This is a genomic window from Flavobacteriales bacterium (assembly GCA_016713875.1).
Taxonomy (GTDB): domain Bacteria; phylum Bacteroidota; class Bacteroidia; order Flavobacteriales_F; family PHOS-HE28; genus PHOS-HE28.
On sequence record JADJOI010000003.1, the window covers coordinates 1 to 115343 of the forward strand.

Annotated in this window: 95 protein-coding genes and 7 pseudogenes (1 of these 102 running past the window's edge); 68 read left to right on the forward strand and 34 right to left on the reverse strand. The window is 63.6% G+C overall.

Translation table 11 applies throughout. From position 1 onward, the window contains the following. Positions 1-6 precede the first annotated feature (6 nt). Entirely contained in the window at positions 7-222 is a 216-nt protein-coding gene (locus IPJ87_01450) for a hypothetical protein (protein ID MBK7940543.1), read from the reverse strand. Between the two features lie 1265 nt (positions 223-1487). Between IPJ87_01450 and IPJ87_01455 the strand changes: the two genes are divergently transcribed. The 3 genes from IPJ87_01455 to IPJ87_01465 all read left to right on the forward strand — a co-directional run bounded on the left by IPJ87_01455 (position 1488) and on the right by IPJ87_01465 (position 3245). Then, positions 1488-1985 (forward strand): hypothetical protein, encoded by a 498-nt coding sequence (locus IPJ87_01455; protein ID MBK7940544.1) that lies wholly within the window; start codon positions 1488-1490, stop codon positions 1983-1985. Between the two features lie 761 nt (positions 1986-2746). Continuing rightward, entirely contained in the window at positions 2747-3004 is a 258-nt protein-coding gene (locus tag IPJ87_01460) for a DUF2807 domain-containing protein (protein ID MBK7940545.1), read from the forward strand. A 46-nt stretch (positions 3005-3050) separates the two neighbouring features. Then, positions 3051-3245, forward strand: coding sequence for a hypothetical protein (locus IPJ87_01465; GenBank protein ID MBK7940546.1), 195 nt, complete (start codon positions 3051-3053; stop codon positions 3243-3245). A 296-nt stretch (positions 3246-3541) separates the two neighbouring features. Here the strand turns inward: IPJ87_01465 and IPJ87_01470 are convergent, their stop codons facing one another. From IPJ87_01470 to acs, 4 genes and pseudogenes are all read right to left on the reverse strand, one after another. Next, on the reverse strand, positions 3542-3697 hold the full coding sequence (locus IPJ87_01470) for a hypothetical protein (GenBank protein ID MBK7940547.1): 156 nt from the start codon (positions 3695-3697) through the stop codon (positions 3542-3544). A 114-nt stretch (positions 3698-3811) separates the two neighbouring features. After that, a complete protein-coding gene (locus IPJ87_01475) occupies positions 3812-4132 on the reverse strand; it encodes a nucleotidyltransferase domain-containing protein (GenBank protein ID MBK7940548.1) in 321 nt (106 codons plus the stop codon). A gap of 1122 nt (positions 4133-5254) precedes the next feature. After that, positions 5255-5506 (reverse strand): PIN domain-containing protein, encoded by a 252-nt coding sequence (locus IPJ87_01480; GenBank protein MBK7940549.1) that lies wholly within the window; start codon positions 5504-5506, stop codon positions 5255-5257. Between the two features lie 243 nt (positions 5507-5749). Further along, a pseudogene (acs, locus tag IPJ87_01485) lies at positions 5750-7647 on the reverse strand (acetate--CoA ligase). Positions 7648-7785: 138 nt separating this feature from the next. On the opposite strand from acs, the gene IPJ87_01490 reads away from it, so the two are divergent. Then, positions 7786-7980, forward strand: coding sequence for a hypothetical protein (locus tag IPJ87_01490; protein ID MBK7940550.1), 195 nt, complete (start codon positions 7786-7788; stop codon positions 7978-7980). Next, positions 7971-8381: a hypothetical protein gene (locus IPJ87_01495; protein MBK7940551.1), complete on the forward strand. Its 411-nt coding sequence runs from the start codon at positions 7971-7973 to the stop codon at positions 8379-8381. Before IPJ87_01490 ends, IPJ87_01495 begins: the two co-directional genes overlap by 10 nt. A gap of 216 nt (positions 8382-8597) precedes the next feature. Here IPJ87_01495 and IPJ87_01500 read toward each other — a convergent pair whose 3' ends face one another. After that, positions 8598-9302 (reverse strand): hypothetical protein, encoded by a 705-nt coding sequence (locus tag IPJ87_01500; protein MBK7940552.1) that lies wholly within the window; start codon positions 9300-9302, stop codon positions 8598-8600. 347 nt (positions 9303-9649) lie between these two features. On the opposite strand from IPJ87_01500, the pseudogene IPJ87_01505 reads away from it, so the two are divergent. From IPJ87_01505 to IPJ87_01640, 28 genes and pseudogenes are all read left to right on the forward strand, one after another. Next, positions 9650-10777, forward strand: a pseudogene (locus IPJ87_01505) (beta-lactamase family protein). A 1012-nt stretch (positions 10778-11789) separates the two neighbouring features. Beyond that, positions 11790-14006 (forward strand): annotated as a pseudogene (locus tag IPJ87_01510) (methylmalonyl-CoA mutase family protein). A 72-nt stretch (positions 14007-14078) separates the two neighbouring features. Continuing rightward, positions 14079-14423: pseudogene (locus IPJ87_01515) on the forward strand (endonuclease domain-containing protein). Between the two features lie 129 nt (positions 14424-14552). After that, positions 14553-15773, forward strand: a pseudogene (locus IPJ87_01520) (methylmalonyl-CoA mutase). Between the two features lie 555 nt (positions 15774-16328). Beyond that, positions 16329-18464 carry a hypothetical protein gene (locus tag IPJ87_01525; protein MBK7940553.1) on the forward strand — a complete coding sequence of 712 codons (2136 nt, stop codon included), beginning with the start codon at positions 16329-16331 and terminating at the stop codon, positions 18462-18464. Positions 18465-18858: 394 nt separating this feature from the next. Then, entirely contained in the window at positions 18859-20595 is a 1737-nt protein-coding gene (locus IPJ87_01530; GenBank protein MBK7940554.1) for a hypothetical protein, read from the forward strand. Continuing rightward, positions 20592-21902, forward strand: a complete 1311-nt coding sequence (locus IPJ87_01535) for a MotA/TolQ/ExbB proton channel family protein (GenBank protein ID MBK7940555.1) — start codon at positions 20592-20594, stop codon at positions 21900-21902. Before IPJ87_01530 ends, IPJ87_01535 begins: the two co-directional genes overlap by 4 nt. A gap of 18 nt (positions 21903-21920) precedes the next feature. After that, positions 21921-22496: a hypothetical protein gene (locus IPJ87_01540; protein ID MBK7940556.1), complete on the forward strand. Its 576-nt coding sequence runs from the start codon at positions 21921-21923 to the stop codon at positions 22494-22496. Continuing rightward, a complete protein-coding gene (locus IPJ87_01545) occupies positions 22496-23188 on the forward strand; it encodes a hypothetical protein (protein MBK7940557.1) in 693 nt (230 codons plus the stop codon). The genes IPJ87_01540 and IPJ87_01545 overlap by 1 nt, the downstream gene beginning before the upstream one ends. 13 nt (positions 23189-23201) lie before the next feature. Continuing rightward, positions 23202-24017, forward strand: a complete 816-nt coding sequence (locus tag IPJ87_01550) for a hypothetical protein (GenBank protein ID MBK7940558.1) — start codon at positions 23202-23204, stop codon at positions 24015-24017. Between the two features lie 224 nt (positions 24018-24241). Further along, a pseudogene (locus IPJ87_01555) lies at positions 24242-25234 on the forward strand (methylmalonyl-CoA mutase). Between the two features lie 7 nt (positions 25235-25241). Further along, on the forward strand, positions 25242-25847 hold the full coding sequence (locus IPJ87_01560; GenBank protein MBK7940559.1) for a Crp/Fnr family transcriptional regulator: 606 nt from the start codon (positions 25242-25244) through the stop codon (positions 25845-25847). 130 nt (positions 25848-25977) lie between these two features. Beyond that, on the forward strand, positions 25978-27702 hold the full coding sequence (locus IPJ87_01565) for a multicopper oxidase domain-containing protein (GenBank protein ID MBK7940560.1): 1725 nt from the start codon (positions 25978-25980) through the stop codon (positions 27700-27702). A gap of 63 nt (positions 27703-27765) precedes the next feature. After that, positions 27766-28506, forward strand: a complete 741-nt coding sequence (locus IPJ87_01570; protein ID MBK7940561.1) for a T9SS type A sorting domain-containing protein — start codon at positions 27766-27768, stop codon at positions 28504-28506. Positions 28507-28599: 93 nt separating this feature from the next. Then, positions 28600-29280: a T9SS type A sorting domain-containing protein gene (locus tag IPJ87_01575; protein ID MBK7940562.1), complete on the forward strand. Its 681-nt coding sequence runs from the start codon at positions 28600-28602 to the stop codon at positions 29278-29280. A 7-nt stretch (positions 29281-29287) separates the two neighbouring features. After that, positions 29288-29737, forward strand: a complete 450-nt coding sequence (locus IPJ87_01580; protein ID MBK7940563.1) for a hypothetical protein — start codon at positions 29288-29290, stop codon at positions 29735-29737. A gap of 61 nt (positions 29738-29798) precedes the next feature. After that, positions 29799-30527: an acetolactate decarboxylase gene (locus IPJ87_01585; GenBank protein MBK7940564.1), complete on the forward strand. Its 729-nt coding sequence runs from the start codon at positions 29799-29801 to the stop codon at positions 30525-30527. Between the two features lie 27 nt (positions 30528-30554). Then, a pseudogene (locus IPJ87_01590) lies at positions 30555-31235 on the forward strand (methylmalonyl-CoA mutase). Next, entirely contained in the window at positions 31235-31438 is a 204-nt protein-coding gene (locus tag IPJ87_01595) for a hypothetical protein (protein MBK7940565.1), read from the forward strand. Before IPJ87_01590 ends, IPJ87_01595 begins: the two are co-directional and overlap by 1 nt. Before the next feature lie 147 nt (positions 31439-31585). Continuing rightward, on the forward strand, positions 31586-31891 hold the full coding sequence (locus tag IPJ87_01600; protein ID MBK7940566.1) for a DUF4160 domain-containing protein: 306 nt from the start codon (positions 31586-31588) through the stop codon (positions 31889-31891). Beyond that, positions 31888-32220 carry a DUF2442 domain-containing protein gene (locus IPJ87_01605; GenBank protein ID MBK7940567.1) on the forward strand — a complete coding sequence of 111 codons (333 nt, stop codon included), beginning with the start codon at positions 31888-31890 and terminating at the stop codon, positions 32218-32220. The genes IPJ87_01600 and IPJ87_01605 overlap by 4 nt, the downstream gene beginning before the upstream one ends. Beyond that, positions 32217-32561, forward strand: a complete 345-nt coding sequence (locus IPJ87_01610; protein ID MBK7940568.1) for a hypothetical protein — start codon at positions 32217-32219, stop codon at positions 32559-32561. Before IPJ87_01605 ends, IPJ87_01610 begins: the two co-directional genes overlap by 4 nt. A gap of 257 nt (positions 32562-32818) precedes the next feature. Further along, on the forward strand, positions 32819-33085 hold the full coding sequence (locus IPJ87_01615; protein ID MBK7940569.1) for a transposase: 267 nt from the start codon (positions 32819-32821) through the stop codon (positions 33083-33085). A gap of 20 nt (positions 33086-33105) precedes the next feature. After that, positions 33106-34005, forward strand: coding sequence for an IS3 family transposase (locus IPJ87_01620; protein MBK7940570.1), 900 nt, complete (start codon positions 33106-33108; stop codon positions 34003-34005). Positions 34006-34072: 67 nt separating this feature from the next. Further along, positions 34073-34840, forward strand: coding sequence for an MBL fold metallo-hydrolase (locus IPJ87_01625; GenBank protein MBK7940571.1), 768 nt, complete (start codon positions 34073-34075; stop codon positions 34838-34840). 9 nt (positions 34841-34849) lie between these two features. Next, a complete protein-coding gene (locus IPJ87_01630) occupies positions 34850-35455 on the forward strand; it encodes a hypothetical protein (GenBank protein MBK7940572.1) in 606 nt (201 codons plus the stop codon). Positions 35456-35723: 268 nt separating this feature from the next. Beyond that, positions 35724-36704 carry a virulence RhuM family protein gene (locus IPJ87_01635; protein MBK7940573.1) on the forward strand — a complete coding sequence of 327 codons (981 nt, stop codon included), beginning with the start codon at positions 35724-35726 and terminating at the stop codon, positions 36702-36704. A 557-nt stretch (positions 36705-37261) separates the two neighbouring features. Further along, positions 37262-38311, forward strand: a complete 1050-nt coding sequence (locus IPJ87_01640; protein MBK7940574.1) for a hypothetical protein — start codon at positions 37262-37264, stop codon at positions 38309-38311. Positions 38312-39115: 804 nt separating this feature from the next. Here IPJ87_01640 and IPJ87_01645 read toward each other — a convergent pair. Both IPJ87_01645 and IPJ87_01650 read right to left on the reverse strand, forming a co-directional pair. After that, the gene (locus IPJ87_01645) at positions 39116-39784 is read right to left on the reverse strand and encodes a hypothetical protein (GenBank protein ID MBK7940575.1); all 669 of its coding nucleotides are present in this window, start codon (positions 39782-39784) and stop codon (positions 39116-39118) included. A gap of 102 nt (positions 39785-39886) precedes the next feature. Beyond that, positions 39887-40255 (reverse strand): hypothetical protein, encoded by a 369-nt coding sequence (locus IPJ87_01650; protein ID MBK7940576.1) that lies wholly within the window; start codon positions 40253-40255, stop codon positions 39887-39889. 72 nt (positions 40256-40327) lie between these two features. On the opposite strand from IPJ87_01650, the gene IPJ87_01655 reads away from it, so the two are divergent. After that, the gene (locus IPJ87_01655) at positions 40328-41011 is read left to right on the forward strand and encodes an SOS response-associated peptidase (protein ID MBK7940577.1); all 684 of its coding nucleotides are present in this window, start codon (positions 40328-40330) and stop codon (positions 41009-41011) included. 112 nt (positions 41012-41123) lie between these two features. Here the strand turns inward: IPJ87_01655 and IPJ87_01660 are convergent, their stop codons facing one another. Continuing rightward, a complete protein-coding gene (locus IPJ87_01660) occupies positions 41124-43985 on the reverse strand; it encodes a T9SS type A sorting domain-containing protein (protein ID MBK7940578.1) in 2862 nt (953 codons plus the stop codon). Positions 43986-44103: 118 nt separating this feature from the next. After that, positions 44104-44436, reverse strand: a complete 333-nt coding sequence (ytxJ, locus tag IPJ87_01665) for a bacillithiol system redox-active protein YtxJ (GenBank protein ID MBK7940579.1) — start codon at positions 44434-44436, stop codon at positions 44104-44106. 221 nt (positions 44437-44657) lie between these two features. Here ytxJ and IPJ87_01670 point away from each other — a divergent pair, with 221 nt between their 5' ends. The 3 genes from IPJ87_01670 to IPJ87_01680 are packed head-to-tail and all read left to right on the forward strand — an operon-like array spanning position 44658 to position 50180. Then, on the forward strand, positions 44658-46949 hold the full coding sequence (locus tag IPJ87_01670; GenBank protein ID MBK7940580.1) for an AAA family ATPase: 2292 nt from the start codon (positions 44658-44660) through the stop codon (positions 46947-46949). A 53-nt stretch (positions 46950-47002) separates the two neighbouring features. After that, positions 47003-47827, forward strand: coding sequence for a hypothetical protein (locus IPJ87_01675; protein ID MBK7940581.1), 825 nt, complete (start codon positions 47003-47005; stop codon positions 47825-47827). A gap of 58 nt (positions 47828-47885) precedes the next feature. Further along, positions 47886-50180 carry a T9SS type A sorting domain-containing protein gene (locus IPJ87_01680; protein MBK7940582.1) on the forward strand — a complete coding sequence of 765 codons (2295 nt, stop codon included), beginning with the start codon at positions 47886-47888 and terminating at the stop codon, positions 50178-50180. Between the two features lie 70 nt (positions 50181-50250). Here IPJ87_01680 and IPJ87_01685 read toward each other — a convergent pair whose 3' ends face one another. Together IPJ87_01685 and IPJ87_01690 are read right to left on the reverse strand one after the other, a co-directional pair. Then, complete coding sequence (locus IPJ87_01685; protein ID MBK7940583.1) at positions 50251-51645, reverse strand: gliding motility-associated C-terminal domain-containing protein; 1395 nt, start codon at positions 51643-51645, stop codon at positions 50251-50253. Between the two features lie 126 nt (positions 51646-51771). Next, on the reverse strand, positions 51772-53463 hold the full coding sequence (locus tag IPJ87_01690; GenBank protein MBK7940584.1) for an NAD(P)/FAD-dependent oxidoreductase: 1692 nt from the start codon (positions 53461-53463) through the stop codon (positions 51772-51774). A 180-nt stretch (positions 53464-53643) separates the two neighbouring features. On the opposite strand from IPJ87_01690, the gene IPJ87_01695 reads away from it, so the two are divergent. Next, on the forward strand, positions 53644-55197 hold the full coding sequence (locus tag IPJ87_01695) for an IgGFc-binding protein (GenBank protein MBK7940585.1): 1554 nt from the start codon (positions 53644-53646) through the stop codon (positions 55195-55197). Positions 55198-55203: 6 nt separating this feature from the next. Here IPJ87_01695 and IPJ87_01700 read toward each other — a convergent pair whose 3' ends face one another. From IPJ87_01700 to IPJ87_01720, 5 genes are all read right to left on the reverse strand, one after another. Beyond that, complete coding sequence (locus IPJ87_01700) at positions 55204-56787, reverse strand: DUF1501 domain-containing protein (protein MBK7940586.1); 1584 nt, start codon at positions 56785-56787, stop codon at positions 55204-55206. An 11-nt stretch (positions 56788-56798) separates the two neighbouring features. Then, entirely contained in the window at positions 56799-58460 is a 1662-nt protein-coding gene (locus IPJ87_01705; protein ID MBK7940587.1) for a DUF1800 domain-containing protein, read from the reverse strand. Positions 58461-58604: 144 nt separating this feature from the next. Then, positions 58605-59603: an NAD-dependent epimerase/dehydratase family protein gene (locus tag IPJ87_01710; protein ID MBK7940588.1), complete on the reverse strand. Its 999-nt coding sequence runs from the start codon at positions 59601-59603 to the stop codon at positions 58605-58607. 1 nt (position 59604) lies between these two features. Then, positions 59605-60348 carry a DUF1295 domain-containing protein gene (locus IPJ87_01715; protein MBK7940589.1) on the reverse strand — a complete coding sequence of 248 codons (744 nt, stop codon included), beginning with the start codon at positions 60346-60348 and terminating at the stop codon, positions 59605-59607. A 48-nt stretch (positions 60349-60396) separates the two neighbouring features. After that, positions 60397-62271: a T9SS type A sorting domain-containing protein gene (locus tag IPJ87_01720; protein ID MBK7940590.1), complete on the reverse strand. Its 1875-nt coding sequence runs from the start codon at positions 62269-62271 to the stop codon at positions 60397-60399. Positions 62272-62374: 103 nt separating this feature from the next. On the opposite strand from IPJ87_01720, the gene xth reads away from it, so the two are divergent. Together xth and IPJ87_01730 are read left to right on the forward strand one after the other, a co-directional pair. After that, positions 62375-63136, forward strand: a complete 762-nt coding sequence (gene xth, locus IPJ87_01725; protein MBK7940591.1) for an exodeoxyribonuclease III — start codon at positions 62375-62377, stop codon at positions 63134-63136. A 143-nt stretch (positions 63137-63279) separates the two neighbouring features. Beyond that, on the forward strand, positions 63280-63687 hold the full coding sequence (locus IPJ87_01730) for a DUF4260 domain-containing protein (protein MBK7940592.1): 408 nt from the start codon (positions 63280-63282) through the stop codon (positions 63685-63687). 72 nt (positions 63688-63759) lie between these two features. Here IPJ87_01730 and IPJ87_01735 read toward each other — a convergent pair whose 3' ends face one another. The 3 genes from IPJ87_01735 to IPJ87_01745 form a co-directional block, all read right to left on the reverse strand. After that, a complete protein-coding gene (locus IPJ87_01735) occupies positions 63760-64143 on the reverse strand; it encodes a VOC family protein (GenBank protein ID MBK7940593.1) in 384 nt (127 codons plus the stop codon). A gap of 170 nt (positions 64144-64313) precedes the next feature. Continuing rightward, positions 64314-65792, reverse strand: a complete 1479-nt coding sequence (locus IPJ87_01740; protein ID MBK7940594.1) for a T9SS type A sorting domain-containing protein — start codon at positions 65790-65792, stop codon at positions 64314-64316. Between the two features lie 2130 nt (positions 65793-67922). Further along, positions 67923-69494, reverse strand: coding sequence for a hypothetical protein (locus tag IPJ87_01745; GenBank protein MBK7940595.1), 1572 nt, complete (start codon positions 69492-69494; stop codon positions 67923-67925). 465 nt (positions 69495-69959) lie between these two features. Here IPJ87_01745 and IPJ87_01750 point away from each other — a divergent pair, with 465 nt between their 5' ends. Continuing rightward, positions 69960-70532: an aminodeoxychorismate/anthranilate synthase component II gene (locus tag IPJ87_01750; protein ID MBK7940596.1), complete on the forward strand. Its 573-nt coding sequence runs from the start codon at positions 69960-69962 to the stop codon at positions 70530-70532. Here the strand turns inward: IPJ87_01750 and IPJ87_01755 are convergent, their stop codons facing one another. After that, positions 70533-72959 carry an LPS-assembly protein LptD gene (locus IPJ87_01755; protein ID MBK7940597.1) on the reverse strand — a complete coding sequence of 809 codons (2427 nt, stop codon included), beginning with the start codon at positions 72957-72959 and terminating at the stop codon, positions 70533-70535. Positions 72960-73038: 79 nt separating this feature from the next. On the opposite strand from IPJ87_01755, the gene IPJ87_01760 reads away from it, so the two are divergent. From IPJ87_01760 to IPJ87_01790, 7 genes are all read left to right on the forward strand, one after another. Continuing rightward, positions 73039-74238, forward strand: a complete 1200-nt coding sequence (locus tag IPJ87_01760) for an N-acetylmuramoyl-L-alanine amidase (protein MBK7940598.1) — start codon at positions 73039-73041, stop codon at positions 74236-74238. 9 nt (positions 74239-74247) lie between these two features. Continuing rightward, entirely contained in the window at positions 74248-75276 is a 1029-nt protein-coding gene (locus IPJ87_01765; protein ID MBK7940599.1) for an MCE family protein, read from the forward strand. Then, on the forward strand, positions 75273-76595 hold the full coding sequence (locus IPJ87_01770; GenBank protein ID MBK7940600.1) for a (Fe-S)-binding protein: 1323 nt from the start codon (positions 75273-75275) through the stop codon (positions 76593-76595). The genes IPJ87_01765 and IPJ87_01770 overlap by 4 nt, the downstream gene beginning before the upstream one ends. Positions 76596-76618: 23 nt before the next feature. After that, entirely contained in the window at positions 76619-77044 is a 426-nt protein-coding gene (locus IPJ87_01775; GenBank protein ID MBK7940601.1) for a phosphoheptose isomerase, read from the forward strand. Between the two features lie 49 nt (positions 77045-77093). Then, positions 77094-77885 (forward strand): (Fe-S)-binding protein, encoded by a 792-nt coding sequence (locus tag IPJ87_01780; GenBank protein ID MBK7940602.1) that lies wholly within the window; start codon positions 77094-77096, stop codon positions 77883-77885. Between the two features lie 506 nt (positions 77886-78391). Continuing rightward, positions 78392-78661, forward strand: coding sequence for a hypothetical protein (locus IPJ87_01785; protein ID MBK7940603.1), 270 nt, complete (start codon positions 78392-78394; stop codon positions 78659-78661). Then, positions 78661-79095, forward strand: a complete 435-nt coding sequence (locus IPJ87_01790; GenBank protein MBK7940604.1) for a PIN domain-containing protein — start codon at positions 78661-78663, stop codon at positions 79093-79095. The genes IPJ87_01785 and IPJ87_01790 overlap by 1 nt, the downstream gene beginning before the upstream one ends. Before the next feature lie 8 nt (positions 79096-79103). On the opposite strand, the gene IPJ87_01795 is transcribed toward IPJ87_01790, so the two are convergent. After that, on the reverse strand, positions 79104-82394 hold the full coding sequence (locus tag IPJ87_01795) for a PD40 domain-containing protein (GenBank protein MBK7940605.1): 3291 nt from the start codon (positions 82392-82394) through the stop codon (positions 79104-79106). A 93-nt stretch (positions 82395-82487) separates the two neighbouring features. On the opposite strand from IPJ87_01795, the gene IPJ87_01800 reads away from it, so the two are divergent. After that, on the forward strand, positions 82488-82985 hold the full coding sequence (locus IPJ87_01800; protein ID MBK7940606.1) for a hypothetical protein: 498 nt from the start codon (positions 82488-82490) through the stop codon (positions 82983-82985). A gap of 253 nt (positions 82986-83238) precedes the next feature. Next, positions 83239-83643: a hypothetical protein gene (locus IPJ87_01805; protein ID MBK7940607.1), complete on the forward strand. Its 405-nt coding sequence runs from the start codon at positions 83239-83241 to the stop codon at positions 83641-83643. 181 nt (positions 83644-83824) lie between these two features. Here the strand turns inward: IPJ87_01805 and IPJ87_01810 are convergent, their stop codons facing one another. The 8 genes from IPJ87_01810 to IPJ87_01845 form a co-directional block, all read right to left on the reverse strand. Then, complete coding sequence (locus IPJ87_01810; protein ID MBK7940608.1) at positions 83825-85363, reverse strand: hypothetical protein; 1539 nt, start codon at positions 85361-85363, stop codon at positions 83825-83827. 59 nt (positions 85364-85422) lie between these two features. Beyond that, on the reverse strand, positions 85423-85977 hold the full coding sequence (locus IPJ87_01815) for a DUF4924 family protein (GenBank protein MBK7940609.1): 555 nt from the start codon (positions 85975-85977) through the stop codon (positions 85423-85425). Further along, on the reverse strand, positions 85974-86657 hold the full coding sequence (locus IPJ87_01820; protein ID MBK7940610.1) for an OmpH family outer membrane protein: 684 nt from the start codon (positions 86655-86657) through the stop codon (positions 85974-85976). The genes IPJ87_01815 and IPJ87_01820 overlap by 4 nt, the downstream gene beginning before the upstream one ends. A gap of 223 nt (positions 86658-86880) precedes the next feature. Beyond that, positions 86881-88980 carry a T9SS type A sorting domain-containing protein gene (locus IPJ87_01825; protein MBK7940611.1) on the reverse strand — a complete coding sequence of 700 codons (2100 nt, stop codon included), beginning with the start codon at positions 88978-88980 and terminating at the stop codon, positions 86881-86883. 60 nt (positions 88981-89040) lie between these two features. After that, the gene (locus IPJ87_01830) at positions 89041-90378 is read right to left on the reverse strand and encodes a hypothetical protein (protein MBK7940612.1); all 1338 of its coding nucleotides are present in this window, start codon (positions 90376-90378) and stop codon (positions 89041-89043) included. A 191-nt stretch (positions 90379-90569) separates the two neighbouring features. Beyond that, complete coding sequence (locus IPJ87_01835) at positions 90570-90800, reverse strand: hypothetical protein (protein ID MBK7940613.1); 231 nt, start codon at positions 90798-90800, stop codon at positions 90570-90572. A gap of 112 nt (positions 90801-90912) precedes the next feature. After that, the gene (locus IPJ87_01840) at positions 90913-91920 is read right to left on the reverse strand and encodes a T9SS type A sorting domain-containing protein (protein MBK7940614.1); all 1008 of its coding nucleotides are present in this window, start codon (positions 91918-91920) and stop codon (positions 90913-90915) included. A gap of 194 nt (positions 91921-92114) precedes the next feature. Beyond that, positions 92115-95648: a PKD domain-containing protein gene (locus IPJ87_01845; protein MBK7940615.1), complete on the reverse strand. Its 3534-nt coding sequence runs from the start codon at positions 95646-95648 to the stop codon at positions 92115-92117. A 198-nt stretch (positions 95649-95846) separates the two neighbouring features. Between IPJ87_01845 and IPJ87_01850 the strand changes: the two genes are divergently transcribed. Next, positions 95847-99800, forward strand: a complete 3954-nt coding sequence (locus tag IPJ87_01850; GenBank protein MBK7940616.1) for a hypothetical protein — start codon at positions 95847-95849, stop codon at positions 99798-99800. Between the two features lie 43 nt (positions 99801-99843). On the opposite strand, the gene IPJ87_01855 is transcribed toward IPJ87_01850, so the two are convergent. From IPJ87_01855 to IPJ87_01870, 4 genes are read right to left on the reverse strand one after another with little or no spacing between them, the layout of a single operon-like run. Further along, the gene (locus IPJ87_01855) at positions 99844-100506 is read right to left on the reverse strand and encodes a response regulator transcription factor (GenBank protein MBK7940617.1); all 663 of its coding nucleotides are present in this window, start codon (positions 100504-100506) and stop codon (positions 99844-99846) included. Beyond that, positions 100478-101269 carry a hypothetical protein gene (locus tag IPJ87_01860; protein MBK7940618.1) on the reverse strand — a complete coding sequence of 264 codons (792 nt, stop codon included), beginning with the start codon at positions 101267-101269 and terminating at the stop codon, positions 100478-100480. The genes IPJ87_01855 and IPJ87_01860 overlap by 29 nt, the downstream gene beginning before the upstream one ends. Further along, a complete protein-coding gene (locus IPJ87_01865; GenBank protein MBK7940619.1) occupies positions 101266-101916 on the reverse strand; it encodes a hypothetical protein in 651 nt (216 codons plus the stop codon). Before IPJ87_01865 ends, IPJ87_01860 begins: the two co-directional genes overlap by 4 nt. Before the next feature lie 42 nt (positions 101917-101958). Further along, a complete protein-coding gene (locus IPJ87_01870; GenBank protein MBK7940620.1) occupies positions 101959-102669 on the reverse strand; it encodes a hypothetical protein in 711 nt (236 codons plus the stop codon). Between the two features lie 225 nt (positions 102670-102894). Here IPJ87_01870 and IPJ87_01875 point away from each other — a divergent pair, with 225 nt between their 5' ends. The 17 genes from IPJ87_01875 to IPJ87_01955 all read left to right on the forward strand — a co-directional run. Continuing rightward, entirely contained in the window at positions 102895-103683 is a 789-nt protein-coding gene (locus tag IPJ87_01875; GenBank protein MBK7940621.1) for a hypothetical protein, read from the forward strand. Between the two features lie 33 nt (positions 103684-103716). After that, positions 103717-104349 (forward strand): TIGR02594 family protein, encoded by a 633-nt coding sequence (locus IPJ87_01880; GenBank protein MBK7940622.1) that lies wholly within the window; start codon positions 103717-103719, stop codon positions 104347-104349. Between the two features lie 14 nt (positions 104350-104363). Next, the gene (locus IPJ87_01885) at positions 104364-105020 is read left to right on the forward strand and encodes a hypothetical protein (protein ID MBK7940623.1); all 657 of its coding nucleotides are present in this window, start codon (positions 104364-104366) and stop codon (positions 105018-105020) included. Beyond that, the gene (locus tag IPJ87_01890; GenBank protein MBK7940624.1) at positions 105017-106204 is read left to right on the forward strand and encodes a hypothetical protein; all 1188 of its coding nucleotides are present in this window, start codon (positions 105017-105019) and stop codon (positions 106202-106204) included. The genes IPJ87_01885 and IPJ87_01890 overlap by 4 nt, the downstream gene beginning before the upstream one ends. A gap of 3 nt (positions 106205-106207) precedes the next feature. Further along, positions 106208-107449 (forward strand): amidohydrolase family protein, encoded by a 1242-nt coding sequence (locus tag IPJ87_01895; protein MBK7940625.1) that lies wholly within the window; start codon positions 106208-106210, stop codon positions 107447-107449. Next, positions 107446-107802 (forward strand): hypothetical protein, encoded by a 357-nt coding sequence (locus IPJ87_01900; GenBank protein MBK7940626.1) that lies wholly within the window; start codon positions 107446-107448, stop codon positions 107800-107802. The genes IPJ87_01895 and IPJ87_01900 overlap by 4 nt, the downstream gene beginning before the upstream one ends. A gap of 11 nt (positions 107803-107813) precedes the next feature. Next, positions 107814-109418, forward strand: coding sequence for an FAD-linked oxidase (locus IPJ87_01905; protein MBK7940627.1), 1605 nt, complete (start codon positions 107814-107816; stop codon positions 109416-109418). Between the two features lie 19 nt (positions 109419-109437). Continuing rightward, a complete protein-coding gene (locus tag IPJ87_01910) occupies positions 109438-110112 on the forward strand; it encodes a hypothetical protein (protein ID MBK7940628.1) in 675 nt (224 codons plus the stop codon). Next, on the forward strand, positions 110109-111503 hold the full coding sequence (locus IPJ87_01915) for a hypothetical protein (protein ID MBK7940629.1): 1395 nt from the start codon (positions 110109-110111) through the stop codon (positions 111501-111503). Before IPJ87_01910 ends, IPJ87_01915 begins: the two co-directional genes overlap by 4 nt. Positions 111504-111578: 75 nt before the next feature. Beyond that, the gene (locus IPJ87_01920) at positions 111579-111953 is read left to right on the forward strand and encodes a hypothetical protein (GenBank protein ID MBK7940630.1); all 375 of its coding nucleotides are present in this window, start codon (positions 111579-111581) and stop codon (positions 111951-111953) included. Further along, complete coding sequence (locus tag IPJ87_01925) at positions 111950-112168, forward strand: hypothetical protein (protein MBK7940631.1); 219 nt, start codon at positions 111950-111952, stop codon at positions 112166-112168. The genes IPJ87_01920 and IPJ87_01925 overlap by 4 nt, the downstream gene beginning before the upstream one ends. After that, the gene (locus IPJ87_01930; GenBank protein MBK7940632.1) at positions 112165-112671 is read left to right on the forward strand and encodes a winged helix-turn-helix domain-containing protein; all 507 of its coding nucleotides are present in this window, start codon (positions 112165-112167) and stop codon (positions 112669-112671) included. The genes IPJ87_01925 and IPJ87_01930 overlap by 4 nt, the downstream gene beginning before the upstream one ends. After that, complete coding sequence (locus tag IPJ87_01935) at positions 112668-112982, forward strand: transposase (GenBank protein MBK7940633.1); 315 nt, start codon at positions 112668-112670, stop codon at positions 112980-112982. The genes IPJ87_01930 and IPJ87_01935 overlap by 4 nt, the downstream gene beginning before the upstream one ends. Further along, positions 112979-114148 carry a hypothetical protein gene (locus tag IPJ87_01940; GenBank protein ID MBK7940634.1) on the forward strand — a complete coding sequence of 390 codons (1170 nt, stop codon included), beginning with the start codon at positions 112979-112981 and terminating at the stop codon, positions 114146-114148. Before IPJ87_01935 ends, IPJ87_01940 begins: the two co-directional genes overlap by 4 nt. A gap of 11 nt (positions 114149-114159) precedes the next feature. After that, complete coding sequence (locus tag IPJ87_01945) at positions 114160-114522, forward strand: hypothetical protein (protein ID MBK7940635.1); 363 nt, start codon at positions 114160-114162, stop codon at positions 114520-114522. Between the two features lie 2 nt (positions 114523-114524). Further along, complete coding sequence (locus tag IPJ87_01950; GenBank protein ID MBK7940636.1) at positions 114525-115214, forward strand: hypothetical protein; 690 nt, start codon at positions 114525-114527, stop codon at positions 115212-115214. 99 nt (positions 115215-115313) lie between these two features. Next, on the forward strand, positions 115314-115343 hold the 5' end (the start) of the coding sequence (locus IPJ87_01955; GenBank protein ID MBK7940637.1) for an ATP-binding protein. 1539 nt of this gene lie beyond the right edge of the window; only the first 30 of its 1569 coding nucleotides appear in the window; the start codon lies at positions 115314-115316; its stop codon lies beyond the right edge, outside the window.

Here is a 115343-nt window from a genome sequence, read left to right on the forward strand (position 1 = left end):
TGTCGCTCAACTCCGCCCTGTCCTGGTCTGCCCCTTCACCAAACGCTCACGCAGGGCCGAGAGCGCGCGCAGCTTCGGCGAATGCCAGATGCGCCTGTCCGAATTGCAGCCGGGCCTTGCCCCGAACCGGTGGGCGTACAGTGCGATGCGCGGAGCATCCACCGTATTGCTTTTGCCGCGCTGCATCCCAATGCTCAGGCGGATGTCCGTGGCGTGGGCCATCCACCGGGGATACCCCCACTACCACTCAAGGTCTTCACCACGCCATGGCTGTAATGCCCGGTCGGTTCCAGGCACACCATATTCGGGCACCATTGCTTGGGCCCCGCGCCTGGTCCATTTGCGCAACACGGTGCAGCTCGCTGGTGCTGGTCTTCACCCGCTCTTCCTTCACACCACGTTGTCCCGTTCGTCCTGCAGGGCTGCATCCAATGTCGCGCTCGCCCACATCAGACACCTACCTGCCTCATGGTAGCTCTTTTGGGCTGTTCTTCCACTGAACGGGCCAAGCAGGTGTCCGTTGCTTCAGAACTCTAACAGGCCGTTTCTATTTACTATCCTAGAGCCGAGCACACTGTGCATTGAGGAGTCCCAATAGAAATGACAGGGACTTGCTCCCAACCTTCTTGTCCAACTAGTCTCTCCTGCACACTGCCTCGGTTTCTTCGTTAGAACTGTTCCGCCGATAAAGCTTGTAAGCCCAGGTACCTTCGCCCTATCGAACGCGACCTCAAATACGCCGCCATCAGACGTAACCAACGCCGGCGGCTGCTCATCGACTCATCGGATCGAGGAGGACGATACTCAGCAAGACCTCGCTGGTGCGCGTAACATCCGCCTGGGCGAGGACGTGTTCGCGCGGCGCCATCGGGGCCGCCAAGCGCGACTACTTGTTCAAGAGCCTGGAAGGCCTTCCGCCCGCTGATCAACGTGGTGGTGTGGCTCGCTAGCGATGCTGTGCGACCAGCCAGCGGAGGTTCTCCACCAGCAGGGCACCGCCCGCGTAGAGATGGGACCGGCGTGGATATTGAGGTGAACGGCGGGCGCGAGGGAGAGACCTGATCCGCAGCACCTTCTGGTTGCAGGACCTGCTGAAGTGACCGCAGCTACCTCTTCCATCGTTGTGGGCGGTGGGAAGCACCGAGCTCACCTGGCTGGAGAAGGGGCCACCGTCGCGGGAAGACCGCGAGCCTTCAGGTGGCACCGAAACTCATGCTGGCCGGCAAGGTGAAGGAGCACGTGTGGCCGGAGAATTCCTCGACTTCCACGGGCGAACTGCGGCCTAGCACAGGCGACGATGGCAGTAGGGACCGGGGGCAACACTGTGCAGCTTCAAGGAGAACGCAACCGCTATGGGAGGGGCGCAGCGGACCGACATCCAGCGCCACCAGGATCATCACCGCCCTACAGTCTGAGGACCGGGTTCCGGGTAGGCTGCGGGCCGACCCAGCGGACTCATCATCCCGGCGGCGGACATCTTCCTGCGTGTGCTGGATGCGGCGGAGATCGCGGAGATCTTCGTGCCGCAGGTGGGCCTGGCCGATGGCATGGTGTATGACCTGTACATGAAGCAGTACGGACACAAGCGGTATGCGCCGGCGGATCCCTTGGTGTGCCGGCCTGGTCGGCGTTCGGCGCTGGCGGCGGTCCTCCTGCTGTGCACTCGCCGGGAAGGCGGCCCGCGGCCATCGGCCTGCGCGGACACTTCGGCTTCTCTGGCCGCATCGGCCCAGCAGCTGGATCCCGGGTGGGAGGACCACTGCACGGCACCGGAGCTTTTCGTGGAACGGCGGCTGCCGGGTGACCACCCCGGCAGCGGCACCGGGGCCCCTTCCTACGGGTTCGGGCTGATGTACACGGGCCATGGCCAACCCGGAACGCATCGGGGCCGCGCGCTGCGTGTGCGGCCCTACCCGCCCTGCCGTTCACGCACGGTGCCCGCGGCGACCTCGGCATGCGCCTGGGCTGGGGGCTGGGCCTGGTGACGCGACCGTACGACCGAAGGAAGAGAACGCAAGCAGATCGCGATCGGCTCGCGGATCAACACGCTATCCAGCTGATGTTGGCCTACTACCGCCACCGCTCTCGGCCGTACGGAGATTTCGGCGGGGTTTCGGCATCGACCACTGGAGCAATGGTTCGTTCGGCCTGCCCAACCTGGGCTCAACCTGTTGAGCGCAAGCCTGGGCGTGGCGCAGGCATTGGGACCGGTGACGCCTTACGTGCACGCGAAGGATACCGTTCCGCTGGAGCAGCCCGCGGCGCGAGCAAGCGTGGTGGGTCGTTGTTCTGGAGCGAGACCGGACGACCGGAGAACGGCCAGCACAGCGTGTACAGCCCGATCGGGCAGGGTGCAGTGGCGCGACGCGCAAGTCGGCAGTGGCCTCTGGGTGGACGTCTTCAACAGGGGCGCTGCGCAGCGAGCAGGAATCCTTGCGGACAAAGGGCGGTTGGCGCTCGCCACGCAGGCCGGGCTCCATGCAGGCTACGCACTTGACCTCTTCGGGCGTGGCGACGCTTCCTGCACATGGGGCTTACGCATACACCGTGCCCGAGCAGGCCGCAGTGTTCCACGGATGGGCTGTCGCTATCGCATCGGCCGCCACCTGAATGCGCACACGGCGCTGAAGACCACACGCAGTGGCGGATCACGGGAATTTGGATTCGGTTACCGATGGTCGCACGAGCCGAGCGTTTCCCTGTTGTTGCTGTTGCTCGCCTCCCGTGAGGCGAGCAGGGACGATGCGTGACGAGCACAGGACCGGAACGCTTGGAGAACGCGGCCTGGGCTCTTTTCTACTCGGATGCGTCACGGAGGAACCGGATCGACCTCGTCCTGGAGAACAGGGAGTCCGGCACGTTGGTGGTGGAGGGTGGTGCCAACCTGCTTGACCAGGTGGTGACGGAAGTGGAGGCCGGCACGTTGACGGTGCGCAATGAGAACCGGCAACTGGGTGCAGCTTCCGACCGCGCATCACCGTGCGCGTGCCGCTGGAGGCGGTGATGGAACTGGAGCTGCGCGGCACGGGAACGTACATGCAGCGGACACCGTGCGCCAGCAGGTGTTCCGCATCGAGCAGCGCAACGCCCAGGCACGGTGGACCTGCCGCTCGCGGTGGATACCTCACGTGGGCCTGCACACGGGCGCGGGCGATGTGCGGCTGGCGGGCCGCCGCGGCGTGGCCCATCTGTACAGCGGCTTCCTGGGGCCCATCGACGCCGGCGCACTGGCGGGCAGGAGGTGAACGTGAACAACAGCGGCGTGGCCGACATCATCTGCCGGGCGCAGCAACGGTTGAACGCAGCTCTTCGATGGGCGACGTGCGGTACTACGGTGACCCGGTGCGGCCACGGTGATCGGAAGCGGGTCGGTGCGGTTGGGGCCGTAGCCGTAGCGCCTCACACCCGCCCCGCCTCGATCTCTCCACCACCGCGGGTCCAGAAGCGTGAGGTGTCCCCAAGCCTCCCAGTTCGTTCTCCGCCACCTTCCGCAGGATGCGCCGCGTAAGATCTTTGCCACTGCATGTCTTGGGCAACCCGCTCACGAATGGATCCTGTCCGGCTTAGCGATGCGGCCGATGCTGACCACCACGGCCATCACCGACTTCGCTCCTCTGCCAGTTTCCAGCGGACCAAGGTGATTCCGGAGATCGCCCATTACGGTCATGTCGTCCGTGGCATCGTACGAATGCACCAAGCGGTTCCGGAAGGCGCGGATCTTCGGCGTCCTCGATCGGGTCGTCCGGGTCGAGCAGCATCAGCTTGTAGACGGCCTCGCCAATGATGATCAACCTGCGCTCAACAGCGTCCTTCACGGTAATGGAGGCAGCATATTGCTCGTAGGTCGTGATGCCTCGCAAATGGATGTTGATCGCATCCAGAGCGAGGATGATATCAGACCAGTACTTGCGCTTGGCTTCCATCGTACACCAGCACCTTGGTCCGTTCGATCACCCTCGCGCATCACCGGGTTCTTCACCGAGCGCATGGTCAGCAGGTCCACCCGGCGGCCAAAGAAAGCTTCCAGTTTGTCCCACAGGTCCAGCATCAGTTCCCGAAAGTTTTTGGGCGGGTCGCGTGCCTTCAGGTCCACCACCAGGTCCACATCGCTTTTCCGCGTTGAACGGCCCATGAACCGAAGATCCAAAGGCAGCAGCGAGCCACCTGATGCCTTTCGCACAGGCGCTTGAAGCCTTCTGTGTCGCGGGAGATCAGCTCGCGTAACATACTTCAAAGGTAGGCAGGGGATGGAGCATCTCAACCACGAACACATCCCCCATCACGCAGGACAAGCACTTCCGGAAGCTGAAGGGGGGAGGTGGGGGTGAGGGAGGTGTGAGGCAGAACTTGGAAGAACAAGGAATACAGAATGCGGCAAAATGCCAAAACAAGGCCGGACCGATTGAATGACCCATATCCATGATTACCGGTTTTCTTACATGAATCGTATCGTAGCCTTCTTCCTTTGCGTGCTGGGTCTGGGTCCCTTTCCGGCCCACGATGTGGTTCGACCGGGCATCTTATCCATTAAAAATATTAAGGGCGATACCTCGACGAAGCCAGCATGGTGGTGGACCATCAACAAGCTGAGGAGGTATGGCGTTTGGTGTTCACCAACAAGGCCATTAGCCTCTTGTGAATGGTGTATTTCTTCACCTTGGGATCTTGAAGCGAAATGTAAGCACCGGGACCTCCCGATGAATGGAGCGCCAGCTGGATGATTGGTCTCACGGTACTCGACATGACCGAGAAGTCCCCGCCCGGGATGGAAGCGGCGGCTGGCTGAAGGCCCGGACATGCGGACGCGTGGAGCGAGGAGGCGACCGGAGGAAGCCACCGCAGCCCCGCGAACGCAGGCCGGGACAAGGACACCACAGCGGACAGCCCGCCAGGCGGCCCAATGAACTGGCAAACATCTGCAGAGTGATCGCGCCTGACAGGACAAGATGCCTGTCAGACCCGCCCTCCCTTGATCTTTTCCACCACCGCCGGATCCAGCAGGGTAGAGGGTTCCCCAAACTCCCCAGCTCATTCTCCGCCACCTTCCGCAGGATGCGCCGCGCGATCATCCCACTCCGCGTTTTCGGCGAACCGCATGCGAACTGGATCCTTGTCCGGCTTGGCGATGCGGCCGATGATCACGCCAGGTCAGCCCTTCGATATCCTTGAAGTGCTTGGTATCGAGGGTGAGCAGGGGTGGGCAAGGGCCGTTGCCGCGATGACTGATCGGCGAAGTGGATGTCCCGTCCGATGCTCACGATCCAGGAGCTTTGCGAAAGCACACCGATACTTCCATGGTGAAGGGCAGTACATGGAACTTGGTGAGCAGCTCCTTCTTGGTCGCGCTGTATTCCGCCTTGGTGCGGGTACCCGCAAGGACCTCCGCCACGATCGCATCGCAGAGGACGATACCGCTGCCCTCCACGCGTTCCAGGGCCGCCATGGCCTTTGGCTCGCGCCGGAAGCGGCCTATCAGTACGCTGGTATCGATCAGGATCGTTTCCATGCCTTCTCGCGCAGCTCTTCAGCGGTGACCGGGTTGTCCTTCCACAACTCCTCCAAGGTGGCGAAGGGATCCTTCTCCCGCTTGGCCTCCCGTTCCACGAACTCCACGAACAGGGCGCTGATGCTCTTCTTCCGCCTACGGCTGAGTATGGCGCCGTGCGCTTGAACTTCGGTGGACCGAGAGGGTGAGCTTGGTGGTCATGGGATCGTATCGGAGTGCAAGATACGTGATCAGCCGCCGCCCTCACACCCGCCCCCCCTTGATCTCTTCCACCACCGCCGGATCCAGCAGGGTAGAAGTATCCCCCAAGCTCCCCAGCTCGTTCTCCGCCACCTTCCGTAGGATGCGCCGCATGATCTTCCCGCTGCGCGTCTTCGGCAGGCCGGTCACGAACTGGATCTTGTCCGGCTTGGCGATGCGGCCGATGCCGGCCACCACGGCCTCGATGATCTCGCCGCGCATGTTCCCTGCAGCGTTCGCATCATCACAGGGATCGGCTTCTCGCACACCACATAGGCGTAGATGCCCTGTCCTTGATGTCGTGCGGATAGCCCACCACGGCGCTCTCCACCACGCCCTTGGCCTGGTTGATGGCGTTCTCGATCTCGGCCGTGCCGAAGCGGTGGCCGCTCACGTTGATCACATCGTCCACCCGACCGATGATGCGGGTAGCGGCCATCGGCATCGCGCTTAGCGCCGTCGCCGGTGAAGTAGTAGCCTTTGTAACTGCTGAAGTAGGTCTGGCGGCAGCGCTCGTGGTCGCCCCAGGTGGTGCGAAGGATGCTGGGCCAGGGAACTTCATGCACAGCAGGCCTTCCACCTCGTTCCCGGTGATCTCCCCCTTGCCCTCGGGCGTGAGCGCACGGGCTGCACACCGGGCAGCGGCCATGCGGCGTGCGCGGGTTCTCGTCGTTCACCCCGGCCATGGTGCTGATCATGATGGCGCCGGTCTCCGTCTGCCACCACGTGTCCACAATGGGACAGCGGTCCCGCCCACATGGATCTTGTACCAGTTCCACGCCTCTTCGTTGATGGGTTCGCCCACGCTGCCGATCACCCGCAGGCTGTCCAGCGAGTACGCCAGCACGTGGTCCAGACCGGCGCCATCAGGCCGCGGGATGGCGGTGGGCGCGGTGTAGAAGATGTTCACCCCGTGCTTGTCATCACCTGCCAGAAGCGGCCCGCATCGGGGAAGGTGGGCACCCCCTCGAACACCAGCGAGGTGGCGCCGTTCAAGCATAGCCGTAGATGATGTAGCTGTGGCCGGTGATCCAGCCCACATCGGCCGTACACCAACACACGTCGCTCTCCTCGACCTGGAACACGTTAGGAAACTGTATTCGGTGTACACCATGTAACCGCCGCAGGTGTGCACCACGCCTTTGGGCTTGCCGGTGGTGCCGCTGGTGTAAGAGGATGAAGAGGGATCCATCGCGTCCATCACTTCGGCGGGACAGTGCTTGTGCACCTGTGGCAGTTCGTCGTGCAGCCACACATCGCGGCCTTCCTGCATGTCCACGCTCCAGCCCAGTCGCTCGGCCACGATCACCTTTTGCACCGTGGGACAGGTCTCCAGCGCCTCGTCCACCACGCGTTTCACGGGGATCTGCTTGTGCCCGCGGTTCAGGCCGTCGCTGGTCAGCACCATGGTGGCCTCGGCATCCTGGATGCGGTCCGCCAGGCTCGCGCTGCTGAAGCCGCAGAACACCACTGTGGATGGCCCCGATGCGCCGCAGGCCAGCGTGGCGATCACCAGCTCGGGCACCATGGGCATGTAGATGCAGATGCGGTCGCCCTTTTGCGCCGTTGCGCTTCAGGACGTTGGCGTACTGGCACGCGCTCATGCAGGCTCGCGGTAGGTCAGTCGCACGAAGCGCTCCTTCGGGTCGTTCGGCTCCCAGATGATCGCGAGCTTGTTGCCGCGCTGCTTCAGGTGCCGGTCCAGGCAGTTCTCGGTGATGTTGGCTGGCCGCCGATGAACCACTTGACATCGGGCTTCTCGAAGTCCCACTGCAGGGTGCTGTCCCACTTTCGATGCCGGTGAAATGCCCGGCCAGGTCCGCCCAGTACCCTTCGGGGTCGCGGCGGGCTTCGGCGCATGCGTCGTCGTATTCGGCGGGTGCGGATGCGGGGAGGGCCATGGCGGAAAATAGGCGACCCGAAGGAAAGCCCTGCCTTGACGGAAGCCCAAGCCGCCCGCTGGCCTGAACGGATGAATGGTCCAGGTCCTCCACCAAGGCTGGTCACTGCCGGAACAGATGCGGCACCTTTGTCCGGTCATGAGCGACAAGGCGATACGCACCAAGGCGGAAGAGCTGCTGGGCTATGGCCTACCCAAGCAGCAGGTGTTCGACAACCTGATGCTGCAGTTCCCTGAAGCCAAGCCGAAGAAGGTGGCCGAGGTGGTGCGCTACTTGCCCTCGTCGCTGGCCCGTGAACGCTATCGCACCTGCATCTCGCCCTGTTGGGCCTGATCGCGGCATCCGCCTTTCTTCGCCTGGCACGGCCCCTGATGCATGGGGCCATCGGCCTGGACCAGGCCACGTCCTATCTGAGCCTTGTCCCCATCGCCACGTTGTTGATGGGGGTTAGCCTGTACCGCTGGCAGGGGCAGGTCTTTGAATGGGTCGGCTGGGGCAACGTGTTGGGGGCATTGGGCTTGGTGAAGGACCTGAGCCATTTTGTGAAGGACGGCGGCGATCCGTGGACCTTGTCCGGTCGCCTCCTGAGCGTTTCCATTGGCGGGGTTGCCCTCTACCTCGCGTTCCGCGTCTTCACCAAGCCGAAGGTGGAGAAGGACCCGATGGCACGGTCCCCCGGGCGCTTTGTATTCCCTGACGAGGGCTGGGCTGAGCGCGTGGTCCGCCTTCGCTGAGATCCCGGCTCGATGGGGATGCCTCACTCCTTCACCCACATCGTATGGGTCATCAGACCTCGCTCATCGCGCCGGTAATGCGATACACCCCGGCGGGCAGCGCTTCCGTGCTGATCACGGCCAGGCATCGGAGGTATGTTGTTGCAGTACCATGCGGCCGGTGGCATCGAAGAGGGTGATGGTGTGCGGGCCGGGAGGAGATACCCTCGACTCCGCTCAGTGTGAAGTGGGTGGTGCCGGGGTTGGGGGCAAGCAAAGAACACCGCCTGCCCGGCGTTCATGGACCCGAAGTGTAAGACCGCAATCCGTCACGTTCGCGGTTGTGAACGTGATCTCATCATCCGTATAACAGCGCAGTCCGGACCATGGTTGATCGGTAATGAACCATGACCAGCCATCGAGGTAGTTGAACGAAAAGCCCATTCGCTCGCGCAACGTGTCTGGAGGGGCCCATTCCCAGAGCGATCGCTCGATCAGCAATTGGCGAAGGGGAACGCCATCGACGATAACGGTTGAGGTATCAAGCACAGTGAGCCTGGCGTACGGATCATCATTCATGCCTGGTCCGGACCAGAACTGACCGGGTGAGGCGCTGAACCACATCAAGGTGTCGTATTCGCCGGGCCATGCGTTCCAAGTGTACACCACGCCATCGGCGTAGCGCGTGAGCATGGGGTTCGGATAGGTGAAGGAGGTGTATTCGCTGGAGCCCCATGGTGCGATGACATTCGTTTCGCGAAGCTTCTGGGCCACGAAGCCGCCCACCGTCGTGTCCCCCTCATAGACGACACGGGTCACGCCCTGTGCACCGCCGAATAGATAGTCGGCGTAGTTGTGTACCCATGTCGCCCCCGGAGGACACCAGCTCTGAGCGCAGGCCAGCAGCGGAAGAAGAAGCACGGAGAGTAGGGAGGCACGCATATTGAACGAATGTAGGGAGAAGACGGGTGAGGTGGGGGGGCACGCTGCTTTGCACTTCGCGATAATTCGCTGATGCAAGCGCAGAGTTCGAACAGGTAATGAAGAATGCAAAAAAAGTAGAACGCAGAATGGGGCCCAGGACCGCTCGATCCTTCATCCATGTTGAGCCTATCTCACCACCTTGCTCATCGCGCACCGGGATCCGGCAGAGCCCGTGCTGTCTATCTTGTGCTCATGCACCATGCTCTGCGGATCTTAATGGTCGTCTCGATCCTCACACTCCATTCGTGTGGCCAAGACCGTGCACCTGACCCAAGCGATCGGATGCGTCAGGAGTTGAGCGATTCGCTCGAACTCATTTCAAGGAGGCTGATTTCAATGGGTTCGGAGTTGCTGTGGTGGATAGCACCGGCGTGCTGTATGCGAACGGATTCGGCATGGCCGACGTGGCGCGGAAGACCCCATACACTGCGAACACGCGGCAGCCCATCGCCTCCATTTCGAAGACCTTCATCGGCCTCGCGCTGATGAAGGCGCAGGAACTCGGCCTGCTGCACTTGGATGATCCTGTGGCGAAGCACCTGCCGTTCACCGTGGTGAACCCGCACCACCCGAACACGGCGATCACGGTGCGCCATCTGGTGACGCATACCTCGAGCATCACCGACAACCGGGAATACTTGTTCCGAGCGTGGATCCTGCGCGATACCACGGACCTGGCCCGGAACCTGACCCTCGATATCGGTGCGTGTCGGTTCAGTGCGCCGAACACGGCCGTATCGATGGAGGAATTCCTGCGGCGCTACCTGGCGAAGGATGGTGTGTGGTACAGCGACAGTGCATTCGCTGCGACCGGACCCGGGTCCCGGTTCGCTTACTCCAACATCGGCGCCACGCTGGCGGCGCTCATCGTGGAGAAGGCTTCGGGAGTGGCGTTCGACGCGTTCACCCAGCAGCACATCCTGGATCCGTTGGGCATGCGATCATCCACTTGGCATGGCGAACTGCTGCCGGACACCGCGCTATCGTTGTTGTACCGCACGCGTACCGAAACGTTCCCGCGCTACTTCTGCGCCACCTATCCCGATGGCGGCATGGTGACCACCAGCAGCGACTTCGCGCGCTACATGGCGGAGCTGGTGCAAGGCTACCACGGACGCGGGAAGCTGCTGAACAAGGCCTCCTATGCGGAGTACTTCCGCGAGCAACTCGTGGACTCCAACTTCGTGGACCGCGCCACAGGCCCGTTCACCGATGAGCATAACATCGGCATCACCATCGGGTTCAGCTCGGAGGGGTACTTCGGGCACACCGGTGGCGACCCGGGGCTCTTCTCGATGTTCTTCGTGGAGCGCAGCACCGGTCTGGGCCGGTACATGGTGGTGAACACGGACATGGAAGGCTGGGAACACCACAAGCGTGTGTGGGACCTGCTGGGGCGGTATGCCGGCAAGTTTGGCGGCGCCCAGCGATAGAACTACCGCCAGAGCGGGTAGCGATATGTTATTGCGACACGCACTGAGCGCGCACCAGAACGAACTTAAAAGGTCATCCAAAGTGCCGGGCCGGCAGTGAGGAAACTGGGCTTTGAGTCCTGCCAGCCCCCTACCACTTGGATCTGGTAGGGCCCTCGAAAGGAGAACATGCTCAGGCGGATACCGGCATGGAATCGCGACCGGGCGTTAACTGCTAGGCGATACCGAAGCCCGACCTCGGAAAAGAGATCCGGGCGCAAGGGCCCTGCGGTGGTCTCCACGTTACCAAGTATCGCGCCCATCCTGGCGTCGATGGAGGTGCGCAGCCAGATCCCGCGGCTCAAGGAACAGTCATCGCACCATGCGGTAGGGTCTGCGGTGACCTGTATGAACACAGGATACAGGATACGGTCGCCCCACAGGAAGAGACCTCCTCCTAGGCCCAAAGCTCCACGACCCTTGGGAAAGCTCCAATTGACCGCTGCATCCAATTCAAGTCCAAAATCGGACTTGTTGCCGTTCCAATTGTCCGCTTCCACCGGCTCTGTATATACATACGATGGGGAAAGCCCGATGTCGAGGCCAAGTCCCTTCTTGGGCTCTTGTGCCACAACGCTCATGGTTGTGACCAGGCTTGCTACAAGAACCAAAGCCCGCATGACGCTCAAATTTAGATCGAGTACTTATTCCGTAGTTGCCCCCCAAGGGAAGGTCGCGGCAGACGGGTGAATAAGCCTGAGCCTCAGTGCGCACCGCACCGTAACCGCGCCTCCGGTAACTTCGCCCCACTACCGGCCACCAGCCCATCGACATACCAATGACCACTTTCGTTCAAGCTGCCCCTTACGTCCCCAAGAACAAGATCCGTGTTGTAACGGCCGCATCCCTGTTCGATGGTCACGACGCCGCCATCAACATTCCCGCTTAGGCGGGATTTCGCTCCTACGTCGCTCAACATGCTTGACGCATCGACACATCACTAGAACCCACACCTCTCCGGTAACTTCACGCCATGTCAACATTCGTTCAAGCTTCCCCATACGTTCCGAAGAATAAGATCAGGGTGGTGACCGCTGCTTCACTTTTCGATGGGCATGACGCGGCGATCAACATCATGAGGCGGATCATCCAGAGCACCGGCGCCGAGGTGATCCACCTGGGGCACGACCGCAGTGTGGAGGATGTGGTGAACACTGCGATCCAGGAGGATGCGCACGCTATCGCCATGACGAGCTACCAGGGCGGGCACACCGAGTACTTCAAGTACATGCACGACCTGCTCAAAGAGAAGGGCGCGGGTCATATCAAGATCTTCGGCGGCGGCGGCGGGACCATCCTGCCCGAGGAGATCAAGGAGTTGCACGCGTACGGCATCACGCGCTTGTACCATCCGGATGACGGTCGTGCGATGGGCCTGCAGGGCATGATCAACGACATGCTCGAGAAGGCGGACTACGATCTGAGCGATAAAGTCAATGGTGAAGCGAAGAAGCTGACGCCGCAGAACTGGCCGGCCATCGCCAAATTGATCAGCACGGCGGAGAACCATCCGGAGGTGTTCGCCACGATCGCCGACGAGATCCACAAGAAGGCCGAAGCGAGCAAGGCCCCGGTGCTAGGCATCACGGGCACGGGCGGCGCGGGCAAGAGCAGCATGGTGGACGAGCTGATTCGTCGTTTCATCCTGGATCAACCGACGAAGACGATCGGAGTTATTTCCGTGGATCCGAGCAAGCGCAAGACCGGCGGCGCGCTGCTGGGCGACCGCATCCGCATGAACAGCATCCGCGGGGAACGTGTGTACATGCGGAGCCTCGCCACGCGCCAGAGCAACCTCGCCCTGAGCAAGCACGTGAAGGAGGCCGTGAGCATCCTGAAGGCCTCGGGCTTCGACCTGATCATCCTGGAGACCAGCGGCATCGGCCAGAGCGACACCGAGATCCTGGACCACAGCGATGTTTCGCTCTACATCATGACGCCGGAGTTCGGCGCGGCCACGCAGCTGGAGAAGATCGACATGCTCGACTTCGCCGACGTGGTGGCCATCAACAAGTTCGACAAGCGCGGCGCCCTCGATGCCCTGCGCGACGTGAAGAAGCAGTACAAGCGAAACCACAACCTGTGGGACGCCAACGACGATGACCTGCCCGTGGTGGGCACCATCGCCAGCCAGTTCAACGATCCCGGCACCAATAACCTTTACGTGCGCTTGATGGAGACCATCAAGTCCAAGACCGGCGTCGACTTCCACAGCACCTTCCACGCGCACGACGAGATGAGCGAGAAGGTGTGGATCATCCCGCCCGCGAAGAGCAGGTACCTGAGCGAGATCAGCGAGAACAACCGGAGGTATGATGAACGGGTGCGGAAACAGGCCGGTATTGCGGACCAACTGTATGGGTTGTACTCGGCTGTCATCACGTTCGGAGGGCCTGACCTGCTCGAAGCTTCAAGCCTCAAGACTCAAGCTTCAAGCTCGACCCCGAACAAGCTTGAGGCTAGTGGCTTGCAGCTTGAAGCCCTCATTTCGAAGTTCGAGTCCATCAAGAAAGACCTCGACCCCCACCTCTGGTCCATGCTCACCGGCTGGCAGGCTGAAGAGGAGAAGTACAGCGGCGAGTTCTACACCTACCAGGTGCGCGGCAAGGAGATCAAGGTGCCCAACCACACCGAGAGCCTCTCGCATTTGAAGATCCCGAAGGTGGCGCTGCCGAAGTTCAAGAGCTGGGGCGACAAGGTGCGCTGGGCCATGCAGGAGAACACGCCCGGCTTCTTCCCCTACACCGCAGGCATCTACCCCTTCAAGCGCCAGGGCGAGGACCCCGCGCGCATGTTCGCCGGCGAGGGCGGCCCGGAGCGCACCAACAAGCGCTTCCACTACGTGAGCCAGGGCCTGCCCGCCAAGCGCCTCAGCACCGCGTTCGACAGCGTCACGCTCTACGGCAACGACCCCGGCCGACGTCCGGACATCTACGGCAAGGTGGGCAACAGCGGCGTGAGCATCTGCTGCCTGGACGATGCCAAGAAGCTATACAGCGGCTTCGACCTCACCGCGCCCAACACCAGCGTGAGCATGACCATCAACGGTCCCGCGCCCATGCTGCTCGGCTTCTTCATGAACGCCGCGATCGACCAGAATTGCGAGAAGTACATCCGGGAGAACGGACTGCTGGAAGAGGTGGAGAAGAAGATCGCGGAGAAATGGAAAGGGAAGGAGCGGCCGCAATACGCCCTCACCCCTAACCCCTCTCCCAAGGAGAGGGGGATAGAACCCGAGGACGACGACACAGTGCATGCCTATATGACGGCGGACCCTGCAACTGCTGCTAAGCTGATGGTCTACGCCAACAGTATGCGCAAGAGCCCGACCGAAGCCGAAGACAAGCTCTGGCAGGCGATACGCGGCAACGCAACCGGTGGGCGCATCCGCAGGCAACACATCATCGACAACTTCATCGTCGACTTCGTGTCGTTGCCCAAACAATTGGTCATTGAAGTCGATGGCGACATTCACGACCTTCAGAAAGAAGAAGATGCCGTCCGCACCCTGCATCTTACGGAGCGTGGATTCCAGGTCATCCGCTTCCGCAACGAAGAGGTCTTGGCCGATGTCTTCAAAGTGAAGAAGGCCATCGACGACGCACTCAACATGCGCCCCGACTTTTCCCAGCGTGATGCGCATTCCTCCCTCTCCTCGGGAGAGGGCCGGGGTGAGGGGCATTCCTCCAACGCCGCCAGTCAGGGCCCCCCTCTCCTTGGGAGAGGGGCCGGGGGTGAGGGGCATTTACCCGTCGGCAACAACGGCCTAGGCCTCCTCCTTCTCGGAATTACCGGCGACCAAGTCCTCCCCGCCGACGTCTACGAGAAGATCAAAGCCGACACCCTCGCGCAGGTCCGCGGCACCGTGCAGGCCGACATCCTGAAGGAGGACCAGGCGCAGAACACCTGCATCTTCAGCACCGAGTTCGCGCTGCGCTTGATGGGCGACGTGCAGCAGTACTTCATCGACAAGAAGGTCCGCAACTTCTACAGCGTCAGCATCAGCGGCTACCACATCGCGGAGGCCGGCGCCAACCCCATCAGCCAGCTCGCCTTCACCCTGGCCAACGGCTTCACCTACGTGGAGTACTACCTTAGCCGGGGCATGGACATCAACGCCTTCGCGCCCAACCTGAGCTTCTTCTTCAGCAACGGCATGGACCCCGAGTACGCCGTGATGGGCCGCGTGGCGCGCCGCCTCTGGGCCAAAGCGCTCAAGCACCGCTACGGGGCCGACGAGCGCAGCCAGATGCTCAAGTACCACATCCAGACCAGCGGCCGCAGCCTCCACGCGCAGGAGATCGACTTCAACGACATCCGCACCACGCTCCAGGCGCTTTACGCGATCTACGACAACTGCAATAGCCTGCACACCAACGCCTACGACGAGGCCATCACCACGCCCACCGAAGAGAGCGTGCGCCGCGCCATGGCCATCCAGCTCATCATCAACAAAGAGCTCGGCCTGGCCAAGAACGAGAACCCGCTGCAAGGCAGCTTCATCATCGAAGAATTGACGGATCTCGTTGAGGAAGCGGTTTTGACGGAGTTCGATCGGATCACGGAACGTGGTGGTGTCTTGGGCGCGATGGAAACGATGTACCAGCGCAGTCGGATCCAAGAAGAGAGCTTGTACTACGAGACCCTCAAGCACACGGGCGAGTATCCCATCATCGGGGTGAACACCTTCCTATCGAGCAAGGGGTCGCCGACGATCCTGCCGAAAGAAGTCATACGAGCGACGGAGGAAGAGAAGGAGGCACAGATAGCGACTGTGGAGAACTTGAAGCAGGCGTACACGGAAGAGGCGGCGAAGGCGATCAAGGATCTTCAGCAGGCGGCGATCCGGAACGAGAACATGTTCGCTGTTTTGATGGAAGCGACGAAGTACTGTTCGCTGGGGCAACTGACTGCTGCCATGTTTGAAGTTGGGGGGCAGTACCGAAGGAACATGTAGGGTGCTGAAGAAATTCGGGAAACTTTCCTAACCACACGACTGAACATGCTACGCTTTACCTCCCTAGGCCTTCTCGCGGGAAGCTCGCTTCTGCTAAGCATGCAGCCACCAAGTCAATTGGAGGTTGTGGTCGAGCGGAAGTCGGAGGCGACTGGTTGCATTATGGGCTACCTCTTGGTTGATGACGAGGTGGTAGCATACACGCTTGAACTGCCATGGCTGTATAACATCAATGACCTCAGCGCTATTCCAACGGGGTCTTACTCTGGTTTCATTCGGACTGATGGCAAATTGGGGTGGCGAGTAGAATTGTTGAATGTCGCTGGGCGGAAGAATGTGCAGATGCATATCGGGAACTACACGAGACAGACCAAAGGGTGCATTCTGATCGGTACGGGTGCGAGGCTCGAGGGCTGCGCGGTGGAGAATAGTGCTGATGCTCTGGGCAGGGTAAGGGAAAGATTGGAAGCAGCAATCTTCAAGGGAGATATCAACTCAAGTCCCGAGATCGAGTTCATCGTTCGGTAGATCCCGGAAGCAAATCGATCCGTTGCCATGAATGCGAAGGACCAATGCTGGCGTGCCGCTCGATTCAGGGCGCTCTTAGCTGCTGCCCATATTCTCGTGTTCAGTGCGGCAGCATTAGCGCAGGCAGACCGCAGACCTGGTGACTACCTGATGAAGTCGGGATCCGCGTTCACGACCTTCTCCTCAGGGAATGCGGATGTGGCTTGGCTTGCTGGAAACGTGGATCAACGCATTAATTGTCCAGATGGGGTCCGATGGATACCACCTTCGGGACAAGTTTGCTTTACGGTCTATCATCATCTCCAATTGCGGTATTGGTTCCCGATGCCGGACTCAGAACAGGCGAAATTGTCGGCGCGCACCTTAAAGGTACTGCTGGAGGGAATGGGGAAGTGGCCTGATGGGGCAGAGGTCTATCCGATATGCATCGGTCAGGGTCAGGGTGTGGACTGCGATGTCCTGATCAAAGACGGGTTTGCGTACGTGCAAGAGCTGAAGGAAGAGTTGCAAGGCGGCGACCCAGCGATGGACGAGTTGGTGGAAGAGTTCGGGAAGCAGGTGGGGTATCTCGACGGCATGGGTGATCCAACGGGAAACGGTTCCATCGTGGGGACGACAGCTCACATCGGCGAAATGGACAAACTGAACCAGCAATTCAAGAAGGGATGGGATGAACTAATGGGCAAGCAGGGAATGGCTGCGACTATCCAAACGCTTCGGAACCGGCATTTGCCTGAGTCGATGAAACCGAGCGATGGAAAGCCAGACGGGCAACCCGGAGGAAGTGTGGAAAGCAAAGCGAACGCTCAGGCGCGTGAAAGTGGTGTGGATCAGAGTCCGCAGCAGGGTGATCCAAGTAACGACGGAGCCGCTTCAAATGGAACAAGCTCAAAAGACAATCCGGGACCGTTCCACATCAAGCGCCCGTTCAGTCGTTGGTTCAAGACAGTATGGGATATCCTATGTCGATACATAGACCCTGAGAAGAAGACATGCGCCGAGATCGAGAGGGCACTTGCCATCGCATACATGATCATGCCTGAGGTGTTCGACCATGTGGCGAGCTTCCTCGGTCGGCTTCAGGATACCATGACACCGAAGTCGATGGATGATCTGCTCAACAACATGAGCGATCTGTACCAAGAGGCGATCAAGTTCCTTGAGTGCATCCAATCGATTGTTGACTTAATGAACGATCCTCAATTCGCTGAAGCCCTGAAGAACTTCAATTGGAAGGACATCAACATCGAACAAGTGTTGGGTGCTGCAAACAAGGCAGGACTAATTTCCGACAGTAAGCTGGAATGGCTCCGTGCGAATTTCCCGTTGGAGGGACTCACACCTGGAGGTGTTCTCGATCCCAAAGCCTTTGGTCAACGCTTGTTGGACCATGCCGCAGACAAGGCTGCAGAGTTCGCGGAAGAGATCCCCTTCTTTGGACCCAGGCTCGATTGGCAAATGGCGAAACAATGCGCCAAGGATCCGAGCAAGGATTGTATGATGAGGCTGGCCAGGAAGGCAGCTAAAGATGGGGCGCATGAGTTGCTCGAACGGGAGGGGCTGCGCGAAATGCAGGGTGCCGCAGGCCTTTTGATCGATGGCAAGATCAAGGAAGCGGGTGTTGAGGCGCTTATTGTCAACATGCCCGTCACCTGTAAGAATGACGCGCGCAATGCGCTTCTGTCGGGTGATAGCGATGCTTGGGATAAAGTAGCAGACTGTGTGGCCCGGTCACCAGGATACGGAGATTTGATGCCGTTGGTAGATGCGCGAAAGGCAGCTACACAAGCGGCTACAAACCTTCAAGACAGGATGTCAGCTTTGCTCAAGGCCAATGGTGTGCCCGAAGGTGCAGCCGGAAGCCTGCTGCAAGGCAAGGTTGAGGGTTCCCTCGCTTGGATGGCGAGACGCCTGCACTTGTTCTCTCCAGGCGGGAAGGAGCAATTCATTCATGCAGACCTTACCCAAGCAATGCAAGCTGAGCTTTCCGCGCCTAGAACCAATAGCGCAATGCGCGAACGACAGGGCATCGAAAGGTTGCAACACATGGGGAACAGGTTCGAATATGCGTGGGAACTTGCGAAGGCGATCCGGAAGACCGACGCAAGACTTTTGCGAGGGTCAATTACAGACGCACAGCGGTTGCAGAATGCAGTTCGCTAACCAATAGAGCATGCGACGCAGGCTAACCCTTGTCATTGCTGTCTGCGCCGTGACCGCCATTGCAACTGGCGCTGCACTGTTGCAGTCTCAGAAACCGGGTGACAGGATAGGGTTGCCGTATAAGGCTCCATGTACTAGTCATGGTGACCGGTGTAATCTCTGTAGGGTTTACGAGAAGGAAGAAGCATATCGAAAGGGCAAGATCACGAAGGAGCAACTACTTCGTTTCATCGAGTCGGAGTTGGCATGGGAGCGAGATAGCTGCGGAACCGTATCTCCGATCTGCAGGGGTAAGCGCAATGTTTGCTATGACCGTAGTGCGCGATTCTCGGTACATCGGGTCATATGGAATGGAACGAAATGCGATGAGTGCAAGACCACGGGGGTAGAATTGGTGAAGCCACAGTTGGAACGCGGGCCCGACAGGAAGAACAAGTTTGAAGTGGTCTTACGACCGACAAAGAAGCAGTTAGAGGAAGGCCGTATCGACGTTGATGAAGATCCTCTTTGGCTTGAGAACCGGCTGTACTATGAATGGGAGGAATTGGACGATGCGGAGGTGGCGCCTCCGGATTATGGGATTGTCGTGCCTAGTGGGTATGATGACGTGGTTTGGCGACTTCTTCCGACACCCGGTGGCAATGTGAAGACCGACGTGATTGAGGGATTACCGGCCTCCGCATTTGACGATGCGGGTGGTTCCGGGGATTTCGTCACTCACCTGTCGCGGGCTGTGATATGCGACCCGACTGCACGTATAGTCGAGGTGACAGGTGGGATCACTGGTACGATCGCTCGTATGGTGTTCGGCACTTACTTGAATCGTCCGTTTCTGTTCGGCGATGGATACTCAGGGAAGGGGGCATTGGAGACGTATCGAGTTGTAGAAGCAGGAGATGCTACGGGAGCAATCATCCAAAGCCTGAGCAGGGCGCCTGTTCAATCTGGACCACTACATGGGGTAATAAACTTGTGGTTGGCTAACGGTGCAGAGAAGCCTGCGGTAGTCAAAGGAGCCCTGAAGCATACCAACTTCCTTGAACAGGATCCCAAGACGGCGATCGGCAATCCCCAGACTGGCATGTCCTACTCATCTGACCTAGCGAAGAGGATAGCAGGTACCCAACCGGGCCAGCTGGATTATCTGTTTGATTCCAACGACCGTTATTACGTGAACACCCCAAGTACGCCGGTGCATTGGTTATCGGGCTTTAAGGGAAAGTATGGCATTGACCCGACTGGTCATTTGCACCTTCTTGCGATCGCCGATCCGAACCTGGGGATCATCACAGGTCAAGCCGCGCACGATAGCGTTCCCAATGTGCTCGTCTTCACCTACGGATCTTCGAAGAGCAAGGTGTACTCTTGGACATGGAAGAATGGAGAAGCGCCTACACAACGCCTCTTGATCGACGGTTCTGAACAGAAGTTCGAGCTAACCGATGAGATGCTCTCAGACTACGTTCAGGCACTTAATACAGCGGGCTGTTCTTCCGATGAAGACAGCTTGTTCATTGGGATGGCCCTTGGTCGAATTAAGCGGGATGAAGTCGTTTGGCTTGATTGGTTTCGCGAAGGTGCTGGTGTGAATGACCGACTTGTGCTGTGTGCGGCCGGTAAGGTGCAGAAGGCGCGGGATGGCGTGATGTCAGTGTCCGTCACGAGGATCGGTGATGGGCGAACAGGTGTCAAGGTCCCATTGATTCTCAAGCTGACGGACGCGGGTAGTGAGCCGGTGGCCTTGCACGCCTTTAGGAAGCGGTATAGCTCAAACATGGGCTGGAAGAAGCCGACACTCTATGAGAAGGTCCTTGCCAATCCTGTACCTCAGGATTTCTGGCTGAGCCTTACTCCGGACAGAGTCGGTATTGTGACAGCCTTCCGCTCAAATCGTTACGTCTCGGTCTTCCTACAGGACAAGCGAAGGCGGTTTCAGTTTGGCCCTGACTTATGGGAAGACATGCGGGACAGCATAGCAGACGACCGACTCATTTACATACCTGGTGGAGCGCCAAATGACCCCGGTGTCCTTTTGAGGAGTTGCCTCAAGAACGAACACGGCTGGGAGCGCAACTATTGGCGGGCCAACCCTCTCGGTTATTTTGATCGCGTACCCAACTCACGCCTATGAACGCTCCACAGTCGAACAGTTCCAGTTCATGGATCGAGGCCCCGATGCTCCGGCTTTATGGGTCGAAGAGCGACAGCGATTCGCCGCTGGACGTGCCACGCAGGCTGGTCACGCGAAGTTGCATTGTGGCTATCATCCTTGGGGTCGTTCTTTCGAACCTCGTGCTTAACGGCCTATGGAAGTTGGCTGAAGCGAACCTGAAGTCGCAAGAGTTGAACTTGGGTGCATACGTGGACTTTGAGGACCCTGCTGACCCAAGAGTGCTGCGGGCGAAGAAGCTCCTGCCGCCTGAATTGCACAACAAGGTGAAGCCGGAGCAACTCATCAATGACCCCGATGTTGATTCACTACTGCGCGATGACGTGATCACGTATGCGGACGCGGAAACCTTCTTGAGTGCGGTGGCGGGCTGGGACAGAGACAACTCACCAGCCTCGGTACTGTTGATCGGAAATCTTCGATACGACTACTTGGGCATCGCGCCTTTGTTCGACCCCGAGCCTCCGTCTGAAGTTCTCGGTAGAAGCGAGTACGATAGGCCCAATTTCAGGAGCATTTCGGTTCTTGAGGGTCGTGACTTGAAGTACGCGCTGGGCATGGAGCTTGTAACCCGGTTACGAGAGAAGCTCACAACCAACTACTTCACTCCAAGGAGGATGCTCCAGGCCCTTGGTGGTGCAATCCAGACCATTACGTTCATCATTGCGATCTGGGGCTTGCTCATCGTCCTCTTGCGTTGGTATTGGTTGCTGATCCAGCAGCGGGTACTCCACACGGGCAGACTCATCGTGGACCAGGAGCGGCCGGAGGGTGTATGGGAAGTGCTTACGACGAAACCTGACAGATCGCCGCTCTTCAGTGAGTACATCGAACGATACGGGGATGCATTCGTAGCGGTGCGCTTCCTTCGGGAGGCGATTGCCAGCAATGCGATCGCCACTGAGGCGCCACGGTCATTTGTGGATGACCGAGTTGACCTGATGGAGAGCCGTGTGCTCAAAGGAGAGTACCTCTTGCTGGACTACATCAACTATGCGATCCCGAATCTGGGTTTCATCGGCACAATTCTAGGGATCATCAAAAGCATGCAAAGTGTAGTAGGCATTCTGAAAAGCAGTGGTGTGTTGGACATGGTTGAGGCATTTGACAAGGTTGGTGGCGCATTGGGCCTGGCTTTCGACACAACCTTCGTTAGCTTGGTCTGGGTCCTAGTCCTCAGCTTCATGATAGCCCGTTTGCAGAAGCGTGAAGCGGAACTGTTCGATGCCTTGCGGGAGAAAGGAGTGCTCTTCTTGGACCGCAAGTGATCCCTTCCAACAGAAGAAATGGGGCGCAAGCGAGAAGCATTCGGATTGAGTTTGCTGGACGTTCTGAGTAACGCACTGGTGGGTGCTATCGTGCTCATGCTCATCGCTTCGATGTTTACCCGTGTACTCAGCGATACGGCTGTGATCGACGACGCAGGCGACAGTGACATACAAACGCTGCAACTGGTTAAGCCCACCGATAAGCGGCGCAGCGATTATGTCTTGAACATTGCGCTGACCATGAAGGGAGGCATTGACGTCCCGTACGAGGTAGTGCCGGAGTTGATCGAAGGAATCGACCCTCTTGCCTTTGACACCTGTGTTGAAGTGCTACGCGGGGCTTATGGTGATTCACTTTGGTTGATCACACGCTCTTGTACCTGGCCACATGGTGCCTGGGGGGTAAGGGTTCGTGCCCTGGGGTCGGCCCGGGATGTACCGGATTCCGCCTTGGTGCATTACAATCTGGGAGTCAATCCCATTGGTGAGAACTACAACAGACGATTGGGTGTCCCCCCGTCCTTCGATACGAAGTATTTGATCGAGATCAAGGAGGGTTGCCGGGATTCCGTGCCTTGTATCACTACCTACTGATGAAGGCGCGCATCGATAGCTTCATTTCACGCAAGTCGCGGACCGCGATCGGGCTTTCAATGCTTGATGTCATCAGCAACGCCCTGGCCAGCATCATTTTGCTGTTCTTCGTCTTGGTGGCACTCAGAGCACTACCCCCGCCGCCCGAACGAGTAATGGGCGTATTGATCGTGGACTATGAGGTGACTTGGGATGCCATGGCTGAGAACGACATCCGCAAACGCCAGCCTGAGATCGAGATCGGGTTGCGCGGCCCGGATTTCCGAGACGTGCAGCCGCAGCCGCGCTTTGGGTCAGCCGTTGAATCGACCGTGGGCGATCACGCTTTCGATACTGGGGAAGCGAAACGGATTAGTGGTGTTTGGCCAACTGCGAAGGTGCTTCAGTCAGCAGAACCAGGTCGCGTACTAAAACGCGTATTCTATCTGAACCCTGAGTGCCCTTCTGGACAGAATCCGTGTACGTGGGAAGCTTCAATGGTCTATGTAGATGACACCGCCTTCTATGACCTTGGATTCGACAAGCTGCCGGATGCGACCATGCGGATACAAGCGTGGTTCGTAAAGCCTGCCCAAGGAGAGCTGCTCAAGCGAGCCGATACTACCGTTTGCCCAACGCGATTTCCGACGGAGCTCAAAACATGGGAGTTCACCATTCCCACCTACCAGCGCGTCGAAGTGGCAGGTCACTAGCCCAAGATTCAAGATGACTAAGGAACAAGCTGTCATTCTTCTGGGCTTGGCCCCAGGATGCACCAATGAACAAGTTCTGCGGCGGTATAATGAACTTCGTACGAAGGTAAAATTACAGTCGGTTGATGCTTTACGCAGAGGTGAACAGATGGACCTGAGTTCCCAATCTGCGCGGTTTGCAGAGCTTCAAGCCGCTTATGTTGTGGTCTGTCCTGAAGTACCATTGCCTGATGAGTGGATCGTAGGTTCTTGGGGAGCATGGGGGCCTTGGAAGGCAAACAAGCGCGAGCGAAGACGTACAATAGTCGCACAGGGCAGCCCGGATCCCGATGCGAAACCCGACGAATCTGAGCATGAGATTCGGGAACCGAAGAAGCCGGTCATTGAGTCGCTCAAGCAACGATTTCTTGTCACGGTCAATCTAACCCCAGCATGGATTTTGACAGTGTTGTTTACCTGGTTAGTCGCTGTTCACATAGCGGCAATCGTGCTTTTTTCGGGCTCGGATTCCACAGCATCGGAAGAGGTCCATTCTCCCGATGATTACGGCTCCGCAGAGCGGCATCAAGCCGAAGCAGAAAGTACGGAACACCCATCATTGTTTTACTCTCCCGTCTACGAACGTGTTCATATGAAGACCTATGGGCGCGAGGTGAAGTCGGTCAAACTGGTGACTACAACTGGACCGCATGTGGAACGGGACATGCTCATCATAGATGGACCTGACGGGAACATCAACATGAACTATGTCGACACAGGACTCTACATCTTTCACGTGGAATTTCAGGACGGTACAAAGTTGGAACAGCCACTATACGTTTGGCGCTAGACGAGTTTGCGGTAGTCGCGCGATAGGCTCATTCGCGTGAGCGGGCGAAGCGGCAGCCCGGCGCAGGCAGGGCCTTGCGGATGCGCGCAACGAGGAGGCGACGAAGGAGCCCCCGCAGTGCCGCAGCCGCTGGCCCTGACATGTCCGGCTAAAGCGTAGCACGCGACCCGCGCGGAGATGTGTGGGTGAGCGAGGGGCACGCCCAAACAACTCGCAGCAGTACTATCGACCAGAAGGTCCGCAACTTCTACAGCGTCAGCATCAGCGGCTACCACATCGCGGAGGCCGGGGCCAACCCCATCTCGCAGCTCGCCTTCACCCTGGCCAACGGCTTCACTTACGTGGAGTACTACCTGAGCCGGGGCATGGACATCAACGCCTTCGCGCCGAACCTGAGCTTCTTCTTCAGCAACGGCATGGACCCCGAGTACGCCGTGATGGGCCGTGTGGCGCGCCGCCTCTGGGCCAAGGCGCTCAAGCACCGCTACGGCGCCGACGAACGCAGCCAGATGCTCAAGTACCACATCCAGACCAGCGGCCGCAGCCTCCACGCGCAGGAGATCGACTTCAACGACATCCGCACCACCTTGCAGGCGCTCTACGCCATCTACGACAACTGCAACTCGCTGCACACGAACGCCTACGACGAAGCAATCACAACACCGACTGAAGAGAGTGTTCGCAGGGCGATGGCGATCCAGTTGATAATCAACAAGGAGTTGGGATTGGCGAAGAACGAGAACCCCTTGCAAGGCTCATTCATCATTGAAGAGTTGACGGACCTGGTGGAGGAAGCGGTATTAACGGAGTTCGATCGGATCACGGAACGGGGCGGTGTGCTCGGTGCGATGGAAACGATGTACCAGCGTAGCAGGATACAGGAAGAGAGCTTGTACTACGAGACCCTGAAGCACACGGGAGAGTATCCCATCATCGGAGTGAACACCTTCCTATCGAGCAAGGGTTCGCCGACGATCTTGCCGAAAGAAGTCATACGCGCAACAGAGGAAGAGAAGGAGGCTCAGATAGCGACCGTCGAGAACTTGAAGCAGGCGTACTCGGAAGAGGCGGCGAAGGCGATCAAGGATCTACAGCAAGCCGCGATACGCAATGAGAACATGTTCGCTGTCTTGATGGAAGCGACGAAGTATTGTTCGTTGGGGCAACTGACTGCTGCCATGTTCGAGGTTGGTGGGCAGTACAGGAGGAATATGTGAACGGCGAATGAGCAGGCTTTTCAAGACCGCGCAACTACAAAGAGAGCTCGATCGATCGGCGGCCAAACGCACGTTCACGAGCGGTTCGGAACTGATGCGCTCTGGTGATCGGGTTTCACATGTCCCCATCGTCGTGACCGGGACCATCCGGGTGCTCATGAAGAACGACAATGGGCTTGAGCGATATCTCTATCACATTTTCCCGGGTGAAACCTGCGCCATGGCGATCCACTCATGCCAGCAGCATGTGGGCAGTATCGTGCGTGCCGTGGTCGATGGCGAAGCGGAACTACGGATGGTGCCTGCCCACTGTATGGCGGAGTGGATGAAATACCCGGAATGGAGTGCCTACATCAATGCGGCGCAAGCGCACCGTTTTGGCGATCTGCTACAGGTGGTTGAGTATGCGGTCTTCAAAAAGCTGGACGATCAGTTGTGGCATTACTTGATCCAGCGCGCGAAAGCGGCGGGATCCCAAGAGCTGCACATCACTCAGGAGTTGATCGCTGCTGAACTCGGCACCTCGCGCGAAGCGATCACTCGGCGCCTACTGCTGATGCAGGAGCGCGGCATTATCACAGTGGGCCGAAAATGCATCCGGGTCTTGAATTAATAGGCCGCTTTTGCGGTAGACAGGAATCCAAGTCTTGGACGTTATTGCCTTCGGTCGCGTGATCGCGATCACGGAGGGCAGGGGAGCTACGGTAATAGTATTGTGGTCAGGAAAGCCATACACGATCAAGATGAAGCACACGATCAAGATGAAGCACACACTCGTTTGCGGGCTGTTCACCCATGCGGCAGTATCACTCGCACAGAACCCGTTGCCTATACCCGACACGCTGTCTGGAGCGGACATCAACCTCGTGATACAGGAGGGAACGTATGAGTTCCACGCAGGTGAAGTGGTGAACACCTATGGCTACAATGGCGACCTGCTTGGCCCCACGCTGATCCTTCAACAAGGCATGCCGGTAACGTTGAATGTGAGCAACACGCTGCCCGACCTCACTACCACGCATTGGCACGGACTGCATGTGAGCGCTGAGAACGATGGGGGCCCGCATTCGTTGATAGCGCCGGGTACCACGTGGTCGCCTTCATTCACCGTATTGGACAAAGCCAGCACGTTCTGGTACCATCCACACGGCCATGGCCTCACGGATTTCCAAGTGAGCATGGGTCTCGCCGGTATGATCATCGTGCGCGATGCGGAAGAGGCAGCCCTTCAACTGCCGCGCGAATATGGCGTGGACGATATTCCCTTGGTCTTGCAAACAAAAGCGATCGTGGGCGGGCAGATCATGTTGCACACCGGGCTCGACAGCGTGGTGCTGGCGAACGGCGTACGCGATGCCTACAAGGAATTGCCCGCACAAGTGGTGCGCCTGCGTTGCCTGAACGGAGCCAGCGAGCGCACCTTTCTGCTCGGTTTCAGCAACGGGATGTCGTTCCATGTGATCGGTACCGACGGTGGCCTGCTTGCAGCGCCAGTGTCCTTGACGCGATTGCGCTTGATGCCCGGAGAACGGGTTGAACTGCTCGTGGACCTGGTGGGTATGACCGGACAGGCGTTCCAATTGATGAGTTATGGGGCGGAACTGCCCGATGGCATCATCGGCTCGGCGCAGGTGAGCATGGGCGGGGCCACATTGGATGGGTATGAAGACAACGCCCTGAACGGGGCCAACTTCCCGCTGGTGAGCTTTACGGTCGGCTCGGCGACGGTGGATCCCGTCACCATCCTTCCATCAGCGCTCGCCACGGTTGTGCCATACCTGGAAGCGAACGCTACGGTTACCCGCACATTCACCCTCGCGCCCGAAGTCATGGGACCGCTCGGGGCGATCGAAGGCCCCTTCGAGATCAACGGCAACCTCTTCGACATGGATATGATCAATGAGACCATCCAGCTGGGCGCTACGGAGATCTGGGAGTTCCAGAACAACACGGGGGTGACGCATCCCATCCACATCCACGACATCCAGTTCAACATCCTCGAACGTGATGGTGTGGCGCCCGATCCTTGGGAAAGCGGCTGGAAGGATGTGGTGATGGTACCCGGCCTTCAAGGTTCTGTACGCGTGATCACACGCTTCGATGATTTCGCCGATCCCGATATGCCGTACATGTACCACTGCCACCTGCTCATGCACGAGGACGAAGGCATGATGGGCCAGTTCCTCGTGGTGGACCCCAATGGCATCGGCGAAGCCGGACGCTTGGCTTCCATCGACTTGTGGCCCAACCCGGCGAACGATGCGCTGTGGGCGCAGTGGCCGGGGCAAGTGATCACGCAGGTGATGGTGCTCGATGCTTCGGGTCGCACGGTAGCTACCGCATTCGCGAACACGGCCAATGAGCGGGCGCGGATCAACACCTCGGCGCTGAACCCCGGATCGTACACCGTACTCCTCGCCAACCGCACTGGAAACAATACGAGGGGCCGGTTCATCATTGCTCGTTAGACCAAGTCCTTGCTGCCAACAGACCAACAACCCGACAACGAACACATCATCAACCAACAACACATGAAACACCTGCTACTCACTTCCGCCCTGGCCTGCGCCACGGCACTGAACGCCCAGACCACGGCTCTTGATTTCACCGCCAACGATTGCGACGGCATGAGCCATACGCTTTTCGCCGACCTCGACGCGGGCTACACCGTGGTCCTGGAACTGGTGATGATGGGTTGCCAGCCCTGCGTGGATGCTGCTCACAGCATTACCGACAACGTGCTACCCAATGTGAGCGACCCGACCATGGTGAAATACTACAGCGTGGGCTTTACGAACTCGATCACGTGCGCGCAGATGAACGATTGGAAGACCACGAACGGTTTTACCAATACCGTGTTCGCTGGCATGAGCGCGCAGACCACGTACTACGGCGGCATGGGCATGCCCACCATCGCCATTCTTGGCGGTGGTTCCGACCATACTGTTTGCCTTTCCCAGCTTGGACATAGCGACAGCGACAACCCGGCCATCATCGCTGCCATCAACACCTGCCTCGCAGGTGCGAGTGGTTTGAACGAGGTCGCGGCGCAACAAGTGGGTGTAAGTCCCAACCCAGCCACCGATGTGCTGACTATCGCTGGAACCAACTGGACCAAAGCACGCGTAACGGATATCCAAGGCCGTGAGGTGTTGAACGTTCAACTCATTGGCGGCAAGCTGGATGTTGCTGCTCTGTTGGCCGGTGCCTATGTGCTGCAACTGACCGATGCGAGCGGCGCCACCGGCATGGCACGTTTCGAGAAACGTTGAACAACGGGTGACGGGGGGGGCTGCATTCGCGTAGCCCCCCCTTCTTCGCAAAACAGAACACAGATGATGTGCAGACCGGATCTTCCTTTCCGCATGACAGCCGCCGCCACACTGCTGGCCACATGCATCCTTGATACTGTGGCGCAGGCCCCGACCTACAACATCGTGCCCAACGACACCATGGTTGGGGTTGCCCTGTTCAACGACGGACAGAACTTCACCATACTTCAACAGAACACCTCGGGCAACTCGCTTCAATTGGCGTGGGTACCGGTGTTAGTGGACATGCCCATTGGCTGGCAGTATTGGATGTGCGACTTCGGCCACTGTTACATCGACATCCCCGCCGCTGGTGGCACCATGGATCCGGTGATCCCGGACGACGCGGCCTTGATGAGTTTGCACGTTGCGCCAGGCACCGTTTCCGGTGAAGGGGTCGTACGGGCCTACGTGTACGATGTCAACTACCCCGCGCAAGGCGATACGCTCACTTGGTTGGTAGCCACCGTAGGTCAAGTTGGCATTGCTGAACTGGGATTGACGCGACTTTCCGTTTTCCCGAACCCGGCCACGGGCCACGAAGTCTTTATCACGACCAAGGAAGGCAGCATGGAGCGTGTGCGCCTCTTCGACGGTGCTGGGCGCATGGTACATGATGAAGTAGCCCACGGCGCACAGGTGCGTCTCTCCACCGCGCAATTCACCAAGGGGATGTACTCCGTAGTAGTCACGATGCGCGGTATGCGCACCCATACCCGGTTGGTGATCGAATGAACGGGGCATGCACCGCCCGCGGCGGGATACCCATGAACTCAACAACAACAACCGACCAAAACACATGAAGTACCTCCTCGCGCTCGCCGCATTCGCCGGCTGCTTGGCAACAGCGAATGCACAATGCACTGGCCACGGCAATGCCTCAATGGCCGATGGCAAACACGAATGCACGGCGGCCTGCACCACGGAAGCCCACGCGTACGCCCACGGCGAGAAGAACCACACCTGCACCGAGGCGTGCAAGACCGCCATGGCTGCTGACGGCAAAGGTGCTGCCTGCTGCGCCGGTAAGAAGGACGCGAAAGCCTGCGTGCCGGGCAAAGGGAAGGCCGATGCCCAAGCCGAGGCCGTGAAGGAACACGCTTGCACCGCCGACTGCAAGGACGGCAAACACACCTACGCCTGCGGCGAGAAGGGGCACGAGTGCAGCACCGCATGCACGCACGAACACTGAGCGTTCGATCAACAGCGAAGGCCCCGCACGATGCGGGGCCTTCGCATTTCAAACTCTCCCCATGTCCATCATGAAACACATTCATTTCCGCGCCCTTCTCTGTTCAATAATGGTCGCGCTCCTTACAGGTTGTGCGCCCGCACAAACCCGAACTTCCGTTGTGCGGATCACCGGTGCCATGCGCAACACCATGTTCAATGGCCAACTCGCCGGGCTCATCGCCATCGACAGCATCGCCAAGCCGGGTACCTACGGGCTCGGCCCGCTGGAATACCTGCGTGGGGAGTTGTTGGTGATCGATGGTCACTGCTACGTGGCAACTGCGACAAGCGACAGCACGATGATGGTTACGGAACAGCGGGATGTGAGCGCGCCATTCTTCGTCCATCAGCGGGTGAACACATGGACGCTAGTTGCGCTACCCGACAGCGTCATTGATCTTGCCACGCTCGATGCCTTTCTCACCACTGCTTACGGTATGCTCGGGGCTCCGTTCGCATTCAAGCTCACCGGAACCTTCACGGACGTGGATGCCCACATTGTTGACGTACCGCCGGGCACCGAGGTTCACGGGCCGGATGATGCGCATCGCGGGAACAAGAGCTACCACTTATCAGGGGCGGTGGTGGAAGCGGTCGGCTTCTTCTCCACGCGCCACAAGGCCGTGTTCACGCATCACGATACCAACATCCACGTGCATGCGATCACTGTCGACCGCAAGTGGATGGGGCATGTGGAGGAGTTGCGGTTCGAGCCACGTGCTGTTCAACTGAACGTTGCGGGGAACTAGCCAGCAGCTACCACATCCAGACCAGGCGGCCGCAGTTTGCACGCGCAGGAGATCGACTTCAACGACATCCGGACAACACTCCAGGCGCTGTACGCCATCTACGACAACTGCAACAGCCTGCACACCAACGCCTACGACGAGGCCATCACCACGCCCACCGAGGAAAGCGTGCGCCGCGCCATGGCCATCCAGCTCATCATCAACAAGGAGCTCGGCCTGGCCAAGAACGAGAACCCGCTGCAAGGCTCCTTCATCATCGAAGAGCTCACCGACCTGGTGGAAGAAGCCGTGCTCACCGAGTTCGACCGCATCACCGAACGCGGCGGCGTGCTCGGCGCCATGGAGACCATGTACCAGCGCAGCCGCATCCAGGAGGAAAGCCTCTACTACGAAACCCTCAAGCACACCGGCGAATACCCGATCATCGGCGTGAACACCTTCCTCAGCAGCAAGGGCTCACCGACGATCCTGCCCAAGGAGGTGATCCGCGCCACCGAGGAGGAGAAGGAGACGCAGATCGCCACGGTGGAGAACCTGCGCGCGGCCTACAGCGCGGAAGCGGCGAAGGCGATCAAGGACCTGCAGCAGGCCGCGATCCGGAATGAGAATATGTTCGAGGTGCTGATGGAGGCGACGAAGTACTGTTCGCTGGGGCAGCTCACTGCGGCGATGTTCGAGGTGGGGGGGCAGTATCGAAGGAACATGTGATGATCATCAGAAGGATCGCATGGATCGCGTTCTGCACCTGCGGTGCGCTTCTTCTGCTGTTGGAGTGCCTGGATCCCGTTGTGTCGTCCGACCCCGATTTCGGGTTCATCCTCATTTCCGGTGTCAGCGCCATGCTCCTTGGAGCCATTTCCGGGGCCTATTTGCTTTTGGGTTATCTGGTCCGATGGGCCAACAAGGGTTGAGCAACACATGAGCAGCAGGAATATGTTGGTGCTGATGGGGGCGAGGAAGTATTGATCGCTTGGACAGCTCACAGCAGCGATGTTCGAGGTGGGGGGCAGTACAGGAGGAACATGTAAGGCCCGGCGGGGCGTGTTACCTTTGGTTCAATGCCCAAGCTGTACGAATACTTCGGACTCATCTTCCTGTTCTACAGCGACGACCATGACCCCATGCACCTACACGTGCAGCATGGCGATCACGAAGGCATCATCATGCTCATCATCGTGGAAGGCAAGTTGGTGGAATTGCGCTGGCGGGCCAAGCGAGGCGCTGATATGCTGAATGAGAAGGAACAGCGTGAGGCAGAGACCTTCGTACGGGCCATGAAGGACGACATCGTCGCAAAGTGGACCGCCTTCTATGTCGAACACAAGCGCATCAAGCCCGAGCGCATCACCCGCCGCATCAAATGACCATCCCCGAGGACATCCGCATCAAGAAAGCCACCTACGTGGGTGACTACACCATCCGCATCACCTTCACCGATGGACACGTGAGCGAGATCGACTTCCATCCCTTCTTGAGCGCAGCGGGCCAGAACCCCATGAACAGCCAGTACCTGGATGTGCTGCGCTTCCGGCAGTTCAAGCTCCACCGCAACGTGGATGTGTACTGGGACGACTGGGAGATGTGCTTCCGCTTTGAAACGCTCTATACGGGGAAGCTCCCCAAGATGCCCAAACCCCTTGCCCGGCCTGTAAGGCGCAGCAGCCACACGCGAGCAACAGCATCGAAGGCATGATGGGTCAGGAAACCAGCGGCGTCAACACCTTCCTCAGCAGCGCGCCGTCGCCGAAGTCCGGCCGGACGGCGGACGTAGGTGACAAGGGCTCACCAACGATCCTACCGAAAGAGGTGATCCGAGCCACCGAGGAGGAGAAGGAAGCGCAGATCGCGACGGTGGAGAACCTGCGCGCAGCCTACAGAGCGGAAGCGGCGAAGGCGATCAAGGATCTGCAGCAGGCCGCCATTCGCAACGAGAATATGTTCGAGGTGCTCATGGAGGCGACGAAGTATTGCAGCCCTGGACAGCTCACTGCGGCGATGTTCGAGGTGGGGGGGCAGTATCGGAGGAATATGTAGGGTGTTTGGGCGTTCCGGCGCTCAAATGCAGCGCCGTCAGGCCATCCGCTTTAGCCGGACTTGTCGCGGCCAGCGGTCGCGGCGCTGCGGTGGCTTCCTTCGGTCGCCTCCTCGCTGCACGCGTCCGCGAGCCCGCTCCTGCGCCGGGCTGCCGCTGCTGTCCCTTACGCGGACCAGTTATCAACGATCGCGGAACCCATGTAAGCACCCCCTGAAACAGGTGCAGGTGAACGTAGAAACACCTAACCTTGATCAGGATGAAGAAGAGCAGATTCACCGAGACGCAGATCGTTGCGATGCTGCGCGAGCATGAGGCGGGCAAGAAGGTGGCGGACCTGTGCCGGGAGCACGGAGTAAGCCAGCCCACGTTCTACCAGTGGAAGGCCAAGTACAGCGGCCTGGACGCCAACCAGCTCAAGGAGTTCAAGGAGCTGAAGGCCAAGTATGCCCGGCTGGAGAAGATGTACACCGAGGCGCAGATGGACCGCCAAGTGCTTAAGGAGATCATCGAGGGAAAGTTGTAGGCCCGGACGATAAGCGAGAGATCGTACGCCGGCTGGTCGAACAGCGCCAGTACAGCGAACGCCGGGCCTGCAAGCTGTTGGACTTGAGCGCGAGCGTGTACCGCTACGTGCCCAAGGAGAAGAACGATGCGGAGGTGATCGAACACATGATGCGGGTGGCGGAGAGCGAGGCGCAGTGGGGCTTCTCGTTGATACGGATCCACATGCGCAACGAGGGCTGCAAGGCCAACAAGAAGCGTCTGCATCGGATCTACAAGGAGTGCAAGTTGCCCCAGCGCAAACGCACCAAACGCCGTGTCCCCGAGCGGGTGAAAGACCCGATCGTGCTGCCCATCGGGCCGAACATCACCTGGAGCATGGACTTCATGCACGATGCGCTGGTCACTGGCCGCAAGTACAGGACCTTCAACGTGATGGACGACTTCAACCGCGAAGCGCTGTGCATCGCGGTGGACACTTCACTGCCGGCCCCTCGTGTGATCCGGGAGCTCGAACAACTCATCGAGTGGCGCGGCAAGCCCGAACGCCTGCGCATGGACAACGGCCCGGAGTTCATCGCCCAGGCCATGAAAGAATGGGCGGCAACCAACGGCATCGAGTTCACCTACATCCAGCCTGGCCGGCCCATGCAGAACGGCCTGATCGAGCGCTTCAACAGGACCTACAGGACCGAGGTGCTGGATGCCTGGATCTTCGAGTCCCTCGAACAGGTCCGGCAGATGACCCAGGAGTGGATGTGGCGCTACAACCATGTGCGCCCGCACGCTTCGCTGCTCCGCCTCTCGCCCCGTGCGTTCCTGTTGAAATGTGGACAACTCCCTGCCCACTACGCAGGCTCACGCGCGGAGTTCCCCACAGTTCAACAGGACATCCACAACACCACCACACCAAGAAGTACCTTTACAATGCACTGCGCCTAAAATGGGGGTGCTTACACCCACACCGACGCGCGATTTCCTTTGTAGTAGAACCAATTCCAATAGCCCAATGGCTGAACTACACTGCCTGAATGTCGGTTGCGCCGACGCAAGCATTCTTAAAACGACCAGCGAGACCTTCCTGATAGACTGCTACGGTATTGATGAGCACAAGGCACTTCTCCCGTCCGACAAGAACATCACGGGGCTATTTGTGACGCACCAGCACTCAGACCACTATGGTGGCATGAAGTTCTTGCGCGACAATGGCTACAACATTGGCTATCTCATTCATTCGCCCTATGAGCGCCGTTACGGGGATGCGAGCGTCACTCTCGACGAATGGAACGAGTTCAACGATCATGCGAAGTACTTCGAAGGCAAGGGCACCAAGGTATACAAGCCCTATCGGCAGGATTCATTTGAAAAGCCTTGGTGGGACCGATCAGGCTTGAAATTTTGGATGATCGGCCCAAATAGGTCGATTGCGACAAGTGATACTCGTGAGCTTCATGATGCGTGTCTCGTTTTAACAGTTCAATCAGAGAAACGCAAGTGTGCCTTCACCGGAGATGCCTCCGACACCAACCTCAATTGGGTGGCGAGCAACACGAAACACTTCTGCGGGGACATATTGCACGCAAGCCATCATGCCAGCCTAAATGGAGCGGACCTGGACTTCATCAAGAAGGCGGATCCGAAGTACTCCGTAATCTCAACGAAGTCTGGTGTATATGAGAGCGTGCCTCATCCAACGGCGCTGAAGCGCTATGCCGACAACACGAAGGAAAAGGTGTATCGCACCGATGTCGACGGCACTCTACGGTTCAACTTCTAGTCGACCGATATGAGCAGTACGCCAAACATTCAGGACGAAGCAGTCAAGTTCTTGGAGCGTGACTTCTCGGAGAGCTACGGACAGTTGCGGCACTACGACACGCAGATCACCGACCTGATGAAGTTCAGCGTCACGCTCTACATCGCCACGTTGTCAGCTGCGATTGGGGTATACCAGTTCTCACTAGAAAAGGGCTTTCGGCTTGACTTGGCTGTCAAGGCGCTATTGATTTCTGGACTTCTTGCTGGCTTGCTCATGCTTTGGCTTTTGGTCCGAAGCCGGGTGTACTTCGTCCGTGTCGCTCGTTACATCAACGAGCATCGGCACTTCTTTACCCGCGTTAAGCCTCTTGGCTTTCCGAACGATTCGGCGATGTATACGGATGCCAAGTATCCGAAGTACTTCTCATGGGGCAGTTCTCATTCAGTCTTTGCGTACGTCGCTTCCGCAATGAACGCATCGCTGCTCGCCACGCTTCTATTCGTTCACTTCTCCGTCAGTTGCCACCAGCGAACTATCGTGGCTAGTGCATTCCTATTTGCTCTAGTGGTGCAGGTCATGGTCGTCTCATTCCATCTGAAGGGCATGGAGAAGCATACGGAGGGCGTTGCTTGAGTTTGTCGCCCTTACTTTGTCACCACGCCGATCGCCAAGGAAGTCGGCAACGTAAGATGGGATACATCGAGGAGATCAACGAGACGCTTGTGCCTCGGCACACCGAGGAGGCTGTGGTGCTGTACCTGTTCGCGGGCCTGCCTGCCGAAGCTTCAGCGTAGGCATGGCTGCGGCGGCCTGGCCCTAGGCTTTGAGGCCGTTGGCTGAAGTAGCACCCTCCACTATCTTGTCCGAACGCGGTTGACGGAAAGCGCGTCAACTGAGAGCGATGAGCAAGGGCGAGTTGTTGATCTACCAAGGCAAGGACGGCCTCACGCAACTGAGCGTGAAGCTGGAGGAAGAGACCGTATGGCTGAACCAGAACCAGCTCGCGGACCTTTTCCAGACCACGAAGCAGAACATCGGGCAGCACATCAAGAACATCCTGGCCGATGGCGAGCTGGAAGCCGAGGGAACTGTAAAGGATTTCTTTACAGTTGCGCGGGAAGGCCGGCGGAACGTGAAAAGGTTGGTAGAGCACTACAACCTGGACATGATCATCTCGGTGGGCTACCGGGTGAACAGCCATGTGGGCGTTCACTTCCGGCGCTGGGCCACGGAGCGGCTGCGGGAGTACATCATCAAAGGCTTCGTGCTGGACGATGCCCGGCTGAAGCAGGCGCGCGACGGCTACTTCGATGAACTGCTTGGCCGCATCCGCGATATCCGCAGCAGCGAGAAGGTGTTCTACCGCAAGGTGTGCGACATCTATTCCACCGCCATCGACTACGACGCCACAGTGGAGATCACACGCGAATTCTTCGCATCGGTCCAGAACAAGTTCCATTGGGCCATTCACGGTCGCACCGCCGCCGAAGTGGTGATGGAGCGCGCCGATGCCAGCAAGCCGAACATGGGGCTGACGAACTGGCCCACCTCTGAGATCCGCAAGCAGGATGTGGTGGTGGCCAAGGACTATCTCGGAGAACAGGAGCTGGACCACCTGAACCGCATTGTGAACCAGTATTTGGAATTCGTTGAGCTACAAGCGCTACAGCGCAAGCCGATGCGCATGGCGGATTGGAAGAAGAAGCTGCACGACTTCCTCATGCTGAACGAGCGGGAGATCCTGCTTCACGGTGGCAACGTGAGCCACGAGGAGGCCGAGGCACACGCCATAGCGGAGTTCGAGAAGTTCAGCAAGGCGCTGGAGGTGAGCACCCCTGATGAATTGGACAAGGCGGTGAAGCGCTTGAGGGGGAAGGAATGAGCAGCCTGTCGGCATCATTTTGATGAGGTCAACAACATGGTCCGCGCCTCCCGCTGAAGAGGGACTTTCAGCCTTCGTGAGCCTGCAACGGCCCGGCGTTTCACCGGGGTCATCCGGGGCGACCACTTCGCCGATTCGACCACGGCCCAGCACTTCAAGACATACGAGGCAAGCCAATGGCCATTCCCGATGAAGCCGCCGGCCCGAAGCCGGAATACCTGGAGTGGCACCGAAAGCACCACGGCCTTTCAGACTGAACGCATGACCCATCTTCGGTGTACCATTGACCAATGCGCCACTTCCTTGCCGCCCTCCTCGTTGCGCTATGCCAGCACGTCGGCGTTCAATACGACCGGTTCTATTTCCGCCACATCTACGCTTTCATCGAGGACGGCCATGCGCCAGCGCGTGCGGGACATGAGCGGAAAGTCCGTGAACCAGGAGGAACGATGAGTGCGGACTTGAGCGATCGGCCCGACCCGGCTACTTCAGCGCGGCTCAGACCGTGAATGATGTCTTCATAGACCAATTCCGCTCTGCCGAACTTTGCCGGCACCATGCGTTCCACCCTGCTCCCGGTTTTCGCCCTTGTGCTTTGCGCGTGCAGCGCGACAGCCGACCGCCAGCCCAACGTACACGTGCCCTCCCACACCTCCCAAGGCGCCGGAGGAAGGCCGGTCACGGGGGACGGCCAGCTCACCGAATACGTGCGCCGCATATTTCAGGACAGCCGGGGGCATTACTGGTTCGGCTCCAACGGCGATGGCATCTACCGTTTCGACGGCGGAGCACTCGAAGTGTTCTCGGTGCAAGAAGGCCTTGCGGGTTCACAGGTCACCGGCATTCTGGAAGATCGTAAGGGCCATATCTGGATCGCGACCGATGGCGGCGTTTCGCGCTATGATCCCGCAGCGTCAGCGGACTCAAGCGGCCGGGCATTCGTGAACTACACCACCAAGCAAGGTTTGAGCAGCGATGGTGTGTGGGCCATTTTCGAAACGCAGGACGGCACCATCTGGGCAGGCACCGCCGCGGGGCCATGCCGTTTCGATGGGCAGGGCTTCACGCCGTTCGCGCTGAAGGTGGAAGCGGACATGGACAAAGCAGGTCCATGGGTCCTCAGCATCACCCAGGACCGGAAAGGTGAATTGTACTTCGGTACGGAGATGGGCGTGTTCAAGACAGAAGGCGGCATCATCCAGCGGATCCCCGCACCCAACAGCTCCGGCGATGATATGGTGCCATGCGTGTTGGTGGACAGCAAAGACCGTGTGTGGTGCAGCTCCATGACCGGTGGCTTGACCTGTTACGAGCAAGGCACCGTGAAGCGCTTCACCGCTCCGGGAGACATCGGCGACAATGAGGTGTGGACGGTCTTCGAGGATCGCCAAGGCCATATCTGGTTCTGCTCTGAAGGTTTTGGTGTGTACCGCGCCGATGGAGGAACGCTTCGCAACTACAGCACTGCGCAAGGTCTTGGCGTGGCTGCGGTCCAGAGCATTCATCAGGACCAGGCGGGCACCCTGTGGTTCGGCGGCGGTGGTGGGCTGTACCGGTTGCAAGGCGATACGATGGTGGAGGTGCGCAGGAACGGGCCGTGGCGGTGAGGGTGAACAATGCACCTTGTACCGTGTACCGAAGCCCGATGCGTGTCCTCCTTGCCGATCTTCTCTGCACTGCATGGATCAACATTCTTGCCCAGTACGACCGGTTCTCCTTCCGCCACAACTACGCATCATCATGGATGGCCCCGAGCTCGTTCCGTTGAAGGGTGACTATCGTGTGGAGTTCATCGCCCGCGGGCAATACTGGACCGTTACGGATCCGCGCTGGAATGTCTTCTTCCCTGGTCAGCCATGAAGCTTGACACCCTGCGTCAAGCTGAACGGCGCGCCGTTGATGGCGGTGGAAATGCCACGGGTTCTGGGTTACCCGGACAACAAGCTCATCGTGGTGCGTGGAGCCGACACCATGATCGTGGACCTGAACCATGACGGACGCTTGGAAACGCGCATGCTGGACCGCACAACGAAGCTCAGCGCTCCTCCGCGCCCACCCGTGCTACTGCCTTTCCCCAAAGGCTGGTTCACCGATGTGGATCTGGCGATCGAGCCGAACGTGATCGCGCTCACGGAACGCTTCGATGTCCTCTGGAGCTCTGAAGGCGAGGAGTTGCGTGGACTCTACCACACCAAGCACCACAGCTTCACGCTGGAGACGGACGGGTTGCGCACCGGACCCATGTCCATCGTGATCGATCGCGACCCGAACTATGCGCACCACCTGCTTGAGTTCCCGTCGGTGGACCATGTCGCCATCATGGGGCGTTCCCACGGCGGTGCCTGGGCGTGCAGGTGTGCTGCGGGCACGCACGCGACGAGGAGCGGGAAGTCCATGCGCATGCCCCGAAGCTACCGAACGCCGGGCGTTGCACCGTCTCGCCCGGCCACCATTCCGCGCCGGATCATCCACCCGTACACCACCAGCATCCACAACGCGCAGAAAGGACCCATGTCCAGCATGCCGATGCTGTCCGGCGGGTCGGGGAAGGCGGCCATGTTGATCACGAACAGCCCCGCGCCACATGGCACACCCAACACGCTGAGCACCATGCCGAAGCGCGAGATGCGCCAGAAGTGGATGGCGAAAAGCGTGATGCTCGCAGCGATGAGGCAGTCCCAGGCGATGTCGAGCCCGAAGTGGACAGCATCGCTCAGTGCGATGAGCGATGCACGCGATGCATCAGCATCGGGGATGCGGTCGTACGCCGCGAAGAGCGCCTGCTGAACGGTGAGCATGGCCAGCACGGTGATGCCCGCAGCCGCGCCGAGGAAGCCCGCTACGCGCACGCCCACCCGTGGCGCGCCTTGCTCCGACCCGTGCACCAGCCCCAGCGACGCGATGGACACCAAGGGCCCGAAGGCGAATGCAAGGATGAGCGATGCGGTATCGGGCAGCGGAACGAACGCAGCGCCGAAGTAGGCAAGGATGGCGGCGATGCCGCAGATGCCGCCGGTGCGTGTCCAGGTACCGAGCGAGGGTGTGGCCAGCTGGGTCATGTACAGAGGACGTTCACGCACGATGGATGTTACAGGCCGCGGCGTGGCCGGACAACGCCACCGTCATCGGCGGCCGCGCCGATCGGACGACGAGGCGCGCAGCGGATCGTCCACGGGCGCCCATCACACCATCCGCCGGCCCAAGACCAGCTCCACCAGGCCGAGCGCGGCGAAGAGCCCCTGCAACCAGTACAGGTCCGTCATCAGCATCTGGACACCGGTCCAGATCAGCGTGCCGGATCCGAGGATGAAGGCGACGCGCGAAGCATACCTGTACCGCCGCAGCGTGAAGAGGAAGCCCGCACGGTGGCCAGTCCCCAGCACGTCGAACAGGAGCGCGCCCGGCCGGAAGAAGTCCGCGAAGAGGTCGCTGTGCATGAAGCCTAGAGGAAGTTTCAGAAGACCTCCGTCCGGTGCGCGCATCAGCAGCACGCCGCCGACCAGGGCGTTCACGGCCAGGAAGCCTTGGACGAGGAGCAGGGCGGCGCGCATGGCATGAGGTGGCATACCGTCCGGTCCGGGAAGCTGATGCGGGTCACCGGCCTTGGTCCGTTCCTTTGTGGGGTGTGCTACTCCACCACCCTGGACCGCGACCTGAAGGCGCTCGAGCAACGGCTCAATCGACGGATGCTCGTGGACAGCAAGCGGGGGGAGGGCGCGCTGGAACTGGACCTGCCGTTCGAACGGATCTCGGCCTTCGCCCGGCCGCTGTGCCCCGTGGTGAGCAGCCGGTCGCCGCACCGCATCAGTGTGCAGCGCTGGGGCTTGCTGCCGCGCTACATCCGCACCGACGAGGAGGCGCAGGAGTTCCTGAAGCGGACACCGACCTACAACGCCGTCAGCGAGGAGGTGGAGGCGAAGCGCACGTACAAGCACGCCTTCGCGCAGGGGCAGCGCTGCCTGGTGCCTGTCACGGGCTTCTTCGAATGGCGGCACGAGGGCAAGGTGAAGGTGCCGTACCGGATCGGTATCAAGGGCGGCGACGTGTTCTGCCTTGGCGGGCTGTGGGAGGAGCACGACGGGGTGGACACCTACACGGTGCTCACCACTCGCGCGAACCCGCTGATGGCGTACATCCACAACAGCAAGCAGCGCATGCCGGTGATCGTGCCCGAGGGGCAATGGGACGCATGGCTTTCGCCCGACCTGCCGCCGGCCGAGGTGAAGCGGATGTGCGAACCGGTCCCTGAGGACGACCTGGAAGCCGAACGCCTGGGGCCGGGACCGGTGCAGACGTCCTTGTTCTGAGGACGGTCGCACCGGTCCATCGCCGCGGCTCGTCCGAGGGATCAGTGCGCTCTGCTGATCATGCTCCTGGTGATGGTGTCCAGGAGACGCATGGATGCTCGGATGGGCCTGTTCACTGACGCACGACGCGGGCCGTGGTGCCATCCGCGGTGCGTAGGACATAGATGCCCGGTGCAAGTGCCGAAAGGTCGAACAGAGCCACGCTGGATGCGTCGGTCCGTGCTTCGAGCACGGACCTGCCCGCCGCGTCGTACAGGGTCAGGCGCTCGGGGCTCGAAGTGGACGAGCGCAGCTGCACACGGAGCGGGCCCTGCGTGGGGTTCGGACGCACGTGCAATGCGGGCCGGCCGATGCTGCTGATGCCCGTGCTCACCACCTGCGCACAGGCGCTCGTGTCCACACAGGCCCCCTCGGTGACCTGCACCGCCCAGAGTCCCGTGCCTGCGACGAAGCTCTGTCCGTTCTCCCCGAGCACTGGTGCGAGGCCCGCGTTGCAGTCGAGCCATTGGTACTGGGCACCCGTCGCTTGCGCGGTCAGGGTGCCGTTCTGTTCGGTGACACCGGTGTCGATGACCGTCACGTGGACGATGATGGCGGTGCGTGCGCTCGCGGCACAGGTGCTGTCCTGGGCGTAGAAGGTCGTGGTCGCGTTCAAGATGCCGGTGGCGAAGGTGTTGCCCATGCCCAATGGGGTGCCGCCAATAGGCTGATCGGACCATGTGAGGCTGGAACCCGTCGCGCTGAGGGTGGTGCTTCCCGGACCGCACAGGTTCAGGTTGCCAGGCGGTGTGGTGCTCACCGGCGCGTCGGGCGTGGTGCATTCTCCGCCCACCACGAACCACGGCATGGAGCGTCGCATGTTGTGGAAGGCCACGCCCACGTGAGGGCCGTTCTGCACTAGGCTGGAGAAATTCGCCGCGATGGGCGCGGTCGTCAGGGCCACCGGAATGCCCCACGTACTGCCGTTCGGGTCGTCGGCTCGAACGACATGCAGCGGGTTCAGCGAGCGTGCGTAGGTGATGGCGGGCGTGCCATCGATCAGCGAGAGGCTGCCGAAGTTGCCGCCGGCCGCGTCCACCACCACGGGGCTTCCCCAGGTGGAGCCTGATGCGGTGGTGGCGCGAACGAACGTGAGGTCCGTGTTGGTGACATCGAGGAAGGCGATGGCGGGGTTGCCGTTCACCACGTCGAGCTGCGCGTACCAACCGGTGTTGCCGGTGGAGGCCACCACCACTTCGATGGCGGTGCCGCCGTTCCAATCGACATTGCCACCGCGCTCGTAGTAGAGGTCAGAGGTCTGTGAGCGGTGGTAGGCCACGGCGGGCAGGCCGCCCACCTCCGCCAGGTCGAGGTGCACGTCGGTGGCACCGCTCGTTCCGATGGTGATCCCGTTGGTGGGCCAGCTGCTACCGTCGGCATCGTTGGCGCGTACGTATCGGATGTTGCTGTTCGTGTTGTTCTGGTAGGCGATCGCGGGTCGGCCGCCGATCACCGCCAATGAAGTGCCTTGGCCTCGCGGCCCGCTCTGGCTGTTGTCCATGCCCACCGAAGCGCCCCAGCTTGTGCCCAAGGCGTCGTTGGCGCGCACGTAGCGCACGTTGTCCTGCTCGTGGAAGTACGCGATCGCCGGGCGACCGTTCACGATGGCCAGGCTGCAGAAGGCACCGCAGGGGCCGATGGAGTCCACCGTGACCGAGGTGCCCCAGGTGGTGCCGGTACTGTCCAGTGCCCTGATGTAGCGCAGGTCCTGGTTGTCGGCGTCGTAGTAGGCCAGCGCGGGATGGCCCTGCACGACGGCCTGGCTGATGTACTGACCGATGCGCGGGTGGGTATCGATGACCACAGGTGTTCCCCATGACCCCGCGCCCATGCCGGTGCTGTTGGTGGCGCGCACGAAGCGCAGGTCGTCGCTGGTGACATCGTAGTACGCGATGGCGGGCCTTCCGTCCACCAAGTGCATGGTGATGTCGCGCCCCACGTGGCCTCCCGCGTCCACGGCCACGGGGTTCAGCCAGCTGGTGCCGGTGGCGTTCGCTGCGCGCACGTAGTACAGGTCGGCGCTGGTGACCTGCTGATACGCCACGGCGGGAAAGCCGTCCACTTCGAGGACGCGTGCGTAGGCGCCGATCAGCTGTCCGTTCACATAGTGGACGGAGGCCTCGGCGCCCCAGGTATCGCCGTTCGCATCGGTGGTGCGGCGAAAGGCCACGCGCTCATCCTCGAACTTGTAGTAGGCCATGCAGGGAAAGCCGGCGACCACGGCGAGCGAGGTGAAGGTGCCGTTGGAGAGGCCGGTCACCATCGTGACGCCGGTGCCCCAGGTGGCTCCGTCCGCGTCCGTGGCCCGGATATAGCGCGTGTTGCCGTTGCGTCCGAAGCCGATGGCCGGGTGGCCGTTCACCACCACCAGCGTGGTGCTGTTGATCTGGCCGATGATGAGCTCCGGGTTCACCGGTGTGCCCCAGCTGGTGCCGTCGGCATCGTTGGCCCGCACGTAGCGCAGGCGCTGGATGGCACCGTCGTAATAGCTGATGGCCGGAGCGCCGTTCACCACCGCGATGCTGGCGGCCTTGCCCACATCGCCCGGCTCGTCCACCAGCACCGGCGTGCCCCAGTTGTCGCCGTTCACATCGTTGGCGCGCACGTACATCAGGTCCTGTCCGAACACCCGGTGATAGGCGATCGCGGGGCGTCCGTTCACCACGCAGAGCGACAGGTGCGTGCCGTCGACGGCCGGTGTGTTCACGAACACGGGCGTGCCCCACGAGCTGCCTTGCGGATCGTTCGCGCGCACAAAGCGGATCATGTTGTGCCCCGCGTCCACCGTGGCGATCGCCGGATGGCCGTTGACGATGACCATGCTGTTCCACAGGCCGATGGCGCCACCGGTGCCGCGATGGTCGGGGATCTCGTGCGGCGGCTGCCAGCTCTGGGCGTCGGCGGTACCGGGTGGACCCGCGAGGCGGAGGAGCATGACGGTGGCGAGCGGAAGGTGGAACGGGGCGATGCGCGGGGACATGGAGGGGGGACGGCATCGCACGCCATGGCGCTGCCTGAGGCCAAAGAAAGGAGCGGCCGGGGGAACGGCCCGATCAGCCCCGCATGGCGGCGGCGAGCCCGGGGTAGGTGATCGCCAGGTGCGAGGCGTGGAGGATGCACCGGCCGTGATGGATCACCAGGGCTTGCGGCGACTCGTGCCGCACCCCGTAGCGTTCGGCGATGGCGTCCGAGAGGTCGCGGTGCCGCAAAAGGTCGAGCAGGTGCACGGGACCATCGGCCACCTGCCAGGCGCGCTGCAGGCGGTGGAGCGCCGTGTCGCTGATGGAGCAGCGGGTGCTGTGCTTGAAGAGCAGCACGGGCCTGTGGGCGGATGCGGCATCGATGGCGTCCAGCTGGTCGAGGGCGGTGAGGGGGTGCCAGGGCATGGCGGCGAAGATCGGGGCGAAGGTCGGAGAGCCGATGTAGGCAGCACGATCGTGGATCGCTATTTTGCCGGCGGCCGGGTGACGGTGTTCCCGTCAGTGACACCCGGAGCCGGACCGCACAGCCATGAAGAATGTCCTTCGCCCCTGATGAACGCACTTCCGACCTTCGCGAGGTGAACCTACAGACCGCCGTGCCCGGTGAAGCGCACGTGGAGACGGAGATGGCCGTGCTGGCCGCCCGCTTCGTCAACAGCACCAACCGCCACGTCTTCCTCACCGGCAAGGCGGGCACCGGCAAGACCACCTTCCTGCACCGGCTGGCCACCAGCACCCACAAGCGTTATGTGATCCTGGCGCCCACGGGCATCGCGGCGCTCAACGCCAGGGGGGTCACCATCCACAGCCAGTTCCTGCTGCCCTTCGGCGCCTTCCTGCCCGAGAAGCAGCGGCCGGCGGACATCCCCGAGGGGGCCTTCCACGACCAGGACACGCTCACCCGTCGGCATCCGCTCAACGCCCTTCGGCGCAACGTGCTGCGCGAGGTGGACCTGCTGATCATCGACGAGGTGAGCATGCTGCGCGCCGATGTCCTGGACGCGATCGACTTCCGCATGCGCGCCGTGCGCCAGAACCGCCGCGAGAGCTTCGGCGGTGCGCAGGTGCTGCTGATCGGCGACCTGTACCAGCTGCCGCCCGTGGTGAAGGACGAGGAGTGGCGCGTGATGCAGCGGTACTACGCCAGCATGCACTTCTTCGAGAGCCTGGTGATGAAGCAGCACGGCTACGCGCACATCGAGCTGGACCTCATCTTCCGCCAGCAGGACGACCGCTTCATCCGCATCCTCAACAACCTGCGCGACAACACGGTGCGGCCGGAGGATGTGGACGAGCTGAACGCGCACTACCGCTCCACCATCCCCGCCGCGGAGAGCGAGGGCGTCATCACCCTCACCACGCACAACCACAAGGCCGACGAGATCAACCAGCAGGCGCTCACCAGGCTGCCTGGCAAGGCGCACGCCTTCGAGGCCCACATCGACGGCGACTTCCCGCAGAGCATGTACCCCGTGCTGGAGCGCATCGGGCTCAAGGTGGGCGCGCAGGTGATGTTCGTGAAGAACGATCCGGAGAAGATGTACTTCAACGGCAAGCTGGCACGGGTGGAGGCGCTGAGCGACGAGGGCATCACGGTGCGCATGTACGACGGGGTGGGGGATGCGCCTTCCGCCGCCACCTACAAGCTGAAACGCGAGACCTGGGAGAACAAGCGCTACGTGGTGAACGCGGCCACCAAGGAGCAGGAGGAGGAGGTGCTGGGCACCTTCGAGCAGTATCCCGTCAAGCTGGCGTGGGCCATCACGGTGCACAAGAGCCAGGGCCTCACCTTCGGCAGGGCCATCATCGATGTGGGACAGGCCTTCGCCCCGGGGCAGGTGTACGTGGCGCTCTCGCGCCTGCGCTCGCTGGACGGGTTGATCCTGCGCACGCGCATCGATCCGGCGGTGGTGAGCACGGACCGGGAGGTGGTGGCCTTCACCCAGCGCGGCGGGCAGCAGGAACCGCTTCCGCAGCAGCTGCACGCCCAGCAGCGCGCCTACCTGCAGCAGCTGCTCACGGGCACCTTCGACCTCGGGGACCTGCTGCGGAAGGTGGAGTGGACGCAGAAGGACCATCCGGAGACCGCGCAGTTCGACAGCGAGGACATGAAGACCGCCCTGCAGGTGCTGCGCGATACGCTGCGGACCGAGGAGGCGAACACCCGCACGTTCCAGGGTCAGCTGATGCGCCTGCTGTTCGAGGACAGGCGGGAGGAGCTGCTGGTGCGCATCGACAAGGGCGGCGCCTACTACGGCGACCTGCTGCAGGAGCGGATGAAGGCCCTGGTCCGCCACATGGCCCAGGCCGAGCTGCTGAGCCGGACGAAGGAGTACACCAACGCGCTGAAGGAGATCGACGGCATGCTGATGAAGCGCATCGCCACCATCGCCAAGGTGGGCTACCTCACGCGCTGCATCCTCAACGGCGAGGAGATCCAGCGGCAGAAGGACATCGAGCAGGGGATGGCCGCCAAGCGCGCTGCCCTGGTGGGCGATGCGCGCGCCTGGGCCGAAGAGAACCGCCCGAAGGGCAAGACCGGCAAACGGCGCAAACGTGGTTCATCGGATCCGGAGAGCGCCGATGGCACCCGTAGTGGCGACCCTCCGGCACGCCCAGCGAAGGGTTCCACCTACGCCAGCACCTATGCCCTGGTGAAGGAGGGCCTGTCGGTGGAGGAGATCGCCAGCAAGCGCCAGATGGCGCGGAGCACGATCGAGGGGCACTTGGCGCGGGGCATCGGGGAGGGCTTGGTGGAGCTGGACGGCCTGATGCCCGACGCGGAGCGCGACCTCATCGCCGACTGGATGCGCGAGAACCCGGCCAAGGGGCTGAACGAGGCGGCGGGCCACTTCGACGGCCGCTTCGGCTACGGCCAGCTGCGGATGGTGCAGGCCTGGGTGAAGCGGGAGGCGTGACCGGCCGACGGTCATCACGCACCCGCATCAATGGAGCTCCGTATTTTCACCTCATGTCCCGCTCCATGCACACCCCCGACGCGCAGGGCTACATCCCCTTCATCCACAACTACTGCGACCGGCGCTGCGAGCGCTGCCGCTTCGTGCGGCAGTGCCGCGTGGGCGCGCTGGACGTGGATGATGTGGGCGAGGCCGAGGACGCCGTGGCCGATGAGAGCCCCGAGGACCTGCGCAAGCGGCTCATGAAGCTCATGGGCCTCAGCGAGGAGGACATGGCCGCCCTGGACGCCGCGAAGGAAGAGCGGGAGAACGAGCCGGCGGATCCGGTGGAGGACGCGTGCGAGCAGGCCGAGATGGCCGAATGGCGCCGCGAGCAGGAGGCCCTGGACCGCAAGGTGGACGCGCACCCGCTGAGCGGCATGGGATCCACCTACCTCGATCTCGTGCATGCGTGGAGCGAAGCGCGCGAGGAGGCGCTCAAGGCCCGCGGCGTACAGCTGCATCACCGCATGGGCGTGGACATCCCCGCGGAGCTGCGCACCCCGGAAGTGCTGGTGCTGAGCGAGGCCGTACAAGAGGTGCTGTGGTTCCACACCATGATCCATGTGAAGCTGCAGCGCGCCCTGTACGGCAAGTTGGACGACGACGACGATGATCCGGTGCAGAGCGACTGGAACGGCACGGCCAAGGTGTGCGCGGACGCGGTGGACCGGTCGATCGCCGCGTGGGACACCATCGTGGAGCTGCTCCCCGAAGAGGCCGATGATGCGCTGCCGATGCAGGAGCTGCTGCGCCGCATCCGCAAGGGACTGGACGCGGAGTTCCCGGACGCGATGAAGTTCATCCGCCCCGGCTTCGATGCGGCCATGGGCGGGTGAGGGCGCATGCGGAGGTGTGGCGCGGATCCGCTAGATTCAAGGCCTGATCCCTCCGCACATGCCCCGTACCCTTCCCCTGATCACCATCGCGTTGCTGTGCACCGGATCCACCTCAGCCCAGTTCGGACCCCGGATCGATCTGCATACGGGCATCACTTATATGGACCCCCTTGTCGCCGATCTGGATAATGACGGCGACCAGGACATTGTGCTCAAGGACTCTGACACGGGTATCCAGATGTTGGAGAACGTGGACGGCTTGGGGTCCTTTGGCCCGTTGCAGACCGTGGTCGCGCTCGACCAGATCGGCCACGTGGAGGTCTGTGATCTGGACGGGGACCAGGACGTGGACCTGCTTGCGCACAGGAGCTATGCCGATGAGCTTCTCTGGTTCGAGAACGATGGAACGGGTTCATTCACGCCAGGTACGCTGCTGACGACCGTCCCTGGCCAAATGATCATCTGCGCGGATATTGTCGGAAGCCCGCTTCCGGAGGTGGTGTTCCGCAAAGACTCTTCAGTATACTGGCTCGAGAACAGTGGAGGCACGTTCCTCGACATGGATTCCCTGTGGTTCGGTGCTCCGGTGTCGCTTTTTGATGCAGGCGACGTGGACATGGACGGGGATGTGGATCTCGTGGGTGTTCATCAGGAACAGATCATGTTCGGGCTGAACCCTGGCAATGGATCATCCTGGTCCACTGCGGTCATGCCGGGTTATTCATCGACCTGGTACACGCGTAGCAAGCGCCTCATTGATTGCGACGGGGACGGTGATCTGGACCTCGTGGATGCAGGGTTCAATGTCCGGTGGGTGGAGAACCTGGTCGCCGATAGCGGGGTATGGGGAGGGAACATCGTTCATGTGGTCGATCCCAACGCACCGAACGAGGGAGCCGGCTGGGCTGCACCCATGGGTTGTGGTCCCGGCGCCGGTTTCTTATGGTGCCACTGGGTATATGCGGGGCCGGTCTATTGGTCGCACTATGATCATGCGTTGGGCGGTTTTTCCGCCCCGGCGGTCAGCGGGCTGCGCGGAGCTGGTGATGGGCGGTTGGTGATCGGAGACCTGAATGGCGACGCGCGCCAGGACGTGATCATCGCGCACAACGACACGGTCTCCTGGTACGCCAATGACCTGCCGGGCGCCGGTGGTTCGGTCGCGACGGTTCCCCCGCTGGACACGCTCTGTGCATGGGGCCTGAATGCCTATCACCTGCCGGAAGGCCTCCCTGCCGATGGCCGCTGGACCGGGACCTGTGTCGATTGGGGGCATCTGTTCCATCCCACGGGTTGTGGCCTGGGTGCCGGAACGTATCCGATGACCTACGGGGCCATCGACGCACAAGGCTGCATCGCCAGCGCGTTCGCCACCGTGGAGGTGATCAACGAACCCACCGTGGAGGTCACGGCCTCGGATCCCCAGTGTCCCGACGCGGTGCTCCAGCTCATCGGCGCACCGACAGGTGGACTGTGGAGCGCACCGGCGGATGCCCAAGGCCGGGTGTACACGGATTGTGCGTCGCGACCGATCAACACCGATGTGGTGTACACATTCACGGATGTCACCGGTCATCCATGCCCGTCGGACGCCACCACGGCGGTGAACGTGCTGCCCTGTACCCCGGTGTTCTTCGGGGAGGTCGACCCGCTGTGCGAGGATACCGCACCACTGTCCGTTCCGCTCGCCGTGCCCGCTGGCGGGGTGTCCTACTTCCTCGAAGGCGTTGACTCCAGCACGTACGACGGAGGGATCTTCGTCACGGGCTGGTTCTCCCCGGATCAAGGTCCGGGCCTCTGGCCGGTGGTGGCCGCCGCCGTCGCTCCGGGCGAGTGCCCCTTCCCCGATACCCTGCTGGTCGAGGTGCTGTCCGCTCCGCTCGTGAGCTTCGCTCTCGGGCTGGACACATTGACCGACTGCACCGCGGTGTTGCCGCTAACGGAAGGTCTGCCCTCCGGAGGGCAGTACACGATCGACGGCTCGGCAACATCCTACACGGCGTTCGAGGCGGCGGTCTGGGGCATCGGTACACATACGGTGACCTACACGGTCGTTGATCCGAACGGATGTCCCGGCGCGGTCACCGACACGCTGGTCGTGGATTGCAGTACCTGGGTCGGGGGCCTCATGGATCCGGCATCGAGGCTCTGGCCGAATCCGGCGGACGATCGGTTGTTCATCGCCTACACCGGAACTCCTGCATCGCTGGAGCTCTTCGACATGATGGGAAGATCCGTTGCACGTTGGTCCGCAACGAGCTCTCCGATGACGGTGGACGTGTCGCACCTGCCCTCAGGGAGCTATACGCTGCGCATGGGAAGTGCGGCCATCCATCCGGTCATGATCCGGTGAACGACCCGGCAACGCAGCCGATGAGGTTCATCCGCCCCGGCTTCGACGCGGCCATGGGCGGGTGAGGATGCTATCGCACCACTGTCACATGGCCGTGTGCGATACGCACCGCCGGAGATCCTGCTTCGGCCGCCTCCACGCGGTAGGCGTAGCAGCCCACCGCCACGTCCGTCGGGTCCCAGGCCTCGGCGGGGTCGGTGCTGGTGAAGAGGGTGCGGCCCCATCGGTCCACGACGATCACCTGCCATCGCGTGATGCGCTCGGCCTGCCACACGGGCCGCCAGGTGTCGTTGAGGCCATCGCCGTTCGGGGTCACGGCATTCGGCACATGCAGGGGCCACTCGCACGCGTCCACCAGCTGCACGGCGGCCATGGACGGACAGATCCCGGGGCCTTCCACCACCACGCTCAAGGGGCCCGAGGTGGACGCGATGCACTGCGGGCCGGCGGTGCCGTCGCTCCAGTGCGCCGTGGCGCCGGGCGGTAGCGGGCCGATGTCGAACAGCACCGTCGGATCGGCGCAGAGGTCCACCACGGTGTCGCGGGGCAGCGTGATCGGGAGGTGATCACCGATGGTGACCATGATGCTGTCCGACAGGGAGCAATCGGGATGGGCGAGCGTCACCACGTAGGTGCCGGAGCTGTCCACGAGCAGCGCAGGACCGCTGTGGCCGGTGTTCCATGAGTAGCTGGCGCCGGGGTCCGGATCGACCACCTCCACCAGCACGGGTCCGCAGGCCGAGGTGTCAGGCCCGAGGTGTGGCGCTTCCACGGCCCGCACGCTTACGTCCTCCACGAAGTAGTAGCTCCAGTCGGTGAGGGGGAAGTTGGTGGGCACCTGCAGAAAGGCTGTGCCCGCACCGTGGAAGTGGCCGATGGTGATCGTGGTGTAGGCGCTGTCCGCGGTGAGGCAGCCGGCGATGCGGGTCCATCCGCTCTTGTCGTCGAGCCAGCCCGCAGCACCCCAGGCCACCTGTGGGCTGCGGTCGATGGCGTGGTAGTCCGTGCGGGTGGGCGGCGCCATGCTGAAGAGCGCACCGAGGTCGTTCACGGCGTACTTCGACACGTCGGCGAGGCTGACATGGAACGACACGTTGTAAGTGGTGCCCGGCGTGAGCGGAGGAGAGAGCGCGTGCGTGATGTACTCCCTGTAATCGTTCGGTTGCGGTGGGTTCGCGTCCATGCCACCGAACGCATAGAGCCCGGTGTAGCCATTTCCGGAGCGTGCGGGTTCATCGCCCATCTGGTTGTCGGGCACGCTCATGCTGAAGGGCACGCCCAGGCACGCGTTGAAGTAGTCGCTCGTGCCATCGGTGGGGCGGCTCCAGCCCACGCAGCGGTCGATCTGGCTCACATAGTCCGGGCACAGGGTGTACTGCTCCATGTCGCCGTTGGCCACGTGGTCCTGCGCGCACAGGGGCGCGGTGGAGATGAGGTGAAGGGCGACGAGGGCCTGGCGCGGCATCACCTGTGGGACGCGGCGCGAGGATGGGACGCTGCGCGGCGAACGACCGGCGGTTGGGCAGGGGATGATCGGTGTGACCGTCCGTTGCGCGAGGCCGTGGACCGTTCATCACACCGAGTATGGTAGCTATGCTGCGGACCGTTTCCGTTCCGCCGGGGTGGGGCTGCGCTCCCAGGTGGGGGCGTAGAGCTTGAACCGCCCGGAGGCTTCCGCGTCGGCCGGGCTGAGGTGGCCGTCCATGTAAGCGGCCAGCGTGGGCGCGGCGGGATGGCGGCGGTCCTTCAGGATGAGCATGGCGGCATTGGCACCGGCGCGCACGGCGATGGGCACGCCGCCCCCGAGCTCGGCCCAATGGCCGCCCAGGTACAACCCCTTCACCGGAGTGCGGTAGTGCGTGATGCCCGCTTGGAAGTTGGCCTTGCCGGGCCGAGCGCCCATCATGCTGCCGTTGCGGTTGCCGGTGTACCGCCAATGGGTGATGGGCGTGGCCACGTCGCAGTACACGATGTGCTCGGAAAGGTCGGGTGCCAGCCGCTCCTCCACGCGGCGGATCAGGGTCGCGGCATACTCCTGCTTCAACCGTTCGTACTCCTCGCCCCGTTCGGCGCCATCGGCCCCGGTGCGCCAGCGCTCGTGATCCGCGAACTCCGCCGGGATGTAGATGGTGAGGGTGCCCATGCCGTGCGGCGCCAGGCTCGGGTCGCGCAGGGAAGGGGCCAGCAGGCTGATGCCGACCTCGTCCGGTCCGCCGGCGCACTGTCGTTCACGCGGCACGTCGTCCTTGCTGAGGTAGATCATCTCCTCGCCGAAGCCGAAGCTCTCGGTGGGCCGGTCGAGGGCGAGCGCCACCGTGACCGAGCTGGGGTAGAGCTCCGCCTCGCGCAGCTTGCGTTTGAGCTTTTCCGGTACGGCGCCCGGTGGGAGCATGCGTTCATACAAGGCTTCCACATCGCAGGCGCCCACCACCTGGTCCGCCCCGACCTCGTGCGTGATGCCCCGCTCGGTGAACCGCACCCCGCAGGCGCGACCATTCTCCAGCAGGACCTGGTCCACCCGGCATTTGTAGTGGACCTCGTTGCCGAGGCTGGTGATCACGTGCACCAGCCATTCAGGCAGGACCTGGCTGCCGCCCACCGGAGGCAGTTGATAGTCGCCGACATAGGCCCAGCCGATGGGCACCAGACAGCTCAGCAGGTCCATCTCCGAGGCGAAGACGCGTTGCAGACGTTCGTCCTTGAAGTACTTCGACAAGCCGCGGCGCACGCCCTCCTTGCCGGTATGGCGGAGGTGGGGCAGGAAGGGGCGGGCGAACTTCAGTTTGGTCAGGAGGTGGAGCACCCTGCCCACAGGTCCCTTGGACTCCTCCGTGCGGATGAAGGTGCCCAGGCCGTCGAAGGCCCGACCGATGCGCAGGGCATCGCGGAAGAAGCGCTCGATGCCGGCCCTTTCGTGTGGGAAGTCGCGGATCCACTGCTCCTTGAGGTCATCGGGCCGGTCGGTGAGCAGGTAGTCGAAGCTGTCGCCCATGTACCGCTTGATGCGCTTCTGCGGGGCCGCCGTGGGGTGGTCGGCACCGATCAGGTCGAACACGCGCGTCACCAGGCCGTTCGGGCCGAGCTGGTTGAGCCAGTGGATGGCGCTGTCGAAGCGGTGGTCCTTGCGGCGGAAGCCCGCGAGGTAGCCGCCGGGGCGTGCATCCATCTCCAGCACACACACGCTGAGCCCGGCGCGCGAGAGCAATGCGGCGCTCGTGAGCCCGCCGAGGCCGGCACCGATCACCACGACATCATACCGGGAACGAAAGGAGGAGGCGCGCATCACAAGGTCCACCGCACGGGTCGGGGTGGTGAAGCACCACGCCCTCTCACCCCGCGAAGTAAGGCACAGAACAAGGTTCCCCGTGGTTCTGTTCGACCGGGGGCACCGGATCGCATCGCTCGTCGGGCCGCATTCACCATCTGAGGCAGCGCAACACCGGGGATCGTCGTCCTTTGGGACATGGATCGCACTTCTGCCCTGTGGTCCACCCTGCTCCTCGGGACGATCGTCCTGCGGCCCACCGCTTGCGCCCAGCCCTCCAGCTCCGGCACCGAGTTGTGGGTGACCTTCATGGAGAACCTGGACCTGCAGTTCAACACGCCGCCGTACTTCGAGCTGGTGATCTCGAGCGATGTCAGCACCCAGGGCGAGGTGCAGGTGCCGTACACCGGCTTCGCGATCCCGTTCTCCGTGCAGGCCCAGGACGATACGGTGATCACCCTGCCCACGAACATCTACTACCCGGAGGGCGATGAGGCGGTGTTCAACTTCGGACTGCGCGTGGTGGCCGATGATCCGGTGAGCGTGTATGCCTACCACCACCGGCTCTACTTCAGTGAAGCGTGCATGGCCCTGCCGACGACGCGTCTGGGCACGGACCATCTGGTGCTCGCGCATGAGGATGCGGTGTCCACGCAACCGTCCGCCTTCGCGGTGCTGGCCACGGTGGACAGCACCGTGGTGGAGGTGGTGCCGTCGGTGCTCACGGTGGGCTTCCGGCCGCCGGGCACGCCGTACACCGTGCAGCTGGATGCCGGGCAGGTCTTCCAGCAGCAGGCCTTCGGCGACCTCAGCGGGTCACGCGTGCGCAGCCTGGACCCGGCCAAACCCATCGCGGTGTACGGCGGGGCGAAGCAGGCTCGGGTGAACTGTGCGTTGGCCGCGGACGACCACCTCTTCCAACAGGTGGAACCGCTGAGCGGCTGGGGCCGCATCTTCCGCATCGTGCCCTTCCTGGGGCGCGGGGGCGACGAACTGCGCGTGCTCGCCTCGGTGGACGGCACCACGGTGGAGCTTACCGGACAGGCACCGGTGGTGCTGGACAGCGGGGAGGTGGCCTCGTTCTTCGCTGCGGTCCCGCTCACGGTGCAGAGCTCGGCGCCGGTGGCGGTGGGCCAGTTCAACGACAGCCAGGGCTGCAACCCCGCGATGGGCGATCCCTGCTACCTGTGGGTGCATCCCTTCGACCGCACCGACCAGCGTGTGATCTGGACGGCCCTCACCGGCGCGGGCACGCCGTACCACTTCGTGAACATCGTGGCCCAGGGCGAGGCCGGACCGCCGGTGGTGTTGCTGGACGCGGTGGACATCAGTGCGCAGCTGCAGCCCATGGCCGGTGTGAGCGGCGTGTTCTGGGGGCAGTTCCCGGTGAGCGCGGGCATGCACCGGGTGGAGAGCGCGCAGGGCTTTCAGGCCTGGGCGTACGGCATGGGCGACTACAACTCGTACGCCTTCCCCCTGGGCTACGGCACCGCGGACCTCACCACCTCGATCGCCGGGGTGGACGCGACAGGGCATGCGCCGCAAGCGTGGATGCTGTCCCCGGGTGACGAGCTGGACCGCACGCGCGTAGACCTTCCGCCACAGGCGGTGCTGGAGCTGCGCGATGCGTCAGGACGGCTCGTGCGGCGCTTCGGCGCGGGCGAACCGTTGATCGCGCCCGCCGCTGCGGGCAGCTACGTACTTCACACGCGGGACGCGTCCCACACACCCGTTCGGTTGTTCGTGCACTAAGCGCGTTCAGCGCACCTTCAGCAGGTCCTTCACCTGCTGCCGGCGGCCGTTCTGTAAGCGGCAGTGGTACACGCCGGCCGGCAGGTCCTCCAGGTCCACGTCCACTGTGTGCGTGCCCGCGGCCATGTCCTGGTTGCGCACCAGGCGCACCACGCGGCCCTGATCATCGAACACATGGATGGCGACGCGACCGCCCTCGCTGGTGAAGCGCAGGCTGGTGCGATCGGTGAACGGATTAGGCCAAGCCTCCAGCAGGCTGGTGCCGCTGCCCTGGTTGGCCTCGTGGATGCCGATGCCGAGGCAGCCGTCGGGGTCCACCACGGCCAGGGGCTGGTAGGTGTTCAGCAGCACGGTATCCACGTCGGCCTGGGCCATGCAGAACCAGTCGCGCAGCACGCTGGCGTACACGCTGCGGAAGTCGTACTGCATGGGCAGGTTGGTGGTGAAGTTGGTGTTGGGGCTGATGGTGGGGTTGTTGCCCAGCAGCCCGGGCATCACCTGGGTGCCGAAAAGGAACATCGGGGCCGCCGCGCCATGGTCGGTGCCCCCCGAGGCGTTGCTCATCACCCGGCGCCCGAACTCGCTGAAGGTCATGCCCAGGACACGGTCCTGCAGGCCCAGCAGCTGCAGGTCGTCCTGGAAGGCGCGGATGGCGTCGCTGACGCCCTGGAGCAGGTCGGGGTGCACGCCGGCGGTGGTGTCGTTGGTGAGCGTCTGCTGTGCATGCGTGTCGAAGCCCTGGTCGCTCACCCAGTAGATCTTGGTCTTGAGGCCGCCGCAAATGAGCTGCGCCACCACCTTGAGGGCCTGGGCCAGTTGCGCGCCGGGCTGGTTGCCGGTGGGGTACATCGTGCTCTGGTTGCAGCCCACCTGCGCGGCGGCGTTGATCACATCGCCATACAGGTCCGTCTGGCGCTGCACGGTGCGCACGAAGTCCAGCTTGCCGCCCTTGCAATCGGCCGTCACCGGGTCGGTGTAGATGTTGTTGGTGAGGTTGAGCGGGTCGTCGGTGTTGTAGATCGCCGCGCCCATGCTGACGCCGAGGTGCTGCAGGCCCGGGCCGATGGGACCGCCCACGCGGATGGCGAGCGGGTCGGGCATGTCGGTGTTGGGGAAGCCCACCGGGTAGTTCGGGTACTCGAAGTGCAGGAAGCGCCCGGCCCAGCCGCTGTCAAGGAGCTGGTTGGCGTCGGAGCCCGTTTCCCAGATGTCGGTGCTGCGGAAGTGGCTGAAGTTGGGGTCCGGATACCCCACGCTCTGGATGATGGCCAGCTTGCCGTCGTCCCACAGGTCCATCAGGCCTGTCATGCGCGGGTGCAGTCCGGTGGCGCCGTTGGTACCGCTGAGGGGCAGCACGCTGGTCTCGGGCACCAGCACGTTGCTGCGGAACTGGCTCAGCAGCTGGTACTGGTCGATGGGGATCACGGTGCTGAGGCCGTCGTTGCCGCCATAGAGCTGCACCACCACCAGCACGCGGTCCTCGCCCACGCCGTTGAGCAGGGGCGCCAGCATGGGGTTGGAGAAGCCGCGCACCGTGAAGCCGCCCACGGTGGCCATGGACATCGAGCGGAGGAAGTTCCTGCGTTGCATGGTCGGTGGGTTCAGTGGATGTGGGTCTCGGCGGCGCCCAGCATGTCGATGGTGAGCCAGAGCAGGATCGTGGGCACCAGCTGGGCGGTCATGTCCTGCGTGTTCGGATCGGCCACGTACGTGGAATAAGCGAACGTCCAGTAGTAGTCCTGTGACTGACCGAGCAGCAGGATGCTCGTCTTCAACTGGTTCCGCACTCCCTGGCTGATGGGAGCGGCGTAGTACAGTTCCACCATGTCCACCAGCAACTGGTTGGGGTCGCTGGGGTTGCTGAGCTGCTCGCAGAAGGCCACCAGGTCGATCTTCAACTCGAGGTTCTGGCTTTGCGCTTGGTAAAGGTTGGCGGGGGTGGAGAAGCCGGTGTACAGGATGCCCTGCAGGCTGAAGTTCCGCGCTGGGAACGTGGCGGTGTCCACCCAGATGTCATCGTACTGCGGGAACTGATAGTAGGCGGGCCAGCCGGCCACGTTGGGCGGGTTGCCGATCTCCTGGCCGCAGTACGCGACCAGGTAGTATACGTCCATCCACACGCGGTACTGCGCCTCGAACTGCGTGGCGTCGGGCATGGGCATGCTGAACTGGCGGAGCGTTCCCACTACGAGGTCCGCCGGGCTCTTGATCATGCAGCCGCGCAGGTCGGCGGTGTAGAAGTGGTCGCTGGTGAGCAGGGCCTGCATCACGATGCGGATCTGGTCGGGGGCGCCGGCGTTGTTGCGGAAGAGCTCGGCCAGTGGCTGGATCACATCGGTCTCCGCGGCGGCGCTGATCTCGCCGTGCACGAACCAGCGGTAGATCTCGCGACAGATGAAGAGGCTCACCTCCTCCTTGGCGAAGATCATGTTCAGCAGGGCGTTGAGCTCGCTGGCGCCGCCGTTGATGCCGGTCTGCCCCTGGATCACCGTGTTGTTGAAGAACGGGCTGAACTGTTTGTCGGTGATGGCGTGCAGGAACGGCAGGCAGATGGTCTGCGGCACGATGGGCTGCCCGCCACTGCTGGTCTGCACCGTCCATCCGGTGAGCACCTGCGCGGCCGCCTGCACGTCGCTCTCGGTGTATCCGCTGCCCTGGCCCAGGGTGAAGAGCTCCATGAGCTCACGCGCGTAGTTCTCGTCCGGTGCGGTGGCGATGTTCAGGTAGCCGTTGAGGTAAATGAGCATCGCGGGCTCCAGCGTCACATCGTACATCAGCTGACGGAAGTTGCCCAGGCAGGCATCGCGGATCAGCTGGTTCAGGCTGTAGAGCGCTTCGGGCATGAACACCGCTCCTGCCTGGGTGGGCATATGATTGTTCCAGAACAAGGACATCTTCTCGCGCAAGGTCCGTTCCTGGCCTACGAAGAGCCCCATCTGCCACGCAGCGAGGCTCTGGATGCGGTACCCGCGCGGATCGATCGGCGCCTGCGGGTCACTGGGTGTGTTCACCCAGGTGCTACCGAAGGGCACATCCGGGTCCACCAGCGAGGGGTCCGGTTGGTTATTGCCATCAGGCGCCGTGTACGCTTTGATCGGCGGAGGCACGTTGGTGCTGAAGGTGAGCAGGGCGTCCACCACCTGGTTGAGCGACATCCCCTGGAAGTGGACCATGTCCGCCGGTGAAACACCGAAAAGCGTGCGGCGGAGCAGATGCAGCAGTTCCGGTTTGTCGAAGGGGCCGGTATAGGGTTGGATGGCCATGGGCTGCGGTTCAGGTGCGGAGGTTCGACGGTGGTACCTGGCGAAGGTTCAACCAAGGTAGAACAGCCACCATGCCGGGTCCAGACCCGGAAGGCGCTTTTTCATCAACACCCGGTGAACTGGGAAAGGACCGGCCACACGGCCTTAACGCTGCCTCACGCCGATCAGCATGTCGGCCTCGCGCATCCAGGCCAGGGTCCCGGTCAGCGAGTCGTCGAAGGGGCGCGGGCTGAAGCCGAGCTCCGCCTGGGCCTTGGTGCTGCGGATGTCGGGGTGGCCCTCTAGCAGGGCGGTGAGGGCCTCGTGCGTCATCAGGGGTGTGCGGCCGGTGAGGCGGGCCTGAAGGCGGAACACGGGCACCAGGCTCCGCAACAGGCCCAACGGCGCCACACGTTGCACGGTGCGGCGCCCGGCCGCACGGCCCACGGCAGCGGAGAGTTCACGCACCGTGCGGTAGCTACCGCTCAGCAGGTATTTGGAACCGGCGGCACCGTGCGTAAGGGCTTCCGCGATGGCGCGAGCCACATCACGCACATCCACGAAGTCGTAACCGCCTGGCGGTAGCAGGGGCACTTTGCCGTTGTGCACGTCGGCGATGGCGCGTCCCAGCAGCGAAGGCCCGTGGTCCATCGGACCGAACACCGAGGTGGGTGCCAGGATGACGGCGTTCAGCCCGTTCGCCGCCACAGCATCTCGTACAACTTCGTCAGCCGCGGCCTTGCTGCGGTCATAGGCCGGAGCAGTGGGGCGTGTGGGTCCGCGCGATTCGTCGAGCGGTTCGTTGAGCGGGTGGCTATCGTAGCTGTGGATGCTGCTCACATGCACCAGACGCTTCACGCCATGGCGGAGGCAGGCCTGCACGATGTGGCGCGTGCCCTCTACGTTCACGCGGGGAACCAGCGGGTCGTGGTTGCTGTCGATGCTGATGCGGGCGGCAAGGTGCATCACGGCGTCGCTGCCCGCCACGAAGCGGTCCACCGCGTCGGCATCCAGCAGGTCGCCCGTCACACGTTCCGCGTCGAGGTGGGCGATGCCGTCCGAGCGATGGTGCACGAGCAGGCGCAGGGTGTGGCCCCGCTCCAACAACAGCGGAGCGAGCACGGTGCCGATGTGGCCGTTGGCGCCGGTGACCGCGATGCGCATGTTACCAGAGGTAGGGGACCACGGCTTTGCGGTCGCGCGGGTAGTCGGCGAAGCGCTCGCGGTACCAGGCGTGGTGGTTGTGGGCGCGCGGGGCCAGGGTGGCGAAGGTCCACACCGCGAAGCTCAGGGCGGGCAGCGACCAAGCGGCCAGGGCGAAGCCGGTCCACTCGACGATCTCGCCGAAGTGGTTGGGGCAGCTGATGCGGTCGAAGAGGCCGCCGCGCGGGACCTGATAGCCGGTGCCAGCGGCGCGCAGGGCGATGAGGCGGGCGTCGGCCCAGCGGTTGATGCCCATGCCCGCGAAGAAGAGCAGCACCCCGGCCCCGGCCATCGCATCGGGGAAGGGGCGGTCCGGCGGGGCGATGTGGCCGAGCCACCAGCCGTTGAGGCCGCCGTTGATCGCGTTGAACAGCACGGCGCTCAGCACGATCACCACGGGCATGCGCTTGCCGCTCGTGCGCAGGCGGAAGGGGAAGACCAGCGTGCGGTTGATGTAGTGGAGGGTCCACAGGCCGACGAGCAGCCAGGTGAGCGGGCCGTGCTCGCGCGGCCCCAGCACCACCATCAGCGGGAACACGAGCAGGGCGGGCAGCTCCATCCAGAACCAGCCCCAGTGGTTGGGCAGGGTGGGGCCCCAGCCCTGGGTGACGTGGCGGCCATAGGGCGCGCGCACCTTCAGGAGCACCGGCAGGGTCACCACAGCCACCCCGATCCACGCGACGACCGCCCAGGTGAACGCATCCATGGGGCGATGTTACGCAACGCGGTGTTCACCGTGTGCGCTCCGCACCGATCACGGTCGCTTCACGAACCGCGCGTGGGCCGTGCGCCCCGCACCGGTCACCTGCACCGAGTAGAGCCCGCTGGACAATTGGCTCACGTCCAGCTGCACAGCCGTGGTCGTCGCCCGATCCACCTGGTCCACCGCTCGCCCCGCTTGATCGATCACCCGCACTTGCACCCGCTCACCCATCCCTTCGGGCAGCAGCAGGTGCAGCTCATCGGTCGCCGGGTTGGGCCGCACCCGCAGGGCATCGGGGCGAGCTTCACCACCCGCCACGCCGGAGGTCTGATCCACCACGAAGACCGCGTCGTTGGTGCGGATGGGGGGATTGAAGTCGAAATAGATGTCTACGCGGTTGGCCACCACCGTGCCCAGGGGCAGGTTGTTGTTCGGGGTGAACCGGAAGGTGACCGAGCCGTTGCTGAGCAGCACGTCGGTGCCGCTGTCCGGCAGCATGATGTGGTCGAAGCGCAGGTCCAGCACACCGTGGATCAGGTGCACGGTGCACGGGTGCGTGCTGCCGATGAAGGTGAGCGTCGTCGGGTCCAGCTCGGCGGGCAGCGTGTCCACGAGCCGCACGTGTTCCGCGAGGAAAGTGCCGGTGTTCTGGAAGCGGATCGTGTAGGTCACCGGCGTGCCGTCCGCCACCTCCTGCGGGGTGAGCGTCTCCGGCGTCACCCGCTTGTCGTTGGGGTCGTAGGAGCCCACCACGAGCGGCGTGATGGTCCAGGTGTCGTTCGTGGGGTCATCATCGGGCGTGGTGAGCTGCGCCGTGCAGACGAGCTGCGTCCCCAGTGGGACGTTGGAGGGCGTCAGGACCGTGGCGTTCAGCATCACCACCTCGCCCAGCTCCAGCGTATCCAGGTCCCAGCTCAGGGTATTGCCGTTCAGCACGGCGGCCGGGTTGCTGGACACGAACTGCTGCAGGGGATCGAAGGACAGGTCCACCGTTCCATCGGTACGCACGTTGCCGGTGTTGGTGACGAACACGGTGATCGTCGTCTGAAAGCCCGGTCGTGGCTGTGGGGTCATAGTGCCCCATCCCCCAAGGTCGTGCAGGGGCGCGGTGGCCGTCATCGCCAACTGATGGCCGGGCGACGCAACGCCGTTGGTGACGGTGACCAGGTAGGGTGTACCGCCTTGCACGTCCGCCGCTCCGGGGGAGACGATCAGTTCGTAGGTGCCTGCGGACAGGGGGAGCCGGAAGCTGCTGTCGGGCCCCGTGGTGGTCATCGAACTGCCCGGTACCGCACGCACGGTGCGGTTGAGGATGGGATGGTCGCCGGGCCCGTAGCTGCCGTTCAGGTCCACGTCCAGGAAGACGAAGCCGCTGACCGGGTCGAAGCCGCCGGTGTCGCAGGCGCACGTGGTCGACCATACCTCGCCCACGGTCCAGGGGTCGCCATCGTCGCAGGGGAAGCCGGTGTTCTGGTAACCGAAGGGCACACCGTCGCACGCGATCGCCGGGACGGTGCAGATGCAGTTCGGGGACCACACTTCCGTGGTGGTCAGCGGATCGCCGTCATCGCAGGCCGTGCCGGGCAGCGCGGTGCCGGATTCAACGGCATTGCAATCGATGATCGACCACCCCCTGCAGACGCAGTCCACGTCCACCACATCGTTGACGGTCAATGGACTACCGTCGTCGCAGACCATACCGGGGAACAGCGGCCCACCGGGTGTGCCGGAGCAATCAAAGGGCAGGCCCACGCACACGCAGTTGGCGTCCCACGTATCGTTACCGGTGAACGCGTTGTTGTCATTGCAGCTGGTCCCCGGCAGGGCGGAACCGCCGAGCACGCCGAGGCAATCCACCTGTGAACGGACGGGCGCAGCGCAAAGGAGCGCACCCACAAGACAGGGCAGAAGGACCGGTGGGCGCACGGGAAAGTCGGTTGGTGAAGTGAAGCTAGGGGTTCCGTGCGGAACGCACCGTTCGCCATCGACCAAGGCGATGGGAGCGGGATTGACGCGCACCTTTGCGCCCATGAAGCTCATCTCCTTCAATGTGAACGGCATCCGGGCCAGCGTGGGCAAGGGCCTGCACCACACGCTACGGGCGCTCGATGCCGACATCGTCTGCTTCCAGGAGACCAAGGCCACGCCCGAACAGGTGGCGCAGGCCCTTGCCGGCGTGGACGGCTACCACGTGAACGCCTACGGCGCGCTGAAGCCGGGCTACAGCGGCACGGCCATCGTCAGTCGGGAGAAGCCGTCCATGGTGGCCTTCGGCATCGGCATGAAGGGCCACGACGACGAGGGCCGCGTGGTCACATGCGCGTTCAAGGACGTGGTGGTGGTGAACGTGTACACACCCAACAGCGGCGAGGGCATGAAGCGGCTGGGCTACCGCGGCGAGTGGGATGCGGCGTTCAGGACCTATGTGAACAAGCTCGCCCAAGGCAAGCGGCCCGTCATCGTCACCGGCGACCTCAACGTGGCCCACCAGCCCATCGACCTCGCCCGGCCCAAGGACAACTACAACAAGACCAGCGGCTACACGCAGCAGGAGATCGACGGCCTGAGCGCGCTGCTCGCCTCCGGCTGGGTGGACAGCTTCCGCCACCGGCACCCCGACGTGGTGAAGTACAGCTGGTGGAGCCAGCGCTTCGGCGCGCGCACCAAGAACGTGGGCTGGCGCATCGACTACGTGCTCGTCACCAAGGGCTTCGAGACAAAGGTGAAGGACGCCTTCATCCTCAACGAGGTGATGGGCAGCGACCATTGCCCGGTGGGGATCACGTGGTAGGTCATGGTGGACGAGTATGCGAGTGTGAGAGTATCGAGTGAGCGAGTAGCGAGTGGAGTCCTACTCGCCACTCTCACACTCGCTACTCACCCCAACGGCTTCCATCCGATCACAACACCTCCATCAACGGTCACTTGATGATCATGAAGAACCTGCTCCGTCTCGAAGAGCTCACCCAGTTCCTGCTGTGCGCGGGTACGCTGATGGCCGCTGATGTGGCGTGGTGGGTGTACCCGCTGCTACTGCTAGGGCCTGACATCGGCATGCTGGGCTACCTGGTGAGCCCGCGGGTGGGCGCCATCACCTACAACCTGCTCCACCACAAGGCGGTCGCCGCGCTGGTGCTGGCGTTCGCCAACCCGGGCCTGATGGAGGTGGTCACGTTGTGGCAGGTGGACATGGGCGTGCTGCGCGCCACCCCGCCGCTGATCGCCGGCCTCGTCCTGTATGGCCACGCGAGCATGGACCGCATCTTCGGCTACGGCCTCAAGTTCGGCGATAGCTTCCAGCACACGCACCTGGGGTGGATCGGCCGCAAGAACGGCGAGTGAGCGAGTGGCGAGTAGCGAGTGGTGATCTCATCCACTCGCTGCTCGCCACTGGCTACTCGATACTCGCCACTCCTACCCCTGCGAGTGCATCGCCACGGCGTTCCCTTCGGTGTCCAGGAAGAAGGCCATGTGGCCGATGTCGTCGCTGATGTGGGTCTTGGGCATGAGCACCTTGCCGCCGTTGGCCTCCACGCGGCCCAAGGGCCCGGACAGGTCGGGGTTGGCGTTCAAGTAGATGATGGCGCCTTCGGCGCTGGGCTTGTGGTTGTCGCTCTTGGCCAGGGCGCCGCCGGCCTTGCCGTTCATACTGTCCGCCGGAAAGGCGCGCATCTGCAGCCCGGGGAACTCCATCGGTTCCATGTGGATGCCGAAGACGGCCTCGTAGAAGCGCTGCGCGCGATCGATGTCGGCCACGGCGATCTCGAACCAGTTCAGGGCGTTGCTTTGGTCGTTCATGGTGGATGGGTTTTTCGTCAGGTGAATGCGCTCAAGCTAGCGGCCGATCGCATCCGCCAGCGCCTGGGGTGACGGACGGTGCGCGGATCCTTGGACCGGCGGCGGATCGGTTGATGGTGGATGAGCGCAAGCCCTGAGCGCTTCGCCGGTTACCCGATGTACACGCTCGGCTAGCGCGAGACCACCAGTCGCGCTGGGGCGAACGGGGCAGCGGTGCCTTCCACGGAGATCAGGTAGACCCCCTCCGGAAGGTGCGTCAGTTCAATGCTGTGCGCGGACTGACCGTAGGGTAGGCGTTCCGTATGGACCAAGCGCCCAAGCGGATCGCGAAGGACGAGGGTCAATTCACGTGTTGCCGCTGAGCTGAACTGCACCGTGGTGGATGTTCCGGCTGGGTTCGGATGCAGGGTCAGCTCACCGGGCCATGGCGCTTGCGGTTCCTGCACCCCCACATCCAACCCGTACAAGCGGCTCACGAAGCGCTGGGTGCTGTCGTTGACCGTGCCGTCGTCGTAGCCATGGTAGCTGCCGTGGATGTACCACGAACCGTCATGGGCGAGCGCCATTCCCCTCGAGGAGTGCACATTGGTGTTGTTGAGCTGGTCGAAGTAGTTTCCACACCCGCCACCAGCGAAGGCATCATCGCTTAGCTCGCCGTCCGGGGTTAACATGGCAATGCCACTGCGTGGCTCACCGTCCACCTGGTAGAAGCCACCGTGAAGAACGATGCGACCGTCGACAAGCAGGGTGTGCCGTAGCGTGGAGTAGTTGCCAAGACCCTCGACCGGGGCGCTGAGGTCATTATTGAAGGTAGGGTCCAGTGAACCATCCGGCATTAAGCGGATCATCCTTAAGGTATCCGAGATGCCATCGCGGATCATATAGCCGCTCGCCAGGATCCGCCCATCCCCTAACACGGATATCGCATTCGCCTCCCCCCAATCAAAGTCAGTTTGAAAGGTGGTGTCCAATGCACCGTCCGGGTGTACCCGGAAGATCCGACCTACTGGTTGTCCTTCGTAGGTGGTGAAGATACCGCTGAGGAGGAATTTGCCGTCGGGCTGCTGGTGGATCGAGGAGATGGCGTTATCGCTGGTTCGGTGCGTCTGCGTGGTGTCCAGATATCCGGTATTGGTGAACCACACTAGGCAATAGAAGCCCTCGAAGCCGCGGATACTGTCGCTCAGGACATGGAGCCAGGACATCAGCACACGACCATCGGGGTACACGTGGTAGTCGCCGCCTTGGCCGGAGGAGAAGTACGGTCCAGTATTCATACCAATGAACGATGGATCGACGTATCCATTGGGCAAGATCCGGCGCACGGTACTATTGGCTCCCACATAGGCCAGACCGTTCCAGAATCTAAGCTTACCCCCGCCTAGGCTGCTTGCATAGTAGGTGGGGTCAAGCTCACCGTTCGGTTCGATACGCACGAGAAGGTGCTCATTCAACGCCCCGGGGAAGAGCATGCGGCCGGAGAGGATCAACTTGCCGTCGGCTTGCGGTAGGATGGAGTTCACGTATCGCTCCGATATCGGAGTCCTGAATGCGGTGTCCAGATCAAAAGGTTGTTGCGCATGTGCCGCATGAATGGTCCCAAGTGCCATGAGCATGAAGCACAGCCACCAGTGGCGCATGTGCTTCATGGTTGCACGATGAGCGTTTCCGTGATCGGACCCTCAACGGAACCGAGCAATACTAGGGCGTAGCTACCGGCAGGCACTTGCCGAGTGTCCCAGATGATCTGGCCCGTTCCTCCCTTCACCGCTGCGCGATGAAGCTCCCGGCCCATCAGATCGCGCACCAGCAGGGTGGCGTTCACGACCTCCTGGCCTAGGTAATAATCCACAGCGACCCACGCACTCGCCGGGTTCGGATGGATCCTCAACCAAGCGCTTTGCTCGTTTGGCGCCCGTGGTTGTGTGTTCTGGATCGTGGGCGCCCGGTTGGGATCACCACCGGTGAGCGGAGCTCGACACAGCCCGTAGTGGAAGCAGAGGATGTTCTGTGCCCAGTGCGCCGGTCGGTCGTAGGTCCCATCTGCGAAGGCGATCAAGTCGGACACCTCCGCACTGTCCAGCTCCGCATCGGTGCGGTCGTCGTTGCGCACGGCTTCCAGGATGTTCAGCAGGTCGTGGAAGCGGTCGCGTTCGGCCTCCGCCGCAGGCTTCAGCGTGAACTGGGTCTCCAGACTGTCCAGCACCGCTCGTGCGGCAGCGAACTGTCCCTGCTCCATGTGCAAGGTGGCCTCGTCCAGGCGCGCACTCCACGTAGGTAACTGTTGAATGTGCAGGAGGATGCTGTCCATCTGCATGCGCAGGGTATCCGCGCGCAGGTCGGCGATCAGCTCCACGGCGGCGGCGCTCATGGCCCGGTGGTGGTCGGCCATTTCTCCCTCCATCACCGCGCGCAGGGTGCTTTCCTCCTGCCAACTGGCCATGATCTGCTCCACCATGTACAGGGGCATGGGGTGATCGGCCTCATACAGCAGCCAATCCGTGAAGCCCTCCTGGGCGGTGGCCTCCGGATTGGCCAGGCACACTTCCAGGGCCATGGCCTGTGGTAGTTTGTTCTCCTGGATCATTTCCTGCAAGCTCTCCACGGTCAAGAAGGGGCTCAGGCCGAGCAGGTAGTCGCGCAAGTCCCAGGCGTCCCCGCTCCATGCGCTGCTGATCTCGGCCACCACGGCATCAGTGCTGCCGCCGTCCAACAGGGCGTTGTACGCATAGCGCAGGTTCCCGTAGGCCAACTTGCCGTCCTCCAACGAGTCGTCCAAGAGGGCCTTCTGCACGCCGGTGAGGCGACCGACCGGATAGCTACGGGCCGGGCAGCCCGGTGGGTCGTTCGAGGCAAATGCCGTTTCCACCCAGGTCGGCGTATTGTCCAGCGGTTCCACATCCCCCAGGCCACCGTAGTGGTACATGAGCACCCCGTTCTCGCTCGTGCGTTTGAAGTCGCTCTCGTCCAGGGTGCCGGTCTCCTGATCGAACTGGTTGCGGGCCGGTGTGCTCCCCGTGCCCTGGTTCAGGCGCATGGTATGTAGTAACTGAAAATCATCGTCTGTCAGGACTTTCCGGTCCCAATGGTTCACCCCGTTGCTGACGTTGGTGTTGCACTCGTGCTGCAGGCCGATGAAGCCCAGACCGCCGTTCTGCACGTCGCTGCAAATGCCTTCTCCCACGAAGCCCACCTCCAGGCCACTGGCCGTGTTGCGGCGCACCACATCGTTGAAATCGCGGTTGTAGCCTACGACGATCCCTTCAGCCCCGGCCTGCGGGTTGCTGGCCATGCTCAATGCGTTGTCCTCGATGATGAAGCCGTGGCTCTCATGTGAGAAAACTCCCCTGTGGTAGTCCTCCAGCGCCTCATCCACGGGGCCTACGAGCGTTACAGCGCGCTCACCCAGGACGAACGTGTTGCGTGTGACGCTGAACCCATGGACCGAGTTGGTGTAGACCCCGATGACGTTGTTCTCGAACGCGGCCCGGTCCACCGAGAAGCTCTGACCGCTGCCGTTGGTGGCGTGGATGGCATGGTCGAGGTTGCGGAACACGCTGGGCAGCACATCGGCGGGCGGGCAGGGGCTGCCGAGTTGCTGGAGGCTGCTGCACCCTGGCAGCACACGGAAGCTGCTCTCGTGGCTGGTGATGCCGTGGCCCAGGTCCGCGCTTTCCGTCAAGGTGCTCTGGAGATTCTCCCACGTACACTCCACGAAGTTGACCCCCTCCATGCCCCATAGGCTCACATGGGTGTCGAAGTCCGTGCCGCCGCGGTAGTCATTGTCCACCACAAAGTGGACCCGGTTGAAGCGGGTGCGGTTGGGTAGCCGGATGCTCGGGTCGTGGGCGGCGAAGCCTTCGTACTTCATGCCCTCCACGGCCCTTCGGCAGTTGCGGAAGGTGGCGTCCTGAGCGATGAGCACCCCGCCCGTGCTGCTGTAGTTGCCTGGCTCCCAGAGCCGCACACCTTCGCGGGCATGCTCGATCACAGCGCCGTTGCGCAGTTCCACCAGGCCCTGATGATCGGGTTGCGTGGCCGGGTACTGGTGTTGGCCGGTGGTGCCGTGGACCTCGATGCCCTGCCAGAAAGTCCTGTGGTAGGCCTCGTTCGTGAGCAACGCTCCGTCTATTGATGAGCCGAGCACCGGGCTCAACGATGAGCTTGGCGCCCGGAACGAATTGAACCTCACAGGTGAGGGTCAGTGTCGCTCCTGGTCGGACCACTAGGTCCTGATACATTTTCATGGGGAAGTCCCAGGTCTCGTCGGTGCTTACGTTAAATGGTGCAGGTCCGTAACCGGTCATGTGGTCCGGAGCACCGGACTGTTGAGACCAGAAGTTGCCCATCGAGATGGACCTATTCATGATCCCCATCTGCAAGGCCGTGGTGTTGTTCGCATCAGCACCTGCAAGAATGTTGTTGCACGTGTTGATCGGGATCAGGCAGACACCACCAACGCATGGTGGAGTTGTGCACACGACCGTGGTGTCAAAGAGGTCCCAAAGGAAATCGATGTTGCTGGTATTGCAGGTCTGTTCAGAAACATCATACGTGTGTTTCAGGTCGAAGGTATGTCCGATCTCATGGGTCCAATGTGTCGATAACCACCAATCGTGAATGGCGGAACCGCTCATATCAGGTGTGGTCTTGTAAAACGTCTCGATCGATCCGTGTTGAGCATAACCACCATAGTCAACCGTTATACCCGGCCTCAAGTGGGTCAAGTGAATGTTCAAGGCGCGCGTTCGGTCCGGATAGTTGACCGAAACGTATTGGTCAAGAAGATCATTGTGGCTCAAGGATCCATTCGTCCAGTACAAGGAGGTATCCGGTGTGGGATCATCGATGAAGTAGACACTGTCCAGTTCGATCCGGACCCTTGAGCTGTCAATGAACGGTACCGGATACCCCAGGACATGGTCCAAAGCCACGTTGCGTCGGTAGTTCCTGTCCACGAAATAGAAGACGCTGTCCATTCGGAGCAGATTGGCCGGCGTGTCAGCATAACTACCCGTACCATCGGCGAAGCGCCAGAAGATCAGGTTGACATGCAGCGTGCGAATCGGCGTTGTCGCGGGATCGGTAACCCAGGTTTCCTTGCGGCGGTATTTATTCTCGAAGGCGAATGACTGCTCGCCACAGGAAGCTGCTCGGTTACCAGGAACACTATCGTGATGTGTTCCACAACCGGTTCCCGGTTGCGCTGCTGCGCCTTCGGTGAACATCGGCGCGATCAACAGGAATCGGACGGCCCATTTGGCAAGAGCGTGATACATGGTTGTGATGTGGGCGTTGAGGGATGGACTGCCCTGTATGAACGCCATGCGGAACTGAACCGGCTTGGACATGGTGAGTTGTATTCGTGAGCGCCTCACTCGGTACGAGGGTTAAATCTAGCGAATGCCCGACGTGGTTGAAGCGCTTCATTTTCGCGGGGCTGGTGCGCGTGATGGTGCTTGGTCCTGTGATGGGGCGAGCTGGTCGTGTTGGTGTCTCCGATCGCATTTGCCCGTGACGGTCGGAAATATCGCCTCAAGCCTTTTTCCGGTCGTTTGAAGGTACAACGATAGGAGTCCTGGTCCTTCGGCCGACCTTTGCTGCCAGCCAAGTTCCGGCCCGCGTATACCGGTCCGGCCCCACACGGCGCAGAACAGAAACCCGGTAGGGAAGGGCTACGTCAGGAAACAGACAAACCGGCGCACAGTTGGCCCGCCATTCGCACCACGGCTGCCTTCACCTGCTGAATCAGGCTACGGCCATCGGGTTCATCAGTGACGGACGGTGCACCGCCCCCGCACGATCTTCGCCCCGCCGTGCGCATCCTCCTGCTCGACAACTACGACAGCTTCACCTGGAACCTGCACCACCTGCTGGCGCCGCATGCCGAGGTGGACGTGGTGCTCAACGATGCCATCACGGTGGACGAGGCGGCGCGCTACGACCGCATCGTCATCTCGCCGGGTCCCGGCCTGCCGAACGAGGCGGGCATCACCAGGCCGCTGCTGGCGGCCCTCCTGCCCACGCACCCGGTGCTGGGCGTGTGCCTGGGCCTGCAGGCGCTGGTGGAGCTGTGCGGCGGCACGCTCTACAACCAGGCGCGGGTGATGCATGGCGTACCGGTGGACTGCCTGCCGGAGGAGCCGCGCGATCCGCTCTTCGCCGGCCTGCCCGATCGGTTCCCCGTGGGCCTCTACCACAGCTGGGCCGCCGATCCGGACACGCTGCCGACGGACCTGCGCATCACCGCCCGCAGCGAGCACGGCGTCATCATGGCGGTGCGGCATGCGCGGTACCCGGCCTGCGGGGTGCAGTTCCATCCGGAGAGCGTGCTGACGCCGGAAGGGGGGCGGATCATCCGCAACTGGCTCAACGCGCCGTCCGGTTGATCATCGCAACAGGTTGTCGTTGCCGATGGGCCGCGTCCACTGGTAGCGCAGGTCGCGCAGCACGCTGGCCTTCACGTTCAGCTGCAGGCTGATGCTCTGGCGGATGCCGTTGGGGATCCAGTTCACGTTGAACTCCCAGCAGTGCAGGTCCCAGTACAGGTTCAACGAGCTGGGCGTCCATTCACCGGCCACCACATCATAGCCGCTGGACACCCCGAGCTTCCAGTACTTGAACAGGGTGACGTCGCCGTTGAACAGCACGCTCTGGCGCTCCTGGTCCTCGAGGCCGTCCACGTAGCTGGGGTTCAGGTCGTAGCTGTAGTTCACGCTCAGGCGCCACGGCATGTTGAAGTCGATGGCGGCGCCCTTGTTGGGGTCCGACTCGCCCACCACGGGCTGCTCGCCCGGCGCGGCGGGGGCCTGGCCGTAGCGCTTGCTCTTCAGGTCGAAGCCCACGGCCACGTTCATGGCGGTGAGGCGGGCGAGGGCGCCGCTGCGGTCCACCTCGGCGCGTTCGATGCGCTGGCCCTGCGCGTTCACCGCGTAGGGGTCCCACACGCTCACGAAGTTCACGTTCACGCGGTTCAGCAGGGTGGTGCGGGCGCTGAGGTTCACGGGCGACCAGTTGAGCGAGTCGCGGATCCAGTCGTAGCTGGTGTTCAGGCCCACGAAGTCGAGCAGCTTCACCTTGCGGAAGGCCTGCTGGTCCTCCTCGCCCGCCTTGGCGTTGCGCACCTTGGCTTCCAGGCTCTGGATGAGGCCCAGGCCCACCTGGCCGCTCTCGCCCGCGGGCGACGAGCCGTAGATGCCGTTCTGGAAGGGGTTGTAGGTGGAGGCCACGGACCCGTCGGGCGCGAACACGTCCACCGTGGGGTCCAGGTCGGGGCGGTAGCTCAGCCGCACGCTCGGCGTCAGCACGTGCCGCACGGCCTTCAACCAACGGCCGCTGAACTGGTACATGCCGTAAAGCTTGCTCGTCATGGTGGCCGCCGCCACCCAGTCGCCGTTGCGCGTGAAGCCCGGCACCTCGTTGGCGAGCACGGTGTCGCCTTCGGCGTAGTACTCCTGCCGCAGCCGCTCGAAGTACCAGCGCTCGGTGATGGTGAATTCCGGGTTCACCGTGAAGAAGCGCGTCTTGAACGCCGAGCTCAGGGTGGCGCCCTGCCGCACGCCGTTGCGCAGCTCGCGCATCAGGGTGGGCAGGTTGGCCCAGTAGAGCCGCTCCTCGGTGGTGTTCAACTGGTTGTCGAAGGCCAGTGCGTAGGCCACGCCGATCTGCTCGAACCACCGCCCGGTGGACACGCGCCGCTGAAAGGGCAGGATGCGGCTCATGTTGAAGGTGAGCGCCGGCACGGTGAGGTTGAAGGAGCGGTTGCCGGTGTTCTGGGCGTGCCGCAGGTTCACCGCCAGGGTGAAGGGCTTTCCCGGCCACAGGTGCGTCCAGCCGATGTTGCTCTGGAAGGTGTTGCTCAGGTAATCGATCGTGCTGCTGTTGAAGTTGTTGCGGAAGTTGTTGCTGGTGCCCACGTGTACGCTGGCGGTGAAGCGGTCGCTCAGGCTGGCGCGGGTGTCCATGGTGTGGTTCCACTTCACGAAGAAGTTGCGCTGCCGGCTGAAGTCGGGGTAGTCGGGGATGCTGTTGCGCTGCGTGCTGTGGTCCACCTGCAGGGCGCCGTTGTAGCGGTAGCGGGTGCGGTAGCGGGTGCTGGCGCGCAGGGCCCAGCTGCCGCGGCTGTAGATGTCGCCCGTCACGCTCAGGTCGGCGTGCTCGCCCAGCAGCCGGTAATAGCCGCCGTTGAGCAGGAAGAAGCCCAGCGTGGGGCTTTCCCCGTAGGTGGGCATCAGCACGCCGCTGGTGCCGCCGCGCTTGTTGGGGAAGAAGCCGAAGGGGATCGCGATCGGCGTGGGCACGGGCCCCACCTTCATCACGGCCGCGCCGGTGACGATCTTGTCGTCGGGGATCACCATCATGCGGCTGGCGCGGAAGTGGTAATGCGGCCGGGGCCGGTCGCAGGTGGTGAGCAGTCCGCCCTTGCTGTGCACCTCGCCGTCGCCGTGGCGCTTGCTCACCCGGGCCTGCACGTAGGTCTCCTGCTCGCTGGTGCGCACCTCCTTGATCAGCCCCTTCTGCGTGCGGAAGTTGTAGCGGATGCTGTCGGCCTCGATGCGGTGGCCCTCCTGGTCGAAGGCGGGCTTGCCCACCACCGCACCGCTGCTGTCGGGCACACCATGGGCCCGGGCCTCCTCGTTCTTGAAGTGGTACTCGATGCGGTCCGCCGTGAGCGCCACGCCCTTGTACTGCACCTGGGCGGCGCCGAAGAGGTACACGATCTGCTGCTGCAGGTCGTACCGGATGCTGTCGCGGGCGTTGTAGGTCACCGGGGCGTCCAGCGCCTGGCCCAGGGCCGGCGGGCCGGAGGCAACCAACAGGAACGTGATGAAAAATGCGATTTCCCAGGACCGGCCCCGCCGCAGAGCCCCGCTAGTTTCGCGCCCTGTGGGGAAGATGCATCGCGCCGGCGCCATTCGCGGGCCGAAAATAGGGCTTCGCGTCCGGGGGACTTCCCCGGCCGCCAGGGCGGTGGTACGCATCGTGCTGACCGCGTGCGCGGCGCTGCTGCTGCCTGCACGGACCATGCCACAGGGCCCCGCCATGGGCGACGTCAACCGCATCCGCACGGTGGTGCTGGACGCGGGCCACGGCGGCAAGGACCCCGGCAACCTCGGCACCGGGCGCTACAAGACCACCGAGAAGCACGTGTCGCTCAATGTGGCCAAGCTCCTGGGCAAATACATCACCGAGGCCTTCCCCGATGTGAAGGTGGTGTACACCCGCGAGGACGACCGCTTCATCGAACTGCGCGAGCGCTGCAACATCGCCAACCGCGCCAAGGCCGACGTCTTCATCAGCATCCACTGCAACGCCAACGACAACAAGGAACCGCATGGCTGCGAGACCTACGTGATGGGCCTGCACAAGACCGAGGCCAACATGAAGGTGGCGCAGAAGGAGAACGCGGCCATCCTGCTGGAGGACGGGCACGAGCTGAAGTACGACGGCTACGACCCCACCGACCCGGAGAGCATGATCGCCCTGAGCCTGCGGCAGAACGTGCACCTGGACCACAGCCTGCTGCTCAGTGCCCTCATCCAGAAGCAGTTCAAGGACCGGGTGGGGCGGCCGGACCGCGGGGTGAAACAGGCCGGCTTCCTGGTGATCAGCTACACCACCATGCCCAGCGTGCTCATCGAGCTGGGCTTCCTCACCAACGCCAACGAGGAGGACTTCCTGCAGGGCGACCAGGGCCAGGACTACATGGCCTCCGCCATCTACCGTGCCTTCAAGGAGTACAAGGCCACCGTGGAGGGCGTGGAGCTCACCGCGCCGGCGCCCGTGGTGGACACGCCCAAGCCCCCCGTACCCGAGCCGGCCGCCTCGGGCGTACGCTTCAAGGTGCAGGTGGTCACCTCCAGCAAACGCATCGAGCCCACGGCGAAGAACTTCAAGGGCCTGGAGGGCGCGGAGGAGCACCGCGGCAATGAGCTGTACCGCTACACGGTGGGCGACGAGCCTACGCTGGAGCGGGCGCGGGCCGTGCAGAAGCTGTGCCGGGAGAAGGGATACGACGGCGCCTTCATCGTGGCCTTCCGCGATGGCGTCCGGATCGATCTGCAGGAAGCCGTTAAATTCGCCCAGGGCCAATAACGACAGGCATTGCCGAAGCTCAAACGGGAGTACTCCATCGCCCTGATGGTCATCGCTGGAGCGCTGCTCCTGGTCTTCGGCGTCAACTACCTCAAGGGGCTTGACCTGCTGCAGCGGCGCAATGTGTACCACGCCGTCTACACCGACATCTCGGGCATCGCCGAGACCTCACCGCTGCTGCTCAACGGATACAAGGTGGGCAGCGTGGTGGGCACCGACCTGCTGCCGGGCCCCGGCGGGCTCATCGTGGTCTCCTTCCAATTGAACAAGGACGACCTGAAGCTGCCGCGCGACACGCGCATCCGCATCAAGGGCGACCTGCTGAACAAGTGGACCGAGCTGATGCTGGGCGACAGCGCGGTGCTCGCCGAACCGGGCGACACGCTCATGGGCGACGTCACCCCGGGCCTCACCGAGGCGCTGGGCCAGCAGATCGACCCGCTGAAGCGCAAGGCCGAGACCATGCTGGTGAGCGTCGATTCGGTGCTCACCGCCTTCCAGCAGGTGCTGAACCCCAAGGCCCGCAACGACATCGACAGCAGCCTGTCGAGCATCCGGTCCACGCTGGGATCGTTGGACAAGGCCGCCCGGCAGCTCAACGAGCTGATCGCCGTGGAGCGCCAGACCATCAGCGCCACGCTGGGCAACCTGGAGAGCGTGAGCGGCAACCTGCGCGACAACAACGTGCAGATCACCCGCATCCTGCAGAACCTGGACACCACCGCCGCCATCCTGGCCAACGGCAGCATCCAGCGCACGCTGGCCTCGCTGGACAGCACCATGGCCGAGGCGCGCACCATCATGGGCGGCCTGCGCGAGGGCAACGGCACCCTGGGCCAGCTGATGACCGACGACAGCCTGTACCGCAACCTGGAGCGGGCCAGCAACGAGCTGGACCTGCTGCTGGAGGACGTGCGGCTGAACCCGAACCGCTACGTGCATGTTTCCGTGTTCGGGAAGAAGGACAAGCTGCCGAAGCTGAGCGACAGCGACGTGCAACGCATCGGCGACGCGGTGCGCAACGGAACGACGGAATGAGCATCGGGCAGATCGTCTTCGTGGTGCTGCTGGCGGGCGCCGGCGCCTGGTTCGGGCGGCAGGTGATGCGCATCCGGCGCAACATCCTGCTGGGCCGCGATGAGGACCGCACCGACCGGCCGGCCGAGCGCTGGGCCGTGATGGCGCGCGTGGCCCTCGGCCAGAGCAAGATGGTGGTGCGTCCCGTGGCGGGCCTCCTGCACATCCTCATCTACGCCGGCTTCGTGATCATCAACCTCGAAGTGCTGGAGATCGTGATCGACGGCGTGTTCGGCACCCACCGCGTGTTCGCCTTCCTGGGCGGGTTGTACGACGTGCTCATCGGCGCCTTCGAGGTGCTGGCCTTGGGCGTGCTGGTGGCGTGCATCGCCTTCATCGCCCGCCGGGCCGTGCTGCGGCTGCCACGCTTCCATAAGCCCGAGATGAAGGGCTGGCCGTCGAAGGACGCCATGATCATCCTGGTCACCGAGATCCTGCTGATGAGCGCCTTCCTCACCATGAACGCGGCGGACATGGTCCTGATGGAAAGGTCGCCGCATATGGCGGGCTCGTTCCCGGTCAGCCAGTGGATTGCAGCTTGGGGAGGATTTGGCTCTATGAGCTCTGAAACACTTCACCTCATCGAGCGTGCGTGCTGGTGGTTCCACATCATCGGCATCCTCGCCTTCCTCAACTACTTGGTGGTGAGCAAGCACCTCCACATCCTGCTGGCCTTCCCGAACACCTGGTACAGCAAGCTGGAGCCGCGGACGCAGGTGGCCAACATGCCGCGGATCACCGGCGAGGTACGGAGCATGCTGGACCCGGCCGTTCCGCCGCCGGAGCCCACCGCCCCGCGCACCGTGGCCGGCGTGGAGATGCCCGAGCGCTTCGGCGCGAAGGACGTGTTCGACCTCAGCTGGAAGAACCTGCTGGACGCCTACACCTGCACGGAATGCGGCCGCTGCACCAGCGAATGCCCGGCCAACCTCACGGGCAAGCTGCTGAGCCCGCGCAAGATCATGATGGACACACGCGACCGGGTGGAGGAGGTGGGGAAGGTGATCGACGCGAAGGGCAAGTGGGAGGACGATGGCCGGAGCCTGCACGACCGCATCAGCGACGAGGAGCTGTGGGCCTGCACCACCTGCAACGCGTGCACCGAGGCCTGTCCGGTGAACATCGACCCGGTGGACATCATCATGCAGATGCGCCGCTACAAGGTGATGGAGGAGAGCAGTACGCGGGCGGCCCTCACCGGCATGTTCAACAACGTGGAGAACAACGGCGCACCCTGGGCCTTCGGCCCGGACAAGCGCATGGACTGGACCCGGTCCTGATGCCGGCATAGAACGCACGAGCCATGAAGAATCCAACGCTGATCGAGACCACCGAGAACGGCAAGCGGGTGAGCCCCAAGCTGCCGCCGGGGATGAAGAACTTCCTCATCGACATCGACGGCACCATCTGCGAGGACATCCCCAACGAGGAGCCCTGGCGCATGGCGGAGGCCGAGGTGTTCCCCGAGGCCGTGGAGAAGTTGAACGCGTGGTACGACGAGGGGCACATCATCACCTTCTTCACCAGCCGCACCGAGGAGCACCGCGCGGTGACGGAGCAGTGGCTGAACAGGCACGGCTTCAAGTACCACGGCATGGTGATGGGCAAGCCCCGCGGCGGCAACTACCACTGGATCGACGACCGCGAAGTGCGGGCCACCCGCTACGAGGGCCATTTCACCGACCTCGTGGAGCGGAGCGCGACCGTGGAGGTATTCGAGGACCACTGATCGATCGCACCCGCACCCCCGACCCACCGGTCGACCCATGAACCAACCGATGACCGAGCCGATCCGCATCCCCACCATGGCCGACATGCTGGCCGCCGGCGAGACCCCGGACGTGCTGTTCTGGGTGGGCTGCGCCGGAAGCTTCGACGACCGGGCGCGCAGGATCACCAAGGCCTTCGTGCGCATCCTGCACGCGGCCAAGGTGAAGTTCGCCGTGCTGGGCACCGAGGAGACCTGCACCGGCGACCCCGCCCGGCGGGCCGGCAACGAGTTCCTCTTCCAGATGCAGGCGCTGCAGAACGTGACCGTGCTGAACGGCTACGGGGTGAAGCGCATCGTCACCGCCTGCCCGCACTGCTTCAACACCCTGAAGAACGAATACCCCGCGCTGGGCGGCACGTACGAGGTGCTCCACCACACGCAGTTCATCAACGCGCTGCTGAAGGAAGGGCGCATCAAGGTGGAGGGCGGCGATTTCAAGGGCAAGCGGATCACCTTCCACGATCCGTGCTACCTGGGCCGGGGCAACGGCGAGTACGAGGCGCCGCGCGAAGTGCTGCTGAAGCTGGACGCCGCGCTGGTGGAGCTCAAGCGGAGCCGGGCGCACGGTCTGTGCTGCGGTGCTGGCGGCGCCCAGATGTTCAAGGAGGCCGAGCCCGGTACGCGGGAGGTGAACCACGAACGCGCCGAGGAGGCCCTGGCCGCCGCCCCGGACGTCATCGCCGCCGGGTGCCCGTTCTGCAATACGATGCTGACGGACGGCGTGAAGCAGTTCAACAAGGAAGGGGAGGTGAAGGTGTTGGATGTGGCGGAATTGATCGCGGAGGCGGGGGAGCTCTGAGGAAGGGATGGATCTGACCGCGACACGTTTGCGCTCATTCGGGCTTGTCAGCGTCATCCTCATTGGCTCGTGTGGCGTCCCCGGTGCCCGATCTGATCGAACGGATTGTGCGCTGGCTCGGATCGGAAGATTTGAGGACGTTGGAACTCAGGACACACGATACGTGCTGACGAGAACGTGGAATGAGCAGGTCGAGGAACTACCGGCCATAGGGCTTGTCTCGCGTTCCAGGGTGATCTGGTTGGATAGCTGTACATACATGTTGTTCGGGAGAACGGTGCTGACAGGTGATCAGGGGCCGATCAGCTCTTTGGACACACTGAAGGTCTCCATAGTTGATGCTGGTCCTGAAGGCTTCGAATATGAAGCAGTGATCCTTTCCGTCGATTCGAAATTGAATGGAAGGAGGATCAGAGGAAGGCAGGTTCTCCTGAAGTGACTAACGGGGCAAGGTCAATTTGGTCTTGACTACGTATCCGGTTCTTGATTACGTACATTTGATCGCCATGAAGACCAAGCTCACCCTCAGCATCGACAGTGCCAAGGTGAAGCGCGTCAAGGCCTTTGGCCGTAAGCGGAAGAAGTCCGTCAGCGAGCTCGTGGAGGAGATGATCGACAAACTGACGACCGATACGCCGCCCGCAAGGACGTGGAGCCAACGCTGGGGTGGTACCCTGGGGCTCACGACGGCTGACATGAAGCGGGACGACCGCTTCGGAAAATTGGTGAGGAGGGCCACTGCCGCACCGCGGACACGGAAGAAGCAGCGCGCCTGATGCGGATCTTCCTGGATAGCGATGTGATCATCGCGGCGTTGGATGGGAACGAGCTCCAATCATCCGATGCGCAACGCGTGATGGACCTGGTGGAAGCGGGGTCGGTACAAGCGGTCACGACGCCCGTGGTCCTGGCCAATGTGATGCATGTGGTCAGTCAGAAGTGGCGCATCAGCCGCACGCGTGTCGACCGGCCACGGGTCGTTGACGCGATGGAGTCCATACTGGCCTTGGTCAAGGTCGTTCCTATCGGCGAGGCGCATTTTCATGCGTCCTTCAGCAGCAAGTTCGAAGACCTCGAGGACGGCGTTCAGCATTTCGCGGCACTGGACGCCGGCAAGGTCGACGCCATTGTCACCTGCAATGCGAAGGACTTCTCGACCAGTCGGATCAAGGTCTTTGAGCCGGCCGAATTGACCGAACGCTTCGGATAGCGCTGGGGTCAGTCCCCCAACAGCGCCTTCACCGCCGCCTCCAGCTGCTGGTCACGCCCTTGTGAGACCACCCCCGGATCGAGGGGCTGCTTCACATCCGGATCGAGCTGCTGGTTCTCCAGGTAGTTGCCGGTGTTGTCCACCATGCCCACCTGTGGGATGCCGAACCACATGCCGTTCTGCAGGCCCTCCCACCACACGGCGGTGCCGGTGCCGGGCACGGGCATGCCCACCAGCTTGCCGATGCCGAGCGCGCGGTAGGTCACGGGGAACATGTGGGCGTCGCTGTAGTTGCCCTCGCTCATCACCACCACGCTGGGGCGCTGGTACTTGAAGTGCGGTTCGGTGCCGAGCTTCTGCCCGCGCGGCAGGAAGGTCATGTAGGTCTTGCCGTTCAGGAAGGTCGCCAGGTCGTCGTGCAGCCAGCCACCGCCGTTGAAGCGGGTGTCCACCACCAGGCCCTTCTTGTCGTGGTAGCGGCCCAGGGCCTCCTCGTACACGACGCGGAAACTCTGGTCGTCCATGCCCTCCACGTGCACGTAACCGAGCTGGCCGCCGCTGAGGCTGTCCACCAGGTGCCGGCAGCGCTCCACCCAGCGGCGGTAGAGCAGGTCCTGTTCGGCGCCCTCCTCGAGCGGCTTCACGGTCTCCTCCCAGCGGGTGTTGCCCTTGGGGTCGAACAGGCTCAGCAGGGTGGGTTTGCCGCCCTTGCGGTTGAAGAGCTTCGCCCAGTCCATGTCGGCGGTGATGGCCACACCGTCGACCTTCTCGATCACGTGCCCGGCCTTCACCTTGGTGCCCTGCAGCACCAGCGGGCTGCGGTCCATCACTTCGGTGATGCGCAGGCCCGGACCGGCCTCGTTGGCGAAGAAGCAGCCCAGGGTGGCGGTGCGGTCGCCGTTCGGCATCTCCTTCCTGAAGCCGGCGCCGGTGTGCGACGCGTTCAGCTCGCCGAGCATCTCGCTGCAGAGCTCCGCCATGTCGAAGTTGTTGTTGATGTGGGGCAGGTAGCGCTGGTACTCGGCCTTGTACCGGTCCCAGTCCACACCCTGCAGGTCCACGCGGTAGAACTTCTTCTTCACCTGCCGCCAGATGTGCTCGAACAGGTAGGCGCGTTCGGCGCGCTCGTTCAGCACCATTTCGCCGCTGATGCCGACCCCCTTGTTCTCGTTCTTCTCGATGTCGTACCGGTTGATGGCCCCGTTGTTCATGTAGAAGAGCTGCTTGCCGTCCTTGTCCCAGGTGAGGCTGTGGGCCCATCCGTCGCCCATCTTGTTGAGGATCTTGGCCTCGCGGGTGCGGATCTCGTACTGCCACAGGTCGGCGCCCTTCTCGAAGGCGGCGAGGTAGTAGAGCTTCTCGCCGTCCTTGCTGAGCACGGCATCGCTCAGGGCGCTGCTGTTGGGGGTGAGGCGGACCTTTCGGTCGCGGATGCCCTCGAGCTCGATGGTGATGGGCTTCACCTCCTCGGGCTGGCCTTCCTTCGCCTCTTTGTCCTTCTTGTCCTTGTCCTTCTTCGCCTTGTCACCGCCCTTCTCTTCCTCCTCCTTCTTCTTCTTGTCCTCCTCCTCCTTCAGCAGGGCGGCCTCCTCCTTGGAGAGGCGGAAGCGATCGTAGGCCTTGCGGGTGAGGAAGTAGGCGTACGCATCGGCCTCGCCGCCCCAGCTGGCGTGGTTCTTCTGGCCATCGCGCGCACTGAGGAAGATGATCGCCTCGCCGTTCATGGCCCAGGTGGGCATGTCGCCGCCATACCCGCTGCGGGTGAGGTCGAAGATGTCCTTCTTGTCCGCCGTAGCACCGGCGGAGGCGGGGCCGCCTTCAGCGCTCACCAGGCCCACCTGGCCGATCCATTGCTCCTTGTGCAGGAAGCCCACGAGGAACCACTTGCTGTCCGGGCTCCATTCGTACCACTGGTCGCCATCGGCGTAGCTGTAGTTGCGGTCGCCGGGCACGATGACGCGCGTCTGCTTCGAGGCCAGGTTGAGCACCTTCAGGGTGGTGCGCTCCTCCAGGTAGGCCACCTCCTTGCCGTCCGGCGAATAGGCGCATTGGAACTCTTCCGCCGCTGTGCTCAGCAGGGGTTCCTCCTTCAGCACGGTGGCATTGAAGAAGTACTTCTCCTCCTCGCGGGTGAGGCTGGTGGTATAGAGGTCCCAGCTCCGGCCGCGCTCGCTGGCGTACAGGATACTGCGGCCGTCGGGGCTGAAACTGGCGTTGCGCTCCTGCTCCGCCGTGTTGGTGATGCGGCGTGTGGTGCCCTCGGCCACCGAGGTCACGAAGACCTCCCCGCGGTGCACGAACACCACCTCCTTGCCGTTCGGGCTCACCGCGAACTCGTCGGCCTTGTTGACATCGACCGTGCGCTCGGGGTCGTACCGCCCGTCCGTGACGATCCGGATGGGTACGCGGCGGGGGCTGCCGCCATCGGTCATGGTGTACAGTTCGCCGCGGTGGCTGAAGCACAGCATGCCGCCGTCGCTGATGCTCAGGTAGCGCACGGGATGGTCGGTGAAGCGGCTCACCGCAGTGCTCGTCCCGCCCGAGGCGGGCATCTTGTGCACGTTGAACGAGCCGCTCTCCTCGCTGAGGTAGTAGATCGTTCCGCCGTCCTTGCTCCACACCGGGTTGCGGTCCTCGCCGGCGAAGGTGGTGAGCTGCTTGAAGGCGCGGGTGGCCGGGTCGTAGGTCCAGATGTCGCGCGTCACCGAGCTGGTGTGGTGCTTGCGCCAGCTGTCCTCGTAGCCCTTGCGGTCGTGGTAAGCGATGAGGGTGCCGGCGGGGTTGAACCGTGCGCGTTCCATCGCGATCGTGCTCAGCTGCAGGGGGCGGCCGCCCGCGCTGGGCACCGTGTAGAGCTCGCCGAGCCCGCCCACGGGGAATTGTTGGTTCCTCATGTCGTCCTGCCGGTGGCCGTAGATGATCACCTGGGTGTCGTCCGGGGTGAAGTCGGTGGCGGTCTCCCCGCTGCCGTGGAAGGTGAGGCGGGTGGGGGCACCCCCGCCGGCGGGCATCACGAACACGTCGTTGCCTCCATGGCGGTTGCTGGTGAAGGCGAGGCGGGTGCCGTCATGGCTCCACACCGGGGAGTGGTCGAAGGCCTCGTTGGTGGTCAGGGGCGCGGCATCGCCCCCCTCGGCCGGCACACGCCAGATGTCGCCCTGGTAGCAGAAGGCGATGGTGCGGCCGTCCGGGCTGATGGCGGCATTGCGTAGCCAACGTGCGGTGTCCTGCTGGGCGTGGAGCAGGGCGGGGAGGAGGAGGAGCGCTACATGCGCAGCGCGGAGGATGGCACGGTTCATGATCGCAAGGAAAGACGAAAGATCGACGCTTTGCGGTGAACACGGAGCGCACCGGGAGCGTACAGGGGTACGGAACGTTCACAACTTTGCGACATGGAAGCGGCACAACGGACCCGGACGGTGATGGACATGCCTGCGCATGCGCGGGCCTGGGTGTACAAGGCGGCGCGTGATCTCGGGCAGGCCGAACAGCGGCTCATCCGCGAACGCGGGGCGGTCTTCACGGCCACTTGGGCCGCGCATGGGGCCCCGCTGGACGCGTGCGTGGATGTGCTGCACGACCGCTTCGTGGTGGTGGCGGTGGACGAGGCGCAGGCCCAGGCCAGCGGGTGCAGCATCGACAAGAGCGTGGGCTTCATCAAGCAGCTGGAACAGGACCTCAACCTGATGCTCACCGACCGCATGGTGGTGGTGGTGGAGCGTGAAGGGCGCGTGCAGGGCGTGCGTCTGCAGGAGCTGCCCAGCTTGCTCGCCGAAGGGCTCATCGGGCTGGACACCATCGTGTACGACGACCTGGTGCCCACCGTGGGCGACCTGCGCGAACGCTTCCGTGTGAGGCTCGCCGACAGCTGGATGCGTCGTTTCCTCTGATCAGGGCGCGCCGTACACGATCCACACCTTCGGGATCGCCCAAGGGCAGCAGCCCGGTGGCCATCCTCTTCGGCGAGGTCTTGCTCCGCACCATGTTGGATGGCCTGTTGACCTCCGGGACTGAAGTGGAAGCCCGCTGCCGCTCACGCTCGGGCGCCATCTTGATAGCACGCTGGGTGCAAGAAGTTCATCAGTTCTGATGACCGCCGACCGGAGGCGCTCGCCTATCTTCGACCAAGCGACCATGTGTGCCATGAACAAGTTCAAGCTGATCCAATGGTGTGGGTTGGGTGCCCTGGCTTTGATGGCCTCCTCCTGCGGCAAAGAAGCCCCTGAAGTGGACGAGAACTATGAGGGTTTCTGGAAGAGCGTTGATACGGAATGCCGCCCTTGGATGCTCATCGAAGCGAACGGCGATGGCCGTTACTCCGCGAAGTTCAAGGGTGAGTCCTGTAGGCACAACGATGAGCACACGGGGAGGGCGCTGATCCGGAGCGGGGTCCTGCACATCGGCTCCTTCCGGGAGGAGATCACGTTGCCACCGACAGCCATCGACTCCGTGGATGTTCCTGCGAACTGGGAATATGGGCCCGGCCCTATCTGGTCCACGATGAAACTGGAGCTCAGTGGGCTCACGTACTATAAGATCGATATCTAACGGCCGGCTTGGCGGCATTGAGCCAGCTCGATCGCTGATGGCGGCAGCTGCCCACCTTGCTCGCCGATGGGCTCATCGAGCTGGACAACATCGTGTAAGACGACCTGGTCCCAAGGTGGGCGACCTGCGCGAGCGTTTCCGCGTGCGACCGGCCGACAGCTGGATGCGCAGCTTCCCCTGATCAGGGCGTGGTGGCCGGGACCTCCTGTCGGCGCAGGATGTCGTCGCGATCGCTCGGCCGCTCGGCCTCACGCCACGCGAAGCCGGGCAGCATGCGGTCCTCCATCGGCACCTGGTCCACCGGATACAGCACCGCCTCGGGCTGGGTGAGGAAGGTGACGCTGGCCACTTCGCCATCGCGGACGCGCACCAACAGCCGGGCGCAGTCCGCGCGGTTGACGCCCACGACGGTCTTCACGGAGTCCTTCGTCTCCTGGGCGTGGTAGAGGGTTCGGCTGTTGCCTTCGGCCAGCAGGCGGTCCAGTTCGTTGTCCACGAAATGGCCTGTCATGGTGCGGCCGCTCACCTGATCGAAGTGTGTGCTGTCCACCCGGGCCGCCATGAAGGCGTCGCCCTCCGCGAAGAGTCGGTCCACGCGGCCATCGGCGAGTTGGATGCGGATGTGGCGCGCCGACACCTGGTCGCGGCCGCTCCAGAGCACGGGCCGGTGGAACATGCGGATCAGACTGTCGGCCGTGGTGTACACCAGCGTGTCGCACACGCCCTGCAGGTCGGCCCGGTAGAGGCGCACCCCGCGGCGCGCGGTGATGCGGCGCTTGTCCGCCACGGTGTCGGGTGCCGCGAAGAGCGTGTCGGCGTGCAGGAACAGGGTGTCCTCGTCCGACCGGAGCAACAGGCGTGCGCGGCCGGTGACGAAGCTGTGGCCCGTGCGTTGGTCATGGTGGCCGCGGTCGCCGAGCACGGTGGTGCCGTTGGCGGTGTCGGTGGCCACCACGTCGCCCCAGGCCTGGCCGATGCCGTCCTGCCCGTCGTAGTGCACGCTGTCGCCGCTCAGTTGCTGGCCGTCGGTGGTGATGGTGGCGCGCTGCGTGAAGCGGGCCCGGCGATCGCGCGTGTCATAGGTGCCGGCGACGCAGGTGATGCGGCTGTCGCGCTGGGCGATCACCGTGGGCCCGTGGAACTCGGCGGTGGCCGAGGCCGTGAGGTAGTGCAGGGTATCGGCCGTGATGCTGCGTTCGGGATGACGGAGCCGCACATCGCCGCTGAAGATGAACCGTCGCTGCCCGGTGAGGTAGGTGCCCTGACGGCTGGTGAGGGTGTCGCCTTGGCGGAGGCTCACCAGGGTGCCGCCGCCGGTGTACGTGGCGGCGCGCTCGCCCAGGTCGTACACCAACAGCTCGGTGTCCAGTGTGCTGCCCGGATCGGTGAGGCGCACGCCGCCGCTGAGGGCGGCCCTGCGTTGCGCGGCCTCGTACTCCAGCTGGCGCCCGGTGATGGTCAGCGTGTCCCCGTGCAGGATGCGGATGTCGCTGAAGGCCTTCACCCGCTGGTCCTCGTAGAGCCAGGCGCTGTCACAGGACATCACGGCCCCGGCGTGGCGGAAGCGCACATGGCCCTGCAGGCGTTGAGCGCCTGGGGCGATGGCCTCATCGAAGCGCCACACGTCGGCGTTGAGCACCTCGATGCGCGCGGTGTCCTGGGCATGGGCGGCCCCGATGAGGACAAGCGATGCGGTGAGGAGCAGCGGGGCGGAGCGCATGGGGTGCGTGACCGGCGAGGACCGTGCCAGGGAGCGGCCGGTGCGAAGATCGGCGGTGCTCAATTGAGGCTGACGCCGGGCAGCTTCCGCATGTGGCGGTAGTGGGTGCTGAGGGCTTCGAGCAGGGCGCGGATGCGGCCGTCGGCGGCGCTGGTGGCCTCGCTCACCGCGCGCCCCTGGGCCCGCAACAGCATCACGCCGTACAGGCCGGTGAAGCAGGTCTCCACCACGCCCGCGGGCTCTTCGTCCTCACGCTGACGGTTCAGGCTGTCGATGTCCTCGCGCGCATCGATGTAGCGGCGCACATAGGCGGGGTCCTCCAGCACGTTCAACAGCGCGTGGTGCAGCGCCTCCAGGTCGGTGATGGCCTCGGTCACCTCGGGCAGATGGCCCTGGCGGCTCAGGCCCTGCTGCACCATGCGCTCGGCCAGGTCGGTGTACCACGCCTGGGCAAGACGCTTCTGCTCGTCATCCACGTCCATGGGTTCCACCAGCCGGGTGCGGATGGCATCGGGGTCGAACTGCACCGCGCGCAGCACATCCTCCAGGTGCCACATGCGCACCACGTAGGCGGCCACGTTGTCCTGCCGCTCCTGGCGGAGGCGTTCGTTCATGGGGCGGTCGCGGGCTTGGCGGCCGGGGGCTGCTGTGTGGCGCTCGGGCGCGCGTTCCGGTGGCGGGCGTTGAGCCCGGCGATCACCTGCTCGGTGATGTTCAGGGACGGGTTGCCCACCCAGATCTGTCCACCGCTCTGCACGCTGAAGATGTAGTCGTGACCGGCGGCCTTGTTGTAGTCCGTGAGGAAGGCCATGATCTCGTTGCTGATCTCCTCCAACATGCGCACCTCCATCTCGGCCATCTGGCGTTCGCCGCGGGCCTGCATGTCCTGGATGCGGGCCATCAGCGCCTGCACCTCCTGTTCGTCGGCCTTCACCTCGGCCTGGGTGCTGTAGGTGTGGTCCTTGCGCATGAGCTCCTCGTAGCGTCCCTGGGCCTTGGCCAGTTCGCTCTGCAGGTTGCCCTCCAGCCGCTTGCCCTCGTTGCGGAAGGCGTTGCCGCGTTCCTTCACCAGTTCGTAGCGCTCCTGCACGGAGTCCATGAAGAAATAGGCGATGCGGGCGTCCACCAGCGCGCCGGTGTCGGGCGGGGCGATGAGGGCGACGGCGCTGCTGTCCGTGGCGTTCGAGGGGGCCTCGGGCGTGCCGGGCGCGCCGCGGCCGAGCAGGGCCCAGGCGATGAGGGCGGTGAGGATGACGTTCCAGCCGATGAGGATCGGTCCGAGCTTGCGGTCCATGCGGTGCGAAAAAAGAGCGCCCCGGTGCCGGGGCGCTCCAAAGGTAGAGGCTATCTCAAGAATGCTTTTGGACGCGAGCGGGCGGTATTTCGCGACCAGGCGAGGCGCAGGAACCGAGCATGGTCGGGTGCCCTGTGAGGCTTCCTGCAACGAAGCATGGGCGTGAAAGACCCTCGCGCAGCCCGAAAGCTGTTCTTGAGATGGCCTCCGGGGATGCCGTGCGCTAGCGGTGGACCACCAGCTTGCCCGTGAACCGGCGGTCCGGCGCGGTCACCTGATAGAGGTAGGTGCCGGGCGCCACGCCGTCCAGCGACAGGGTGGCGTTGTCCCCCGCGCCGAGGGTCCATCGCCGCACCAGGGCGCCGCTCAGGTCCACCAGGTCCACGGTGCCACCGCCCGTGCCGTAGCCGCTCAGGGTCACCCTGTCGCTCGCCGGATTGGGCCGCACGTCCAGCAGGGCATAGGCCTGCTCGGCGATGCCGGCCACCACGTCGAGGTTCACGCACACCGTGTCGTTGCCCGTTGTGATGTCGCTGCTCCAGGCGCTCCAGGCGCACAGCGCACCGGTCTGCGTGCTGGTGGGCAGCAGGGCCTGGGTGAAGGTGAAGAGCAGCGAGTCGCCGGGCTGTAGGGTGCTGGGGAAGGCCTGCGTCACCACGGGCTCCGCGGCGAACCGGTAATTCACGGGGAAGCCGCTGGCCGCTTGGTTGCCGCTGTTCTTCACCCAGGTGCGCACGATGGTGGGCTGCGTCACCACCTGCCCGTCCACCACGCCGAAGAAGCCGCTGCAGCCCACATCGTACACCGGCAGCTGCTCCACGCGCAGGCCGAGGTGGAAGTCGGTGGTCTCGCGGTCGCGGTACTCGGCCCACACGTTGTCCAGCACTTCATAGGTGTGCAGGCTGAAGGGCGCGGTGATGTCCTGGGCGATGTTGATGCTGTTGCCGCCCATGTACCACTGCACGTAGAGGCCGCCCTGGTCCCAGAGGAAGGGGGCGCCCACGGCGTGCACCTGATCGCCGGCCACGGCGTTGGCGGGTTGCACGTAGATCGAATCGATCCGGGTGCCGGGGCTTCCGTTGGGGCCGTCATCGGCGAAGACCTTGAGGTACATGCCCACCGGGGTGAGGTTGTTCACCAGGCGGATGGTGTAGCCGGTGACGTAACAGGGGCTGAAGGGCGGGCGGTCCAGGTAGACGCCCACGCCGCCGTTGCCGCCGTTCCAGCCGATGCCGATGCCATCATCGGTGCCGCCGTTCCACCGCACCTGCTGCACCGCGAGCGTGGTGTCGTACACGGCCAGCTCCTGGGTGAGGGTGTTGTTGGTGGTCACCAGCTCGTTGGGGATGCCGCTGATGGTGCCCACATAGCGGTGCGTACCGTTCGTGCTGGGGGCGAAGGCGATGGGGAAGGTGATGAGGCTGTCGGCGCCCGGGACCAGGCTCGCGATGGTCACCTGATCGCTCACGGCCAGCAGGTTGTTGGGCGTGAACACCTGCGCCTGGGCGGTGATGTTGGACAGCGGTTGGTTGCCGGTGTTGCGCACCTGCATCACCAGCGGGTGGGCGGGTCCGTTGCGCTGGAGGCTCACGCCGCGGCTGCCGTTGGCGCCCACGAAACGCACGGCACCATCGGTGATGGCCAGCAGGGGGACCTGCGGCGCGGTGTAGCGGATGGCGTAGTTGCCCACGGGGTACACATCGGCGCTGTGCTGAAGGCCGATGTCGCCGCTGATGCACTCGATGCCCAGCAGCAGGTCGTTATTCTGGGTGAAGCCCGTCTGCTCCAGGATCTGCACCGTGATGGTGCTGTCGAGCTTGTTCAGGATGATCTGGAAGGTGTTGCTGCCTGTCCATGTGGGCGGCGTGGCGCTCCAGAAGGGCACGCTGACCCACGAGAAGATGGTGGTGTCCGGCGTGTCGTACACCCAGCACTGGCCGGGATTGCCGGCCCCGGTGAAGGTGAGGTCGGCCGTGAGGCCGGCGATGTAGTCGTTGGCCCCGCCCGCCTGGGGGATGTTGGGGAACGGCGAGGCGATGTTCGTGCTGTTGAAGGCGATGTAGCCGTTGCTGCCGATCCACACGTCCTTGCGGTCGTACCAATAGAACGGCATGTTCGTGAACATCGCGAAGGGGCCCACGACGTTGTCGTCCGCCAGGCCGGTCACCTGGAAGCCGGTGCCGGTGATGTCGATCCAGTTGAACACCGGTCCGCCGGGCTCGTTGCTGTCCTTCCAGGTATAGCCGTAGGTGTCGGGTCCGCCTTGTGCGGCCGAGGCGGCCAGGGGGATGAGCAGTCCGAAGAGGGTCAGGGTCCGGTTCATGCGCAGCGGGTTTGATGGCGGGAAGGTAACCACCGCCCGGCACACGCGAAGGCGTACGGCTCAGTGATGCACGAAGCGAAGGCTGAGCGGGGAGTGCGCTCCCACCACCTGCAGCACATGCACGCCCGGAGCGGCGTCACCGAGGGCGATGCCCTGCCAGCCCGGACCATCGCTCCTTCCCACGGCCACCAAGCGGCCCTGTACGTCGAGCACACGCCAACCACAGGCCTCCGTGAACCGCACCTCCACGCCGCCGTCGTCGCGGGTGCGGATGCGCAGGTCGTCCGGTGCAGCGGCCGGCATGCCCCGCGGTGCGGCCGCCGGCGTGTTGTCGATCAGCACCGTGCACACCGGACCGAAGGGGCACCAAGTGGCCCCGCCGTCGAAGCTGGGCTGCACGGTGACGTCGTAGTAGGCGCCATCGCTCAAGGGCAGGGTGGTCCAATTGAGGGTGAGGGTGGCGCCGCTGCTGGCGATCTGGCGGACGAAACCGCCGCCGTCGGTCACGAACCGGAAGCGGTAGTCCGTGGCGCCGGCCAGCGAGATGGCGTGCAGCTGGTCGGTGCCGCCGAAGCTGCGGGTGACGCCGCAGCTCAGGTCGGGATGCAGGGGGTGGTCCACCAGCCGGGTGGTCTGGCAGGCCGGGGCCGCCGGCAGCACCATGGCCTGGCACACCGGACCGAACTCGCCGAACACCCCGTTGAGGCGCGTGCGCACGGCGATGTTGAGCAGCACGTTGAAGGGCACCGGGTTGGTCTGCATCCAGGCGAAGCGCAGGTAGCACGCATCGTTGGGGTCGGCGTCCGGCCAGCCGTTGTACACCACCCCGCTCTGGAACACGCGCCGGCTGTAACTGCCATTGGGGTCGAAGATCCAGAACTGGTAGCCGTCGCCGTTCGCCGGGTCCACCGCGGGGTTCGGCGTGGCGATGAAGAAGTCGTTGGTGAGGTAGTTGAGGCGCGAGCACGAGGCGCTCTGGGGCTCGCTGTTCAGCACCCGGTCCAGGCCGATCGGGTTGGTGAAGCCCAGGTTGTTGCACAAAGCGCTCATCGCCCCGTAGGTGCAGCCGTTGTTCAGGTTATCGATCACGCGCTCGCCGTTCGGGTCCTCCAGGGCATAGCCGCCCGGGCAGATGCCATCGCCGCCGCTGTCGTGCACCACCAGACGGTAGGCGGCGTTCAGTGGCAGGCACAGCAGCTCCGCGTTGTGCGAGTTGTTCATGTACGGGCCGCCGGTGGCCACGGGCAGGCCGCTGGCCGCGTCCAGCACCTCCCAGGTGATCTCGTGCCCGGCCAGGTCGGCGTCCACGATCATGCGCCAGTCCGTGCACGGCGCTTGCGCGCGCAGGGCAGGGCCCATGGCCAGAGCGGACAGGGAGAGGAGGAGCAGGCGCCGCATGCGCTTCGGAAGCAGGCCGGGGTGTACACCTCCGGCAAAAGGGCCACGAAGCTATCCGCGCAGCGTTCGCCCGGCGCGGGCTGTTGATAACCGACTGATCACATGTTGATGACTCACGGGACCGGTCACCCGGAGTTCACCCGGGCTTCACGTTCAGGAGGATCGGGCTCCCTAGGAGGACAAGGCTACGGTCACGCCGCCAGGTTGCTGATGCGCTTCTCGGCGGGGTGGTACATGGTGGGCCCCATCTGCAGCAGCTGCAGCACGGCCATGAACTCCAGGGGGCCGTCCACCTGCACCTCGCCCTCGCGCGGGTCGCCGCCCTCGGCGTACTTCACCACCACGCTGAAGCGCTGCGGGCCGGGGGCGAAGGAGGTGTGGTAGCTGTGGATGCGGAAGGCGGAGGAAGTGCGCTTGGCCATGTCGTCGGTGTTGCGGCAGGGAGAACGGCCGGGCGGGGGCAAGTGTTCGGCGAATGCACAACGGCCGCCCCGGAGGCGGCCGTCGCTGGCTGTCGTCACGTCGTCGGCCCGGTCATTCGACCACCAGGCGCTTCACGCCGGTGGAGCCATCACGCGCGGTGAGCTGCACCTGATAGAAGCCTGCGGGAAGGCCGCCCAGGTCGAGCTCGTGGTCGGTGATGCCCATGCCCGCCTTCAGGCTCTGCTCCAGCACGGCACGGCCCGTATGGTCGAAGAGGCGGAGCTGCACAGGACCGCCGATGCTGCCGAAGCGCAACGTGGTGCGGCCCGCAGCGGGGTTCGGGAACAGGTCGATGCCGATGGACGGATCGTCGCCTTCGCCCAGCCCTACGGGACCACCATTGAGCCATGATGTGAATTGCTGGGTGCTGGGCACCCCGTTGCTCACCACGTCCAACGTGCTCACCACGAGCAGGTACACCCCTGTGCCCGGCTTCCACCACTGGTAGGTCTCCGCGTCATACTCCAGCACGCCGAAGGCCCCGAGGTCGTCGCTGTAGTCCTGGGTGAACTTCACCCGGAGCACATTGGACACGGTGCCATAGGGCATCACGAGGGTCCCGTAGCCGTCCGCGATCCCTGTGCTGGTTCCGGAGCGGGAGGCCGGTATGCCGCTGGTGGTGAAGGAGGAGCTGAAGTTGTCCGTCCACGTCGTGTTGAAGCTGCACGGGAACTTCATGATCTGTTCGGAGTTCTGATAGGGGATGGTGACGTTCGCCGCGGTCGAATGATAGCCCAGCAGGTAGCCGCCCTGGCTCGTGTACTGGAAGAAGCCGAAGACCCCGCTGGGGTCGCTCGTGGCCACGGTGGCGGAAGGGAAGCTGCTGATGTACCCGGTGGAGGCCGGGGTCACGTGGTTCACCGTGTTGCTCGCGGTCGTGGTCAGGTTGGCGAAGTTCCAGGTCTGCATCGGGCCGGGGTTGCCGGGCGGCGCGTAGGTCGAGGAGTTGATCACCGCGTTGTAGCCGACGGGCGGCACGGCGTTCGTGTTGTCCAGGGTCTGCCCGTGCGCTGCGGTGGTCATCACGATCAACGAAAGAAGGGTCAGGGTTCGTTCCATGGGTCGGGGATTTGGGTAAGAAAAATAGCCATTGATCCACCAAGGTCCAACCGAGGAGGATCGATCGGAACGCCGGTCCTGTGGTGCGCGCGGGAGCTCTCCAAGGAGCGTGATGGGACGACGCGGATCACGCCGAACGCACACCGCCCGGAACCCCTCTTCGGCGTCCCGGGCGGTGCACAAGGGGTGGAGCCTTACGGCAGCTGCGCGTTCCTTACCGCCGTGGGCACCGTGCCGCCGATGTTCACCAGGATGGGATCGCGGTCGTTGGCGCTGCCGGCATACTTCACTTGGCCGTTGAGGTTCACGTCCTCGGGGAAGTAGCCGTTGGCCGTGTTCGTGGGCACGTTGCCACCGATGCGCACCAGGATGGGGTCGCGGTCGTTGCCGCCGCCGGCGTACTTCACCTGGCCGTTGAAGGTGACATCGCCGGCCCAGAGCACCAGCGCGGGGAAGGTGCCGGTGATGGACTTGCGGGCATCGGTACCGAAGGTGGCGGTGGTGCCCACGGTGAGGTCCACAGTGGCGGGCGAACTGGAAAGGGCCACGCCGTTCAGCGTCATCGCGGGCAGGTGGTTGCGGTGGCGGATGGCGATGCGGTAGGTGCCGGCGCTCTGCGTGAAGCTCACGGGCGAGGTGCCGTCCGTGCCCACCACGTCACCGTCGCGTTGCAGCAGGGCGGCCTGGCTGGCCAGCACGGTGGTGGGCGTGGCGTCGCTGCGCAGCTCCACCACCACCCAGTCCACGATGGCATCGCTGCCGGTGACGGTGAGCACCGGGGCCGTGGTGCTCTCGCCACCGCCGCCCACGAAGCTGTAGCCGAGCACTGAGTACGGCTCCACGGACGGCACCAGGCCGGCGCTGCGGAGGGCGTCGCTCATCAGGCCGGTGGTGGCGTTGTAGGCGCCTTCGAGGTGCACGCGGGGCGCCACGGCGATGCCCGGCGCGGGGGTGAACACCACGCCGTACTCCTCCACCTGGCCGTATTGCACCGGGCTGGTGCAGGGGCCGGGTGTCGTGTTCACGAAGTCGGTGATCACGCGCATGCGCCGCAGCACGCCGGTGGTGGGCGCCGCCGGGGTGGTGAAGCTGCCGCTGCGCACACCCGTGCCGTTGGCCGGTGAGAAGACAAACTCATCCGGTTGATCTCCGAACAGGCCGTTGCCGTTGTAGTCGATGTACACCCGCACCCACTGGTTGTTGAAGCCGCCCACCGTCACCGCGATCGGGTAGTTCGTGTTGGGCTGGAGCTGCGCGATCTGCGTGCAGCTGTAATCGTTCATCACCGGGCCGTCCCACGCCGTGGCGTGGTCGATGGTGTGGAAGGCGACGTTGAAGATGCCGATGTTCACCGCAGGGGCCTCCGTGCGCGTCACGGTGCAGGCCGTGGTGGGCACCGCGTACACGGTGATGTATCCCGGCTTGGTCATCGTGCTGCCGGAGCCGTTCACGTTGGAGGCGGTGAGAGTGACGGCGTAGATGCCCGGCGTGTTGTAGGTCACCACCGGGTTGGCGGCGGAGGAGGTGGACGGGGTGCCGCCCGGGAAGCTCCAGTTCCAGCTCGTGGGGCTCAGCAGCGAGAGGTCGTCGAAGGTCACCGTGCCCCCGGCGCACACGCTGGTTCGGTCGGCGGTGAAGTCGCTCAGCGGCGGGCCCGTCACGGTCATGGTGAGCGTGTTGGACTGGGCGGGTGAGGCGAGCACGTTGGCGAGGTCCGAGAACATCTCGCACCGCACCGTCTCGCCCGGGAGCAGGTCGTTGGCCGCGTAGGTGGCGCCGTTGCCCACGTCCGCCCCGTTGCGGTACCACGTGTAGGTCGGGACCGCGCCGCCGTTCACGGGGGTGGGGGTGAAGGTGACGTTGGTGCCGTAGGTGATGGTGGTGCCCGGGGCGGCGGCGATGCTCACGCCGGCCACACTGTTGCTCACGTACACTCCGTAGTCCTCCACGTCGCCGATGAAGGTGGCCGCAAGGCAGTTGCGTTCGTTGGCGCTCAGTGTGCCGGCCTCGCCATAGAGGCGCATGCGCAGCAGCGTGTTGGTCACCGCACCGCCGGGGATGGTGACGTTGGCGTTGATGGTGCTCGTGGTGTTCGCCGCCGTGTTGCCGGAGATCACCAGTTCGGAGGGGTCCTCGAACACGCCGTTGTTGTTGTAGTCGATGTAGCCGTTCAGCGATTCGGCGGCGCTGCCTCCGGCGCGGATCGTGACCGCCAGCGGATAGGTGCCGCCCGGCACCACCACCGTGTTGTGCGTGCAGGAGAAGTCGGTGAAGGCCACGTTATTGATCGAGCTGGTGGCGTTGGCGATGCCATTGAAGCTCACGTTGTTCACCGTCTGGGCGAAGTTGCCCGTGTTGTTGGTGGTGGGCGTGCACGCGGCCACGGGTGCGGGGGTCACCAACACCAGGCCGTTCTCGGTGCGGTTGAAGGTGCCCAGGCCGGTGGTGATGCTGAGGGTGACGTTGTACACGCCGGTCGATCCCAGGGTGAACACCGGGTTCTGTGCGGTGCTGTTGTACGTGTTCAGCCCGTTGGTGATGGTCCACGCGAAGCTGATGCCGGGCAGACCGGGGTTGGTGAGGTAGGTGTTGGGGATGCACAAGGACCGGTCGAAGAGCTGCACGCTCTGACCGGTGCCGCACAACAGGGTGCGGCTGGCCGCCATGTCCAGCTGGGGCGCCGCCGGGGGCACCAGGGCCAGGTTGCCGTTCACCGCCAGGAAGGAGGCCCGGTCGACCGTCAATGCGGCCTGGATGCGCGTGTTCTGTCCTCCGGTGAACATGTTCTGGCACGCATCGCCCGAGTAGTCCATGTAGTTGTTCTTGAACAGCGTGTTGGACGAATTGCCGTCGCAGCTGTTGGTGCCGGCCAGGTTGCAGTCGCTGGCGCTGCGGATGTGCGGCGGGGTGTCGCACACCCGGTCGCCCTGCGTGCCGCAAGTGGCGTTCGGCGGGCACACCGTGCCGTTCGCATCCCCCTCGAACGTGTGGTACACGTTGAAGGCATGGCCCAGCTCGTGCGCCAGGGTGATGCTCGTGGGGTCCTTGTAGCTGTTCACCAGCATGATGGTGCCATCCTCAGGCTGTCCATGGCTGCTGCTGAAGTAGGCATAGCCCTGCGTGCCCGCACCGCCGTTGTTGTTGTCGAACTCGCTCACCAGCCAGATGTTGTAGTAGATGGTCTGGTCCCACACCCCGATGGCCTTCACGGCGGCATCGCTGATGCCCGACGCGGCGTCGAACACCCCGTTGGCCATGTAGGTGGGGTTGCCGGTCATGTCGTGGCGGGTGATGCCCGTGGTGCAGTGGCCGTTGGGGTCGCGCACGGCGAGCGCGAATTCGATCTGGGTGTCCACCCCGTTGCCATCACCGGGGCTGCCGGCCACCTTGCGGTAGCGCTCGTTCACCCACCGGATGCCATCGCGCACCTGGTCGTCGGTGATGGCCGTGATCGACGTGCCCGTCTCCAGGATATGCACCACCACGGGCACGAAGAGGGTCCCACCACCGCGGGAGCTCATGTCGAAATGCGCCAGCTGCTGCTCATAGGCCTGCAGCCGCTGTTGGTAGATCGCATCGGTGAGCAGGCGCTCCCGGTGGTGCTGGTCGAATCCGCAGGTGTGGGCCGGGGTGCCCGAGGTCTGCTGGGCCATCATCGGCTGACCTGCCGATACGGCGGTCATCAGCACGGTATGAAGCACCGTGCGCACGTTCGTTCTGAAGTTCATCGGTCGATGGGTTCGGTGATGCCGGGTGCATGCTCCGGCCGTAGCGCAAGGATAGGTGCTGTCCGGATACGCTTCACCTGAAGTTCTTCACGATCCGGCCGTGTGATCCACGGCGCGTTCCGGGAAGTTCCTTACTTTTTCCACAGTTCCGGCGGACCACGTCCGGACCATGCGCGCGCACCTTCGATCCTTGCTCACATGCGGTTCCACGTCGCCATCCTGTCGGCCGTTGCGATGGGCCTCGCCGGCCTCGGTCCGGTGTCCGCCCAACAGCAGCCCTGCGCCACCGATGCCCTTCATGCCGCGGTGATGGCCGGGCGGCCGCAGGTGGCGCACACGCAGCATCAGCATGAGCAGCGCCTGCGCCTTGTGCTGGACCACGATGCGGGCTTCGCGCGGGGCGGTGGGCTCATCACCGTACCGGTGGTGGTGCACGTGGTGCACGATGGCGGATCGGAGAACCTGCCGGATGCGACGGTGATCGCCGGCATCGCACAGCTCAACGATGCCTTCGCGAACGCGGGTCCTTCCTTCGATCCCGATGGGCACGACATGGGCATCCGCTTCTGCCTGGCGCAGCGCGATCCACAGGGCAACGCCACCACTGGCATCGAGCACATCCAATCCCCGCTCACCGATGTGGTGGCCGAAACGCAGGATGCGCCGCTCAAGCTGCTCTCGCACTGGGACCCGCTGAGCTACATCAACCTCTATGTGGTGCGCGAGATCACCTCCACGTCCGTGGGGTCGGCGGTGGCGGGCTACGCCTTCCTGCCCGGCATGCACGGCCAGCCGCAGGACGGGGCCGTGGTGGAGGCCGCCTACCTGGGCGGATCGATCCACAACACCAAGGTGACGGTGCATGAGCTGGGGCACTACCTGGGCCTCTACCACACCTTCGACGGGGGCTGCGGCAACGCCGACTGCCTGAGCGATGGCGACCGCGTGTGCGATACGCCGCCCGATGATGCGACGGCCTCCGTGGCGTGCACCGCCACGGTGAACTCCTGCTTCACCGATGCGGACGACAGTTCGCCGAACAACCCCTTCCGGCCGGTGGGCCTCGGTGGCCTCGGCGATCAGAACGACCTGTTCGCCGATTACATGGACTACGGGGAGAAGGTCTGCCAGACGCGGTTCACCGCAGGGCAGGGCGACCGCATGGTGGCCACCCTGCAGACCACGAGGTCCAGTTTGCTGGCCTCGCAGGGTTGTTCGTCGCCGTGCCCCATCCCGTTCACCGCCGCCTTCACCCTGTCGCCTGCATCACCCGTGCCGGTGGGTGCGCTGCTCGACCTTATCGACCAGTCCACACCGGGTACTTCGTACCTGTGGACGCTGGACGGCGATACGCTGGCCACCACACCGAACGCGAGCACCAGCTTCACGCAGGAGGGCTTCCACACCGCGCTGCTCACCGTGCGCGACAGTGTCAACAATTGTCTGGACGATGCCTCCCAGCTCTTCGAGGTCGACTGCCCCGGCGAGGCCTCGTTCACGGCCAGCGACCTGGAGGTGCTGCCGGGCGACACGGTGTGGCTCACCAACACCAGCACCGGCGGAACCCCCACGTGGTACCTGGACGGCGCGGTCTACGGCAGCGCCTGGGACACGGTGTTCGTGGTGCCGCAGCCGGGGGTGTACTCGATCTACCTCACCACCACCTCGGCCGTGTGCACGAACACCTCCACCACCGTGTCGATCACCACGGGCAACTGCCGGTCGTGGGGCCCCGAGATGAACTGGTTCTTCGCCGACAGTGCATCGTTGCACTTCGCCACGGGCACCGTGATGGCCGGATCGGCCAGCGCCATGTACTGCTGGGAGGGCACGGCCACCATGAGCGATGCCGATGGCGAGCTGCTGTGCTACAGCAATGGACTGAACATCTGGGACCGGACGCACACGGTGATGCCGAACGGGAGCGGTCTGCTCGGCGGTGGCACCACCTCCAGCGTGAACCAGGCGATCATCGTGCCCTGGCCGGGCAGCAGCACCGAATACTGCCTGGTCACGATGGACGAGATGGAGAACTGGACCAGCCACGGCGTGCGCTGGAACAAGGTGGACATGAGCCTGAACGGCGGGCTCGGTGACATCACGATCAAGAACCAGCTGTTGCACACGCAGGGCAAGGAGTGCATGGCGGCGGCGTACCACAGCAACGGCACGGACATCTGGTTCCTCTTTCCGAGGACCCAGCCTTCTCGGATCGAGGCCTGGCTGCTCACCGCCAACGGCTTCCAGCCCCCGGTGATCACGGTGATCCCCAACAGCGACAACATCCTGCGGCCCACCTTCAGCCATGCGGCCAAACGGGTGGTGATGTGCTGGCGCACGCCCTTCCCGTTCATCCACTCCTGGCACCTCTTCGACTTCGATGCCGCCGCGGGCACCTTGAGCAACCAGCTCGACTTTTCGTTCGTCGGCATCAACTACTTGATGTCGGCTGAATTCTCCCCGGACGATCAGGTGCTCTACATGTCCGACTTCGATGGCATCCATCAGTACGACCTGACCCAGACCACGGCCTCGGCCATCCAAGCATCGAAGTTCACCTTGCCGGGTTCCTTTCAGCGTGCGCACATGCGCCTGGCCCCTGACGGGCGCATCTACGACAGCGGGAACATCCTCTCCCAGTTCGTCGGGGTCATCCAAACACCGGAACAGCTTGGCGCAGGCTGCGGGTATGTGAGCCTCGGACCGCCTCTCGGGTCGGGCCGTGGCGAGCTCAGTCTCCCACTTTTCGTGCGCGGCGCACGGTTCCGGGGCGACATCGCGTTGGTCGGTCCTGACTCGGCATGCACCACCGGCACCGCGGACATCGCCGTGGAGCAGCCTGACACGGCCTGCGCGTACACCTGGTGGGTGAACGAGGCGCTGGTGCCACCCACCGCGGGCGATACGCTCCTGACGCTGGCCTGGCCCGGCACGGACAGCGCCGTGGTGCGCGTGGCCAAGGCCTGCCCCTGCGGCTATACGGTGGGAACGCATGTGCTGCACTATGCACCACCGCCGACCTACACGCTCGGCCCGGACACTGCGGTATGCACGGGACAGGCTTTGGTGCTCGATGCCGGGCCCGGTGCGTCCCACACCTGGAGCACGGGTTCCACCCAGCAGACCACGACCATCACGGCAGCGGGCGAGGTGTGGGTGGAGCTGATCGACGGCAACGGCTGCGTGCTGCGCGACACGGTGCAGGTGGTGGAGGTGCCCTACATGCCGCCGGTGGAACTGGGGGCCGGCGATACGCTGTGCATGGGCCAAGTGCTGGTGCTCGACGCCGGACCCGGCTACCAGAGCTACCTATGGCAGGACCTCAGTAGCGCGCAGACCTTCACGGCCTGGCTACCGGGCACCTACTGGGTCACCGTCACGTCGGCCTGTGGCACGACCACGGACACCGTGCAGGTGGTGGATGCGGGCACCGATCTGGTGGACCTGGGCCCGGACACCGTGGTGTGCGACAACACGCCCGTGCAGCTCCAGGTGTCGGGCCTGCTGCACACCATCCTTTGGAACGATGGCAGCGCGGGCACGGTCCTTTCGGTGAACCCGCCGGCGCTGGCCTGGGTGGAGGTGACGGATGAGCGTGGCTGCGCCGAGCGCGATTCCCTGCTCGTTCAGGTGGACACGGTGCCGCCGGTGCTCATCTGTCCGCGCGACACCGTCGTGGTCGGAGGCGAGGTGGGTCCCGTGTTCGTCAGCCTTGAGCCTGCGGTGGCCTTCGACGATTGCGCCGTCACTGTCGCCAACGATGTCAACGGCACCGTGGACGCCAGCGGCATGTACGCGCCCGGCACCACCGTGGTCACGTGGACGGCCGTGGATCAGGCGGGCAACGTCACCCTCTGCACGGCGGTGATCACCGTGGCCATCGACAACGCCGTGGCCGATGTGGGCTGCGCCGGTGCTGCGCGCGTGGTGCCGAACCCGACCAGCGGTCCGCTCACGCTGCGTGTGCCCTGCCTGCGTGGGCGCGCCCGCGCAGCGCTCATCAATGCGCTGGGCCAGCAGGTCACCGGCTGGTGGCCGGTGGACGGCGAGGTCCATCCGCTGAACGTGGACGGGCTGGCGCCCGGGGCGTACACGCTGCGGCTGGTGGAGGAGGGCGGCGAGCGTCGGCTGCCGGTGCTGGTGGTGCGATAGGGCAAGGGCAGGGGCGCGTGGCACGATCGGCGCACCGCTCCGCTCACGGCTCCACGATGCGCCACTTGAAGGCGAACAGCACCAGCCCGGTCTTGCTCTTGATGCCGAACTTCTCGAAGAGGTTCGTGCGGTGGTTCTCCACCGATCGCGGCTGCACGCCCATCAGCTCGGCGATGCCTTCGTAGGTGAGCTCCTCGGACGAGCACACCAGGCGCAGGAACTCCAGCTCGCGCGGGGTGATGCGGCTCAGGATGTCGGCGCGCTCGTGGTCGATCCGCGCGCGCAGGGAGCCGTGGTCCACCGGCTCCGTGTGCGTTTCGTTGGAATGGAAATAGCCGGTGTGGACCAGGCTGTCCAGGGCGTGCTTGAGCAGGGCGCTGCGGGCGTTCTTGCACAGGAAGCCCCGCGCTCCGGCGCGGAAGGCCAGCACCAGGGCCTCATCGCTGGCGTCGAAGGTGAGCGCCAGCGGAAGCACCGCCGGTCGGTGGGCGCGCAGCCAGGCGATGGTGGCGAAGCCGTCCATCACCGGCATGTGCAGGTCCACGACGGCGATGGCGGGATCGGGCCGGCCCTCGAGGCCATCGATCAGTTCCTGCCCATGGGCCGCTTCCAGCACCACGGTATAGTCGGCGAACGCGTTGATGGTGGCGGCGAGACCCTCGCGCACCATGTGGTGGTCATCCACCAGGGCTACCGGATGGGGCATGAGCGGATGTGGGGGTGAAGGTCCACGTGCAGCCTTTGCCGGGCGCGGTGGACAGGGTGGCGGTGTAGCCGATGAGACCGCAGCGGGTGCGGATGTTGGTGAGCCCGCTGCCGCCGCGCGGGGCGGCGGGGTCGAAACCGCGGCCATCGTCCTGTAGCTGTAGGGTGGGCGGGGCGCCGCGCAGCGCGATGGTGATCGTGCGGGCGCCGCTGTGGCGCAGGGCGTTGGCCACCACCTCCTGGAAGGCGCGGAACAGGATGGTCTTCACGTCGGCGGGCGGATCCGGCGCCGTGCTGTCCAGGTGCGCCAGCACGCGGGCCTTGCCGAGGCGCTCCAGGCGGGTGGCCTCCAGTTCGAGCGCGCGGGCCAGGCCCAGCTGCTGCCAGTGGTCGCGGTTGAGGCTTCGCCCCAGGCGGCGCACCTCCTCCATCCCCTGGTCCAGGGCTTCCAGCGCGGTGGCCACACGCGGATGTCCTTTGGCGCCTTCCTCCAGATGGTCCAGCAGGCCCACTTGCGCCACGGTGAGCAGCTGGCCCACGTTGTCGTGCAGCTCGCGGCCCACTTCGGTGAGGGTGTGCTCGGTGGCCTCGCGTTCGGCGCGGCGCAGCTCGGCATCGCGCTGCAGGTGCAGCTCGGCCAGCTCGGCGCGGTGGCGGTGGCGGCGGTTGGATCCCGCGATCATCAGCAGAAAGAGGACCGCCGTCAGCGCCAGCAGGCTCAGCGAGACCACGATGACCGTGATGTACAGGTCGGTGTCGCTCATGACCGGCGGGGGCGTGGCAGAAGGTTCAGGAAGGCGATGCCCATGAAGGAGTAGCGGATCACGAAGAGCAGGTCGTTCACCTTCATGATCGCCTGCGCCTTCCCGGGATCGGTGGCCGAGAAGTGCTTGACCAGTCCGAAGATCGGGGTGAAGCTCATGAAGTAGAGGGCCACCGAGGCCAGCAGCCACCACACGGAGCGCTCCACCTGCGGTTCGGTCACCGTGTCCGCCAGGGCCAGCCCCGCGAACAGGGCCAGGAAGGAGAGCAGCAGGCCGCCGGAGATCACGGTCATGGCGAGGAAGAGGTTCGGCTCGCCCATGCGCCAGTTGCGGGCGAACTCCCAGGCCATGACGAGCAGGAAGAGGAGGGCGGCGACGAGCGTGAGCCATTTGCGCCGACGGTCCGGTCGGGTCACATGCAGCAGCATCAGGCTCAGCGTTCCGAATTCGATCGGTATGTAGAGGTTGTAAAGGCCCTCATTGCTGAGTTCCGCCAGACTGAGGGCCGTCGCTGTGGATTCGACCAGCAGGGCGGCCGCGAGTTGAGCACCGGCCCAGGGCAGCCAAGCGTCCGGTCGCGCCTTGATCCGCCACCATACGGCCAGAGCAGCGGGGATCAGCAGCAGTTTCAGGTGGGTGGCGGGCATCTCCGGTCGCAGCCGGAAAGCTAGGCAAGCTCCTCGCTCACCCTATCGCTCGAAACGACCACATCGTGGCGGGCAGAGGGACCCATAGTCATCGGCTTTGAAGCGGAACGGGGCCCCGTCGTGCGCGGTGTCGTCGAGCATCACCGTCCAGCCGGTGATGCGCCGTTGCTCCACATGGAAGGCGACGCCATGCCGGAATCCTTCCGGACCACCGTCACTGCTGTCGTGTGTCACGGCCACGCTGGAGAGCCCCAAGCGGAACGGACCGGTCTCGCCCTCGACGGTCGAACGGTACATCACATCGATCTCCGCGTCCCACGGCAGGGTCACGGCCAGGGGGTCGGTGTCCGTGAGGGGCGCGAAGCCGCCGCCATCGCCGCGGTCCACCATCACCTGCGTGCGGTAGGCGGTGCGAAGTGGCTGCCATTCGGTCGCGGTGATCGAGCGCAGATATCCACCGTCGAGGAAGTGCGATGGTGCGTCCGGCTGGGGGAAGTCCAGGCCGCCACCGGAGGGTGTCCCGCGCACGAAGCTGAGGCCGTACACCATCGCGTTGCCATCCAGCCCCAGGTGGACGACCACCAAGCGATGGCCGGCGGGAAGCACATCCATGAGCAATTGCAGCTCTTCGTAAAGGAGGTGCTGCCGGGTGGAGCTGAGGGACCCCGCGGTGGCGTGGCGGAAGTGGTCGGTGAAATCCTGGAGCGCACGGGTGTGTTCGGAGAGCGACATCGCTCCGGTATCGGTCGGCATGGGTGGTGGTTTTATCGGCGGCCAATCTAGCCGTGGCGGAGCAGGTGCAACAGGGGGAAAACACGTGGGTGGACCCACGTGGAAACACATGGGTGTACCCACGTGAAAGAACGTGGACAGCGGATCGCCCGAGCGGGTTGCTTTGGATGTGCCAAAGCCACACCGGTCGATCAGGCCTCTGATCGTCGGTCCACCAAGGCACCGCACACCTCAAGCCTGCAGCCCATGAGCTTCTCCCAACTTCCCCTGCAGCGGTCCATCGAAGAGGCCAAGAACGAGCTGCTCGCCTTGGGCTACCATTTCGAGCAGCGCACGGCGCGCTCCCGTGCCCTGTTCGGCGTGCTGGGCCTGGTGGCCATGATGTGCTGGTTGACCTTGTTCATGTTGGGCTGCTGGATCCGGACCGGACCGCAGCGCGCGGACCTGATCAGTTACGGCTTCCAGTGGAAGCCGGCGCTGCATGTGCTGCTGTTCTGGACCCCCACCAACGTCTGCTTTCTCGGCCTGCTGGCCGCCTTCATCGCGGGCTGCCTCAGCTACAACAGTGACCCGCGCGCCATCCAGGCCAACCTGATGCGCGCGCTGGTGCACAATGACCTGCCCGTGGTGGACCGCCTCCAGCGGCAGTTGGAGTACCTCTACGAGCAACCGTGGGTGAGCATGAAGCGCAGTTTCGCGGTCTACCTGCTCGTGATCACCAGTTCCTACCTGCTGGACGTGTCGCCCTTCGCCGAACCGCCCACGCCTGCCGAGGGGCAGTTGAAGTACGTGCACATGGCCGGCATCACCTCGGCCCTGTCGTTCGTCATGGGCTTCGACCCCACACGCTTCCAGGGCCTGATCGAGCGGATGGGCGGATGGAGCTCCTCCGCACGCTTCGACCCGCCGCAGCCGGGGAGGGGGATGGTGCAGGGGAGGAAAGTGGCGGCACCACCGGCACAGGAGGAAGCCCTGGAGGATGAAGGACCGAGCGCGATGGCCCATACCGCTGGCGGTAGCGCGGCCAACCCTTGAGATCGATCACCACGCCCCGACACACACCTCGCCATGCCCACCCACCGCACCACCGCCTCTGTCCTGCGCCTGCGGGCCCGGCCCGGAACGGATGCCGACATCATCGGCCGGCGCCCTCTGAACACGCCGCTCGACCTGCAACGCACCGACCAGGGGTGGGCGCAGGTGACGGCCCACCTGCTCGATGGCCGGCTGTCCGGCTGGGTGAGCGCCGCCCACATCGAGCCTTGGGCGACGGCGGTCCTGGTGGCCGAACCCGATTGGTTGCCCATCGCGCGGGCCGAAGTAAGCGTGCGTGAGCTCCCCGGCCCGGAGCACAACCCGCGCATCATCGGGTACCATGCCACCACCACCCTGCGCGCCACCACGGATGAAACGGCCTGGTGTTCCGCGTTCGTGAACTGGTGCGTGACCCAGGCGGGTCATCGAGGCACCAACAGCGCGGCGGCCCGAAGCTGGCTCACCTGGGGCCGGTCGCTCGCGGAACCCGCGGTGGGCAGCATCGCGGTCTTCCGGCGCGGCGGCAGCCCCGCCAGCGGGCACGTGGCCTTCTTCCTGGAGCGGCGCGGCTCGGGGATCATGGTGCTCGGTGGCAACCAGAGCAACGGTGTGCGGGTGAGCAGCTACCCCGCGCAGGACCTGCTGGGTTACCGAATGACCGGTTGAGCAACGCCCCGACCATGACCATGCCCACCCCCACCGTTGGACTGGCGGCATTGATCGCCTCCCTGTTGATCCCCCTGGCCCAGGTGGTGGCGCCGGTGGTGCAGGAGGCCTGGACCACCGACATGCGGTTGGAAGTGGAGAAGGCGATCGCCGACGAGCGGCTGGCGTTGGAGCGGGCGATCTCCTCGGAGAAGCAACGTGAGCAGGTCGCCGACATCCTGCTGAACCGCTACATCGACCAGGATGCCGAGGACCAGCGCAAGGCGCTCGCGATCATCGTGGGCCTGTTCCCGCGGTTCGCCAGCGAGCTGGAAGAGGCGCTCGCGCGGTACGCCGCCAACGAGACCGTGAAGGACGCGGCCGAGCGCGTGGTGGCCCGTGCGGCCGAGGTGCCTCTGGCCGCCGTGGACCTGGCCCGCGCGGCGGAGCGTGCGGGTTTCGACGCGCTGTTGAACAACGACATCCCGGCCGCGCGGGCACAGTTCAACAAGGCCTACACCGCGTACCCGCAGTTCCACAACGTGGATGAGATCAGACGCAAGCTCGACACCGTACGCCACGAAGACCCCGCGGCCATTGCGCGGGTGAAGAGCAGCATCGTGAACGAGAACGCCTGGCGCATGCCCGAAGAGGTCCGCCAGCACCTGCTCCAGCAGACCCAGCAGCCATGATCAGCGCCGCGCTCCTCACCCCTTACCTGGACACCATCATCGCGTTGGTGCTGGTCTACGCGCTGCTCAGTATCCTGGTGAGCATCCTGCTGGAGGCCTGGAACAAGCGCATCAAGCTCCGCGGGGTCTTCCTGCAGAAGGTGGTGTACCGCATGCTGGACGACCCGTTGAACCACAACTACGGACACCTGATCTACCAGCACCCCATCATCAACGCCATGCGGCGCGATGGGAACAGCTACCCGCATTACATCCCGGCCGAAGGCTTCGCGAACGCCCTCATCGACGTGCTGGCCGAGCAGGCGGTGACCCTGCGCTATGAGGCCCGCGAGGACGGCACCTACGCGGGGGTGCGCGTGGGCGCCGAGGACCCGTTGCAGGTCCGGCTGAACAAAGGGATCGATGGCATGGCGGAGAGCGAGCTCAAGCAGCTCTTCAGGAACTTCATGGACCGCCACCGCAGCGCGGACGGGGTGGTGGATGTGGACGGGTTGAAGCTGGAGCTGGGCCGCTGGTTCGATGGCAACATGGAGCGCGCCGGCGGGGAGTATAAGAACGACCAGAAGCACAAGCTGGTCTTCCTGGGCTTCCTGGTGGCCGTGGGCATGAACGTGGACTCCCTGCACCTCACGCGGATGTTCCTGCTGGACACGGACCTGCGCGACCGCATGGTGGCCGAGGCGGATGCCGTGGCCGAGCGGTACACCGCCGAACGGGAGGCCCTGGGCACGGACAGCATGGCCACCCTGGCGCTGATGCGCAGCATGGGCGTGCGGCATGATGGGGTGGTGACCGACAGCCTGCTGCGCATCGCGGCGCAGCGGCTGGACACGGCGGAGCGTCGCGCCCTGGCGGACGCCGAGGCGGTGGTGGAGCACGTGCGGTCCTGGCAGCTGCCGCTGGGCTGGAACACCGCCGACGCGCCCCTGAGCTGGTTCTGCGACCCACGGCCGGTGCAGCTGCCCGAGGGGGCCAGGCCATCGCAGCGCGCCGTGCTGCGCCACCTACAGGAACGGAACACCCCGAAGGCCGGGAGCATCCTCCAGTGGCTGGTCGGCATTCTCATCACCGGGTGGTCGTTGAGCCAGGGCGCTCCGTTCTGGTTCGAGGCCCTGGTGAAGCTCATCAACATCCGGCGGAGCGGCGTGAAGCCGCAGACCACCGACGAACGGCAGCACCGCTAGGCCATGCGCATCACCAACATCCACAGCCACGTGTTCACGGGCGCCTGCGCCCCCGACCACTTCTTCCGCATGGTGCTGCCGCCCTGGGCCGACCGCTGGGCCGATGAGATCAAGTACTTCCTGGAGAAGCCCTGGATGCGGGGCCTCATCAAGCGGCTGGCCGGGCGGCGCGGCGACGGCCTCCTGCTGCGCTACCTCCAGTTCCTGGAGGCCGGCACCCAGAACACCCAGGAGCAGGTGTTCGGCGCCATGCGGCAGGCCTACTCGCTCCTGGGGCCCGACACGCGCTTCGTGGCGCTGACGCTGAACATGGACCACATGGACGTGCTGCCCAGCCGCCATGCCCGGATCGAGGACCAGCTGGCGGAGGTGGAGCGCGTGCGAGCGCATTACCCGGACACCTTCCTGCCCTTCGTGGGCGTGGACCCGCGGCACCTGCAGGGCGAGGCGTTGGTGCGGTGGGTGCGCGAAAAAGTGGAGCGCCGCGCCTTCTTCGGCATCAAGCTCTATCCCAGTCTGGGCTTCTTCCCCTTCGATCCGGCCCTCGATGCGCTGTACGCCTGGGCCCAGGAGGAGCAGGTGCCCATCATGACGCACTGCACGCGCTACGGCACCCACTTCACCGGGGGCATCCAGCATGTGCTGCCGCACGCCGAGCCCCCCACGCTGAACCCCTCGTCGCCGGTGATGCCGGCGATCCGCGCCCGCGTGGCGCGCTACCTGGCGCACCCCAAGGCCCGCAGCGACGCCAAGTACTGGGGCAACGCCCTGCTGCATCCGCAGAACTACGAGCCCGTGCTGGAGAAGTACCCGCACCTGAAGCTCTGCCTGGCCCACTTCGGCGGCGACGACCAGATCCTCGGCGAAACCCACAAGGTGCAGCAGTGGGGCATCGACCCCGACAACTGGCACCAGGAGGTGGTGGGCCTCATGCAGGTGTGGCCCAACGTGTGGACGGACATCAGCTACACGCTGTATAAGGTCCAGGCCCTGCAGCGGATCCTGCCGTTGCTGGCGGGCCCGTTGGGCGACCGGGTGCTCTTCGGCACGGACTACTACATGACGCTGCGCGAGGCGCCCGAGGCCGACCTGGTGAGCCAATGCAGGAGCATCCTGGGACCCACCCTCTTTGCCCGCATGGCCAGCGAACGCACGGACCACTACCTGCGGAGCCGGCACTTCGACCCGGCCGTCCGCTTCACCACGGCCCGCACCCCCACCCCGCCCACACCCGCCCAGCCATGAGCACGCCCCGCCGCCCGCTGTTGCACCGCCTTGCGCTGCCCCTGGCCACCCTGGCGCTCTACCTGATGCTGCCCGCCTGCGCCACCCTGCACGTGTGGGCCGCCGACGATGGCGACTCCGCCCACGGGGTCTGCACGGACTGCCATACCACCGAGTGGACCCTGGCCTGGGGCTTGGTGCAGCCTACGCCGGTGCGGCCCACCTGCCCCCACAAGGCCATGAGCCGCGTGCGCGTGAAGACCAACCTGGGCTTCGCGCTGATCACGGTGGCCACCCTGGGCATCGTGATGCCGCAGACCGTGGAGTGGGATTGCGCGCCCCAGAACGTGCCCACCGAGGAATTCGGCCACTGAACCCCATCGCCATGCCCTACCCGCCCGGCATCGAACCCCTCGACCTCCCGCAGTGGACCAACCGCCACGGGAACTTCACGCAGCCCCTGCGCGCTGGGGCCTCCTTCAAGCTCTTCAACCTGGACCTGCCCAGCCGCACCGCCTCCTACAACGCCACCACGGCCAACATGCGGTGGCTGATCGGCGAGGCGCAACGCGGGCGCTTCCGGCTGCGCGCCCTGGGCCGCGGCTGGTCCTTCAGCAAGGTGAACGTGAGCGAGGGCGGCCTGCTCGACACCATGGACCTGCGGCTCTCCTTCAACCTCACCGATGCGTTCGTGGACCCCGCCTTCCTGGCGCGCGGCCGCCGCAGCCAGGACCTGATGCTGGTGCAGTGCGGCATGAGCGTGGCCATGCTGAACGACCGGCTGGAACGCGCCGGCCAGGAGCGGCGCATGCTGCGGGCCTCGGGCGCCGCGCACGGGCAGAGCATCGTGGGCGCCTTCAGCACCAACACGCACGGCGGCGCCTTCCGCTTCGGGGCCGTGCACGACCAGATCGTGGGCCTGCACCTGGTGGTGGGCCCGGACCGGCACGTGTGGCTCGAGCGGGCGAGCGACCCGGTGGTGAACTCCGCCTTCACCGACCGGCTCACCGGCGTGGAGCTGCTGCGCGACGACGAGCTCTTCAACGCCGCCCTGGTGAGCTTCGGCAGCTTCGGCATCATCCACGGCGTGCTGCTCGAAGGGCAGCCCATCGCGCTGCTCGAGGAGCACCGGCGCGTGGGGGTGCAGCTGAACGACCGCACGCGCGACCTGCTGAACACCGGCGACTGGGAACGCTTTCCCGACCTGGTGCCCTCGCCACACAACGCCGCCGGGGCCGCGCCCTTCCACTTCGAGGTGGGCTTCAACCCGCACCAGCTGGCCGAGAACGATGCGGACAAGGGGCTCTTCCTGAAGGTGATGTACCGCATCCCCTACCGCGCGGACTACCCGCGCATCCCCAAGGACCCCACGTTCGAGTACGGCGACAACACCTTCGAGGTGCTGCAGCGGGCGCTGGACATCCTGGGGCCGCGGGGCGAACACCTCATCCCCGGCATCGTGAACGTGCTGTACCCGCTGGCCTACAAGGCGGCCGAGGTGCGCACCGGCACCATGAGCGAGCACTTCAACAGCACGCGGGTGCGCGGCCGCGCCGCCAGCCTGGCCATCGGCATCCCCGCGGCCGACACGGCGCGCACCATGGAGCTGGTGCTGGCGCTGAACCGTGAGCGGCCCTTCGCCGGCGTCACCGCCCTGCGCTACGTGAAAGGCTCGCCGGCCACGCTCGCCTTCACCCGCTTCCCGCTCACCTGCGTGCTGGAGATGGACGGTGTGGACAGCACGGGCACCAACACCTTCTACCGCGCCCTGGTGCAGCGCATGGACGCCTCGGGCAGGCCCTTCACCATGCACTGGGGCAAGGTGAACCACATGCTGAACGAGGCGCTGGTGCACCGCATGTTCGGGGTGGATGCGGTGGACCGCTGGTGCCGGGCGCGCACCACCCTGCTGGACGCCGAGGCGCGCGAGGTGTTCACCAACGGCTTTCTGGAGCAATGCGGCCTGCACCGGGCCCGCACCATCGTGTAACGACCCATCACCCCCCCCCATGGACACCCCCGAGCACACGCCCAACCGCCTGCAGCCTTTGTTGTTGTTGCTGCCCATGCTGATGATCGCAGGCTTCATGGTGCTGGGCTACCAGCAGGCCCGTGAGTTCAAGGAAGCGGTGGTGGACCGGCCGCAGCCCGAACTGGACCGCCTGTTCGGCGGGGCGGGGGCGGACTCCACCTTGAGCGTGGACCAACGCTTCGCCCTGGAGCAATGGCGCACCCTGGCCCTGTTGGAACAGGAGGTGGTGGCGCGCCGCTATGAGCAGGCGGGGCTGCTGCTGGTGTCGCGCATCCTGGTGAAGTACCTCGGCCTGCTCACGGGCATGATCATGGCCATCGCCGGCTCCATCTTCATCATCGGTCGCATCCGCGAAGAGGCCACACGCGTCTCCGGCGAGTGGCAGCAGGCCAAGGTGGCCGTCCGCTCCAGCTCCCCGGGCATCCTCTTCGGCCTGATGGGGGCCGCCCTCATGGGGCTGGCCATCGTGCACCACCAAGGGGTCACCACACAGGACAGTCCCCTCTATCTGCATCCGGCCAACACCTACCTCATCCAGCCCACGCGCCCTGTGTTGGACGAGCACAGCATGCGCGACCTGATCGGTGCGCACGGTGGCAGTTCGGAGGGCGATCCGAACGTGATACCGGCCGACTCGGTCCCTGAACCATGAACCCGACAACCGCCCTCCGTGCGTGCACCCTGGCGGTGCTCTCCGTGTGCGTGACGTTGGCCGTCGCACAGCGCACCATTCCCACCGCGCACTTCCTGCAGCTGCTGGAGCAGGGCCAGTATGAGCAGCTCCGGCGCGAGGCCATGGCCGTCCGCGACACCACTTACGGTCGCAATTACGTGGTGGACTGGTTCATCGCCCGGGCCGTGTATTGCTCGGACCATCACGAGAAGGCCGCGCGCTGGTACCGGTCCATCCAGCGCCGCTACACCATGCCACGGGACTTCAAGGCCTTTCTGGCGATGGAACTGGCCGCCTGCGAAACGCGCAGCGCCACCTGTCCGCCCCTGCTGGACGACCCCGGGGATGTGCGCACCGGTGGTGGCGCGCAATGGGTGCCGCAGATGCCGCTGATGGCCAGCGTGCATGACAAGATGGGGCGCATCTACCGGTGCGATACGCCCATCCCCTCCGATGACCTCACGGAGGCCCAGGCCGAGCTGAGCACCTTGCTGCCCGTGGTGGCGCCGGGCGATACGGCGGCGCTGGGGCGGTTGCGCCGGACGGTGGCGCCGACCTACCGGGTGGATACGGCGGGCAGCTACGTCCTGCTCAGCAGGGCCGGGCAGCTGGACCGGGCCGCGGTCAAGCGTGCCCTGGCCAAACTGGAGATGGCCCGCGGTTTCTTCCTGCGCACCTATGGCCTGCGGCCGCCACCGTTCCTGATCACGGCGGGCCTGGTGAACGGCAACCGCGAACTGGCCGACCTGGGCCGGCAACTGCACCACCTGCCGGTGCCCGGCCACGTGCTGGGGTATTCCAGCGTGGCGGACATGACCATGTTCGGGTCCGCCAGCGCGGAGGCGGTGGGCACGCTCTACCACGAGCTCTTCCACCTGTTGGTGCGCGCGGATGTCGGCGACATCCCGGCCTGGCTCGATGAAGGCACCGCGTCGGTGTACGAGTCGGCCCACCGCATGGCGGACTCGCTGGCCGGCTTGTACGACTATGAAGGCAACTTCCGCCTGGAGATGCTGCGCAAGGCCTCGGCCTATCGGGATGAGGTGACGGTGCCTCGCTTGGAGGACCTCTTCAACTACACCTGGGAGGACTTCGATGGCCGGCCCGGGGAAAGCGGGTGCATGCCCGCCGTGCACTATGCACTGGCCAAGCACGTGTGCCTGTGGCTGCAGGACACCGGCCGGCTGGTGGCCATGGTGCAGGCGCACCGCAATGACCTCTCCATCGAGGCGGATGGGGTACCGGTGCCTTTGGCCTCTTCCGCCATCGTGGCACAGGTCTTGGGCATGCCGTTGCCCGAGGTGCAGGAGGCGTTCAGCGCCTGGTTCAAGCAGCGCTATGGCTTCGCGCTGTATGGGAATGAACGATGAGCACATGGATCCGAATGGTCACGCCCCCTATTGATCGAGCACCGGATGTGAAAATCCATTGAACGAGGCGAACTCGTGCCCGATGATATCGACCCGCCCATACTCAAGACCGGAAAAGCCATGAGATCCTCCTATGAACACAGTATCGTTGTGCTATTGGTCAGCCTCATGCTGGTCGGCCAAACCCTGGGCCAGTCGCGTGTCACCTTCGACGCCAGTGATCCGGGCTCCAATCACATACTCCCGTTCGATCGGTATTTCACGCTCACGATCAAGAACGTGAGTACCCTGGGCGGTGGGGAGCCGATCGGTTTCCGCATCTACGAGCTGCCTCGCAAGCGGACGAGCTATCTGGCACAGGCGAATGACAATGAGATGCGGACCATACTTACTGAGACGGTGACAAAGAAGCGGTCGATCGGCACGATCTGTGGATCGAGCTTGACATGAAGCGAACAGATGCGCGAAGCCTCAGCGATGAGGCGCTGAACGAACGATTGCGGCAGGCGGTGCGCTGCCGCTTGCAAGGTTGCGGGCTGAAAGAGTCTTCCGCGCTGTGCAGCCTTGGGCTGACGGCGGCCAATGATGCTTGGCAACGCTATCAGCGCGGGGATGGAGAGCCGTTGAGGTATGCCGCAGCGGGCGGCCGCAAGGCAGCGGCATGATCCTGACGCAAGAGCAGCAGAAGCAGACACTTCGGCTGATCGCTGACAAGATGCCCGATCAATTGAAGTTGCCCTATGCGCTGTGGTCACGCAAGGCCATCGCGCTGTTGATCAAAGAACGCTTCGGCGTAGTGCTGCCCGAACGCACGATGACCGACTACTTGAGCCGTTGGGGCTTCAGCGCACAGAAGCCGATGCGCCGCGCAGCAGAACAGCGGCCCGAACTGGTGCGCAAGTGGCGTGAAGAGGTCTATCCGGCGATCAAGCGCAGGGCCGAATTGGAGGGCGCGGACATCCATTGGGGGGATGAGACCGGCCTGCGCAATGATGATGTGCGTGGACGGAGCTTCGCCAAGCGTGGCAAGACGCCGGTGGTGCGTGTGCTGAACAAGCGCTTCGGCCGTTCGATCATCTCCACCATCACCAATCGCGGCCAGATGCGGTGGATGGTCTTCAAGGGCGCCCTTGATGCGGAGATCTTCCAGATTTCCTCGCACGTTTGATCAAAGGGGCAAAGCGCAAGGTGTTCCTCATCCTGGACAACCTGCCGGTGCATCATGCCAAAGTCCTGCGCCCATGGCTGGAAAAGCACAAGGAGCGCATCGAACTGTTCTTCATGCCGGGCTACTCACCCGAACTCAACCCCGTGGAGGTGGCCAATGCCGACCTGAAGAAGAACGTGACCAGCGCTCCGCCGCCGCGCACCGAGGAGCAACTCGTTGAGAACATCTTGGCCCATTACCGAAGCGTGTCCAAGAAGCCCAAGCACATCAAAAGCTACTTCGGTCACCCCGATGTTCGATATGCCGCATGAAACCGGATCTTCACCACCGGCTCAGTAATGATTGTCGGCACTATGAGGTCAATGATCTACCGGTGATCGGCGATAGCGTTTCCGTGCCTCAACTGCTGCTCCTTAAGCCCAACAAAGACTACTATGTCGAGCTGACCGGTCGCCGGAGCTTGACGGAAGGGGAGAAGGACCGGGTGCGTGGCGCATTGCGCACTTCGGGCTTGGATCTGGGAAAAGTGACCTATGAGACCATGACGACCCGTGTTTCCTTCTTGAGTGAAGTGGTCGATGGTTCCTTCAATGGCTATCTGGATGCAGTGATCACGGCATACCTGAATGAGGCCGCTCGCAATATCGCGCAAAAGGGGATGGGCGTGGATGATGTGCAGATAGCCGCTTTGCGCACCGATGCGGGAGCCGCACTGGATAGTGCGCTGGCAGAATGGGATACGGCCATCCGGAACATTGTGCTGGACGATCCGGGCCTCCGGACCACGAACGCGGAAGCAAAGAGGATCGCTCGGACCATGGCCCGCCTACTTCAGAGCGATCTGGCCACTGTTGCCGATGTCGATTCGATGCTTGCCTCGGACAAGACCACGTTCAGGAGTGTCGATGGAACGAGTGAAGCGGATCAGGACGAATTGCTGAACACCACGAGGAGCGTGAAGAAGGAGGTGGAACGGCTGCAGGAGGTGCTTGTGGAGAAGGTGGTGATACCCGCCACGTATGGCATCCTGGCGAGCTCATACGACATGAGCACCAAGGAGAATGCTAAGTTCCATTACAGTCTTAATTATGGCGGTATATATGACATATATGGTGATAAGTTCCGGATGTTCACAACCATTAATTTCTTCTTACGTCCGATCGATCATGCGCTTCCGCTCGATGTCTACAATTACTCCATCGGTCAATGGCTTCTGGCGCGTGGGTCAGTTTGCATCGGGCTTACGGACAATAGCATGAATGACCCAGGCTCTGACAAGCGCGGTATCGTCGGTGATCGGGCGCTGCTATTGGGTGCGGGTTTACGGGTCCTCAGCTTCGCCACGCTCAATGGCGGCGTGCTGATGTACGAGCAGGATGATCGCAACCCATTGGTCACGGACTATGGCATGAAGTTCACTCCGTACGTCGGACTCTCTGCCAGCCTGGAACTCAAGAACATCTTCGGCCTGAAGTAACCACCACCGTCATGTGCATCCAACTTCGTTCCTTCAAGTGTGAGCCGGCCACCCTGCGCTGCGGCTTGAACGATGTGACGTTCATCATCACCTACAACAACCCTGATCATCCTGGGCAGCGGATCAACGGCCTCATTGAGAGCACCCGACCGGCAGACCCCTATCGGTTCGTGCTGAGCACGGGGAGCGAGGTTACCGCCAAAGAGTTCCAGCATACCCTGCAGGCCGGACAGGGCGAGATCCGGATCCCTGCACAGCTGAAGGTCACGGCCGGGAATTGTGATGGGAGAGGGCGCATCCAGTTCGGGGTGGAGTATCGCTTGAGCGCAGGCGCGAGCAACTGTGAAGGTCGTGTCACCCTGATCCGGTTCTGATCATGAAACATCCGCACATTCTGTTCATGGTCCTCTTGGTGGGCCTTGGTGCCTGCAAGGAAGAGGTCCAAATCGTGGACGTTGACGACCTGGCCCGCATGGACAGCGGGGGTGTGACCGAGCTCCCCGCCGATGGGGCCAGCACCATCGTTATCCGGTTGGTCCTTGATGCACGCACCGACACATCCATCAAGACCGCATTGTTCACCACCGACCGGGGTTCGTTCCCGGGCGGCGCAACCTATCTGGCCACCATCAGGAGCGATCGCACCGCGTCAGCCACGCTGACGAGCGGGCGCGAGGCGGGGCCTTGTTCGGTGACCGCCGAGGTGGCCACGCTAACACTAGCGCATGAGCTGGAACTGGTGACCGCACGGCCACATAGCATTCAACTCTCGTTGTCCACATACACAGTGGATACGATGGTGAACGCGCCTGTCACGATCATGCTGCAGGCTGACCGTACCATCGGGGCGCCCTCGGAGGGCCAATCCGTCGTCTTCAGCTTCGCGCCGGATACAAGTGCGCAGGGTCTGGTCCTCCCGGGTTACGGGAACATCGATGAGCTGGGTAGATGCTCGGTCGTGGTTGACAATCCGTTCAAACGAGTGGGCGTATATCAGATCACGGCACGGATGATCGGTGCGGCAGGGGATACGCTACACGCTACCCGGACTTTGCAGTACGAATAGGTGTACCTATCCCGACCACAACGGACACACCAGGCGATGAGAAGGAAGTCGGCGACCCGCGCAAGTGGATCATTTGGCATAAGTTGATACTTCACGTTCATGAAACACAAGGTACATCAGCAGCAGCGT

Excerpts from the sequence above, each read along its gene's own strand:
- IPJ87_01780 (MBK7940602.1), top strand. The coding sequence starts at position 77,094 with ATGACCGAGCCGATCCGCATCCCCACCATGGCCGACATGCTGGCCGCC.
- IPJ87_01785 (MBK7940603.1), top strand. The coding sequence starts at position 78,392 with ATGAAGACCAAGCTCACCCTCAGCATCGACAGTGCCAAGGTGAAGCGC.
- IPJ87_01705 (MBK7940587.1), bottom strand. The coding sequence starts at position 58,460 with ATGGCCATCCAACCCTATACCGGCCCCTTCGACAAACCGGAACTGCTG.
- IPJ87_01635 (MBK7940573.1), top strand. The coding sequence starts at position 35,724 with ATGAGCAAGGGCGAGTTGTTGATCTACCAAGGCAAGGACGGCCTCACG.
- IPJ87_01875 (MBK7940621.1), top strand. The coding sequence starts at position 102,895 with ATGAGCTTCTCCCAACTTCCCCTGCAGCGGTCCATCGAAGAGGCCAAG.
- IPJ87_01670 (MBK7940580.1), top strand. The coding sequence starts at position 44,658 with ATGGCCGTGCTGGCCGCCCGCTTCGTCAACAGCACCAACCGCCACGTC.
- IPJ87_01730 (MBK7940592.1), top strand. The coding sequence starts at position 63,280 with ATGAAGAACCTGCTCCGTCTCGAAGAGCTCACCCAGTTCCTGCTGTGC.
- IPJ87_01580 (MBK7940563.1), top strand. The coding sequence starts at position 29,288 with ATGCACCGCCCGCGGCGGGATACCCATGAACTCAACAACAACAACCGA.
- IPJ87_01615 (MBK7940569.1), top strand. The coding sequence starts at position 32,819 with ATGAAGAAGAGCAGATTCACCGAGACGCAGATCGTTGCGATGCTGCGC.
- IPJ87_01650 (MBK7940576.1), bottom strand. The coding sequence starts at position 40,255 with ATGCGCGCCGCCCTGCTCCTCGTCCAAGGCTTCCTGGCCGTGAACGCC.
- IPJ87_01850 (MBK7940616.1), top strand. The coding sequence starts at position 95,847 with ATGCGGTTCCACGTCGCCATCCTGTCGGCCGTTGCGATGGGCCTCGCC.
- IPJ87_01490 (MBK7940550.1), top strand. The coding sequence starts at position 7,786 with ATGAGCGACAAGGCGATACGCACCAAGGCGGAAGAGCTGCTGGGCTAT.
- IPJ87_01600 (MBK7940566.1), top strand. The coding sequence starts at position 31,586 with ATGCCCAAGCTGTACGAATACTTCGGACTCATCTTCCTGTTCTACAGC.
- IPJ87_01605 (MBK7940567.1), top strand. The coding sequence starts at position 31,888 with ATGACCATCCCCGAGGACATCCGCATCAAGAAAGCCACCTACGTGGGT.
- IPJ87_01870 (MBK7940620.1), bottom strand. The coding sequence starts at position 102,669 with ATGCCGACCGATACCGGAGCGATGTCGCTCTCCGAACACACCCGTGCG.
- IPJ87_01700 (MBK7940586.1), bottom strand. The coding sequence starts at position 56,787 with ATGCAACGCAGGAACTTCCTCCGCTCGATGTCCATGGCCACCGTGGGC.
- ytxJ (MBK7940579.1), bottom strand. The coding sequence starts at position 44,436 with ATGCCCTGGCACCCCCTCACCGCCCTCGACCAGCTGGACGCCATCGAT.
- IPJ87_01545 (MBK7940557.1), top strand. The coding sequence starts at position 22,496 with ATGAAGGCGCGCATCGATAGCTTCATTTCACGCAAGTCGCGGACCGCG.
- IPJ87_01500 (MBK7940552.1), bottom strand. The coding sequence starts at position 9,302 with ATGCGTGCCTCCCTACTCTCCGTGCTTCTTCTTCCGCTGCTGGCCTGC.
- IPJ87_01735 (MBK7940593.1), bottom strand. The coding sequence starts at position 64,143 with ATGAACGACCAAAGCAACGCCCTGAACTGGTTCGAGATCGCCGTGGCC.
- IPJ87_01610 (MBK7940568.1), top strand. The coding sequence starts at position 32,217 with ATGATGGGTCAGGAAACCAGCGGCGTCAACACCTTCCTCAGCAGCGCG.
- IPJ87_01900 (MBK7940626.1), top strand. The coding sequence starts at position 107,446 with ATGAGCACGCCCCGCCGCCCGCTGTTGCACCGCCTTGCGCTGCCCCTG.
- IPJ87_01775 (MBK7940601.1), top strand. The coding sequence starts at position 76,619 with ATGAAGAATCCAACGCTGATCGAGACCACCGAGAACGGCAAGCGGGTG.
- IPJ87_01945 (MBK7940635.1), top strand. The coding sequence starts at position 114,160 with ATGTGCATCCAACTTCGTTCCTTCAAGTGTGAGCCGGCCACCCTGCGC.
- IPJ87_01480 (MBK7940549.1), bottom strand. The coding sequence starts at position 5,506 with ATGGAAACGATCCTGATCGATACCAGCGTACTGATAGGCCGCTTCCGG.
- IPJ87_01745 (MBK7940595.1), bottom strand. The coding sequence starts at position 69,494 with ATGTCCAAGCCGGTTCAGTTCCGCATGGCGTTCATACAGGGCAGTCCA.
- IPJ87_01560 (MBK7940559.1), top strand. The coding sequence starts at position 25,242 with ATGAGCAGGCTTTTCAAGACCGCGCAACTACAAAGAGAGCTCGATCGA.
- IPJ87_01835 (MBK7940613.1), bottom strand. The coding sequence starts at position 90,800 with ATGGCCAAGCGCACTTCCTCCGCCTTCCGCATCCACAGCTACCACACC.
- IPJ87_01675 (MBK7940581.1), top strand. The coding sequence starts at position 47,003 with ATGTCCCGCTCCATGCACACCCCCGACGCGCAGGGCTACATCCCCTTC.
- IPJ87_01595 (MBK7940565.1), top strand. The coding sequence starts at position 31,235 with ATGATCATCAGAAGGATCGCATGGATCGCGTTCTGCACCTGCGGTGCG.
- IPJ87_01685 (MBK7940583.1), bottom strand. The coding sequence starts at position 51,645 with ATGCCGCGCCAGGCCCTCGTCGCCCTTCACCTCATCTCCACCGCGCCC.
- IPJ87_01885 (MBK7940623.1), top strand. The coding sequence starts at position 104,364 with ATGACCATGCCCACCCCCACCGTTGGACTGGCGGCATTGATCGCCTCC.
- IPJ87_01540 (MBK7940556.1), top strand. The coding sequence starts at position 21,921 with ATGGGGCGCAAGCGAGAAGCATTCGGATTGAGTTTGCTGGACGTTCTG.
- IPJ87_01905 (MBK7940627.1), top strand. The coding sequence starts at position 107,814 with ATGCCCTACCCGCCCGGCATCGAACCCCTCGACCTCCCGCAGTGGACC.
- IPJ87_01660 (MBK7940578.1), bottom strand. The coding sequence starts at position 43,985 with ATGCTCCTCCGCCTCGCGGGTCCACCCGGTACCGCCGACGCCCAGAGC.
- IPJ87_01695 (MBK7940585.1), top strand. The coding sequence starts at position 53,644 with ATGGATCGCACTTCTGCCCTGTGGTCCACCCTGCTCCTCGGGACGATC.
- IPJ87_01950 (MBK7940636.1), top strand. The coding sequence starts at position 114,525 with ATGAAACATCCGCACATTCTGTTCATGGTCCTCTTGGTGGGCCTTGGT.
- IPJ87_01575 (MBK7940562.1), top strand. The coding sequence starts at position 28,600 with ATGACAGCCGCCGCCACACTGCTGGCCACATGCATCCTTGATACTGTG.
- IPJ87_01865 (MBK7940619.1), bottom strand. The coding sequence starts at position 101,916 with ATGCCCGCCACCCACCTGAAACTGCTGCTGATCCCCGCTGCTCTGGCC.
- IPJ87_01525 (MBK7940553.1), top strand. The coding sequence starts at position 16,329 with ATGAATGCGAAGGACCAATGCTGGCGTGCCGCTCGATTCAGGGCGCTC.
- IPJ87_01930 (MBK7940632.1), top strand. The coding sequence starts at position 112,165 with ATGATCCTGACGCAAGAGCAGCAGAAGCAGACACTTCGGCTGATCGCT.
- IPJ87_01790 (MBK7940604.1), top strand. The coding sequence starts at position 78,661 with ATGCGGATCTTCCTGGATAGCGATGTGATCATCGCGGCGTTGGATGGG.
- IPJ87_01830 (MBK7940612.1), bottom strand. The coding sequence starts at position 90,378 with ATGCGGCGCCTGCTCCTCCTCTCCCTGTCCGCTCTGGCCATGGGCCCT.
- IPJ87_01585 (MBK7940564.1), top strand. The coding sequence starts at position 29,799 with ATGTCCATCATGAAACACATTCATTTCCGCGCCCTTCTCTGTTCAATA.
- IPJ87_01475 (MBK7940548.1), bottom strand. The coding sequence starts at position 4,132 with ATGGGCCGTTCAACGCGGAAAAGCGATGTGGACCTGGTGGTGGACCTG.
- IPJ87_01570 (MBK7940561.1), top strand. The coding sequence starts at position 27,766 with ATGAAACACCTGCTACTCACTTCCGCCCTGGCCTGCGCCACGGCACTG.
- IPJ87_01890 (MBK7940624.1), top strand. The coding sequence starts at position 105,017 with ATGATCAGCGCCGCGCTCCTCACCCCTTACCTGGACACCATCATCGCG.
- IPJ87_01800 (MBK7940606.1), top strand. The coding sequence starts at position 82,488 with ATGGAAGCGGCACAACGGACCCGGACGGTGATGGACATGCCTGCGCAT.
- IPJ87_01820 (MBK7940610.1), bottom strand. The coding sequence starts at position 86,657 with ATGGACCGCAAGCTCGGACCGATCCTCATCGGCTGGAACGTCATCCTC.
- IPJ87_01640 (MBK7940574.1), top strand. The coding sequence starts at position 37,262 with ATGCGTTCCACCCTGCTCCCGGTTTTCGCCCTTGTGCTTTGCGCGTGC.
- IPJ87_01625 (MBK7940571.1), top strand. The coding sequence starts at position 34,073 with ATGGCTGAACTACACTGCCTGAATGTCGGTTGCGCCGACGCAAGCATT.
- IPJ87_01630 (MBK7940572.1), top strand. The coding sequence starts at position 34,850 with ATGAGCAGTACGCCAAACATTCAGGACGAAGCAGTCAAGTTCTTGGAG.
- IPJ87_01715 (MBK7940589.1), bottom strand. The coding sequence starts at position 60,348 with ATGGATGCGTTCACCTGGGCGGTCGTCGCGTGGATCGGGGTGGCTGTG.
- IPJ87_01710 (MBK7940588.1), bottom strand. The coding sequence starts at position 59,603 with ATGCGCATCGCGGTCACCGGCGCCAACGGCCACATCGGCACCGTGCTC.
- IPJ87_01860 (MBK7940618.1), bottom strand. The coding sequence starts at position 101,269 with ATGAGCGACACCGACCTGTACATCACGGTCATCGTGGTCTCGCTGAGC.
- xth (MBK7940591.1), top strand. The coding sequence starts at position 62,375 with ATGAAGCTCATCTCCTTCAATGTGAACGGCATCCGGGCCAGCGTGGGC.
- IPJ87_01940 (MBK7940634.1), top strand. The coding sequence starts at position 112,979 with ATGAAACCGGATCTTCACCACCGGCTCAGTAATGATTGTCGGCACTAT.
- IPJ87_01740 (MBK7940594.1), bottom strand. The coding sequence starts at position 65,792 with ATGAAGCACATGCGCCACTGGTGGCTGTGCTTCATGCTCATGGCACTT.
- IPJ87_01895 (MBK7940625.1), top strand. The coding sequence starts at position 106,208 with ATGCGCATCACCAACATCCACAGCCACGTGTTCACGGGCGCCTGCGCC.
- IPJ87_01550 (MBK7940558.1), top strand. The coding sequence starts at position 23,202 with ATGACTAAGGAACAAGCTGTCATTCTTCTGGGCTTGGCCCCAGGATGC.
- IPJ87_01805 (MBK7940607.1), top strand. The coding sequence starts at position 83,239 with ATGAACAAGTTCAAGCTGATCCAATGGTGTGGGTTGGGTGCCCTGGCT.
- IPJ87_01690 (MBK7940584.1), bottom strand. The coding sequence starts at position 53,463 with ATGCGCGCCTCCTCCTTTCGTTCCCGGTATGATGTCGTGGTGATCGGT.
- IPJ87_01845 (MBK7940615.1), bottom strand. The coding sequence starts at position 95,648 with ATGAACTTCAGAACGAACGTGCGCACGGTGCTTCATACCGTGCTGATG.
- IPJ87_01825 (MBK7940611.1), bottom strand. The coding sequence starts at position 88,980 with ATGAACCGGACCCTGACCCTCTTCGGACTGCTCATCCCCCTGGCCGCC.
- IPJ87_01760 (MBK7940598.1), top strand. The coding sequence starts at position 73,039 with ATGCATCGCGCCGGCGCCATTCGCGGGCCGAAAATAGGGCTTCGCGTC.
- IPJ87_01795 (MBK7940605.1), bottom strand. The coding sequence starts at position 82,394 with ATGAACCGTGCCATCCTCCGCGCTGCGCATGTAGCGCTCCTCCTCCTC.
- IPJ87_01910 (MBK7940628.1), top strand. The coding sequence starts at position 109,438 with ATGGACACCCCCGAGCACACGCCCAACCGCCTGCAGCCTTTGTTGTTG.
- IPJ87_01770 (MBK7940600.1), top strand. The coding sequence starts at position 75,273 with ATGAGCATCGGGCAGATCGTCTTCGTGGTGCTGCTGGCGGGCGCCGGC.
- IPJ87_01880 (MBK7940622.1), top strand. The coding sequence starts at position 103,717 with ATGCCCACCCACCGCACCACCGCCTCTGTCCTGCGCCTGCGGGCCCGG.
- IPJ87_01855 (MBK7940617.1), bottom strand. The coding sequence starts at position 100,506 with ATGCCCCATCCGGTAGCCCTGGTGGATGACCACCACATGGTGCGCGAG.
- IPJ87_01925 (MBK7940631.1), top strand. The coding sequence starts at position 111,950 with ATGAAGCGAACAGATGCGCGAAGCCTCAGCGATGAGGCGCTGAACGAA.
- IPJ87_01535 (MBK7940555.1), top strand. The coding sequence starts at position 20,592 with ATGAACGCTCCACAGTCGAACAGTTCCAGTTCATGGATCGAGGCCCCG.
- IPJ87_01815 (MBK7940609.1), bottom strand. The coding sequence starts at position 85,977 with ATGAACGAACGCCTCCGCCAGGAGCGGCAGGACAACGTGGCCGCCTAC.
- IPJ87_01810 (MBK7940608.1), bottom strand. The coding sequence starts at position 85,363 with ATGCGCTCCGCCCCGCTGCTCCTCACCGCATCGCTTGTCCTCATCGGG.
- IPJ87_01450 (MBK7940543.1), bottom strand. The coding sequence starts at position 222 with ATGGCCCACGCCACGGACATCCGCCTGAGCATTGGGATGCAGCGCGGC.
- IPJ87_01680 (MBK7940582.1), top strand. The coding sequence starts at position 47,886 with ATGCCCCGTACCCTTCCCCTGATCACCATCGCGTTGCTGTGCACCGGA.
- IPJ87_01840 (MBK7940614.1), bottom strand. The coding sequence starts at position 91,920 with ATGGAACGAACCCTGACCCTTCTTTCGTTGATCGTGATGACCACCGCA.
- IPJ87_01565 (MBK7940560.1), top strand. The coding sequence starts at position 25,978 with ATGAAGCACACGATCAAGATGAAGCACACACTCGTTTGCGGGCTGTTC.
- IPJ87_01915 (MBK7940629.1), top strand. The coding sequence starts at position 110,109 with ATGAACCCGACAACCGCCCTCCGTGCGTGCACCCTGGCGGTGCTCTCC.